The 113,180-nt window shown below is 65.5% G+C and carries 103 protein-coding genes and 1 tRNA gene (2 of these 104 only partly in view); 49 read left to right on the top strand and 55 right to left on the bottom strand.

Translation table 11 applies throughout. The annotated features are described in order from the left end of the window. A protein-coding gene (locus GPJ75_RS09695; RefSeq protein WP_246249000.1) for an IclR family transcriptional regulator domain-containing protein crosses the window boundary here: on the top strand, positions 1-43 show its end. The gene continues 755 nt to the left of window position 1, outside the view; the window shows 43 of its 798 coding nt (coding positions 756-798); its start codon lies off the left edge, out of view; the stop codon is at positions 41-43. A gap of 14 nt (positions 44-57) precedes the next feature. Here the strand turns inward: GPJ75_RS09695 and GPJ75_RS09690 are convergent, their stop codons facing one another. The 3 genes from GPJ75_RS09690 to xylB form a co-directional block, all read right to left on the bottom strand. After that, the gene (locus GPJ75_RS09690; RefSeq protein WP_163267492.1) at positions 58-288 is read right to left on the bottom strand and encodes a hypothetical protein; all 231 of its coding nucleotides are present in this window, start codon (positions 286-288) and stop codon (positions 58-60) included. 382 nt (positions 289-670) lie between these two features. After that, positions 671-1,981, bottom strand: a complete 1,311-nt coding sequence (gene xylA, locus GPJ75_RS09685; protein WP_163267490.1) for a xylose isomerase — start codon at positions 1,979-1,981, stop codon at positions 671-673. Continuing rightward, positions 1,978-3,432, bottom strand: a complete 1,455-nt coding sequence (gene xylB, locus GPJ75_RS09680) for a xylulokinase (protein WP_163267488.1) — start codon at positions 3,430-3,432, stop codon at positions 1,978-1,980. The genes xylA and xylB overlap by 4 nt, the downstream gene beginning before the upstream one ends. A gap of 606 nt (positions 3,433-4,038) precedes the next feature. Here xylB and GPJ75_RS09675 point away from each other — a divergent pair. The 3 genes from GPJ75_RS09675 to GPJ75_RS09665 all read left to right on the top strand — a co-directional run bounded on the left by GPJ75_RS09675 (position 4,039) and on the right by GPJ75_RS09665 (position 6,489). Further along, positions 4,039-4,869: a hypothetical protein gene (locus tag GPJ75_RS09675; RefSeq protein WP_163267486.1), complete on the top strand. Its 831-nt coding sequence runs from the start codon at positions 4,039-4,041 to the stop codon at positions 4,867-4,869. A 144-nt stretch (positions 4,870-5,013) separates the two neighbouring features. Continuing rightward, positions 5,014-5,997, top strand: a complete 984-nt coding sequence (locus tag GPJ75_RS09670; RefSeq protein WP_425483132.1) for a 2-hydroxyacid dehydrogenase — start codon at positions 5,014-5,016, stop codon at positions 5,995-5,997. 105 nt (positions 5,998-6,102) lie between these two features. Further along, entirely contained in the window at positions 6,103-6,489 is a 387-nt protein-coding gene (locus GPJ75_RS09665; protein ID WP_163267482.1) for a hypothetical protein, read from the top strand. 5 nt (positions 6,490-6,494) lie between these two features. On the opposite strand, the gene GPJ75_RS09660 is transcribed toward GPJ75_RS09665, so the two are convergent. Continuing rightward, positions 6,495-7,265, bottom strand: coding sequence for a gamma-glutamyl-gamma-aminobutyrate hydrolase family protein (locus GPJ75_RS09660; protein WP_163267773.1), 771 nt, complete (start codon positions 7,263-7,265; stop codon positions 6,495-6,497). Positions 7,266-7,554: 289 nt separating this feature from the next. Between GPJ75_RS09660 and GPJ75_RS09655 the strand changes: the two genes are divergently transcribed. Then, positions 7,555-8,661, top strand: coding sequence for a TRAP transporter substrate-binding protein (locus GPJ75_RS09655; RefSeq protein ID WP_163267480.1), 1,107 nt, complete (start codon positions 7,555-7,557; stop codon positions 8,659-8,661). 78 nt (positions 8,662-8,739) lie between these two features. Here GPJ75_RS09655 and GPJ75_RS09650 read toward each other — a convergent pair whose 3' ends face one another. Continuing rightward, positions 8,740-10,530, bottom strand: coding sequence for a TRAP transporter large permease (locus GPJ75_RS09650; protein ID WP_163267478.1), 1,791 nt, complete (start codon positions 10,528-10,530; stop codon positions 8,740-8,742). Next, positions 10,523-11,134 (bottom strand): TRAP transporter small permease subunit, encoded by a 612-nt coding sequence (locus tag GPJ75_RS09645; RefSeq protein WP_163267476.1) that lies wholly within the window; start codon positions 11,132-11,134, stop codon positions 10,523-10,525. The genes GPJ75_RS09650 and GPJ75_RS09645 overlap by 8 nt, the downstream gene beginning before the upstream one ends. 489 nt (positions 11,135-11,623) lie before the next feature. On the opposite strand from GPJ75_RS09645, the gene GPJ75_RS09640 reads away from it, so the two are divergent. The 11 genes from GPJ75_RS09640 to GPJ75_RS09590 all read left to right on the top strand — a co-directional run bounded on the left by GPJ75_RS09640 (position 11,624) and on the right by GPJ75_RS09590 (position 26,940). Further along, positions 11,624-15,097: an indolepyruvate ferredoxin oxidoreductase family protein gene (locus GPJ75_RS09640; protein ID WP_163267474.1), complete on the top strand. Its 3,474-nt coding sequence runs from the start codon at positions 11,624-11,626 to the stop codon at positions 15,095-15,097. Between the two features lie 131 nt (positions 15,098-15,228). Then, positions 15,229-17,523 (top strand): putative bifunctional diguanylate cyclase/phosphodiesterase, encoded by a 2,295-nt coding sequence (locus GPJ75_RS09635; protein WP_425483131.1) that lies wholly within the window; start codon positions 15,229-15,231, stop codon positions 17,521-17,523. A gap of 220 nt (positions 17,524-17,743) precedes the next feature. Next, positions 17,744-18,436 (top strand): N-acyl amino acid synthase FeeM domain-containing protein, encoded by a 693-nt coding sequence (locus GPJ75_RS09630; RefSeq protein ID WP_246248999.1) that lies wholly within the window; start codon positions 17,744-17,746, stop codon positions 18,434-18,436. A gap of 95 nt (positions 18,437-18,531) precedes the next feature. Beyond that, a complete protein-coding gene (locus GPJ75_RS09625; RefSeq protein ID WP_163267468.1) occupies positions 18,532-19,206 on the top strand; it encodes a Crp/Fnr family transcriptional regulator in 675 nt (224 codons plus the stop codon). 309 nt (positions 19,207-19,515) lie between these two features. After that, positions 19,516-21,411, top strand: a complete 1,896-nt coding sequence (locus GPJ75_RS09620; protein ID WP_425483137.1) for an AMP-binding protein — start codon at positions 19,516-19,518, stop codon at positions 21,409-21,411. Continuing rightward, on the top strand, positions 21,408-22,232 hold the full coding sequence (locus tag GPJ75_RS09615) for an ABC transporter ATP-binding protein (protein WP_163267463.1): 825 nt from the start codon (positions 21,408-21,410) through the stop codon (positions 22,230-22,232). The genes GPJ75_RS09620 and GPJ75_RS09615 overlap by 4 nt, the downstream gene beginning before the upstream one ends. A gap of 17 nt (positions 22,233-22,249) precedes the next feature. Further along, positions 22,250-22,396 (top strand): DUF3096 domain-containing protein, encoded by a 147-nt coding sequence (locus GPJ75_RS09610; RefSeq protein ID WP_163267461.1) that lies wholly within the window; start codon positions 22,250-22,252, stop codon positions 22,394-22,396. Positions 22,397-22,427: 31 nt separating this feature from the next. Beyond that, entirely contained in the window at positions 22,428-23,387 is a 960-nt protein-coding gene (locus tag GPJ75_RS09605) for a branched-chain amino acid ABC transporter permease (protein ID WP_163267459.1), read from the top strand. A 64-nt stretch (positions 23,388-23,451) separates the two neighbouring features. Beyond that, complete coding sequence (locus GPJ75_RS09600; protein WP_163267457.1) at positions 23,452-24,528, top strand: branched-chain amino acid ABC transporter permease; 1,077 nt, start codon at positions 23,452-23,454, stop codon at positions 24,526-24,528. 70 nt (positions 24,529-24,598) lie between these two features. Continuing rightward, positions 24,599-25,915, top strand: a complete 1,317-nt coding sequence (locus GPJ75_RS09595; RefSeq protein ID WP_163267455.1) for an ABC transporter substrate-binding protein — start codon at positions 24,599-24,601, stop codon at positions 25,913-25,915. Between the two features lie 185 nt (positions 25,916-26,100). Then, positions 26,101-26,940 (top strand): ABC transporter ATP-binding protein, encoded by an 840-nt coding sequence (locus GPJ75_RS09590; RefSeq protein ID WP_163267453.1) that lies wholly within the window; start codon positions 26,101-26,103, stop codon positions 26,938-26,940. A 2-nt stretch (positions 26,941-26,942) separates the two neighbouring features. On the opposite strand, the gene GPJ75_RS09585 is transcribed toward GPJ75_RS09590, so the two are convergent. Continuing rightward, on the bottom strand, positions 26,943-28,025 hold the full coding sequence (locus GPJ75_RS09585) for a transporter substrate-binding domain-containing protein (protein ID WP_246248998.1): 1,083 nt from the start codon (positions 28,023-28,025) through the stop codon (positions 26,943-26,945). Positions 28,026-28,344: 319 nt separating this feature from the next. On the opposite strand from GPJ75_RS09585, the gene GPJ75_RS09580 reads away from it, so the two are divergent. From GPJ75_RS09580 to GPJ75_RS09555, 6 genes are all read left to right on the top strand, one after another. Continuing rightward, positions 28,345-28,572 carry an aa3-type cytochrome c oxidase subunit IV gene (locus GPJ75_RS09580; protein ID WP_163267451.1) on the top strand — a complete coding sequence of 76 codons (228 nt, stop codon included), beginning with the start codon at positions 28,345-28,347 and terminating at the stop codon, positions 28,570-28,572. Between the two features lie 56 nt (positions 28,573-28,628). Continuing rightward, positions 28,629-29,957, top strand: a complete 1,329-nt coding sequence (locus GPJ75_RS09575; RefSeq protein WP_163267449.1) for a Re/Si-specific NAD(P)(+) transhydrogenase subunit alpha — start codon at positions 28,629-28,631, stop codon at positions 29,955-29,957. Beyond that, positions 29,957-30,370, top strand: coding sequence for an NAD(P) transhydrogenase subunit alpha part 2 (locus GPJ75_RS09570; RefSeq protein WP_163267447.1), 414 nt, complete (start codon positions 29,957-29,959; stop codon positions 30,368-30,370). The genes GPJ75_RS09575 and GPJ75_RS09570 overlap by 1 nt, the downstream gene beginning before the upstream one ends. 1 nt (position 30,371) lies before the next feature. Beyond that, positions 30,372-31,769 (top strand): NAD(P)(+) transhydrogenase (Re/Si-specific) subunit beta, encoded by a 1,398-nt coding sequence (locus GPJ75_RS09565; protein ID WP_163267446.1) that lies wholly within the window; start codon positions 30,372-30,374, stop codon positions 31,767-31,769. Positions 31,770-31,878: 109 nt separating this feature from the next. Continuing rightward, positions 31,879-32,109 carry an AbrB/MazE/SpoVT family DNA-binding domain-containing protein gene (locus tag GPJ75_RS09560; protein WP_159588485.1) on the top strand — a complete coding sequence of 77 codons (231 nt, stop codon included), beginning with the start codon at positions 31,879-31,881 and terminating at the stop codon, positions 32,107-32,109. Further along, positions 32,099-32,524: a PIN domain-containing protein gene (locus GPJ75_RS09555; RefSeq protein ID WP_163267444.1), complete on the top strand. Its 426-nt coding sequence runs from the start codon at positions 32,099-32,101 to the stop codon at positions 32,522-32,524. Before GPJ75_RS09560 ends, GPJ75_RS09555 begins: the two co-directional genes overlap by 11 nt. Before the next feature lie 54 nt (positions 32,525-32,578). On the opposite strand, the gene GPJ75_RS09550 is transcribed toward GPJ75_RS09555, so the two are convergent. From GPJ75_RS09550 to GPJ75_RS09535, 4 genes are all read right to left on the bottom strand, one after another. Next, positions 32,579-33,070: a DUF992 domain-containing protein gene (locus tag GPJ75_RS09550; RefSeq protein WP_163267442.1), complete on the bottom strand. Its 492-nt coding sequence runs from the start codon at positions 33,068-33,070 to the stop codon at positions 32,579-32,581. 108 nt (positions 33,071-33,178) lie between these two features. After that, complete coding sequence (locus GPJ75_RS09545) at positions 33,179-34,033, bottom strand: tetratricopeptide repeat protein (RefSeq protein WP_163267440.1); 855 nt, start codon at positions 34,031-34,033, stop codon at positions 33,179-33,181. Positions 34,034-34,154: 121 nt separating this feature from the next. Continuing rightward, complete coding sequence (rpsU, locus tag GPJ75_RS09540) at positions 34,155-34,385, bottom strand: 30S ribosomal protein S21 (RefSeq protein ID WP_159588479.1); 231 nt, start codon at positions 34,383-34,385, stop codon at positions 34,155-34,157. A 206-nt stretch (positions 34,386-34,591) separates the two neighbouring features. Next, positions 34,592-35,350: an SDR family oxidoreductase gene (locus GPJ75_RS09535; RefSeq protein WP_163267438.1), complete on the bottom strand. Its 759-nt coding sequence runs from the start codon at positions 35,348-35,350 to the stop codon at positions 34,592-34,594. 209 nt (positions 35,351-35,559) lie between these two features. Here GPJ75_RS09535 and GPJ75_RS09530 point away from each other — a divergent pair, with 209 nt between their 5' ends. The 5 genes from GPJ75_RS09530 (at position 35,560) to GPJ75_RS09510 (ending at position 41,218) form a co-directional block, all read left to right on the top strand. Further along, entirely contained in the window at positions 35,560-36,813 is a 1,254-nt protein-coding gene (locus GPJ75_RS09530) for a sarcosine oxidase subunit beta (protein WP_163267436.1), read from the top strand. Positions 36,814-36,822: 9 nt separating this feature from the next. Then, positions 36,823-37,122, top strand: a complete 300-nt coding sequence (locus GPJ75_RS09525; protein ID WP_163267434.1) for a sarcosine oxidase subunit delta — start codon at positions 36,823-36,825, stop codon at positions 37,120-37,122. A gap of 214 nt (positions 37,123-37,336) precedes the next feature. Further along, positions 37,337-40,336, top strand: coding sequence for a sarcosine oxidase subunit alpha (locus GPJ75_RS09520; RefSeq protein ID WP_163267433.1), 3,000 nt, complete (start codon positions 37,337-37,339; stop codon positions 40,334-40,336). Then, complete coding sequence (locus tag GPJ75_RS09515) at positions 40,329-40,871, top strand: sarcosine oxidase subunit gamma (protein ID WP_163267431.1); 543 nt, start codon at positions 40,329-40,331, stop codon at positions 40,869-40,871. Before GPJ75_RS09520 ends, GPJ75_RS09515 begins: the two co-directional genes overlap by 8 nt. 65 nt (positions 40,872-40,936) lie before the next feature. Further along, a complete protein-coding gene (locus tag GPJ75_RS09510; protein WP_163267429.1) occupies positions 40,937-41,218 on the top strand; it encodes a hypothetical protein in 282 nt (93 codons plus the stop codon). Positions 41,219-41,350: 132 nt separating this feature from the next. On the opposite strand, the gene GPJ75_RS09505 is transcribed toward GPJ75_RS09510, so the two are convergent. Next, positions 41,351-42,745, bottom strand: coding sequence for an MFS transporter (locus GPJ75_RS09505; RefSeq protein WP_163267427.1), 1,395 nt, complete (start codon positions 42,743-42,745; stop codon positions 41,351-41,353). Beyond that, on the bottom strand, positions 42,742-43,395 hold the full coding sequence (locus tag GPJ75_RS09500) for a helix-turn-helix transcriptional regulator (RefSeq protein ID WP_163267425.1): 654 nt from the start codon (positions 43,393-43,395) through the stop codon (positions 42,742-42,744). Before GPJ75_RS09500 ends, GPJ75_RS09505 begins: the two co-directional genes overlap by 4 nt. Before the next feature lie 122 nt (positions 43,396-43,517). Between GPJ75_RS09500 and GPJ75_RS09495 the strand changes: the two genes are divergently transcribed. Further along, entirely contained in the window at positions 43,518-44,546 is a 1,029-nt protein-coding gene (locus GPJ75_RS09495; RefSeq protein ID WP_246248997.1) for a DUF2156 domain-containing protein, read from the top strand. Positions 44,547-44,640: 94 nt separating this feature from the next. On the opposite strand, the gene GPJ75_RS09490 is transcribed toward GPJ75_RS09495, so the two are convergent. From GPJ75_RS09490 to cpdR, 8 genes are all read right to left on the bottom strand, one after another. Further along, positions 44,641-45,417, bottom strand: a complete 777-nt coding sequence (locus GPJ75_RS09490; protein WP_163267423.1) for an SDR family NAD(P)-dependent oxidoreductase — start codon at positions 45,415-45,417, stop codon at positions 44,641-44,643. A 227-nt stretch (positions 45,418-45,644) separates the two neighbouring features. Further along, positions 45,645-46,133, bottom strand: a complete 489-nt coding sequence (locus GPJ75_RS09485) for a MaoC family dehydratase (RefSeq protein ID WP_163267421.1) — start codon at positions 46,131-46,133, stop codon at positions 45,645-45,647. Positions 46,134-46,162: 29 nt separating this feature from the next. Next, positions 46,163-46,978, bottom strand: coding sequence for an SDR family oxidoreductase (locus GPJ75_RS09480; protein WP_159588453.1), 816 nt, complete (start codon positions 46,976-46,978; stop codon positions 46,163-46,165). Between the two features lie 73 nt (positions 46,979-47,051). Next, positions 47,052-50,189, bottom strand: a complete 3,138-nt coding sequence (locus GPJ75_RS09475; protein ID WP_163267419.1) for an efflux RND transporter permease subunit — start codon at positions 50,187-50,189, stop codon at positions 47,052-47,054. 19 nt (positions 50,190-50,208) lie between these two features. Further along, positions 50,209-51,351: an efflux RND transporter periplasmic adaptor subunit gene (locus tag GPJ75_RS09470; RefSeq protein ID WP_163267417.1), complete on the bottom strand. Its 1,143-nt coding sequence runs from the start codon at positions 51,349-51,351 to the stop codon at positions 50,209-50,211. A gap of 160 nt (positions 51,352-51,511) precedes the next feature. Further along, positions 51,512-51,814, bottom strand: coding sequence for a hypothetical protein (locus GPJ75_RS09465; protein WP_159588447.1), 303 nt, complete (start codon positions 51,812-51,814; stop codon positions 51,512-51,514). Positions 51,815-52,116: 302 nt separating this feature from the next. Then, positions 52,117-52,191 (bottom strand) — tRNA-Val (locus GPJ75_RS09460). 52 nt (positions 52,192-52,243) lie between these two features. Beyond that, positions 52,244-52,606, bottom strand: a complete 363-nt coding sequence (cpdR, locus tag GPJ75_RS09455; protein WP_159588443.1) for a cell cycle two-component system response regulator CpdR — start codon at positions 52,604-52,606, stop codon at positions 52,244-52,246. Positions 52,607-52,809: 203 nt separating this feature from the next. Between cpdR and GPJ75_RS09450 the strand changes: the two genes are divergently transcribed. Together GPJ75_RS09450 and hisN are read left to right on the top strand one after the other, a co-directional pair. Continuing rightward, the gene (locus GPJ75_RS09450) at positions 52,810-53,700 is read left to right on the top strand and encodes an N-formylglutamate amidohydrolase (protein WP_163267416.1); all 891 of its coding nucleotides are present in this window, start codon (positions 52,810-52,812) and stop codon (positions 53,698-53,700) included. Positions 53,701-53,921: 221 nt separating this feature from the next. Further along, on the top strand, positions 53,922-54,704 hold the full coding sequence (gene hisN, locus GPJ75_RS09445; protein WP_163267414.1) for a histidinol-phosphatase: 783 nt from the start codon (positions 53,922-53,924) through the stop codon (positions 54,702-54,704). Between the two features lie 89 nt (positions 54,705-54,793). On the opposite strand, the gene GPJ75_RS09440 is transcribed toward hisN, so the two are convergent. Beyond that, the gene (locus GPJ75_RS09440) at positions 54,794-55,756 is read right to left on the bottom strand and encodes an alpha/beta fold hydrolase (RefSeq protein WP_163267412.1); all 963 of its coding nucleotides are present in this window, start codon (positions 55,754-55,756) and stop codon (positions 54,794-54,796) included. 465 nt (positions 55,757-56,221) lie between these two features. On the opposite strand from GPJ75_RS09440, the gene GPJ75_RS09435 reads away from it, so the two are divergent. Next, the gene (locus tag GPJ75_RS09435; protein ID WP_163267410.1) at positions 56,222-56,689 is read left to right on the top strand and encodes an Hsp20 family protein; all 468 of its coding nucleotides are present in this window, start codon (positions 56,222-56,224) and stop codon (positions 56,687-56,689) included. A 54-nt stretch (positions 56,690-56,743) separates the two neighbouring features. Here GPJ75_RS09435 and GPJ75_RS09430 read toward each other — a convergent pair whose 3' ends face one another. Genes GPJ75_RS09430 through GPJ75_RS09415 form a run of 4 tightly spaced genes read right to left on the bottom strand, consistent with a single transcriptional unit; the run spans position 56,744 to position 59,309 of the window. Beyond that, entirely contained in the window at positions 56,744-57,241 is a 498-nt protein-coding gene (locus GPJ75_RS09430; protein WP_163267408.1) for a DoxX family protein, read from the bottom strand. Further along, entirely contained in the window at positions 57,238-58,053 is an 816-nt protein-coding gene (locus GPJ75_RS09425; RefSeq protein WP_246248996.1) for an HvfC/BufC N-terminal domain-containing protein, read from the bottom strand. The genes GPJ75_RS09430 and GPJ75_RS09425 overlap by 4 nt, the downstream gene beginning before the upstream one ends. Beyond that, the gene (gene bufB, locus GPJ75_RS09420) at positions 58,046-58,957 is read right to left on the bottom strand and encodes an MNIO family bufferin maturase (RefSeq protein WP_163267406.1); all 912 of its coding nucleotides are present in this window, start codon (positions 58,955-58,957) and stop codon (positions 58,046-58,048) included. Before bufB ends, GPJ75_RS09425 begins: the two co-directional genes overlap by 8 nt. Positions 58,958-58,985: 28 nt before the next feature. Beyond that, complete coding sequence (locus tag GPJ75_RS09415) at positions 58,986-59,309, bottom strand: BufA1 family periplasmic bufferin-type metallophore (RefSeq protein ID WP_159588429.1); 324 nt, start codon at positions 59,307-59,309, stop codon at positions 58,986-58,988. A 221-nt stretch (positions 59,310-59,530) separates the two neighbouring features. On the opposite strand from GPJ75_RS09415, the gene GPJ75_RS09410 reads away from it, so the two are divergent. Beyond that, positions 59,531-60,565, top strand: coding sequence for an omptin family outer membrane protease (locus GPJ75_RS09410; RefSeq protein WP_163267404.1), 1,035 nt, complete (start codon positions 59,531-59,533; stop codon positions 60,563-60,565). A gap of 138 nt (positions 60,566-60,703) precedes the next feature. Here the strand turns inward: GPJ75_RS09410 and GPJ75_RS09405 are convergent, their stop codons facing one another. Further along, positions 60,704-61,747: a threonine aldolase family protein gene (locus tag GPJ75_RS09405; RefSeq protein WP_163267765.1), complete on the bottom strand. Its 1,044-nt coding sequence runs from the start codon at positions 61,745-61,747 to the stop codon at positions 60,704-60,706. A gap of 486 nt (positions 61,748-62,233) precedes the next feature. On the opposite strand from GPJ75_RS09405, the gene gltB reads away from it, so the two are divergent. After that, positions 62,234-66,961, top strand: a complete 4,728-nt coding sequence (gene gltB / locus GPJ75_RS09400; protein ID WP_163267402.1) for a glutamate synthase large subunit — start codon at positions 62,234-62,236, stop codon at positions 66,959-66,961. A 262-nt stretch (positions 66,962-67,223) separates the two neighbouring features. Then, on the top strand, positions 67,224-68,678 hold the full coding sequence (locus GPJ75_RS09395; protein WP_163267401.1) for a glutamate synthase subunit beta: 1,455 nt from the start codon (positions 67,224-67,226) through the stop codon (positions 68,676-68,678). 17 nt (positions 68,679-68,695) lie between these two features. Here GPJ75_RS09395 and GPJ75_RS09390 read toward each other — a convergent pair whose 3' ends face one another. Then, on the bottom strand, positions 68,696-69,886 hold the full coding sequence (locus tag GPJ75_RS09390; protein ID WP_163267399.1) for an SGNH/GDSL hydrolase family protein: 1,191 nt from the start codon (positions 69,884-69,886) through the stop codon (positions 68,696-68,698). Between the two features lie 10 nt (positions 69,887-69,896). Continuing rightward, the gene (locus GPJ75_RS09385; protein ID WP_246248995.1) at positions 69,897-71,120 is read right to left on the bottom strand and encodes a lytic murein transglycosylase; all 1,224 of its coding nucleotides are present in this window, start codon (positions 71,118-71,120) and stop codon (positions 69,897-69,899) included. A gap of 184 nt (positions 71,121-71,304) precedes the next feature. Between GPJ75_RS09385 and galU the strand changes: the two genes are divergently transcribed. Then, a complete protein-coding gene (gene galU / locus GPJ75_RS09380) occupies positions 71,305-72,180 on the top strand; it encodes a UTP--glucose-1-phosphate uridylyltransferase GalU (protein ID WP_163267395.1) in 876 nt (291 codons plus the stop codon). Between the two features lie 185 nt (positions 72,181-72,365). On the opposite strand, the gene GPJ75_RS09375 is transcribed toward galU, so the two are convergent. Continuing rightward, positions 72,366-73,856, bottom strand: coding sequence for an outer membrane beta-barrel protein (locus GPJ75_RS09375; protein WP_246248994.1), 1,491 nt, complete (start codon positions 73,854-73,856; stop codon positions 72,366-72,368). Here GPJ75_RS09375 and GPJ75_RS27325 point away from each other — a divergent pair. Further along, a complete protein-coding gene (locus GPJ75_RS27325; protein WP_246248993.1) occupies positions 73,855-74,052 on the top strand; it encodes a hypothetical protein in 198 nt (65 codons plus the stop codon). The genes GPJ75_RS09375 and GPJ75_RS27325 overlap by 2 nt on opposite strands. An 82-nt stretch (positions 74,053-74,134) precedes the next feature. Further along, the gene (locus tag GPJ75_RS09370; RefSeq protein WP_163267391.1) at positions 74,135-75,130 is read left to right on the top strand and encodes a KpsF/GutQ family sugar-phosphate isomerase; all 996 of its coding nucleotides are present in this window, start codon (positions 74,135-74,137) and stop codon (positions 75,128-75,130) included. 28 nt (positions 75,131-75,158) lie between these two features. On the opposite strand, the gene GPJ75_RS09365 is transcribed toward GPJ75_RS09370, so the two are convergent. The 11 genes from GPJ75_RS09365 to GPJ75_RS09315 all read right to left on the bottom strand — a co-directional run bounded on the left by GPJ75_RS09365 (position 75,159) and on the right by GPJ75_RS09315 (position 88,126). Continuing rightward, positions 75,159-75,596, bottom strand: a complete 438-nt coding sequence (locus GPJ75_RS09365) for a VOC family protein (protein WP_163267389.1) — start codon at positions 75,594-75,596, stop codon at positions 75,159-75,161. Next, positions 75,596-76,057 carry an NfeD family protein gene (locus GPJ75_RS09360; protein WP_163267387.1) on the bottom strand — a complete coding sequence of 154 codons (462 nt, stop codon included), beginning with the start codon at positions 76,055-76,057 and terminating at the stop codon, positions 75,596-75,598. The genes GPJ75_RS09365 and GPJ75_RS09360 overlap by 1 nt, the downstream gene beginning before the upstream one ends. 13 nt (positions 76,058-76,070) lie before the next feature. Then, positions 76,071-77,021 (bottom strand): SPFH domain-containing protein, encoded by a 951-nt coding sequence (locus GPJ75_RS09355; protein WP_163267385.1) that lies wholly within the window; start codon positions 77,019-77,021, stop codon positions 76,071-76,073. Positions 77,022-77,173: 152 nt separating this feature from the next. Next, positions 77,174-78,250 carry a ferrochelatase gene (gene hemH, locus GPJ75_RS09350; RefSeq protein WP_163267383.1) on the bottom strand — a complete coding sequence of 359 codons (1,077 nt, stop codon included), beginning with the start codon at positions 78,248-78,250 and terminating at the stop codon, positions 77,174-77,176. A 409-nt stretch (positions 78,251-78,659) separates the two neighbouring features. After that, on the bottom strand, positions 78,660-80,627 hold the full coding sequence (locus GPJ75_RS09345; protein ID WP_425483136.1) for a 5'-nucleotidase C-terminal domain-containing protein: 1,968 nt from the start codon (positions 80,625-80,627) through the stop codon (positions 78,660-78,662). Positions 80,628-80,981: 354 nt separating this feature from the next. Then, entirely contained in the window at positions 80,982-82,235 is a 1,254-nt protein-coding gene (locus GPJ75_RS09340; protein WP_163267379.1) for a phenylacetate--CoA ligase family protein, read from the bottom strand. 21 nt (positions 82,236-82,256) lie between these two features. Continuing rightward, on the bottom strand, positions 82,257-82,934 hold the full coding sequence (locus tag GPJ75_RS09335) for a zinc metallopeptidase (RefSeq protein ID WP_163267377.1): 678 nt from the start codon (positions 82,932-82,934) through the stop codon (positions 82,257-82,259). 141 nt (positions 82,935-83,075) lie between these two features. Next, complete coding sequence (locus tag GPJ75_RS09330) at positions 83,076-83,462, bottom strand: Omp10 family outer membrane lipoprotein (RefSeq protein ID WP_163267375.1); 387 nt, start codon at positions 83,460-83,462, stop codon at positions 83,076-83,078. Between the two features lie 80 nt (positions 83,463-83,542). Next, positions 83,543-84,988: a homospermidine synthase gene (locus tag GPJ75_RS09325; RefSeq protein ID WP_163267373.1), complete on the bottom strand. Its 1,446-nt coding sequence runs from the start codon at positions 84,986-84,988 to the stop codon at positions 83,543-83,545. A 90-nt stretch (positions 84,989-85,078) separates the two neighbouring features. Further along, positions 85,079-86,248: an aminodeoxychorismate synthase component I gene (locus GPJ75_RS09320; RefSeq protein ID WP_163267372.1), complete on the bottom strand. Its 1,170-nt coding sequence runs from the start codon at positions 86,246-86,248 to the stop codon at positions 85,079-85,081. A gap of 15 nt (positions 86,249-86,263) precedes the next feature. Continuing rightward, entirely contained in the window at positions 86,264-88,126 is a 1,863-nt protein-coding gene (locus tag GPJ75_RS09315; protein WP_163267370.1) for a M3 family oligoendopeptidase, read from the bottom strand. A gap of 198 nt (positions 88,127-88,324) precedes the next feature. On the opposite strand from GPJ75_RS09315, the gene GPJ75_RS09310 reads away from it, so the two are divergent. Both GPJ75_RS09310 and GPJ75_RS09305 read left to right on the top strand, forming a co-directional pair. Next, positions 88,325-89,818 carry a sigma-54-dependent transcriptional regulator gene (locus GPJ75_RS09310; RefSeq protein ID WP_163267368.1) on the top strand — a complete coding sequence of 498 codons (1,494 nt, stop codon included), beginning with the start codon at positions 88,325-88,327 and terminating at the stop codon, positions 89,816-89,818. A 270-nt stretch (positions 89,819-90,088) separates the two neighbouring features. Next, on the top strand, positions 90,089-91,822 hold the full coding sequence (locus tag GPJ75_RS09305; RefSeq protein ID WP_163267763.1) for a peptidoglycan L,D-endopeptidase MepK: 1,734 nt from the start codon (positions 90,089-90,091) through the stop codon (positions 91,820-91,822). Positions 91,823-91,981: 159 nt separating this feature from the next. On the opposite strand, the gene GPJ75_RS09300 is transcribed toward GPJ75_RS09305, so the two are convergent. Then, positions 91,982-92,626 (bottom strand): 2-dehydro-3-deoxy-phosphogluconate aldolase, encoded by a 645-nt coding sequence (locus GPJ75_RS09300; protein ID WP_163267366.1) that lies wholly within the window; start codon positions 92,624-92,626, stop codon positions 91,982-91,984. 71 nt (positions 92,627-92,697) lie between these two features. Next, entirely contained in the window at positions 92,698-93,579 is an 882-nt protein-coding gene (locus tag GPJ75_RS09295) for an N-acetylmuramidase domain-containing protein (RefSeq protein ID WP_163267364.1), read from the bottom strand. Positions 93,580-94,682: 1,103 nt separating this feature from the next. Between GPJ75_RS09295 and modA the strand changes: the two genes are divergently transcribed. From modA to GPJ75_RS09265, 6 genes are all read left to right on the top strand, one after another. Next, positions 94,683-95,441, top strand: coding sequence for a molybdate ABC transporter substrate-binding protein (gene modA, locus GPJ75_RS09290; protein ID WP_246248992.1), 759 nt, complete (start codon positions 94,683-94,685; stop codon positions 95,439-95,441). After that, positions 95,438-96,145, top strand: coding sequence for a molybdate ABC transporter permease subunit (gene modB, locus GPJ75_RS09285; protein ID WP_163267360.1), 708 nt, complete (start codon positions 95,438-95,440; stop codon positions 96,143-96,145). Before modA ends, modB begins: the two co-directional genes overlap by 4 nt. Continuing rightward, entirely contained in the window at positions 96,132-97,217 is a 1,086-nt protein-coding gene (gene modC, locus GPJ75_RS09280) for a molybdenum ABC transporter ATP-binding protein (RefSeq protein ID WP_163267761.1), read from the top strand. Before modB ends, modC begins: the two co-directional genes overlap by 14 nt. A 210-nt stretch (positions 97,218-97,427) precedes the next feature. Beyond that, positions 97,428-98,423 (top strand): DctP family TRAP transporter solute-binding subunit, encoded by a 996-nt coding sequence (locus tag GPJ75_RS09275; RefSeq protein WP_163267358.1) that lies wholly within the window; start codon positions 97,428-97,430, stop codon positions 98,421-98,423. Positions 98,424-98,532: 109 nt separating this feature from the next. After that, positions 98,533-99,228: a TRAP transporter small permease gene (locus tag GPJ75_RS09270; protein WP_163267356.1), complete on the top strand. Its 696-nt coding sequence runs from the start codon at positions 98,533-98,535 to the stop codon at positions 99,226-99,228. Positions 99,229-99,231: 3 nt separating this feature from the next. Beyond that, the gene (locus GPJ75_RS09265) at positions 99,232-100,851 is read left to right on the top strand and encodes a TRAP transporter large permease (protein ID WP_163267354.1); all 1,620 of its coding nucleotides are present in this window, start codon (positions 99,232-99,234) and stop codon (positions 100,849-100,851) included. A 218-nt stretch (positions 100,852-101,069) separates the two neighbouring features. On the opposite strand, the gene GPJ75_RS09260 is transcribed toward GPJ75_RS09265, so the two are convergent. Further along, complete coding sequence (locus GPJ75_RS09260; RefSeq protein ID WP_163267352.1) at positions 101,070-102,242, bottom strand: pyridoxal phosphate-dependent aminotransferase; 1,173 nt, start codon at positions 102,240-102,242, stop codon at positions 101,070-101,072. Positions 102,243-102,309: 67 nt separating this feature from the next. Here GPJ75_RS09260 and GPJ75_RS09255 point away from each other — a divergent pair, with 67 nt between their 5' ends. Both GPJ75_RS09255 and GPJ75_RS09250 read left to right on the top strand, forming a co-directional pair. Further along, positions 102,310-103,035 carry a GNAT family N-acetyltransferase gene (locus GPJ75_RS09255; RefSeq protein ID WP_246248991.1) on the top strand — a complete coding sequence of 242 codons (726 nt, stop codon included), beginning with the start codon at positions 102,310-102,312 and terminating at the stop codon, positions 103,033-103,035. A gap of 42 nt (positions 103,036-103,077) precedes the next feature. Beyond that, positions 103,078-103,281 carry a hypothetical protein gene (locus GPJ75_RS09250; RefSeq protein WP_163267348.1) on the top strand — a complete coding sequence of 68 codons (204 nt, stop codon included), beginning with the start codon at positions 103,078-103,080 and terminating at the stop codon, positions 103,279-103,281. Positions 103,282-103,336: 55 nt separating this feature from the next. Here GPJ75_RS09250 and GPJ75_RS09245 read toward each other — a convergent pair whose 3' ends face one another. From GPJ75_RS09245 to GPJ75_RS09230, 4 genes are all read right to left on the bottom strand, one after another. Then, entirely contained in the window at positions 103,337-104,404 is a 1,068-nt protein-coding gene (locus tag GPJ75_RS09245) for a nickel/cobalt transporter (protein ID WP_163267759.1), read from the bottom strand. 67 nt (positions 104,405-104,471) lie between these two features. Then, positions 104,472-105,137, bottom strand: a complete 666-nt coding sequence (locus GPJ75_RS09240) for a DUF1007 family protein (protein ID WP_163267346.1) — start codon at positions 105,135-105,137, stop codon at positions 104,472-104,474. A 69-nt stretch (positions 105,138-105,206) separates the two neighbouring features. Beyond that, the gene (locus tag GPJ75_RS09235; RefSeq protein WP_163267344.1) at positions 105,207-106,118 is read right to left on the bottom strand and encodes a LysR family transcriptional regulator; all 912 of its coding nucleotides are present in this window, start codon (positions 106,116-106,118) and stop codon (positions 105,207-105,209) included. A gap of 13 nt (positions 106,119-106,131) precedes the next feature. Then, positions 106,132-107,313: an amidase gene (locus GPJ75_RS09230; RefSeq protein WP_163267342.1), complete on the bottom strand. Its 1,182-nt coding sequence runs from the start codon at positions 107,311-107,313 to the stop codon at positions 106,132-106,134. Positions 107,314-107,856: 543 nt separating this feature from the next. Between GPJ75_RS09230 and odc2 the strand changes: the two genes are divergently transcribed. Then, entirely contained in the window at positions 107,857-108,990 is a 1,134-nt protein-coding gene (gene odc2, locus GPJ75_RS09225; protein WP_163267340.1) for an ornithine/lysine decarboxylase, read from the top strand. 91 nt (positions 108,991-109,081) lie between these two features. Beyond that, on the top strand, positions 109,082-109,660 hold the full coding sequence (locus GPJ75_RS09220) for a GNAT family N-acetyltransferase (protein WP_163267757.1): 579 nt from the start codon (positions 109,082-109,084) through the stop codon (positions 109,658-109,660). Between the two features lie 33 nt (positions 109,661-109,693). Here GPJ75_RS09220 and GPJ75_RS09215 read toward each other — a convergent pair whose 3' ends face one another. The 7 genes from GPJ75_RS09215 to fliR form a co-directional block, all read right to left on the bottom strand. Then, on the bottom strand, positions 109,694-109,975 hold the full coding sequence (locus tag GPJ75_RS09215; RefSeq protein ID WP_163267338.1) for an SCP2 sterol-binding domain-containing protein: 282 nt from the start codon (positions 109,973-109,975) through the stop codon (positions 109,694-109,696). A 113-nt stretch (positions 109,976-110,088) separates the two neighbouring features. Continuing rightward, a complete protein-coding gene (locus GPJ75_RS09210) occupies positions 110,089-110,640 on the bottom strand; it encodes a MarR family winged helix-turn-helix transcriptional regulator (protein ID WP_163267336.1) in 552 nt (183 codons plus the stop codon). Positions 110,641-110,892: 252 nt separating this feature from the next. Continuing rightward, positions 110,893-111,378 carry a hypothetical protein gene (locus GPJ75_RS09205; RefSeq protein ID WP_163267334.1) on the bottom strand — a complete coding sequence of 162 codons (486 nt, stop codon included), beginning with the start codon at positions 111,376-111,378 and terminating at the stop codon, positions 110,893-110,895. A gap of 5 nt (positions 111,379-111,383) precedes the next feature. Next, complete coding sequence (locus tag GPJ75_RS09200) at positions 111,384-111,788, bottom strand: hypothetical protein (protein WP_246248989.1); 405 nt, start codon at positions 111,786-111,788, stop codon at positions 111,384-111,386. A gap of 30 nt (positions 111,789-111,818) precedes the next feature. Beyond that, positions 111,819-112,352 carry a rod-binding protein gene (locus tag GPJ75_RS09195; RefSeq protein WP_163267332.1) on the bottom strand — a complete coding sequence of 178 codons (534 nt, stop codon included), beginning with the start codon at positions 112,350-112,352 and terminating at the stop codon, positions 111,819-111,821. 96 nt (positions 112,353-112,448) lie between these two features. Continuing rightward, positions 112,449-112,832: a hypothetical protein gene (locus tag GPJ75_RS09190; protein WP_163267330.1), complete on the bottom strand. Its 384-nt coding sequence runs from the start codon at positions 112,830-112,832 to the stop codon at positions 112,449-112,451. 4 nt (positions 112,833-112,836) lie between these two features. Then, positions 112,837-113,180: the 3' end of a flagellar biosynthetic protein FliR gene (fliR, locus tag GPJ75_RS09185; RefSeq protein ID WP_163267328.1), read on the bottom strand. 403 nt of this gene lie beyond the right edge of the window; the window shows 344 of its 747 coding nt (coding positions 404-747); the start codon falls outside the window, past its right edge; its stop codon occupies positions 112,837-112,839.

Here is a 113,180-nt window from a genome sequence, read left to right as displayed (position 1 = left end):
CGAGGCTGCTGCAAAAATCGAGGATTTTCTGGCACTGCAATAGGGCGCCCGGCGCCGTCACGCGGCGCTCCTGGAGCCCTTTCGGTCCGGTGCCTCTTCGAGCACCCGCCGCATCTTGCGGGCAAGCCGTGCCTGGAGGCGGGCATGCAGGACCCTCTCCCACGAACCGTCAGGGTCGTTGGCCGCTTCTACGCGAGGCATGGCCAATAGCGTGTCGATAACGGATGTCGTCTCGTCACGCCCCAAAAGCGCGTCGATCTCCGCGTCCACTCTCTTATCAGCAGTCATCCTAAGCCTCCGGGTCACGACATGATTCATGCCTTTCAATCCTGACTGGATGAAGGCGCTCGGATGAAGATTTGACGACGGATTATAGACAAATAGGCTGCAGGGGGAGGGGAGGGGCCCACGGAGAGGCGGGCGCCCTTCGCGCCCCAGGGGGCAGGGCTATCGCATATGGTTTTCGTGCAGGTCTGTTTGACCCCCACCCCTCACCCCTCCCTTCAAGGGGGAGGGGGACGATGGCGCGCTCAGCCTGCCTCCCTCCCCCTTGAGGGGAGGGATTGAGGGTGGGGGTCCGGCGAAGCCGAACAAGGACTCTATCCACATGCGATAGCCCCTGCCACATGGGGGAGATGTCTGGGAGGATAGAAGGGAGGCCCCCATCCCCTCAAACGTACCGGTTGACGATATTCTCCAGCTTCTCCTGCCGCCCCGACACCGGCTGCGGGTCGAGCCCCTCGCGCGCCACGCGCTCGGCAACCTCTTCCAGCGTGCGCTCGCCTTTCAGCATTGCCTTTGCCTCCGCACCCTGCCAGCCGGCATAGCGCTCTTCCAGCGGCCCGCTCAGCGCCTTGTCCTCGATCATGCGGGCTGCCGCTTTCAGGCCGCGCGCGCACACGTCCATGCCGCCGACATGGGCGGCGATCAGGTCCTCCGGGTCGAGCGACTGGCGGCGCAGCTTGGCGTCGAAATTGGTGCCGCCGGTGGAAAAGCCGCCCGCCTGCAGCACGTGGTAGTAGGCAAGGGCCGCCTCGGGCGCGTTGTTGGGAAACTGGTCGGTGTCCCAGCCCGACTGATAGTCGTTGCGGTTCATGTCGATGGAGCCGAGGATGCCGAGGCTCGCCGCCAGCGCCAGCTCGTGCTCGAAGGAGTGGCCGGCGAGGATCGCGTGCCCCTGCTCGATATTCACCTTCACCTCGCCTTCCAGCCCGTAGCGCTTCAGGAAGCCGTAGACGGTGGCCACGTCGTAATCGTACTGGTGCTTCGTCGGCTCCTGCGGCTTCGGCTCGATGAGGATCGTGCCTTCGAAACCTATTTTGTGCTTGTAGTCGACCACCATGGAGAGGAACCGGCCGAGCTGGTCCATCTCGCGGCCCATATCCGTGTTGAGCAGCGTCTCATAGCCCTCGCGTCCGCCCCACAGCACGTAGTTCTGGCCATTCAGCCGCTTGGTCACGTCCATGCAGGCCTTCACCGTTGCGGCAGCATAGGCAAAGACGTCCGGGTCCGGGTTGGTGGCCGCGCCCGCCATAAAGCGGCGGTTGGAGAAGAGGTTCGCCGTGCCCCACAGGAGCTTCGGCCCGCCGTTCTCTATCTTCCGCTCCAAGTAGTCGGCCATCTCGTTGAGGCGCGAGACGCTTTCCGAATAGGTCTCGCCCTCCGGCCGCACGTCGTGGTCGTGGAAGGTGAAGAAGGGCACACCGAGGATCTGGAACATCTCGAAGGCCACGTCCGCCTTCAGCTTCGCCTTCTCCATGGTCTCGCCGAACCACGGCCGCTCGAAGGTCTGGCCGCCGAAGGGGTCGTTGCCCGGCCAGACGAAGGTGTGCCAGTAGCACACGGCAAAGCGCAGATGGTCCTCCAGGCGCTTGCCCAGCACCTCCTCATTCGGGTTGTAGTGGCGGAAGGCCAGCGGGTTGTCGCTGTCCGGCCCTTCATAGGCGACCGGCTTGATATCGCCGAAAAATCCTGTGCTCACGATGAGACTCCTCGTATCGCTGGGTAGAGATCGCGGTAGCGGCGGTAGGCCGCCCCATAGGCTGGTGTCAGTGCCGCGTCGGGCTCCACGGTGGTGGAGACCGCCGGCGGCGTGCAGACGGAGAGCGGGTCGGCGCCCTCCGCGGCGATGAGGCCGAGGCGCGCCGCGCCGAAGGCGGCGCCGAAATCGCCCTCGGCCGGCACGTCGACAGGCAGTTCAAGCGCGGTGGCGATGGCCTTCAGCCAGTAGGAAGAGCGCGAGCCGCCGCCGATCGCCGTGACGCGGGTAAGCTCCGTGCCGGCCTTTTTCAGCGCTTCCAGGCTGTCGCGGAAGGCGAAGGCGACGCCCTCCACCACGGCCTGGGTGAGGGCGGCGCGGTCGCTCCGGTGCGCCAGGCCAACGAGGCTGCCGCGGATGACGGCGTCGTTGTGCGGCGTGCGCTCGCCGGAAAGGTATGGCAGGAAGGTCACCCCCGTGGGCGCCTTCAGTTCGTCGCCGAGTTCGCCCGTCAGCTCGGCGGGGTCGGCGCCGGTAATGCCGGCCAGCCAGTTCAGCGAATCGGTGGCCGACAGGATGACCCCCATCTGATGCCAGGTGCCCGGCAGGGCATGACAAAACGTGTGCACAGCGCTTTCCGGGTTGGGCAGATAGGCGCCGTTGGCGGCGAACAGCACACCCGACGTGCCGAGCGAGACGAACGCCGCCCCCGGCTTCACCGTGCCGGCGCCGCAGGCGGATGCCGCGTTGTCGCCCGCACCGCCGGCGACCGTCACATTCGCGCCCATGCCCCAGCGCCCGGCAAGCGTGGGGCGCAGCGTGCCGGCCTTCTCCGTGCCCTCCACGAGGCGCGGCATATGGTTCTCGTCAAGCCCCGTCGCCGCCAGCAGGTCCGGCGACCAGCGCCGCTTTTCCACGTCCAGCCAGGCCGTGCCGGCCGAATCCGACATCTCCGAGATATGCTCGCCCGTCAGCCACAGGCGCAGGAAATCCTTGGGCAGGAGCACCTTCTTCGTCGCCGCGAAAATCTCCGGCTCATGGCGCTTCACCCAGGCGAGCTTCGGCGCCGTGAAGCCGGGAAAGACGATGTTGCCGGTGATCTTGCGGAAGCGCGGATCGGCGTCGAGCGCGGCCGCCTCCTCGTGGCTGCGCGTGTCGTTCCAAAGGATGCAGGGCCGCAAGGGCTTGTCGGTGCCATCCAGCAGCGTCGCCCCGTGCATCTGGCCCGAAAGGCCGATGCCCTTCACCGCCGCCAGCGCCTCGCCGTGGGACATTTGAAGCGCCGCCAGCGCCTCTTCCGTCGCGCGGATCCAATGCGCCGGGTCCTGCTCGGACCATCCCGCGTGCGGCCGCGAGACCTCCAATGCACCCGTCGCGGAAGCAACCACCTTCTGCGCATCGTCGATGATGAGCGCCTTCACCCCGGATGTGCCGAGGTCGAGACCGAGATACATGCAATTTCCTCCCGCGCTGCCTTCCTCCGAAGCGACCGGACAGCGCACCGATCATTTTTTTCGAGCTCCGAAACAAATATGCATATCCACCGCCGCAAGGCAATCGTCGAGGGGCCGGTGATGGGGCTCTGGCGTTAGAGTGGTCGGGCCCCTGGTCAGAATCAAGGGCCGGCCCAATCCCTATAATGAATAGCGTAGCCATCAGCCAAGCTGGCGCTGGCGCCCCCTCTCTTGCAAATTCTAAGACTTAGCTTCGCTAAGCCCAAGAATTTGCTTTCTCCCCCACCAAGGGGGAGATAGGCGCGCTGCACGACCGCCTGTGCCAATCTCCGACGTTGGTGATTGGCAAGAGCATCGGCGCCGCCTTATCTCCCCCTTGGTGGGGGAGAAAGCGATTTCTTAGGTTTGGCGAAGCTAAGCCTTAGAAATCGCAAGAGAGGGGGCCCCCGCACCACGCCACGCCAATCCATCCCGCCACGCAACCGCGCCTTCGCCCCCGGCGCGTGTCGCATGCCTGTCAACATCTGTCAGGAATGTTTTCCTATTCCCATTCACGCCCCTCCCGACCCGTGCGATAATCCCGCCTGGAGAATGGAGGAGGCAGCCATGGACGGACGTGCGGCAATCGAGCAAGATCGCGTGGCGCTGAAGCGCATCGTGGCTTCCCTCGTGGCCATGGCCGGGCTAGCCGTGGGGCCTGATCCTGAGGCGCGGGCCGAAGGCGAGCCGCGAAAGACCCTGCCCCGCCATCTCTGGCGCGCCATCCTCCGCCTGCTGCGCCCGGCTGAGGCCGCCGCGCGGCGGCTGATCATCGCCGCCGCGCGCGGTCTAGTCGTCTCCCTACCGCCCCCGCGCAAACAGAGGCCCGTGAGCCCGGTGCCGCTCCTGCGCAGCCTCGGCATCGCCGTGATGGCCTCGCCCGCCGACCTGTCCGCCGCAGCGCGCAGAGCGAGGGCGGAAGCCAGGCGCGCCGCCGCGCCCGCCCGTCCGCGAAGCGTGAGCCTGCCGCTCTTCGACACGCTGCGGCTTTCTCTGAGCCCTGAGCTTGCCGAAGGGGGCCGCGGCCGTCATGGGCCGGCGCGCGCCGTCCCGCGCATCCTGTTTCCCGGCGTCATCGAGCCGTCTGCCCTCCCGCAGCCGCCATCGCGCGACGATCCCGTCAGCGCCGCGCGTCTTGGCCAGCGGCTGGCCGCACTCACCGCCGCCCTTGACGATCTGCCGGGGCAGGCCAGGCGCTTTGCCCGCTGGAAGGCGCGCCGCGATCTGGGGCTTACGCGCCGCATCGCACCGCTGCGCGGCGGCCGGCCGCCCGGCGGCCGGCTCTCCCGCTTCGACCCGTCCGAAATCCGCCCCCGCAACATCCGCGAGGTCGACGAGATCCTGGCGCACGCCCATTCGCTGGCCCTCTACGCGCTGGAGAGTCCCGATACCTCATGACACGCGGCGCGGACGCGTTCAGAAAGTCGAGCATTCCAACAAGCCAGACGGGGTAAGATCCGGGCGTGGTAAGGATGACGCGCGTCGGTTCCACTTCACAATCCTCTCCCCAGCGCCTACCGTGCGGGCGAAGCGAACAAGGAGATGCTGATGAGTGAGATGCGCGCAGATACGACGATCCTCGTGCCGGGAAAGATGCCCGCCCATCCGGTGGGCCGCATCGAGGAGCGTTTCCGGCTTGTCAGGATCGACAAGGCCGACCCGGCGCTTCTGACGGAAGAGATGAAGCAGTCCGTGGCCGGGATCGCCTCGGCGACGGTCATCGACGCTGCTTTCATCGACGCGCTCCCCAATCTGCGGATCATCGCCAATTTCGGCGTCGGCTACGACGGCGTGGACGCGGCCCATGCGGGCACCAGGAATGTCATGGTCACCAACACGCCGGATGTCCTGACGGAGGAAGTGGCGGACACGGCCATCGGCCTCATCATCAACACGGTGCGCGAACTGCCGAAAGCCGAAGGCTGGCTGCGCGCCGGGCGCTGGCGTGCCGATGGGCCGTATCCGCTGACGCGGGGCACCCTGCGCGGCCGCAGCGTCGGCATCTTCGGCCTGGGGCGCATCGGCCGCGCCATCGCGCGGCGCATCGAGGCTTTCGGCCTGCCCGTCAGCTATCACAACCGGCGCCAGGTCGAAGGCGTCGACTACGAATACCATCCGACCCTTCTTTCCCTCGCTGAGGCCGTCGATACGCTCATCTCGGTGGCGCCGGGAGGGGCGGCGACGGAGAAGGCGATCAATGCCGAGGTGTTCGCCGCGCTCGGCGCCAACGGCGTCTTCGTCAATGTCGGCCGCGGCAGCGCAGTGGACGAGGCCGCCCTTGCCGAGGCGCTCGGCAACGGGACCATCCTCGCCGCCGGCCTCGACGTCTTCGCCGACGAGCCGAACGTGCCCGAGGCGCTTCTTGCCCGCGAGAACGCCTGCCTGCTGCCCCATGTCGGTTCGGCCTCTGTGCATACCCGCCAGGCCATGGCCGATCTGATGGTCGACAACATCATCGCCTGGTTCACGAAGGGCGAGGCGCTGACCCCCGTGCCCGAGACGGCGCATGTGCGGAGTGGGGGGTAGGCGCCGGCGATCGCGGGGCGGCCGGGCAAGCTTGCGTTAACCTTTGTTAGCAATGATGCCCTTTTGCCGTTCATCGGCAAAGGGTTGAGGCAGAGGGACGAGCACATGAAATCGGTCGTTGCCGGACTGGTGGTCATGGGAGTGGGCGCGCTTCCCTTCGTGGCGTTCGACCGCGAAGGGGCCGCGGCGGTCGACTCCTCGATGCAGGAACGCCCCGGCCACTACCGGCTGAGCGTCGCCGGGCGCGAGGGGAGCTGCGGTATCGCCAAGGGCAAGGCCGCCGGCGGTCGCGCGGAGATCGAACTGGCGGCCGACTGCATCCTCATTACGCCGCACTTGAGCCAAGCGCGCTATTGGCAAGAAGGCGCGGACGGCGATGTCGCCTTCGAAGCGGCGGACGGCCGCATCATCGCCGAGTTTTACGCAGCCGACGGCGTCGCCTACGAATCATTCCGCCCCGCCGCCCCGCTGATGGCGCTCACCGTAAAGTAAGGGCCTCACTCGGCGGCGATCGCCCCTTCCCGCGCCGCCCGATGGGCGCGCACGGCATCCCCGAAGGCCGCGAAGATGCGCTTGGAGGCGCTGTCGCTCGCCGCCCAGTATTCGGGATGCCATTGCACGCCGACGGCGAAGGCCGGCGCGCCGACCACCGACACCGCCTCGACCGTGCCGTCCGGCGCCGTCGCCTCCACCTTGAGGTTGGGGCCGAGCCGGTCGACGCCCTGCCGGTGCACCGAGTTCACCTTGATCTCGCCGGCACCGAACACGCCGGCAAGGCACCCTCCCGGCTTGATGGCCACCGGGTGGCGGATGGCGAAGCGCTCGTCCTGGGAGGGGCTCTCCGGCGCCCGGTGGTCCAGCACCCCCTCGCGCTCCTGGATTTCGCTGGCGAGCGACCCGCCCAGCGCGACGTTCAATTCCTGGATGCCACGGCAGATGGCGAGCAGCGGCACACCCTTCTCGATCGCCTTGCGGATGAGCGGCAGCGTGGTGGCGTCGCGGCGTTCGTCGTAGGGGCCGTGCCTTTCGCCCGCCTCGCCGCCGTAGTGGGAGGGATGCACGTTCGACTTCGAACCTGTCAGCATCACCCCGTCCACCGCGGCCAGAAGCGCGTCGAGATCGAGCCTGTCGCCGAAGGAAGGCACCAGCACCGGCAGCACGCCGGCGGCCGACAACGCGGCCTCCAGATATTGCTCCGGCGCGGCGTGCCACGTGTAGTTCTCGAAGTCCTTCACATCCGTCGAGACGGCGACGAGGGGCTGGTGCATGGTTTCTTCCGCCTTTCCTGGCGCTCCGGCGGCGCGGAGGCTGCCCGACATGTAGCGCCTCGCGCGCCCGTTTCCAACCGTCCTCCCGATGCGGATCGGGCACGCTGGATTCGTGCATTTTACCATGAGGATAGATGGATCGGGCCACCGCTTTCGCAGTGCCGTACGGCGCTAGACTTGCCCTGTCGAGCATGCCATTGATACCGGTGGATTCGGGGGGCGTGCGCGATGCGCATGGTCGCCCGGACTCAACTCAACCTCACGATCCAAATAATGGGAGGAAAAACCTATGGACCGTCGCTCATTCATCAAGAAGGCCGGCCTTGCCGGCGCTGGTGCCGCGGGGGCGGCCGCGCTTGCCACGCCGGCCATCGCCCAGTCCCTGCCGAAGATCACCTGGCGCTGCACATCGTCCTTCCCCAAGGCCCTGGACACCATCTTCGGGGCTGCCGAGACGATGGCTAAGTTCGTCAACGAGGCGACAGAAGGCAATTTCGAGATCCAGGTCTTCGCCGCCGGCGAGATCGTCCCCGGCCTGCAGGCTGCCGATGCGGCGGCCAGCGGCACGGTCGAACTTTGCCATACGGCCTCCTACTATTACTGGGGCAAGGATCCCAGCTACGCGCTCGGAACGGCCATCCCGTTCGGTCTCAACTACCGCCAGCAGAACGCCTGGTTCTACTACGGCGGCGGCAACGACCTGATGAACGAGTTCTACGCCACCCAGGGCCTTTACGGGCTCATCTGCGGCAATACAGGCGCCCAGATGGGCGGCTGGTTCCGCAAGGAGATCAAGACCCTCGCCGATCTCGACGGCCTGAAGATGCGCATCGGCGGCATGGGCGGCAAGATCATCGAGAAGCTCGGCGTGGTGCCGCAGCAGATCGCCGGCGGCGACATCTATCCGGCGCTGGAAAAGGGCACGATCGACGCTACCGAGTGGGTCGGCCCCTATGACGATCTCAAGCTCGGCTTCAACAAGGTGGCCAAGTACTACTACTACCCCGGCTGGTGGGAAGGCGGCCCGGTGCTGCACGCGCTCGTCAACAAGGAGAAGTGGGAGGGTCTGCCGCCGGCCTATCAGGCCATCCTCGACGCCGCCTGCCGCTCCGCCAATGCCGACATGATGGCGAGCTACGACTACAAGAACCCAACAGCACTCAGGCAGCTCGTCGCCGAGGGCGCGGAGTTGCGCCCCTTCAGCCAGGAGATCCTCGAGGCCTGCTACAATGCCTCGATGGAGACCTACGACGAGATCAACGCGCAGAACGCGATGTTCAAGAAGATCTACGACAGTCAGCAGGCCTTCAAGAAGGATGCCTATCTGTGGGCGCAGCTCACGGAATACACCTTCGACACCTTCATGATGCGGCAGCAGCGCGCCGGCAAGCTCTGATCGCCGCGCGGCAAGCATTTAAAAAAGGCCCCGGAGCAGTGCTCCGGGGTCTTTCATTTATGCATGGGTTTACGCGCCTCAGTCGAAGCTCGGCGGCTGGCTGAGGTCGTCGACCGGCGGCGCCGAGGGCGCTTCCTCGCCGTCCTCGGGCGCGCCGAGCGGCGGCAGACCCTCGAGACCCGGCAGTTGCTGTCCGTCCTCCTCCCCCCTGTCGGCCGGCGCGCCGAAGGGCGAACCATCGAGCCCATCCTGGTCTCCGAAGGTCGGGATGGTGATCTCGACTTCGCTGGGGTCGACGACATTCTCGCTCTTGTAGTGGGTGACGAGCCCCGGAAAGGCGATGACCAGAAGGATCATCAGGAACTGGACGATGATGAAAGGCACGGCGCCGCGATAGATCTCGGCGGTCCTGACGGCCGGCAGCAGGCGGCCCGAAACCTCGTCCTTCCACGCCTTCATCGGTGCGATGGAGCGCAGGTAGAACAGCGAGAAACCGAATGGCGGGGTGAGGAAGGACGTCTGCAGGTTGATGCCCAGGATCACGCCGAACCAGATCAGGTCGATGCCCAGCGTCTCGGCCGCCGGCGCCAAGAGCGGCACCATGATGAAGGCGATCTCGAAGAAATCGAGAAAGCAGCCGAGGATGAAGACGATGATCGTCACCGTTATGAGGAAGCCGGTCTCGCCGCCCGGCAGGCTGAGCAAAAGCTCTTCGATCCACACATTGCCGTTGATGCCGTAGAACGTAAGCCCGAAGACGCGCGCGCCGATCAGGATGAACATCACGAATGCCGAAAGCTTTGTCGTCGCGTCGAGCGCCTGCTTGAGCACGGTGAGGGTAAGCCGTCGCTTGACCAACGCCATCACCAGTGCGCCGGCCGCGCCCATGGCGCCGCCCTCCGTCGGCGTGGCGATGCCGAGGAAGATGGTGCCGAGCACCAGGAAGATGAGCGCCAGCGGCGGGATCAGCACGATGACCACTTGCTCGGCCAGCCGCGACAGGATGCCGAGCTTGAAGTGCCTGTTGGCGAGGCTGAAGGCGAGGGTGACCAGCGTGGCGGTCGTCGCTGCCCAGACCATGCGCACCTCGCCGCGCATATCGGCGAAGATGGTGTGGTAGGTGGCCAGATAGACGGCCACCGCCGCCGCCAGCACAGCGACCAGCGACCACACGCCGCCGCCGAGCGTGCGGATTTCCGGTGGCAAGGCGGGAGCCCATTGCGGGCGCACCAGGGTTATGGCGAAAACCAGTACGCAATAGATGCCGACAATGATGAGCGCCGGCAGCAGCGCACCCACATACATGTCGCCGACGGACCGGCCGAGCTGGTCCGCCATGACGATCAGCACAAGCGACGGCGGCACGATCTGCGCCAGCGTTCCGGAGGCGGCAATGGCCCCGGTGGCGAAGCTGCCATTGTAATTGTAGCGCATCATGATCGGCAGCGAGATCAGCCCCATGGCGATGACGGAAGCGGCCACCACGCCGGTGGTGGCCGCCAGAAGCGCGCCGACCAGCACAACGGCATAGGCGAGGCCGCCGCGCACCGGACCGAAGAGCTGTCCGATCGTGTCCAGGAGGTCTTCCGCCATGCGCGAGCGCTCGAGGATCAGGCCCATGAAGGTGAAGAAGGGCACCGCCAGAAGCGTGTCGTTGTACATGATCCCGTAGATGCGCTCGGGATGGGACTGCAGAAGCGGCCAGAACAGGCGGATTTCGCTGGAGACCGAGGATAGCTCCACGCCTATGACGAAGAAGAACAGCCCGCCGGCGGCAAGTGTGAAGGCCACCGGATAGCCGATCAGGAGCATCGCCATCACGCAGGTGAACATGATCGGCGCAAGATTGTGGGCGATCAGGTCAATCACGGGCGTGCCCTTCCTCGATCTCGATGGCAGCTTCCACCGTCGGGTGCAGGTCGTGCTGTGGATTGGGCTCCTCGATGATGCCGCGGATGACGGCAATGCGTTTGACGATTTCGGAAAGTGCCTGGGCCGTCAGGAGCACGAAGCCGGCGAGCACCATGAACTTGGCCGGCCAGATGATGAGCCCGCCGGCGTTCGTGGACATCTCCCCGCTGCGGAAGGAGCGCAGGAACCAGGGCCAGGAGAGATAGACGAGAAGCGAAACGAAGGGGAGCAGGAAGAAGATGTGGCAGACGAGGTCGATCCAATCGCGCACCCGCTTCGAGAGCTTGCTCGACACGATATCGATGCGGATGTGCTCGTTGCGCAGCAAGGTATAGGCCGAGGCCAGCATGAACACCGTGCCGTAGAGATACCACTGCAGTTCCAGAAGCGCGTTGGAGGCACGTGGGATCGGCAGGTAGGCCGGCAGGCCGTTGCCCAGAAAGCGCACGATGGCGTTGTAGGCCGAGACCAGGACCGCCACCAGAATGAGCCAGGACACTTGCCTGCCGATGAGCTGATTGATTCGATCGATAAAACGCGACAGGCCGAGTAGCCCCGCCATTTGCTCCTCCAGGATTTCCCCCGACGCCCATTCGGACCGGTTCATTTTTTGGCGACACTGCATTGCGTGGGCGCAAATGTCGACCGTTAAGGCCGGCCGCTATCGTTAAACCGGCGCGCAACTAACAGTTTCGCTCGGCGAAGGGAAGCGCGGCGGCAGCGATTCCACCCCCAGCGGATCGCCGAAACCGCCGCATTATCCCAGCGCGGCCCGAAACAATGCTGCGCGGGGCGCGCCGTTCGCGCTATTTTCTGTCGAAGCCGACGGGCATTCGGTTGCAGCCTTGCTCTTTATTGTCGCAGGTTCGAAATCGTTTGACGCCATCGCCAGCCGAGAGAAAACTAACGCATGACTCCGAAGAGCGTGCTCTTTAGTCCAGATGCGGCCAGGCATGGATAATCACCTTCCGCGCGACCTATATATTGATAAAAGCGCGTCCGACGGTGCGGACCGTTTCAGAGCCCCGCTTCCTCTAGGAGGAAAAAGTTCATGACGCTTCACGAGGTTTCGCTCAGCGACAAATACGACCTCGCCAAGGAGCGCATATTCGTCTCCGGTGCCCAGGCCATCGTGCGCATGCTGATGATGCAGCGCGAGCGCGACCGCCAGGCCGGGCTTAATACGGCCGGCTTCGTCTCCGGTTATCGCGGCTCGCCGCTCGGCGGCCTCGACCTGCAGCTCTGGAAAGCGCAGGCCGAACTGCGCGAGTCCTCCGTCGTCTTCCAGCCCGGCCTCAACGAGGAGCTGGCGGCCACCGCCTGCTGGGGCTCGCAGCAGACCGAGCTTCTGGGCGAGGGCAAGCACGACGGCGTCTTCGCGCTCTGGTACGGCAAGGGGCCGGGCGTCGACCGCACGGGCGACGTCTTCCGCCACGCCAATCTCGCCGGTTCGTCGAAGCACGGCGGTGTGCTGGCGCTGATGGGCGACGACCACGCCGCCGAATCCTCCACCGTGGCCCATGCCAGCGAGTTTGCCTTCGTCGACGCCATGGTGCCGATCCTCAACCCGGCCGGCGTGCAGGAGCTGATCGACTACGGGCTCTACGGCTATGCCTTGTCGCGCTTCGCCGGCACCTGGACGGCGATCAAATGCGTCAAGGACAACATCGAATCGACGGCCTCCGTCGACGTGGCGCTGGAGCGGCTGAGCATCGTCCTGCCCGAGATCGACATGCCGCCGGGAGGCCTCAACATCCGCCACGAGGTGAACCAGCTCGGCCAGGAGGAGCGGCTGCACGACTACAAGCGCGCGGCGGCGGCCGCCTTCGTGCGCGAAAACGGGCTCAACCGTATCGTCTTTTCGGGCGGGCGCAGCCCGAAGCTCGGCATCATCACTGTCGGCACCAGCTATCTCGACGTGCGCCAGGCGCTCTCCGACCTCGGCATAGACGAGGCGCGCGCCAACGCGCTGGGGCTGAGGCTCTTCAAGGTTGCCTGCCCTTGGCCGCTCGACCTCGAGCACATCAAGGATTTCGCGCGCGGCCTCGAAATGGTGATCGTGGTCGAGGAGAAGCGCTCGCTGATCGAGGTGCAGGTGCGCGAGGACCTTTACGGCACCTCCATGCAGCCGACGGTGATCGGCAAGAAGGACGAACGCGACGAGCGGCTTTTCAGGCCCATGGGCGCGCTCGACCCCAACCATATCGCCATCACCATCGGCGAGCGCATCCTCAAGGTCATCGGCCCCTCGGAGGAGATTTCCGCGCGGGTCGCCCGGTTGCGGCAGTTCCAGGCGATGCTGGCCGACACCAGGGATGTCGCCACCCGGATGCCCTATTTCTGCTCCGGCTGCCCGCACAACACCTCCACGCAGCTGCCGGAAGGCTCGATCGCCGGCGGCGGCATCGGCTGCCACTTCATGGCGCTGTGGATGGACCGCGGCACGGTGGGCTTCACCGCCATGGGCGGGGAGGGGGCGCAGTGGATCGGCCAGGCGCCGTTCTCCACGCGCGAGCACTTCTTCCAGAACCTTGGCGACGGCACCTACAACCACTCGGGCACCCTGGCGCTGCGCGCGGCCATCGCCGCCGGCGTCAACATGACCTACAAGATCCTCTACAACGACGCCGTGGCCATGACCGGCGGTCAGCCGCATGAGGGCGGGCTGACGATGGAGATGATCGCCGACCAGGTGCGCGCCGAAGGCGTGAAGCGCATCGCCGTCGTCAGCGACGAGCCGGAGAAATACGACGGCGTCGTGCGCTTCCCCGCCGGCACCACCGTTCATCACCGCGACGACCTCGATGCGGTGCAGCGGACCCTGCGCGAGGTAAAGGGGGTCTCCGTCCTCATCTACGACCAGACCTGCGCCGCGGAAAAGCGCCGCCGGCGCAAGCGCGGCACCTATCCCGACCCGGACAAGCGGGTGATCATCAACGAGCTCGTCTGCGAAGGCTGCGGCGACTGCGGTGTGAAATCCAACTGCGTCTCCGTGCAGCCTGTTGAGACGGAGTTCGGCCGCAAGCGGCGCATCGACCAGTCGAGCTGCAACAAGGACTTTTCCTGCGTCAACGGCTTCTGCCCGTCCTTCGTTACCGTGCATGGGGCGAAACTGAAGAAGCTGAAGGGCATCGCCGAGGGCGGCGACCCGCTCGAAGGCGTGCCGGAGCCCGAGCTTTTCCCGCTCGACAGCGGCTGGGCCGGCATCGTCGACGGCATCGGCGGCACGGGCGTGGTCACCATCGGTGCCATCCTCGGCATGGCGGCGCACCTTGAAGGCAAGGGTTCGGGCATCATCGACATGGCGGGACTGGCCCAGAAGGGCGGCGCCGTCTACTCGCACTTGAGGATCGCCCGCACACCCGCCGACATCAACTCCATCCACGTCTCGGCCGGCAAGGCGGATCTGGTGCTCGGCTGCGACCTCGTGGTCTCCGGCGCGCGCAAGGTGCTCTCCACCGTGCGTGAAGGGCACACCCTGTTCCTCGCCAACACGGCGGAAGTGATGCCGGGCGATTTCGCCCGCTCGGCCGATTTCTCGCTGCCGATAGAGCGGCTGAAGAAGGCCGTGCGCGAGGCGGCGGGCGAGGAGAAGGCGCATTTCTTCGACGCCACCAAGACCGCCACCGTGCTCTTCGGCAATTCCATCGGCGCCAACATGTTCATGCTCGGCATGGCCTACCAGTTTGGCGGCCTGCCGGTCTCGGCAGAGGCCATCGAAAAGGCGATCGAGCTTAACGGCCAGGCCGTCTCCATGAACCTCTCCGCCTTCCGCTGGGGCCGCCGCGCCGCGCACGAGCCGCGCCACGTCAGCGATCTGGTCGCCCGCGCCGCGCCCGCGGGCGGCGAAGAGCCCGCCCGCACGCTCGACGAGATCATCGCCCGCCGCGCCGATTTCCTCACCGCTTACCAGAACGCGGCCTATGCCGAGCATTATCGCACCCGCATCGCCCGCCTGCACGCGGCGGAAGAGAAGGTGTCTCCCGGCTCCACCGCGGTGACGGAAGCGGCCGCCCGCAATCTCTTCAAGCTGATGGCCATCAAGGACGAGTACGAGGTCGCCCGCCTCTACACCGACGGTGCTTTCCAGCGCCAGCTCGCCGCCGAGTTCGAGAACTACGACCGCCTCGAATTCCACCTCGCGCCGCCGATCTTCGCCCGGCGCGACGCCGAGGGACACCTGAAAAAGGCGCGCTACGGCCAGTGGATGCTCAAGGCTTTCTCCCTGCTCGCGCGCATGAAGCGCCTGCGCGGCACCGTCTTCGACCCCTTCGGCCGCACCACCGAGCGGCGCATGGAACGCCGGCTTCTTGCTCAATACGAGGCCGACCTCGACCTGATCGAGGCGTCACTTGCCCCCGGACGCGCGGAAGCGGCCGCCGCGCTGGCCTCGGTCCCCGCGCTCATCCGCGGTTTCGGCCATGTGAAGGAGGCGAACGCGAAGAAAGCAGCCGAAGAGCGCACCCGCCTCATCGCCCGCCTCAGGAAGACGGACCCGGACCCGCTTCTCGAGGCTGCCGAGTGACGGCGCGCACGGCGGAATCACTAATGTTATCAGCTATAAAGCTTTCTTAATTCGGTTGTGCCATTGGTGAGCCCGGCCAACGGGTTCATGCTGTGAGTACAAGCAAAACGAATGTTCCTGAAGAAGTCTATGTGGGCTTCGTGCGCTCGTTGTTCAACGAGGCCGAGGTGCTGCTCATAGGCGGGGTCTGCCACTGCCTCCTCGCATATCTGGTCTACACGACTTCGGGAGAACCCATATACCTTGGATTTGCGATCGTCCTGTTTTTCGCGGGCGTCTTTCGCTACTACAATATCCAGCAGGGGAAAAAGGCCAACATAACGACTTATGAGCAGGCCCGCCGGTGGGAGCTGAACTACCTTTGCACCGGATTTTTCCAGGCACTCATGATGGGCCTCTTCTGCTTCGTCACGCTCTACTACAAGCCTGATACTTTTGGAGAAATCGGTTCGGTCGCCGTGGTGATGGGCTCTACCATCACAATCGTCGGCAGGAACTACGGCTCCAGGACCATGGTGATGCTTCAGTCGCTGGCCGTGGTGCTCCCGATGGCCTTGGGCATGATCCTCAAGGGGGGGTATGCCTTCGTCATCCTGGGATTGTATCTCGTTCCATTCATCTTCGTGCTCAAGAAGATGTCGGACAATGTGCAGACCGTCCTCTTCGATGCGATAATCCAAGGCACCTGGTCGCGCCGTCTGGCGCACCGTTTCGATCGTGCATTGAATACGATGTCGCATGGCCTGGTGATGTTCGGCACCGAGGGAACGGTGGTCGTGGCCAACGCCCGCGCGGCGGAGATGATGGGCTTCCGATCGGTCAATCAGGTGCTCGGGCGCAGTCTCAGGGCGCTTTTGATGCGCGGCGTCGCCGGCGGCTTTCTCGAGACGAAGGATTTCCAGTACGCGGAATCGCACCTGACCGATGCGTTGCGCGAGGGGCGGGACCGAAAGGTGCTGCTGAAACTCACGGACGGGCGCTATCTGGAGTTTTCGGCCCGCGAGGGCCAGGACGAGCTCGCGGTACTCATATTCGAGGAAGTCACGCAACGGGTGGAGGCGGAAGAAAGAATCCGCTACATGGCGCGCTATGACAGCCTCACCACCTTGCCCAATCGGGCCTATTTCCATGAGATAGTCACAGAACTCATGGCAGCGGGCGACCGCGGTCGGCTTTGCGGTTTGGCCGTATTCGATCTTGATGACTTTAAGAGCATCAACGATACCCTTGGCCACCCCGTCGGTGATGGCCTCATTTACGCCGTTGCCGAGAAGTTGTCGACGGTGGCCTCCAACGATGTGAAGGTCAGCCGCTTCGGTGGCGACGAATTCATGGTCTTCTTCAACCGAGTTGAAGATGAGAACGACTTTTCGCTTCGCCTTACGGATATCTTCGAAAGCCTGCAGGGTGAAGTGGATGTGGCCGGACATCTGCTGCGCATCCAAGCCAGCGGCGGAGCAGCCCTGGCGCCTGTTAGCGAGACGGACGTCGACGCGATGATCGTGAAAGCGGATCTTGCGCTCTACAAGGCAAAGGAGCAGGGCAAGAATGGCTGGCGTCTGTTCGAGACCGAGATGGATGCGGCGTTTCGCAGCCGGCAGGTCATGAAAGGCGATCTGCGAAGCGCCGTGGAGTCGAAAAGCCTCCGTGTCGTCTTCCAACCGATTGTGGACATGCAGTCCATGCAGATCATCGGTGCCGAAGCCTTGTGTCGATGGGATCATCCCGAGCTTGGGCCCATTTCACCCGCAACGTTCATCCCTCTCGCCGAAGAGATTGGCATCGTTTCGGAAATCAGCGCACTGGTCCTCGATATTGCCTGTCATGAATGTGCGTACTGGCCGGAACATCTGCGTGTCTCGGTCAATCTGTCGGCTAAGGACTTCCATGGCGGCTCCGTCGTTGACAAGGTGCGCAGCGCGCTTGCGAAGGCGCAGCTTGCACCCGATCGATTGGAGGTCGAGGTCACCGAGACCGCTCTGCTCGACGACAAAATTTCGACGCGCAAATATCTCGAGGAACTCAGAGAACTCGGGGTGACCATCGCCCTTGACGACTTCGGCACCGGCTATTCAAGCCTCAGCTACCTTCACACGCTTCCGCTCGACAAGGTCAAGATCGACGGAAGTTTCCTTGCCGATCTGACGGGGAACGAACGATCGCTACGCCTGCTAACAAGCGTGGTCGATCTGTCGCGAAATCTGGGGCTTGCCGTGACCGTCGAAGGGGTCGAAGCGTTTGCACAGCTAAAGATATTGGCGGCGACCGTCCGGCCAGATCTGGTGCAGGGCTTTCTGTTCGGCTCCGCCTTGACTTCGTCCGGCATCAAAACGATGTCCGCCAGCGGCTGGTCGTTTCCCACCCCGGCGTCCTCCCAGCGGAAAGCCGCGAAGTCGGGCGCGCACGTGAAACCTATCGACCCTTGATCGTTGCCTGCTGGTGGCGATCTCGCGCCAAAGGGCAGGGCCTCGATTCGTTAAGGTTAACAATTGATTAAAGAACGATGCCAATTTTCTCCTTCTTCTATCGATCGTTCTGCGATAGCTTTTTGCCCGAATAGGGGCGAATATGTTGTCGGGTAAAACGGTACCGAATTATCAGCCGAGGCGCGAGGGGGCGCGGCCGTCCGTTTTTGCCCGGAACGCGATGGCCATCCTCGACGAGATCGAGTACCGCCGTAACGACGGCGGCGAGGACCTGGAGGCCATATACAGGCTGCGCTACAAGTCTTTTCGCCGTCATGGCCTTCTTTTGTCCGAATCCGCCGACGAGCGCATGGTGGATGAGCTCGACGAGGCACCGAACTGCTACAAGTTCGGCGTGTTCATGAACAACCATCTCGTCAGCACGATACGGCTTCATCATCTGACTAAGGAGATGCCCTACGCGCCGTCCATGACGGTTTTCTCAGACATTTTGCAGCCGCGGCTGGACCGGGGCGAGTCCTTCATAGATCCCAGCCGGCTGTCTATTGATCCGGACTTGACGACGTCTTTTCGCGTCTTGCCCTACATCACCCTTCGGCTAGCCTTTATCGGTGTCATTCACTTTAACACCTCGGGCTGTATTTCGATGATACGCGAGGAACATACCGGCTTCTATGCCAGAAGTTTCGATTCCATTTCGCTTTGCGAGCCTCGCCTCTATCCCCCCTTTACAATGCCGATATTCCTTTATGAAACGCGCACTGACCATAGCCTGCAGCTTTCGCTGGAGCGGTTTCCCTTTTTTGCGTCTACGGCGAGCGAGCGTCGCATGCTGTTCGATCAGCCGAAGCGCGGGGAGCTTGCGCCACTGACGATCCTGCCGACGGCGAAGTACCTGAAGGCCGCCGCCTGACGTCCGCGCCCACTTCCGTCCCTCCCGCCTTGCCATGACAGCAGCCGGCGTTCATAAGCGGTCGGGTGTGCGTGCGCCCGGAAACTTTCTGAGCCATGAGTGCCAAAGACGCGATCGTCCGTTCCGCCCTGTGGGCAAGCGAATTGACCGGCGAGGAGCTGGAGCGGGCGAAGCATGGGCTCGTTGAGCGGCACTATCCCAAGGGCGGCTATGTGTGCCACCGGGGCGACCGGCTCGACTATTGGACCGGCGTTCTCGATGGGCTCGTCAAGATCTCCGCCATCTCGGCTGCCGGCAAGGCGATGACCTTCGCCGGGGCGGCATCGGGAAGCTGGTTCGGCGAGGGTTCGGTGCTGAAGGACGAGCCGCGCAAATACGACGTCGTGGCCATCCGCGATACCAGGCTCGCCATGATGCAGCGCGCCACCTTCATGTGGCTCTACGAGAACAGCACCGGCTTCAACCGCTTCCTCGTGCGCCAACTCAACGAGCGCATGGGCCAGTTCATCGCCACCATCGAATACGACCGCATCCTCAACCCGAAGGCGCGCGTGGCGCGCAATCTCGCCTGGTTCTTCAACCCGGTTCTCTATCCGGCGGTCGAAAACGAGATCGAGATCAGTCAGGAGGAACTGGGGCTTCTTGCCGGCGTCTCGCGCCAGGTGGTGAACAAGGCGCTGCGCGAACTGGAGGAGGAGGGCCTGCTGCGCGCCGCCCACGGCCGCATCACCGTCTTGAAGCCGGACGCGCTCGGCCAATACGACGCCTGATCGGTGAGGGCTATCGGTGACAGGTGTCCGAATTGGCGGCGGATATCCGAACGCCAACACGCGCAAAGCGCACACAACAGCTTCAGAATAAAGGCAAATGGCCGCCTTGTCTGTCAAGCGCCTTGTTGATCCGCCTTGCTTTTCGTGGAACCCTCCCCACCATAACAAACCGTCGCGGGGAGGCGGCGGGAGAGGCGGCGCACGACGCCGCGATGGGAGGAGAATGGTTTGGCGCAGGCGCATCCTTCGCCCGACACGTTTGCCAAATTCCTGCTGCTGAACGCCGAGCGCTTTCGCGGCCGCCCTGCCATGCGGCACAAGGACTACGGCATCTGGCAGAGCTGGACCTGGGAAGAACAGCTCGAGGAGGTGCGTGCCTTTGCCCTCGGGCTGCAGACGGTCGGCTTGAAGCGCGGCGACAAGATCGCCGTCGTCGGCGCCAACCGTCCCCGGCTCTACTGGACCTTCGCCGCGGCCCAGTCGCTCGGCGCGGTGCCGGTGCCGGTCTACGCGGATTCGGTGGCCGAGGAGATGGCCTACGTGCTCGACCATGCGGAGGTGAAATACGCCGTCGTCGAGGACCAGGAGCAGGTCGACAAACTGTTGTCCATCGCCGAGAAGGCGCCGCATCTGAAGGAAATCGTCTATGACGAGCCGCGGGGCCTGAGCGACTACGACCACGCGCATCTGCATGCCTATTCCGGCCTTCGCGAAATTGGGCTGAAGCGCCTTTTGGAGGAGCCCGGCGCGGCGGAACTCTGGCTTTCCGAGGTGGAGAAGGGCAGGGGGGCGGACCTTGCCGTCATGCTCTACACCTCCGGCACCACCGGCCGGCCGAAGGGCGTGATGCTGTCGAACGACAATCTCGTGCGCTCGGCGCTCAACGGCAACGCCTTCGACAACCTCACCGAGAACGAGAGCATCATCGCCTATCTGCCGCTCGCCTGGGTGGGCGACCATCTCTTCTCCTACGCCCAGTCCTACACGGCCGGCTTCTCGGTCGCCTGCCCGGAAAGCGCGGAGACGGTGAACGAGGACCGCCGCGAGATCGCGCCGACCTATTTCTTCGCTCCGCCGCGCGTCTTCGAAACCCTGCTGACGGCCATCATGGTGCGCATGGAGGATGCCGGACGGGCGAAGAAGTGGATGTTCGACCGCTTCCTGGCGCACGCGCGGGACGTCGGCGAGCCGCTCCTGAACGGCGAGGCCGTCGGCCTTTGGGACCGCATCAAATACGCGGTTGGCGAGTTCTTCGTCTACGGGCCGCTCAAGAACCGGCTGGGGCTCTCGCGCATGCGCGTCGGCTATACGGCGGGTGAGGCGATCGGCCCCGAGCTCTTCAGCTTCTACCGCTCGATCGGCCTCAACCTGAAACAGCTCTACGGCCAGACGGAAGCCACCGTCTACATCACCGCCCAGCCGGACGGGAGGATCCGGCCGGATACGGTGGGGCTCCCCTCGCCGGAGGTGGAGATCAGGATCGACGAGAACGGCGAGGTGCTCTACCGCTCGCCCGGCGTCTTCATGGGCTACTACAAGAACGAGGAGGCGACACGCGACACCAAGACGGCGGACGGCTGGGTGCATACGGGCGATGCCGGCTTCTTCGACCGCGACGGGCAACTGAAGATCATCGACCGGGCGAAGGATGTCGGCAAATTCGCCTCCGGCGCCCTGTTCGCGCCGAAATACATCGAGAACGCGCTGAAGTTCTTTCCGGACATCAAGGAGGTGGTCGCCTTCGGCCATGGGCGCGACTTCTGCGCCGCCTTCGTCAACATCGATCTCACCGCCGTCGGCAACTGGGCCGAACGCAACAACATCGCATACGCCTCCTATCAGGAGCTTGCCGGCCACGACCGCGTCTACCAGATCATCGCCGCTCACGTGGCGGAGGCCAACCGGCGCCTTGCCGCGGAGCCGCTGATGGCCGCCTCGCAGGTCCGCCGCTTCCTGGTCCTCCACAAGGAACTCGACGCCGACGACGGCGAACTGACGCGCACGCAGAAGGTGCGCCGCAGCTACATCGCCGAGCGCTACGGCGAATTGATCGAAGCGCTCTACGACGGCTCGACAGAGAAATATGTGGAGACGGAGGTCACCTACGAGGACGGCCGCAAGGGCGTGCTGCGCGCCACGGTGAGGATCGCCGATGCGGAGGTGTTCCCGGCGGCGCCGGAGACCGTGCGGGAGGCGGCGGAATGAACGAGCGGCCCGACCACACCATGCTGACGGCGCCCGACGACGGTATCGCCAGGGGCGACGTGCTCCTGGAGGCCAGAAACATCTCGCTCGCCTTCGGCGGCGTGAAGGCGCTTACGGACATCTCACTGAACATCCTGAAGGGCGAGATCCGCGCCATCATCGGGCCCAATGGTGCCGGCAAGACGTCGATGCTCAACGTCGTCAACGGCTTCTATACGCCGCAGCACGGCTCGATCGTCTTCCGCGGGCGCGAGCGGCGCGCCATGAAGCCGCATCACGCGGTGGGGCAGGGGATCGCCCGCACCTTCCAGAACGTGGCGCTGTTCAAAGGCATGTCGACGCTCGACAACATCATGGCCGGCCGCTCGGTGATGATGAAGCGGCATATCGGCTGGCAGATGCTGTGGCACGGCCCGGCACTCAAGGAAGAGATCGCCCATCGCGAGACGGTGGAGGAGATCATCGACTTCCTGGAGATCCAGCACATCCGCCACACGCCGGTAGGCAAGTTGCCCTATGGCCTGCAAAAGCGCGTGGAGCTCGGCCGTGCGCTTGCCATGGAGCCGAGCCTGCTTCTTCTCGACGAGCCGATGGCCGGCATGAACCTCGAGGAAAAGGAAGACATGAGCCGGTTCATCATCGACGTGAACCAGCAGCGCGGCACCACGATCGCCCTTATCGAGCACGACATGGGCGTGGTGATGGACCTGTCGGACCGGGTGGCGGTTCTGGATTACGGAAAGAAAATTGCTGACGGTACGCCGGATGCGGTGAAGAATGACCAGGGGGTCATCGACGCCTATCTGGGCGTGCCCCATTGAGAAAGGAAGAATGAAGAATGATGTACGGTCTCGCCCTTACCCCGCTGGTCTCGCTGATAGCCGGCATCCTCATCCTGATCATGCCGCGGCTTTTGAACTACATCGTCGCCTTCTACCTCATCATCATCGGCCTCATCGGGCTGTTTCCAGGGCTGATGGGGTGAGCGGCCGGATGTCGGGACAGGGAGCCGGGCCATGGATTTTCTGAACGCCATCTTCGTCCAGCCCTTCGCAGACATGGCGGGTGCGCCGGATTTCCTGCTCCAGGTCGTGTGGGAGGGCCTCGTCGGCGGTGTGCTCTACGCGCTCATCGCGCTTGGGTTCGTGCTCATCTACAAGTCCTCGCGCATCTTCAACTTCGCGCAAGGCATCATGGTCGTCTTCGCGGCGCTCACGCTGGTCGGCCTCAATGAGAAGGGCGTGCCGGCGCTCCTCGCCCTGCCGCTCACGCTTCTCGTCATGCTCGTGCTGGCGGTGACCATCGAGCGCGCCGTCCTGCGCCCGTTGGTCAACCAGCCCGACATCATCCTGTTCATGGCCACCATCGGCATCACGCTGTTCCTCATCGGCTTCGGCGAAATCATCTTCGGCGGCGAAAACAAGGTGATGATCACGCGCGAGCTGATGATCCCCACCGACAGCATCACACTGGATCTCTTCGGCGGCTTCGTCTCCATCGAAGAGAAGGACCTCACCTCCGTCATCGGTGCGGTGCTCCTGGTTGCCGCCCTCCTTCTCTTCCTCAACAGGACGAAGACCGGCCGCGCCATCCGCGCGCTCGGCGACGACCATCAGGCAGCGCTTTCGGTCGGCATATCGCTGTCCACCATCTGGGTGGTCGTCTGGTTCATCGCCGGCGTCATCGCGCTTGCCACCGGCATCGCCTGGGGGGCGCGGGCCGGCGTCTCCTTCGCGCTCGAGGTCATCGCCTACAAGGCGCTGCCCGTGCTCATGCTGGGCGGTCTGGAAAGCGTCATGGGCGCCATCATCGGCGGCCTCGCCATCGGCATTCTGGAAAAGCTGTTCGAAGTCTACTGGGGCCAGCCGCTCATGGGCGGCAACACGGAAGCCTGGTTCGCCTACGTGGTGGCGCTGATCGTGCTCCTGTTCCGGCCGCAGGGGCTGTTCGGCGAGCGCATTATCGAGAGGGTGTGAGGGGATGTCGAGTATTGCCGCAACGCGCCCCTCTGGTGCCGCACTCGACGGGAGAGGTTAGCCCATGCTCTATCGCACCGCCGGCCAGTTCAAGACCAGCTACGCGGCCGACCACGCGCTGTTCCCCGTGCGTCAGGATGCCATCCTTTTGGGCGTCGTCCTTGTGTTCGCCTTTGTCATTCTTCCGCTGACAGCGAGCGAGTTCGCCTTCCGGGCGCTGCTCATCCCGGTGCTCATCTACGCGCTCGCGGCTCTCGGCCTCAACATCCTCACCGGCTATGCGGGCCAGCTCTCGCTCGGCACCGGCGCCTTCATGGGCGTCGGCGCGTATGCCTGCTACAAGCTCATCACCCTCTTCCCGGAGATGAACATCGTTGTCGCCATCGCGCTGTCGGGCTTCTTCTCCGCCGGCGTCGGCGCCCTCTTCGGCCTGCCGTCGCTGAGGATCAAGGGCTTCTATCTCGCCATCGCCACGCTGGCGGCCCAGTTCTTTCTCGTCTGGCTGTTCCAGAAATGGGCCTGGCTCTACAACTACAGCGCCTCCGGCGCCATCCATGTGCCCAATATCACCATGTTCGGCATTACCGTCGCCGGCCCGCGCGCGGCGGCCATCACCCAGTACTACTTCGTGCTCGCCATTGTCTGCATCGTCACCTTCTTCGCCATCAACATCACGCGCGGGCGCATCGGGCGCATGTGGAAGGCGGTGCGCGACATGGATATCGCAGCCGAGCTCGTCGGCATCAACCTGATGCGCGCGAAGCTCACGGCCTTCTTCGTGTCGTCCTATATCGTCGGCGTTTCCGGCGCGCTCTTCGTCTTCCTGTGGCGCGGCGCGGCGGAGGCGAACCTGTTCGACATCCCGTTGTCGTTCCGCGTGCTGTTCATCGCCATCATCGGCGGGCTGGGCTCGATCCTCGGCAACTATCTGGGCGCCATCCTCATCGTTGCGCTGCCGGTCATCATCAGCGCCGTCCCGGCCATGCTCGGCTTGCCGCTGGCTTCGGCGACGGTGGAGCATCTTAATGTGATGATCATCGGCGTGCTCATCATCACTTTCCTGATCGTCGAGCCGCACGGGCTGGCGCGGTTTTGGGCGGTCATTAGGGAGAAGCTGATACTATGGCCGTTCCCGCACTGAGGAGGCCATAATACCAAAGGGCCGGTTCGCCCTTTCCACAGCGGAAGAACGAACAAGTGGAGGAGACGAAATGAAGAAAATGATGAAGACTGCAGCCTTGTCGGCGGCGTTCGCCGCGGGCGTCGCCCTTGCCCTGCCTGCAAGCGCGCAGGAGGATTCGATCTATATCCCCAACCTGTCGTACCGCACCGGGCCCTTCGCGGCCACGGGCACGCCGCTGATGAATGGCCAGCGCGACTACATCACCCTGCTCAACGAACGAGACGGCGGGCTCAACGGCGTCAAGCTCACCTATGACGAGTGCGAGACCGGCTACAACACCGAGAAGGGGGTGGAGTGCTACGAGAGGACCAAGGAGAATGCCGTCGTCACACAACCCTGGTCCACCGGCATCACCCTGCAGGTGCTGCCGAAGTCCAATGTCGACGAAATCCCCATCCTCGCCCCTGGCTACGGCTTCTCGCCGATGGCCGACGGCAAGGTGTTCCAGTGGGCCTTCAACCCGCCGTCCTCCTACTGGGACGGTGCGTCCATGATCCTCAAGCACATCTCCGACGGCGATCTTTCCAACCTCAACGGCAAGAAGATCGCGCTCCTGCATCTCGACCATCCTTACGGGAAGGAGCCGATCCCGCTGCTCGAGGCACTGGCCGAGGAGCACGGCTTCACGCTCCTGCCCATCCCGGTTGGCCTCACCGAGATGCAGAACCAGTCGGCGCAGTGGCTGCAGATCCGCCGCGAGCGGCCGGACTTCGTGCTCATGTGGGGCTGGGGCGCGATGAATGCCGGCGCCGTCACGGAAGCGGCCAAGACCCGCTATCCGATGGAACAGTTCATCGGCATCTGGTGGTCCGGCCATGACGGCGACCTGAAGCTGATCGGCGAAGAGGGCAAGGGCTACCGCTCCATCTCGTGGAGTGTGCCTGTGCCCGATTCTCAGCTCGTCCAGGACATCAGGCAGTATGTGGTGGAGCCCGGCAAATCGCTGATCGAGAACGAGAGCGAGCTCGACTCGGTGTTCTACCAGCGCGGCCTGATGATCTCCGCTATGCTGGTCGAGGCCATCCGTGCCGCGCAGGAAGAGTTCGACACGCAGGCGCCGGATGCCACGCAGGTGCGCTGGGGCCTGGAAAACCTCAAGATGGACGAGGCCCGCCTCGAAGAACTGGGCGCCACCGGCATGCTGGTGCCGTTCGAGACCTCGTGTGCGAACCACACCGGCCATGGCGGTGCCTGGATGCTGGAGTGGGACGGCGAGAAGTTCGTCAAGGTCTCCGACCTGATCACGCCGGACCGCGAAGCGATCGAGCCGCTGGAGGACAAGGAGGCCCAGGCCTACGCCGAGGCCAACGCGCCGTGGCCGGTCAACGAAGAGTGCGAGATGTGAGGCGATACGCGGCTTCATCCCGGAAAGCCTGAGCGGCAGCGAAGGCTTGTCCGGAACCCATTCTCGCCTCGCTGAAGCTCCGGCGAAGCGGGCCGGTACAGGAAAGGTCACGGAATGGATTCCGGACAGCCTCCGCTACCGCTTCGGCTTCCGGAATGACGCCGTTGAGATGTGAGGAGCAACCTATGACCGCCGCCGCAGAAGCGCCGAGGCAAGACCCCGCCGACCTCATCCTCGAGGTCAACAACATCGAGGTCATCTACGATCGCGTCATCCTGGTGCTCAAGGGCGTGTCGCTGTCGGTGCCGAAGGGCGGCATCACCGCCCTTCTCGGCGCCAATGGCGCCGGCAAGACGACCACGCTCAAGGCCATCTCCAATCTGCTTCACGCCGAGCGCGGCGAGGTGACGAAGGGCAACATCGTGTTCGACGGTGCCCAGGTGCAGAACCTGTCGCCTAACGACCTGGTGCGGCGCGGCTGCATCCAGGTGATGGAGGGACGGCACTGCTTCGGCCATCTTTCGGTGGAGGACAATCTCCTGACCGGCGCCTTCACGCGCCGCGACGGCCAGGCGGCGATCCGCGAGGACCTGGAACTCGTCTACACCTATTTCCCGCGGCTGAAGGAGCGGCGGGGGAGCCAGGCCGGCTACACCTCGGGCGGCGAGCAGCAGATGACGGCCATCGGCCGGGCGCTGATGAGCCGGCCGAAGATGATCCTGCTCGACGAGCCGTCCATGGGGCTTGCCCCGCAGCTCGTCGAGGAGATCTTCGAGATCGTCAAGCAACTCAACGAGGAGCAGGGCGTGTCCTTCCTGCTTGCCGAGCAGAACACCAACGTGGCGCTGCGCTACGCCAAATACGGCTATATCCTCGAATCGGGCCGCATCGTGCTCGACGGCGAGGCGCGGGCGCTGCGCGAGAACGAGGACGTGAAGGAGTTCTATCTCGGCATCGGCGGCGAGGGCCGGCGCTCCTTCCGCAACGTCAAGCACTACAAGCGCAGGAAGCGCTGGCTCTCGTGAGCCTACTCCCGCTCACCGAAATATTTCGTCCGCAACGTCTCAAGTGCGCCGCTTTCATGCTCGCCGATGATCTCCACCGTGAGCGGCCGCGTCAGCGGGCTGGTGTGCTGCAGGCCGAAACCGTATTTGTCCGGAGCGAAGATGCGGCCGACCACGGTGATCTGCATGTCCGGATGCCGGAGCGCGTAATATTCCAGCACCGGCGCATCGGCGATCACCGCGTCGATGCGGCCGTCGGCCAGAGCGGTCACGGCCTCCTCGATCTCGGGATATGAGCGGATGGCGATGCCGTTTTCACGGGCGTATTCCTCGGCCACACTGCCGGTGAAGACACCGGCGGTCTTGCCCTGCAGATCGTCGATACCGCTGATCTGGTTGGTGAGCGACAGCGTCGTCATGACGCTGGTGACGGACGAGGTGACGTAGGCGAGCACTGCAATCCCGCAGACCAGCCACAGCGCCTGCCAGATACGCCCGACCCAGCCGAACAGGTTCTTGCGCGCCGCCGGTTTGCCGGAGGTGGCGACCGACATCACCGTATAGAAGCTCTCGGCGATCCCGTCACGCCAGCGGCGCGGGAAATCCTTGTCGAACCACCGGTCGAACAGGGTCAGCAGCACCGTGGCCACAGCAATGACGAAGGCGAGCCAGCCATAGGCCCTGAGATGGCCCGATTCCCGCAGGCCGGCGACAACGTCCCAGAAGCCGGCGCCCTGGTCCTCGTTGACCATCACGCGCAGCCCGGCGTCGTACCAGGGATGGGTGAAATCGATACGTTCGGCGCGCCTTTCCGTGATTGTCAGGTTGGTCAGGGCGATGTCGAGATCGCCATCGGCCGTCGCCTGGACAAGGTCCCTGATGGTGGGCATTTCCTCGTAGTCGAACCGAAGGTCGAGCCCCGAGGCGAGCCGCTCCCACAGCTCGACCGCCATTCCGGTGAAGCCGCCGTCGTCCCTCCTCATGACGAATGGCGGGCTGACATAGACGCCGACCTTCAGTTGCTGCGGAGATGGCGGCGCCTCTTCCTCCTGGGCGCGCAAATCGACGGTCGCCAACAGGCCCATCAAGAAAGCCAGCGTGAGCACTGCAAGAATGCTCTTTTGTCGTGAAGTCGCAGAGTGCACCGCTTCGCCCCTCATCTTCCAACGGACGGCTAATCAAACCCGGTTCCGTCCGATCGATAAAGCCATTTCATGGATTCTCTTGTGGAGCCGCGGTCGAGGAGGAGAAAAATGGGGGCCAGTGCCAACCTATTGTCGCTTCCGTGCAACTTGTCACGATGGCGTGGTCGGGCACGCGCTTCCTGCAACGGCGCATAGGGCGGCATGCGTCCATGCGGCCCATTGCCCTTGGGCGGCGTTTTCGCTATTCCCCTTGCCAGTCTTCATCCCGAGGGGGTATGCGATGGCAGAGAAACAGCCGGATGAACCGGCAGAAAAGGGTGCGGAAATGGATTACGCGGAACACGAACGCACCTACAGCCTCTTCCTGACGATTGCCAAATACACCTGCCTGGTGGTCGCCGCCACGCTGATTGCGATGGCCTTCGGCTTCTTCACCGCGGCAGGCTTCATTTCCAGCCTCATCCTCTTCATTCTCATCTGCGCGCTCGGCGTCTGGATGCTGCGCTGACGCGCGGCGCGCGGGCTCACCCGCGCTGGGGGATGTCCAACGACAAGGATACGACGGTGGGACAGACGATTTTCGTGCCCAGGGAGGTCGCCGGCAACGAGCCGCGCGTGGCGGTCTCGCCCGACACGGTGAAGCGGCTTGCCGGCCTCGGCTTCGATGTGACGGTCGAAAAGGACGCCGGCAGCCTCTCGCGCATCCCGGACGAGGATTTCAAGCAAGCCGGGGCAGCGATCGGCAAGGCGGCGGACGCCGCCAAGGCCGACGTGGTGCTGAAGCTGCGTCGCCCGACGGCCGCCGAGCTGAAAACCTACAGACCAGGCGCCGTCGTCATCGCCACCATGGACCCCTACGGCAACGAGGCCGAGGTGGCGGCGATGGCGAAAGCCGGCATCACGGCGTTTGCCATGGAGTTCATGCCGCGCATAACGCGTGCCCAGTCGATGGACGTCTTGTCGAGCCAGGCGAACCTAGCCGGCTACCGTGCCGTCATCGATGCGGCGGCCGAATACGACCGGGCATTGCCGATGATGATGACTGCCGCGGGCACGGTGCCGGCGGCCAAGGTGTTCGTCATGGGCGCCGGCGTCGCCGGCTTGCAGGCCATTGCCACGGCGCGCCGCCTCGGCGCCGTGGTGACGGCGACCGATGTGCGCGCGGCGGCGGGCGAACAGGTCGCCTCCCTCGGCGCCAAGTTCATCATGACCGACGCTTTGAAGGACGCCTCGGGCGAAGGCGGCTACGCGCGTGAGCTGACGGATGACGAGAAAAAGGCTCAAGGAGAGCTCGTCGCCGACCACATCGCCAAGCAGGACATCGTCATCACCACCGCCCTCATCCCCGGTCGGCCGGCGCCGCGCCTGGTGTCGGCTCAGATGGTGAAGTCCATGCGGCCGGGCTCCGTTATCGTCGATCTCGCGGTAGAGCGCGGCGGCAATGTCGAGGGCGCGAAGGCCGGCGAAGTCGTCACCACGGCAAACGGTGTCAAGATCCTCGGTCATCTCAACGTGCCGGGCCGCGTCGCCGCCTCCGCCTCGCTGCTCTACGCGCGCAACCTCTTCGCCTTCCTGGAGACGATGGTCGACAAGGAGAAACAGGCGCTCGCCATCGACTTCGAGGATGAGCTGGTGAAAGCCACCATGCTCACCCATGACGGCGCGGTGGTGCACCCGAACTTTGCCGGCTCTGCCAAGGATGTCGAGCCGGCGCCCAAAGCCGCACCCAAGAAGACGCCGGCGCGGCGCAGGGCGGCGACGAAGCCCGCTTCGCCGGAGCTTCAGCAAGGCGAGCCCGCTTCCGGGAAGGCGGCCGGCACGGGGGGCGCCAAGCGCAGGTCGACAGCTTCAGCCAGGAAGCCCGCCACGCGCAAATCCGGGGGAGAAGCCTGATGGAAAACACTGTCGAACAGGCGCTCGAACAACTCGAGCGCGCCACGGCGGGCGTGCGCGCCGCCTTCGAGAATATGGAAGCGGCCGATGCCGCCGGCGCGCTCGCGCATGGCGCGACGGGCGGGGCCATCGACCCCTTCGTCTTCCGCCTTGCAATTTTCGTGCTGGCAATCTTCGTCGGCTATTATGTCGTGTGGTCGGTGACCCCGGCGCTGCATACACCGCTGATGTCGGTCACCAACGCCATCTCCTCGGTCATCGTCGTCGGCGCGCTTCTGGCAGTCGGCATCTCTGCTTCCGGGCTTGCCACCGGCTTCGGCTTCGTCGCGTTGGTGCTTGCTTCGGTCAACATCTTCGGCGGCTTCCTCGTCACCCAGCGGATGCTGGCGATGTACAAGAAGAAGGACAAGTGACGTGAGCGCCAATCTTGCATCCTTCCTCTATCTCGTCTCCGGCATCCTCTTCATCCTGGCGCTGAGGGGGCTTTCGCACCCGACAACCAGCCGCCAGGGCAATCTCTACGGCATGGTGGGCATGGGGATCGCCATCCTCACGACGCTTGCGTTCGCCACGCCGTCGGCAGGTGGCTTCCTGCTCATCGTCCTGGGGCTGGCCATCGGCGGCTCGGTCGGCGCGGTGATCGCCCGGCGCATCCAGATGACGAAGATGCCGCAGCTCGTCGCCGCCTTCCACTCGCTCGTCGGGCTTGCCGCCGTCATGGTCGCGGCCGCCGCGCTCTATTCGCCGGAAAGCTTCGACATCGGCACGCTCGGCGCCATCCATGGGCAGGCGCTGGTCGAGATGTCGCTCGGCGTCGCCATCGGTGCTGTCACCTTCACCGGCTCCATCATCGCCTTCCTGAAGCTCGACGGCCGCATGTCGGGCAAGCCGATCCTCCTGCCCATGCGGCATATGGTCAACGCCGGCATCGGCATCGCGCTGGTCATTCTTATCGCCATGCTGGTGATGGGGCAGAGCCACACGGTCTTCTGGCTCATCGTCCTTCTGTCGCTGGCGCTCGGCGTGCTCATCATCATCCCCATCGGTGGCGCCGATATGCCGGTGGTGGTCTCGATGCTCAACTCCTACTCGGGGTGGGCAGCGGCCGGCATCGGCTTCACGCTCGGCAATCTGGCGCTCATCATCACCGGCGCGCTGGTCGGCTCCTCCGGCGCGATCCTGTCCTACATCATGTGCAAGGGGATGAACCGCTCCTTCATTTCCGTCATCCTCGGCGGCTTCGGCGGTGAGACGGCGGTAGCGGCGGATGACGGTATCGAGCGTACGGTCAAGCAGGGGTCGGCCGACGATGCAGCCTATCTGATGCAGAATGCGCAGAAGGTCATCATCGTGCCCGGCTACGGCATGGCCGTCGCCCAGGCGCAGCACGCGCTGCGCGAGATGGCCGACAAGCTGAAGGCCGCCGGCGTAGAGGTGAAGTACGCCATCCACCCGGTGGCCGGCCGCATGCCGGGCCACATGAACGTGCTGCTCGCCGAAGCCCAGGTGCCGTACGACGAGGTGTTCGAGCTGGAGGACATCAACTCCGAGTTCGCCCAGGCCGACGTCGCCTATGTTATCGGTGCCAACGACGTGACGAACCCGGCGGCCCGCGACGACAAGACCTCGCCCATCTACGGCATGCCGATCCTGGAAGTGGACAAGGCCCGCACCTGCCTCTTCGTCAAGCGCTCGCTCGGCTCCGGCTATGCCGGCATCGACAACACGCTGTTCTACAAGGACGGCACGATGATGCTCCTGGGCGACGCCAAGAAGATGACGGAAGACATCGTCAAGGCTCTGGAGAGCTGAGTGCGGCTCAAACAGGAATTGAAGAGCCCGGCCATTGTGGCCGGGCTTTTTTGTTGACACGCCACTTCCTGATATACATATAAAAGATGTATATCAATGGAGGTCGGGCATGCGTGTTTCCAAATGGGGCAACAGTCTTGCCATCCGCCTTCCTTCCTCGGTGGTCCAGCTTTTGGAGTTGAAGGAAGGTGACGAGATAGACCTCCATGCGGAGGGCCTGCGCTCCCTGGCAATAGCCAAGAAGCCTGACCGCAAGGCGCTCCTGCAGCGCCTTCAGCAGTTTCGCGGACGTCTGCCTGCCGACTTTCGCTTCGACCGGGACGAATTGAATGCTCGGTAGAGCAGACAAGAGCCCGTCTGCTTTCATCGATACCAACGTAATCCTCTATCTCGCCTCCGATGACCGCCAAAAGGCGCAGCGGGCGGAAGATATCGTCGGCCGTGGTGGTGTCATCAGCGTTCAAGTGCTGAACGAGATCGCCAATGCGGGGCGGCGTAAGATGCGTTTGAGCTGGGATGAGGTGCAACTGTTCATCGAGAGCGTACGGGGCCTTTTGCAGGTCGAGGATATGACGCTGCGCATTCACCAGAATGGGTCGGCGCTGGCACAACGCTACGGATTATCTGTCTATGACGGGCTTATCGTAGCGTCGGCGCTCGACAGCGGTTGTTCCGTTCTGTGGTCGGAAGATATGCGGGATGGTCTGCATGTCGAAGGCCTGCTGCATATCACCAACCCCTTCCGGGGGCTGTGAGGCACATCCCACCGCCGGCGGCGGGGAAGCCGCCGGTCTCTTATCACCCAATGTCTACAACGCCGTCGAGCGCAACTGGAACTCGCTGACGCCGACCGCCAGGTTCAAACCTGTCTGCGCCTGCAGGCTCAGGGGCTGCAGGATCAGGTTCTTGTAGGTTCCGCTCCACAGCACGTTGGCGCCGCCGCCTATGCCTGCGGTAACCTCGGCGCTGGCGCCCACATAATCGTCTTCAAGTGCGCCGGGCGCGTAGGGGTCGGTGGTGGTGGGCGCCATCACCAGCCAGCGCATCACGCGCTCGCCCGTAACGCCGGCTTCGAGGCCGAACTTGTTGACAACGCCGACATAGCTCTCGGGCGGGCGGGTATCGTCCGCCGGCTGGAAGGTGCAGGAAAGCTCCTTGGACGTCACGATCGCAATATCCACGCCGCCTTCGATGATGCAATCGAGGATGCCGACTTCCGTGCGTTCCTGGGCGGCGGCAGGCAAGGCGCTCGCCGACACGGCGAAGACCGCGGCGAGCGCCGCAGGTGCGCTTTTCTTCATCGCTCGAACTCCCGTTCTGTTTCTTGGACGCAAAACAGAACGGAAGCGGGAATGGTTCCCCGTGGTGCGACCTGACAGACGGTATCTGTTTGGGTCAGACCAAGCGCATCAGGCGGATCCGCGCGTGCGCGCCACGCCCTCGCGGGCAGGTACGTATTCGGGGTCGAGCTGCAGGGCGCGCGCATAGGAACGCGCCGCCCGATCCATTTCGCCGCGCCGCTCGAAAATCAGCGCCTGGTTGGCCCAGCTTTCGGCAACGCTCTCGTCCAGCCGGATGGCGGTGTTGAAGTCGGAGAAGGCGTTCTCCTCGTCGCCGAGGGCGAGATAGGAGAGGCCGCGTCCGTTGTAGCCATAAGGCTCGCCGGGGGCGAGCGAGATGGCCATGGCGAAATCCTCCAGTGCGAACTGGTGCTGGCCGCTCGCCTGGTAGAGCAGGCCGCGCCGGTGATAGGCGCGCGGGTCGGTGGTGTCGAGCTGGATGGCCTGCTCGAAGTCGCGGAAGGCCTCACTGGTGCGGCCTGCCTGGCGGTAGATCTCGCCGCGGCCGATGAAGGCTGTGTCGTAGCGCGGGTTGAGCTCGATCGCCTTGTTGTAGTCGGCCAGCGCCTTCCCCTGGTCGCCCATGTACCGGTGGATCAGCGCCCGGTTGGCGTAGGCCTGGTGCGAGTTCGGAGCAAGCGCGATCGCCTGGTCGAAGTCCTTCAATGCCTCGCTGTAGCGCCCGGCCCGGCCATAGGCGGCGCCGCGCACGTTGTAGGCGTCGGGATCGTTCGGCGTGCGCTCGATGACGGCCGTAAGCGAGCCGATATTCTCGGCCGAACCCTGCGCGGTGTCGATCTGGGCAAGACTGTCCACCGCATCGCCGGCCGACTGGCAGGCGGCGAGCGGCAGGAGCGCCGCCAGCGCCAGTGCCGCCAGTCGCCCGTGGCGCGTCATTCTGCTCAAGATCATCACATCAGCCATGGATTCCGCTGTCCGTTCCTGCTCAGGCGCGGCCGCATTGCCGCAATAAAAAAGGCGGCGGCGATCTTTCCATCGCGCCACCTTCGCATTCAAGCGGGGAAAAGGACGAAAATAAGGGCACTCAGCGTGCCGCTACCCGTCCGCCCCCGATGATGCCTTCACGCTGTGCGCGCTTGCGCGCCAGCTTTCGCGCGCGGCGCACGGCCTCGGCCTTTTCACGCGCGCGCTTCTCCGAAGGCTTCTCATAATGCCCGCGCATCTTCATCTCGCGGAAAATACCTTCGCGCTGCATCTTCTTCTTCAGAGCGCGAAGCGCCTGGTCAACATTGTTGTCGCGGACGAGTACCTGCACTTGGGCTTCCTGTCAAAACGTTGATATATAGCGGCATCGAACCTCTTGGCGCTTGCCAGGCTCAACACCCAATGCCCCGCGGCAGACATCTCCCGCAGGATGCGGGCTGATAGCAGAATATCCGCAGCTTGTCGAGTGACTTTGTGGCGAGGTGTGCACGCCGCGGGGAGGGCGGCCGCAGGCAGGCGGCGGCCGCCGAATGGCGTTTATGTCCGGTTGATCGACACGCCGCCGTCGGCCAGCATCGCGGCCCCGGTGATGAAACTTGCTGCATCCGAAGCGAGAAAGAGCGCGGCACGGGCGATCTCCTCCGGCCTCGCCACGCGCTTCAGCGCGTGCAGCCCCTCCACGAACGCCCACTCCTCGGGCGTCTTGAAGGTCGCCGCCGGCGTGTCTGTGCCGCCCGGCAGCAGCGCGTTGACGCGGATGCCGCTCGGGCCGTGCTCCGCCGCGAGGGCCTGCGTCAGGCCGACCAGCCCCGCCTTGGATGCGGCGTAAGCCGTCATGCCAGGCATGCCGACCGTCTGGCCGACGAAGCTTGAGGTAAAGATCAGCGCACCGCCGCCGCGCTCCAGCATGGCCGGAATCTGGTGCTTGGCGGCGAGAAAGGCGGCGGTGAGGTTTACGTTCAGCACCTCCTCCCAGTCCGCGCGGTCGAGCTCCGGCGCAAGCGCCATCCGCCCGACGATGCCTGCATTGTTGAAGGCGATGTCGAGCCCGCCGAAGCGCGCAACCGCATGCGCCACCAGCGCCGCCGCATGGGCCTCGTCGGCCACGTCGCCGGGCAGGGCTTCGGCCTCGCCGCCCGCCTCGCGGATCTCCGCCACCAGCGTGTCGAGCTCGGCCTTGCGCCGCGCGGTGACGACCACCTTCGCGCCTTCCTCGGCGAAGAGCTTGGCCGCCGCCCGGCCGATGCCGGAGCTGGCGCCGGTGACGATGGCAACCTTGTCGGTCAATGAAAACATGGTTCATCCTTTCGCGGTTTCCGTGCCGGGCTTGGCGCCGGCACGGCGGCTTGCTCGCAAAAGACAAAGGGTGCAGCCACCCGAAACCGGATGGGCCGTCACGCCGCAAAACGGCAAACGCCGTCGCAATCAGCGCAAGGCGGCGGGGCCACTTTCGCTAGGGGTAGACTTCGGTTAAGGGCATGACGGTCGCCAACGGGGGAATGCGCATGCGCAAATATTCCGTCTTCGCCATCGCACGCGAGGCTCTGCGCGGCCACAAGGGCTGGCCCGAGCAATGGGGCTCGCCCGAGCCGAAGAAGGCCTATGACGTCATCATCGTCGGCGCCGGCGGCCATGGGCTGGCCACTGCCTATTATCTCGCCAAGGAGCACGGCATCACCAACGTCGCAGTGCTGGAAAAAGGCTGGCTCGGCGGTGGCAACACCGGCCGCAACACCACCATCATCCGCTCCAACTACCTCTACGACGAGAGCGCCGGCATCTACGACCACGCCGTGAAGCTGTGGGAGGGGCTCTCACAGGAGCTCAACTACAACGTCATGTTCTCGCAGCGCGGCGTGATGATGCTTGCCCACAACGTGCACGACGTGCAGGTCTTCAAGCGCCACATCCACGCCAACCGGCTGAACGGCGTCGACAACGAATGGCTGACGCCCGAGGAGGCCAAGGCCTACTGCCCGCCGCTCAACATCTCGCGCGACGCGCGCTACCCCGTCATGGGCGCCGCGCTGCAGCGCCGCGGCGGCACTGCGCGTCACGATGCCGTCGCCTGGGGCTACGCGCGCGGCGCCTCGGCGCGCGGCGTCGACATTATCCAGAACTGCGAAGTCACCGCCATCCGCCGCGGCCCGGACGGCGCGGTGACGGGCGTGGAGACGACGCGCGGGCCTATTCAGGCGAGGAAGATCGGCGTCGTTGCCGCCGGCCATTCCTCCGTGCTCATGCAGATGGCGGATGTCTCGGTGCCGCTCGAATCCTACCCTCTCCAGGCGCTGGTCTCGGAGCCGGTGAAGCCCGTCTTCCCCTGCGTCGTCATGTCCAACACCGTCCACGCCTACATCTCCCAATCCGACAAGGGCGAACTCGTCATCGGTGCCGGCACGGACCAGTACACCTCCTATTCCCAGACCGGCGGCCTGCACATCGTCCAGCACACGCTCGATGCCATCTGCGAGATGTTCCCCATCTTCACGCGCATGAAGATGCTGCGCTCCTGGGGCGGCATCGTCGACGTCACGCCCGATCGCTCGCCAATCCTCGCCAAGACGCCAGTCAAGGGGCTCTACGTCAATTGCGGCTGGGGCACGGGCGGCTTCAAGGCCACTCCCGGCTCCGGCCACGTCTTCGCCCACACCATCGCCCGCGACGAGCCGCACAGGATCAACGCGCCCTTCACGCTGGAGCGCTTCCGGGGTGGGCGGCTCATCGACGAGGCGGCGGCGGCTGCGGTCGCGCACTGAGGTCCCTCCATGCTTCTCATCCATTGCCCCTATTGCGAAGAAGAGCGGCCGGAACTGGAGTTCCGCCACGCCGGCGAGGCACATATCGCGCGGCCGGAGAACATCGCCGAGATCTCCGACGAGGCATTCCAGCGCTACTTCTTCATCCGCGCCAACCCCAAGGGCGTCACCTTCGAGCGCTGGCGGCACATCCACGGGTGCGGGCGGTTCTTCAACGCGGCACGGGATACGGTGAGCGACCGGTTCCTGATGACGTACAAGGCGGGCGAGCCGAAGCCGGATTTGGGCGAGGCGGGAGGTAACCAGTGATGGTGGAGCGTCACCACCCCCCTCTATCCTGCCGGGCATCTCCCCCTCAAGGGGGGAGATTAGCCGGTCACTTGCTCCGGCGCTTCCACTGCAACGACGGTAATTGGCGAAAGTCGTCGCGACGGCCGATCTCCCCCCTGGAGGGGGAGATGCCCGGCAGGGCAGAGGGGGGTGATGGTGCCGCGCGCGGCATCCCCCGAAAGGGAGCCGCCGCATGACCCAGCCCTTCCGCCTCCCAACCGCCGGCCGGCTCGATGCCGCAGGAACCGTCAGCTTCATCTTCGACGGCAAGCCCCACACCGGCCTTGCTGGCGATACGCTCGCCTCGGCGCTGCTCGCCAACGGCGTCCACCTTGTCGGCCGCTCTTTCAAGTATCACCGCCCACGCGGCATTCTTTCGGCAGGGGCGGAGGAGCCCAACGCTCTCGTCGGCATCCACCGCGACCCCGCCCGCAAGACGCCCAACGTCCGCGCCACGGTGCAGGAACTCTACGACGGCCTTGCCGCCGTCTCGCAAAACCGCTGGCCCTCGCTCGCCTTCGATGTCGGCGCGCTCAACGATCTCGGCGCTCCCTTCTTCTCCGCCGGCTTCTATTACAAGACCTTCATGTGGCCGCGCGCGGCATGGGAGCGGCTGTACGAACCCGTCATCCGCCGCGCCGCCGGCCTCGGCACCGCGCCCGACCAACCCGATCCCGACCGCTACTCCAATCGTTTCGCTCACTGCGACGTGCTCGTCGTCGGCGGGGGTGCCGCCGGCCTTGCCGCCGCGCTCGCGGCTTCCGAGGCGGGCGCCCGCGTCATCCTCGCCGACGAGCAGGCCGAGCCTGGCGGCAGCCTGCGCTTCGAGGCCGGCGCCGTCATCGACGGCATGCCCGGCTGGGAATGGGCACAGCGGACGGCGGCGCAGCTCGCCGCGCGCGACAATGTGCGGCTTCTCACCCGCACCACCGGCTTCGGCTACTACGCGCAGAACATGCTCGGCCTTGTCGAGCGCCTGACCGACCACCTCGCCGCCCCCCACCCGGAGGCCCCGCGCGAGCGCCTTTGGCAGGTGCGGGCGAAGCGTGTCGTGCTCGCCACCGGCGCTATCGAGCGGCACATGGTGTTCCCGGACAACGACCGGCCGGGCATCATGCTGGCCTCGGCCGCGCGCACATATCTCAACCATTTCGGCGTTGCCGTCGGCCGCAGGGTCGCCGTCTACACGGCCGACGATTCCGCCTATGCCGCCGCCATCGACCTGAAGAAGAAGGGTGTGGAGATCGCCGCCCTCGTCGATCTTCGCCCCGCGCCGCAAGGCGCTCATGTGGAGGAGGCCCGCGGGCTGGGCATCGAGGTGCTGGCAGGCCATGCCGTCACCGGCACGGAAGGCCGGCTGCGCGTGCGCCGTATCGACGTCGCGCCCGTCAATGGCGGCGCGCCCCGCCAGATCGAGGTGGATGCGCTCGTCACATCCTCCGGCTGGACGCCCGCCGTCCACCTCTTCTCCCAGTCGCGCGGCAAGCTCGCGTTCAATGAGGCGACCCAGCGCTTTCTGCCCGGCCAATACGTCCAGGATGCCGTCTCCGTCGGCGCCGGCAACGGTACGACCGGCCTCGGAGAGGCAGTCGCGGAAGCCCTTCAGGCCGGCGAGAAGGCGGCGAAGGAGGCAGGCGTTTCAAAGGCCAGGGCGAAGGTGCCTAACCTCGAGGCCGGCTCCACCGAGAGGTGGTCCTCCGGTATGGCCGGTGCCGCCCCTGGTGCAGAAGCGGGTAAAAAGGCGATGGCCTTCGTCGACTTCCAGAACGACGTGACGGCCAAGGACATCCGCCAAGCCGTGCAGGAGGGCATGCGCTCCATCGAGCATGTCAAGCGCTTCACCACCACCGGCATGGCCACCGACCAGGGCAAGACGTCAAACCTGCACGCTCTCACCATCGCCTCGGAGATGCTGGGAAAACCCATCCCCGAAGTGGGCCTCACCACCTTCCGCCCGCCCTATACGCCCGTCACCTTCGGCGCCCTCGTCGGCCACGGACGTGGCGCCCTGTTCGAGCCGACGCGGCGCACGCCCATTCACACCTGGGCCGAGGCCCACGGCGCCGTCTTCGAGGATGTCGGCCAGTGGAAGCGGGCCTGGTATTTCCCGAGCGGCGGGGAGGACATGCACGCGGCGGTCGCCCGCGAATGCCGCACCGTGCGCCAGTCTGCCGGCATCTTCGACGCCTCGACCTTGGGCAAGATCGAGGTCGTCGGCCCGGACGCGGCCCGCTTCATGGAGCTGATGTACACGAACCCGTGGCAGAAGCTCGCCGTCGGGCGTTGCCGCTACGGCATCATGCTGCGCGAGGACGGTTTCATCTACGATGACGGCGTGGTCGGCCGGCTTGCCGAGGACCGCTTCCATGTGACGACCACCACCGGCGGCGCGCCGCGCGTGCTCCACCACATGGAGGACTATCTCCAGACCGAGTTTCCCGATTTGAAAGTCTGGCTCACCTCCACATCGGAGCAATGGGCTACAATCGCCGTGCAGGGGCCGAAGAGCCGCGACATCGTCGCTCCCCTCGTCGAGGACATCGACCTCTCGGACGAGGCGATGCCGCACATGTCCGTGCGCGAGGGGAGGGTATGCGGCGTGCCGGCACGGCTTTTCCGCATCTCGTTCACCGGCGAGCGCGGCTTCGAGATCAACGTGCCGGCCGATTACGGCCTCTCCGTCTGGGAGGCGGTGTGGGCGGAGGGCGGGAAGCACGGCGCGTGCGCCTATGGCACGGAGACCATGCACGTGCTGCGCGCCGAAAAAGGCTTCATCATCGTCGGCCAGGACACCGACGGCACGGTGACGCCGGACGATGCCGGCCTTGGCTGGGCCATCGGCAGGAAGAAGAAGGATTTCGTCGGCATCCGCGGGCTGAAGCGGCCGGACCTGACGGCGCCGGGGCGGCGCCAGCTCGTCGGCCTTAAGACATCCGACCCGAAGACCGTCCTCGAAGAGGGGGCGCAGATCGTCGCCGACCCGAACCAGCCCGTGCCGATGAAGATGATCGGCTTCGTCACTTCCTCCTACTGGTCGGAAAATTGCGGCCGTTCCATCGCCCTGGCGCTGGTGGAAAACGGGAGCCATCGCATGGGCGAGCGCCTCCACGTGCCCATGCCGGACGGTGCGGTCGAAGTCGAGGTCGTGCCGACGGTCTTTTTCGATGAAAAGGGGGAGCGCACCAATGGCTGAGACCGCCCGCCGCATGTCCGCCCTCGAAGGCCGCGCCTACGAGGGCTCCGGCATCGCGCTTACTCCCACCGCTCCGGCCAGCCGCCTGTCGCTGCGCGCCCCGGAGGCTTCGCTTTCCGCGCTCTCGAAGGCACTCGGCCTCACTTTGCCGCGCAAGCCGAAGACGACCGCCGCGGACGGTGGCCGCGCCGCCCTGTGGCTCGGCCCGGACGAATGGCTCATCATCGATGAAAAAGGCGCGGACCTCGCCGCGCTTTGCGCCAAGGTCTCGGCCCTTCATTCCGCTGTCGACATCTCGCACCGCAACACCGCCGTCCTCGTTGCCGGGGCGCGCGCCGAGGATGTGCTCGGCGCCGGCTGCCCGCAAGACCTCTCACCAGCGCGGTTTCCGGTTGGGGCCGCCTCGCGCACCGTCTTCGGCAAGGCCGAGATCGTCTTGTGGCGCACCGGCGAGGAAGCGTTTAGGATCGAGTGCTGGCGCTCCTTCTCCGACTACGTCTTCTCGCTGCTGGAGAAGGCGGCGCGGGAAGCCTGAGGGCCCTGCGGGGAACCGGGACAAGCCCCTCTGCGTTTCCCTTCGGCAGAAAGGATGCGATGCCCATGCTGCCTGAATCGAAGAAAAAAGGCGTCTCGCGCGACGATCTGGAAGACGAGTTGGAGGAGGGGTTGGAGCAGACCTTTCCCGCCAGCGATCCGGTGTCCGCTACACGCGCCTCCCGCACCGGCGCTCCCGGCGAATTCGCGACCAAGAAACCCAAGGAAGACACTGCCCACGCCCACGACGAGGAACTGGACGAGGGGCTGGAGGACACATTCCCGGCAAGCGATCCGGTCTCGGTGACCTCCACCACCCATGTGGGCGGGCCGAACAGGAAGAGGTAGGGCGGGCCGTATCGCTTCTTGCAGGGCCGCACCCTCTAGATCGTGATGCCTTTTTGTGGAATCGGCATCACGATCCATCTTTTTGTTTTAGCATGGTCCCGAAAACCGGTGTCCACTTTTCGGGATCATGCTCTAACCCCGCGCCAGCCTCCACACCGCGGCCGCACCCAGTGCGGCGATGGGCACGAAGGCGGCGAACACCCATACCGCGACGTCTTCCATCGCCTCGCCGCCGCCTTGGGCAAAGCCCGCCATGTTGGCGACGATGCCGGAAAGGGCGGCGCCCAGCGCGAAGGCCATCTGCTGGGTGGTCGGCATGGCCGCGGAAGCCTGGTCGCGCTCGGCCTCGCCCGCGGCCGCCACCACCCGGCGGATGAGGAAGCCCCACAACATGCCGAAGCCCGCCCCTTGCGCGACGGCCATCAGCACGATCGCCCACAAGGGGCCCTCCGCCATCAGCGGCCCCAGGGCGGCGATCGCAAACATCACCATCACCGCGCCGGTGCGCATGACGAGCCGTTCCGCCGCCTCGCCGACGCCGGCGAACAACACCGCCGTGACGCTCCAGGCCACCGATTCGGCGGCGATGATATAGCCCGCGCCGAGGGCGGAGACGCCGTGAAGGCGGTTCAGCAGGAAGGGGCCATAGACGGTGAAGGATATGCCGCCGACGCCAAGCGCCAGATTGGCGACGAAGCCTGCGCCGAGCCGGCTGCGCATGTCGAAGGCGCGGGCGGGGAACATCCTGTCCGCCGTCCGGCGCGCGTCGCTCGCCAGGAACAGCGCGAAGAAGCCGGCGCCCGCCGCCATCATGGGCAGCGCCGTCAGCGCCCTGCCGTCGACACCGGCGCCGGCCACCAGAAGCACGGCGATTGAAAGCAGCGCCAGCCGCTTCAACGGAAAGCGCTGGGGTGTAATCGCCCCGCCTGGCCGCATGAAGGCCGGCACGAGCACCGCAAGCAGCACAGCCTGGAGAGCAAAGCTCCAGAAGCCCCAGCGCCACAGGCCGAGATCGGCGAAGAAGCCGCCGATCAGCGGTCCGCAGAAGGCCGATACGCCCCACACCGCCGACATCAGCGCGATCAGCCGCGGCCACATCTTTCGCGGGAAGACCCGCTGGATCGCCACATAGGTGAGCGCCACCAGGAGCCCGCCGCCCAGCCCCTGCGCCAGGCGGCCGGCCAGCATGACGATCATGTCCGGCGCCATGGCGCTCGTCGCGCACCCGGCGGCGTAGACGAGGGCGGCGACGATAAAGGCGCGCCTGAGGCCGACGGCGCTTGCCGCGAGCGCGGCCGCGGCGCCGGAAAGGATGGAGCCGAGCAAATAAAGTGACAGCGTCCAGCTCACCAGCCGATCGCCGCCGATCTCGGCCACCGCCGCCGGCATGGCCGTGGCCACCAGCAGCGAATCGGCCGCATGCAGCCAGATTCCAAGGCACAAAAGCGCAAATTGCGGCAGGTGCCCCGTGCGGACGATCTCCGCCCATCCGGCGTTTCCCGGCGTGGCGCTGGGCTCGGCGCTCATGCGCTCCTCCCGTCGTGCTCTATGCGATAGGCGCAGCGCCGTGCGCCGGCCAGGATATGGTCCGTGCGCGAGACCCGCACATCGCGGCCGAGCACCGCGCGGAAGACGGCAAGCTCGGAGCGGCAGAGGCCCTGGCAGGCGGTGGCCGCCGCGCAGATCGGGCAATGGTTCTCGATCAGAAGCAGAGCGCCGTCGTCGAGCTTCTCCACTTCGGCCATATAGCCCTCGCGCCGGCGCTGCCGGGCAAGCGCCGCCACGCGCTCCTCCAGCCCGTCGCGGTCTTCGACCATTGCGCCATAGGTGGCGCGCGCGGTCTCCTCGCGTGCCGTAATCAGCCGGTCGAGCCCTTCTTCGCCGAAGACGCGGCGGATAGTGGCGATCAACTCAAGCGTCAATTCGGAATGGCTGTCGGGAAAGCGGCCATGGCCCTCCGCCGTCAGCCGCCACAGGCGCTCGGGCCGGCCCCGCCCCTCGGTCACCTCCCGGTAGGCGACAAGCTCCGCCTCCTCCAGCCGGCCAAGCTGCTTGCGTGCGGCGACCACCGATACGCCGAGCTTTCCGGCAAGATGCTGCGCGGTCATCGCCCCCTTGGTCTTGAGAACGAAAAGGACGCGCTCGTCGGCTTTTGTCGCAGGATGGGTCGTCGTCATGGGGGCCTCCTGCTATTAAAATAACTACTTAGTTTCTTTAATGTCAATCCACTACCCTCTTGCCAAATCGGTTCTTCGCATGCAGGTATTCACGCGGGGCGCTGCCATCGGTCTTACGGTTCGTGAATTATTTTTCTACGGTAATCGCCACCCGGGACCTGGCGAGCGAAGGCTATGTATTCGAGCCTGCCCGCCGGGCTGCGCTGGTGCGCTTCGGCGACTTCGCCCTTGCCTATTCGGTGGCATTTCAGCCGGGACTGCTGCGCTTCGGCGACGGCGACGGCTTTCTGTCCTACCGTATGGTCGGCCGCACGGCCTTCGTGCTGGCCGACCCGCTGGCCCCGCGCGAGCGCTGGGAGGCACTGATCGATGCCTTCGTTGCGGAAAAGCAGGACGTCACCTTCTGGCAGGTCTCCCACGCCATGGCGGAGCTGCTTTCGGCGCGCGGTTTTGCGGTCAACGAATTGGGGCTGGAAAGCTGGATCGAGCTTGACGGGTACGATTTCGCCGGTCCGAAGAAGCGCAGCTTCCGCACCGCCGAGAACCGCTTTTCGCGCACCGGCCATCGCGTGGCGGAGGTGCCGCTTTCCACGCTCGACCCGGCCCGGATCGACGCCATCTCGCGCGGCTGGCGCCGCACGCGCACGACCAAGAGGCGCGAGCTTTCCTTCCTCGTGCGCCCCGTCGTGCTCGACGACGAGCCGGGCGTGCGCAAGTTCTTCCTCCTCGACGCGGAAGGAAGGCCGGTGGCCTTCGCCTTTTTCGACCCGCTCTACGAGGACGGCCGCATCGTCGGCTACCTCTCGGCGACGCGCCGCTGGCTGCCGGACGCCGATCCGCTTGCAGCCTATTTCCTGGTGCGCCGCGCCATCGAGACGTTCCAGCGTGAGGGCATGCCGCGCCTTTATTTCGGCCTCATGCCCTTCCACCGCATCGAGGACAAGGAGTTTACCAAGGACTGGCTCACCCGCCGCGCCTTCCGCTTCATCTACACCAATGGCATTGCCCAGCGCCTTGTCTACCCGACGCAGACGCTGGCCAGGCACAAGGAGAGTTACGGTGGGAAGAGCCGGCAGACCTATTGCGCCATGAACACCCAGCCTTCGCTGCCGCGCCTTTTGAAGCTCGTGCGCGCCTGCGGCGTTGTTTGAGAAAGGGCAGGGCTACGACGTAGCGAAACCTCACCTGCCTTGGTAGGCAGTCTCCAGCAGGCGTCGGCCTGCCGTTGGCGTTGCCGGGCAGCCGTCAGGTCGCCGTTATCCCCCCGTCGACGGCAAGAGCCTGGCCGGTCATGAAGCTGTTGCCGGGATCGGCGGCAAAGAGGATGACCTTCACCACCTCGTCCACCTCCGCCAGCCGCCGCATCGGCACGCCGCGCGTCAGGCCGGCCTCGGCCTTGTCGGTCCTGGCAGGCGTCATCTTCAGCGTTTCCGTCACCATATCCGTACGCGAGAAGGAGGGGCAGACGGCGTTCACGCGGATGCCCTTGGTGGCGTATTCGGCAGCGGCGGCGCGGGTCAGGCCGATGACGCCGTGCTTGGCGGCGGTATAGGCGGCAAGGCGCGGCGCGCCGGCTAGGCCGGCGACCGAGGCGACGTTGACGATGGCGCTCTTGCGCCCGGAGGCGCGGTGCCGCCGCTCCATGGCCAGGAGCTGGTGCTTCATGGCATAGAAGACGCCCATCAGGTCGACGTCGACGACACGGCGCGCCTCATCGGAGGGGATGAGGTGGAATTTGACGAAGGTCTGGGCGATGCCGGCGTTGTTGATGGCGATGTCGAGGCCGCCGAAGCGTTCCCGCGCCAACGCCACCAGCCGTTCCGACAGGCTCTCGTCGGTGATGTCGCCGGCCAGAAGCGCCGTCTCCGCGTCGAGCGAGGCAGCCAGCGCCTCGAGCGGCGCAACCTCAAGGTCCGACAGGACGAGGCGCGCGCCTTCGGCGGCGAGCTTGTCGGCAAGGCGTTTGCCGAACCCCCCCGTGGCGCCGGTCAAAAGCACCGTCAGACCGTCAAAACGCCTCATTCAATGTCCCCTCTCCACGTCGCGCTTTTCCCCCGGCTTACGTGAAACGAATGCAGTCATCCGCATAACCATCATTTGCCGCTTTGTATCCCTCGCGCGGCGAGAATATGGTGGATGACAGTCTAGGCACGAATCTGGTTGCCTTTTCCCGGTTTGCGACGGCGCCGTCAAGCCGGCGCCGACGTCCTTTTGGGGACCGGAGACAGCAGGGAGAAAAGATGCCGCCCTCACGCGGCGGTCTCGCCTGGACGATCCGGCATGGCGAGCGTCAGCCAGCGTGCCGTCAACGCAGGCTTGAGGTTGTTCTCGATCTCGACAGTTACATCATAATGGCACTCGACGATGCCCGACGGACGCACTTTCAGTTGCGCCAGCATGAAGTGGGCGCGGATGCGCGCGCCGGATTTGACGGGATTGAGAAAGCGGACGCGGTCGAAGCCGAAATTCACGCCGGCGCTGGTTCCCTCGAGCTTCGGCACGGCCTCGAAGATCATGGTGGAAAGCAGCGACAGCGACAGGAAACCATGGGCGATGGTGCCGCCATAGGGCGTTTCGCGGGCGGCCCGCTCCGGGTCGGTGTGGATGAACTGGTGATCGTCGGTCGCCGCCGCAAACTGGTCGATCATCTCCTGCGAGACGGTGCGCCAGTTGGAAACGCCCACTTCCTCGCCCACAAGCGCCTTGGCTTCATCGATCGCAATGGTGTCGCTACGCAACAGCCGTAATCCCCTTTTTCCGGCTGGCCTCAATCCCGGAACAGCTTCATGCCGTGCTGGGCCGACTGGCCGCCGTCGATAGGCAAGATGGCACCCGTGACATAGCTGCCGGCCCGCCCGCACAGATACAGTGTCGCGCCGGCAATGTCATCCGGGGCGCCGATCCTTCCCAGGGGAACGCGCGCGCCAACCTTGGCCGCCTTCTCCTCGGTGCCGGTGGCAAACGCGGTCATGCGGCTCTGGAAGGGGCCGGGGGCCAGTGCGTTGACGGTGATGCGTTTTGCCGCGAACTCGTTTGCCAGCGTGCGCGTCAAGTGATGCACGGCCGCCTTGGAAGCGGTGTAGGAGTAGGCGCCGTCGGCGATCGGCTGGCTGCCCATGACGGAGCCGAGATTGACGACACGGGCGGGATCTTCCTCGCTCGCCGCCTTCTCAAGAAGCGGCAGCAGCTCACGCGTGAGATGGAAGAGGCCGGTGACGTTGATGTTCAGCACCCGCGCCCAGGCGTGGTAGGGGAAACTTTCCAGCCGTTCGCCCCAGCTCGCGCCGGCGTTGTTGAACAGGATATCGAGCCTGTCGGTACGCTCGCCGACGGCGGCGGCAAGCTGCGTCACGCCCTCTTCGGAACCCACATCGCCGGCAAAGCCTTCGGCCGAGCCGGGGACGTCCAGCTCGTTCAGCTCCCTGGCCATGGCGGCGCACTGCTCGCCGCGGCGCGAGGCGATCATGACATGGGCGCCGGCGCGCACCATCGCGCTCGCCGCCATGCGGCCGATGCCGGAGGCTCCTCCCGTGACCAATGCTGTTTTGCCGGCGAGCGAAAAAAGCTCTTCGAAGATCGTCATCCCACCCACTTCCTGCCGCAGCGCAAAGCCGGCGCACAGTCTGTCCACCCAGCGCGTTTTGTAAAGCCCCGCACTACCGGGATTCGTGGGAAGAGGCGGATGCGGCGTGGGTGAGCTCGCGCTCGAGGCGGGCTTCCTCCTCCACCTTGGGGGTGATGAAGCGGCCGAGAAGCAGATAGGCCACCGGCGTGAGGTAGAGTGTGGAGAGCGCCGAGAGCCCCAGCCCGCCGACGATCACCCAGCCGAGCGCGATGCGTGCCTCGGCGCCCGCCCCGGTCGCCAGCACCAGAGGCAGGCCGCCAACCACGGTACAGATCATGGTCATGGCCACCGGCCGCAGGCGGATGAGGGAAGCCTGCTCGATCGCCTCGCGCACGTTCAGTCCGCGGTCGCGCAGCTGGTTGGCGAACTCGACGATGAGGATGCCGTTCTTGGCCATGATGCCGACCAGCAGCACCAGACCGATCTGGCTGTATACGTTGAGGCTCGTGCCGGACAGGAGCAGGGCGAAGACCGCGCAGGCGAGCCCCAGCGGCACGGTGGCCATGATGATGAGGGCGCTGACGAAGCTCTCGAACTGGGCTGCCAGGACGAGCAGGATGATGACCACGGCAAAGCCGAAGATGGTCAGCATGCTGTTGGCCGTCTCGCCCAGTGTCGCGGCCTCGGCCAGCGGGATGATGCGGGCGCCCGGCGGCAGGTGCGGTTCGGCGATCTCCTTCGCCGTCTGAAGGGCGGTGCCGAGCGGGAAATCATCGGCCAGCCCGGAGGTCACCTGCACGACGCGCATCTGCTCCTCGCGGGTGAGCGAGGGTGGCACCGCTTCCTCACGCAGCGACGTGATGGTGGAAACGGGAACGAAGCGCCCGTCGCCCGTCCTGACGAAGACATTCTCGAGATCCGTCGGATCGTTGATCGGATCCGTCGTCGACAGAAGCTTCACGTCGAAGCTCTTGTCGTCGATGAAGAGGGAGCCGATCTCGCGCCCATCGAGCAGGGCCTGGATGGACTCGCCCAGGCCCGCAATCTCGATGCCGAGATCGGAGGCGCGCTGGCGGTCGATCTCCACCTTCAACTGCGGCTGGGTGGCATCCTGCGACAGACGCGGGCTGTCGAAGCGCGGATCCTCCTCCATGTCCGCGACGATGGCCATGGCGGCCTCGGTCAGGCGGTCGTAGTTGTACCCCGCCACGGCAAATTGCAGGCCGCTGCCGGAGCCGCGGATGCCGAGACTATTGGGCTGGAAGGCGAAGGCACGCACGCCGGGCACGCGGGCCGCCAGCGCGTTCACCTCGTCCAGGATCTCCTGCTGGCTGCGCTCGCGCTCCTCCCACGGGGCTAACGCCAGCACGAGGAATCCGCGATTGGAGCCGCCCATGCCGACAATGGAGAAAGTGCTGCGGATTTCGCCGCGCTCGCGCAGCGGCTCGATCAGCGTTTCGATCCGGCGCATGTTCCCGGTCAGATAGTCGAGGCTCACCCCTTGCGGCGCGGAAACGCGCATGAAGGCCACCGACCGGTCCTCGCTCGGGGTGAGTTCGGACTTGACGGAGCCGAACACGCCATAGGCGGCGGCCGCGAACAGCGCGGAGACGAGCAGGATCACGGCCGGCGCGTCGAGGCAGAAATGCAAGGTTCTCGCGTAAAGCCGGGAGAGGCCCTCGCCGAAGCGCGCCATGGGGCTCGGCGGTGCTGCCTCATGTTCGGAGCCGCGCTCGCCCGAAGCGAGCATGCGCGATGCGAGCATCGGGCATAGCGACAGCGCGACGATGGACGACAGGAAGACGGCGATCGCCAGCACGAAGCCGAATTCGCGGAACAGGCCGCCGGCCTGGCCTGGCAGGAAGGAGAGCGGCACGAAGACCGCCACCAGCACGGCCGTGGTGGCGACGACGGCGAAGAACACCTCCTGCGTGCCGAGCACGGCAGCCGCTCGTGGGCCCATGCCCTGGTTACGCCGGCGCACGATGTTTTCCAGGACGACGATAGCATCGTCGACGACGAGGCCGGTGGCGAGCACGAGCGCGAGCAGGGTGAGGATGTTGATGGAGAAGCCCGTCAGGTAGATGGCCGCCACCGTGCCGATCAAGGCCACGGGAATGGCGACGCCGGGAATGATGGTGGCGCGCACGTCGCGCAGGAAGAGGTAGATAACGAGAAGCACGATCGTCACGGCGATGCCCAGCGCGATCTCCACCTCGTGGATGGCGCCGTTGATGAAGATGGCGTCGTCGCTGGTGACGGCGATCTCCATGCCCTCGGGCAGGATCGGCTTGATCTCCTCCACCGCCTGGCGCACGCCGGAGGAGATGTCGAGCGTGTTCGACTGGGCCTGGCGGACGATGCCGAGCCCGATGCCCGTCCTGCCGTTGGAGCGCAGCCGGCTCTCGCCGAGGTCGGGGCCGAGGGTGACGACGGCGACGTCGCCCAGGTGCACGTTGCGCGAAAGCTGGATGGCCTCGAGGTCCTCCGGCGTGGTGATGGACGCCGTAGCCCGCACGATCAGGTCCTGGGTGCTGCTGGTCAGCGAGCCGGCGGGGCTGTCGAAAGCCACGGTCGACAGCGCATTGCCGATGTCGCCGATGGTCATGCCGAGGCTGGCAAGCCGCGCCTGGTCGATATCGACGCGGAAGATCTTGTCGCGATCACCGTAGACCTGCACGTCGGCGACGCCGGACACGGTGGCGAGCTTGTCGACGATCTCGTCCTCGACGAAGACCGTCATGTCCTCGATCGACATCTCCTCGGAGGTGACCGCCAGCCGCATGACCGCCTGTGCGTCGTCGTCCGCCTTGACGATGGTCGGCGCGTCGGCATCGTCGGGCAGCTGGTTCTGGACGCGGCCCACCGCATCGCGGACGTCCGAAGCGGCGGCGTTGATGTCGACGCTCTCGCGGAACTCGATGGTCACCCGGCTGCGGCCAAAGGAGGACGAGGAGGAGATGGTCGAAACGCCGGCGATACGCGTCACCGCGCTCTCGAGGACGGCGGTGATCTCGCGGTCGATAGTCTCGGCGGCAGCGCCATCGAAACGTGTCGTGACGGAGATCACCGGGCGGTCGACATCCGGCAATTCGCGCACCTCGACGCCGTAGAGCGCGGCAAGCCCGGCAACCGCGATCAACGTATTGATGACGAAGGCGAAAACGGGGCGTCGCACGAAGAGCGCGGTGATGCCGCCGCCGGCCTGCTCCATCTTTCCTTCGCTCATGGAAGCGTTTCCCGTTCCCTCAAGAGCCGCGCGGCAGGGTTTCGTTGCCGGCGATCGATACGCCCTGGCCCTCGCGCACAGCGTGCACGCCCTCGACGACCGCCTGGTCACCGTCTGCGAACTCGCCGTCGACAAGGATGCTGTCGGAATTGCGCTGGATGATGCGCACCGGAGTGCGCCGCGCCGTGCCCTCGCGCACCACCCACACATAGGCCCCCTCGGTGCCCCACTGGACGGCAAGCGGGTCCACCGCCGGGTAAGTTTCGCCGGCGAACGCCATGCTCACGCGGAACGCCATGCCGGAGCGCAGGGTGTCGGCAGGATTGTCGATGCGGCCCTGGACGCGCAGCGTCCGGCTTTCCTGGTCGACCATGTTGTCGATAGCGCGAACGGTGCCGGTATAGCTCTCGTCGGGGCGGGCGATGGATCGGGCGGTGAGCGGCATGCCGACGGCCAGTGAGCCGGCATAACGCTCCGGCACCCAGAAATCGACGAGGATCTGCGAGCGGTCGGCAATGGTGGCGATGTCGTCCGAGGAGGTCACATAATCTCCCTCGGCAACCGGCAGAATGCCGACGAAGCCGCCAATGGGGGCCACGATTTCGCGCCGTTCGAGCGCCAGGCGCGCCTCGCGCAGGGCGAGTTCGGCATTGCGCACTTCCAGTTCCACCTCGGTCTGCTGGACGGCGGTGGCGGCGTTGGAGGAACGCAGAGCGCTGATGCGCTCGAGGCGTGCGCGCGCATCGTCCAACGCCAACTCCGCACGGTCGACGGCGATGCTCTCGGTTTCCGAATCCATGCGCGCGATGACATCACCGGCCTCGACCTCGGCACCGGGCTCCACCGGAACCTCGGTAAGACGGCCCGACGTGAACGGCCGCACGGCGACCGTGCGCAACGCACTGCCGGTACCGATCGCGGTGAGCCGGTCGTTGATCGTGGCGGTGGTTACCGGTGTGGCCACAACCGGGCTCTGCATGCCGCCTCCGCGCCGGCCGGCGCCGCGGCGGGGCGCCTCATCTGCGGGCGCTGTTGCGGCGGGCGCTTCGCCGATGCCCCATTCGGCGGCCATATCCACCGCTCCCGGAAAGAAACGGTACCAGGTCACGGCGGCGACCCCCAGGAGCAGGAGGCACAAAAGGACCTGTTTCCACCACGTCATCCGTTTCTCCGGAATAGGTTACACGCTCAAACGGGCCTCGGTCGGCGCCGCGCGTACGACCGGATGTCCCCCACCATCTACCGCTCTTGTACGGCAAGAGTGAGCGCGGTTCACCCATTATACCATTAAATTACTGTAAGGATTGGCCGGCGGCCGGATCTCAGGCCGTCGTTCCCCGCCGCGTGCGACCGACATTGGTGGCAATCTCGGTGTAGGCGGCGGTGCTGCCGGGAATCCTGCGCCTGTTGGCCTCGCGCAGAAAGCGCAAGGGAAACAGGACAGCCTCGACATTGGCCGGCGAGAGCTGATCCGGGCGCAGCCGGTCGGCAGCCAGCGCTGTTTCAGCCTCGGCAAGGGCGGCATCGATCTCGTCCGCCTCGGCCAGGCCCTTCTCGCGCATCAGCGAGCAAAGGGCCGAGACGGCCATCAGCATGCCTTCCATCTGCAGGTTCGCGGTGTTCATGGTCGGCCTCCCTCGGGCTTTGCCTCATGGTGGAGCGCGGGCTGCCTGCCGGGCTTCCAGCTGTGCCGCCCCTTCGTTCCTTCATATCATATCGTGGCGATTCTTGCCCTCCCGCGCGTTCGCTGCGCCTCGATTTTCCCGAGAGCTTGCCCGACCGGCGTAAGGGGCAACGATAGGGGACAAACGAAGATGCCGTTGGAAAGGGCCGACTGGGCATAGAGCGCGGTCCATGCGCAAGGCCTCCTCCAGCTTCATGAAGAAGTCGAGGGAAACCTTCTAAGTCTATGATTTAAGGAGGTAGATGGTGGGCGTGACAGGGATTGAACCTGTGACCCCTTCGATGTCAACGAAGTGCTCTCCCGCTGAGCTACACGCCCATCCGACGCGCGCATACACCACATATTCGCGGGCGCCGTCAATAGGAAGGTTTCAGGCCGCCTGCAACAGCTTCTCCACCTCGTTGACGAGGTCGCGCAGGTGGAAAGGTTTCGAAAGAACCTTGGCGTCGCGCGGGGCGTTGGAGTCGGGGTTGAGCGCCACGGCGGCAAAGCCGGTGATGAACATGACCTTGAGGTCGGGATCGATCTCCGTGGCGCGGCGGGCAAGCTCGATACCGTCCATCTCCGGCATGACGATGTCGGTCAGAAGCAGCGAGAACGGCTCCTCGCGCAGCCGTTCGTAGGCGCCGGCGCCGTTGTCGAAATCGATTACCTCGTAGCCGGCGCGTTCCAGCGCCTTGACGAGGAAACGCCGCATGTCGTCGTCGTCTTCCGCGAGAAGGATTCGTGCCATCTTAACTTCCGAAACAGACCCCGAGCGCCCGATACGAAGGGCGACCGCCATATATCACGCTATATGATTCCGGCATGGTAAATATCAAGTGAATGATGGCAGCGGAAGAGTGCCGCGCAAGCTTGCGCTCTGGACAGGGGGCTGTCCGGGTGGCAGGCTTCAAAGGGGCAAGATGCAAAGGTTCCAAAGGGCTCAAGACCCAGATGAGTGCACAGGCGGACTTTTCCCACATCCCAGCTTTCCAGGTGCGGACGGCGGGCGAGCAGCGCATCCCGTTCGTTTTCAACTCGCCGCATAGCGGGCGTCACTATCCGCCCCGCTTTTTGGCGATGAGCCGGCTCGACGCCGCCACCATCCGGCGTTCCGAAGATTGTTATGTGGACGAACTGTTCTCCGTCGCCGCCTCTCTCGGCGCACCGCTGCTCAGCGCCAACTTCCCGCGCGCTTATCTCGATGTGAACCGCGAGCCATGGGAACTCGACCCGCGCATGTTCCGCGAGCCGGTGCCTTCCTTCACCAATATCCGCTCGCCGCGGGTGGCCGGCGGCCTCGGCACCATCCCCAAGCTGGTGGGCGAGGGGCTCGATATCTATGGCGAACGCCTGCCGCTCGGCGAGGCGCTGTCGCGCATCGAGCATATCTACCGCCCTTACCACGCCTGCCTTGCCGAGCTTTTGCAGCGGACGCGGGACACCTTCGGCTATGCCATCCTGATCGACTGCCACTCGATGCCGGCCAATATCCGTGTCGGCGACGGATCGCTGCGGCCGGACTTCATCATTGGAGATCGTTTCGGCTCTTCCGCCGCGCCGGGGCTGACAGAGCACGCCATTTCGTTGCTCGCGGCCAGGGGTTATGCCGTGGCGCACAACAAGCCCTATGCCGGCGGTTTCATCACCGAGCACTACGGCAGGCCGGTCGAGCAGGTCCACGCCCTGCAGATCGAGATCAACCGTGGGCTCTACATGAACGAGCGGACGCTGCAGCGCATCGAAGGCTTCAGCGCGCTCGCCGACGATCTGGCCGAATTCGTACGAACGCTGACGATGATCCCCGACCAGTACTTCCTCACCGTGCCCATGGCCGCGGAATGAAAGGGCGCACGTCCGCTCTGCCCGGGTGGCGGCGGGGGTAAAAAAGAGACCGTATCGTTTACACGACACGGTCATGAGTCTAGGGAGGAAACGCCCAAGGAGGGCATAGATAGAATCAACTATCCGAATCAAATTCTATGTTGCGCTGCACAATTGTCAACCCCTGAGCCCGAAATTGCGCAAAAAAGAACTGGATAACCGCGTCGCCGCGGGGGAATCCGATGCCTGAAAGCCATCCCACACCCGATTTCATGCGCCGCCTCGCCGCTGCCGCAGCCGCCGAGACCCTGCCGCGATTCCGCAAGGGCGGCGACGTCGCCAACAAGCACGCCGCCGGGTTCGACCCGGTGACAGAGGCCGACCGCGCCGCCGAGACGGCCATCCGGACGCTGATCAGCGAGCATTTTCCCGATCACGGGATCATCGGCGAGGAGTTCGGCACGGAAGGGGCCGACAACAGCCATGTCTGGGTTATCGACCCGATCGATGGCACCCGCGCCTTCATTTCAGGCCTGCCGCTGTGGGGTACGCTGGTGGGGCTCACCATCGACGGCAAGGCGGTGGCCGGCATGATGTCGCAGCCCTTCACGGGGGAGCTCTATTATGCCGACGGAAACGGCGCGCATTACGAGGGACCGGGAGGCGCGCGGCGTCTGGCCGCGCGTGGCACCAAGCACCTTTCCGAGGCAACCCTGTGCACCACCACGCCGGCGCTCTTCGACGCGCCGCGCAGGGCGCTCTACGACCGGGTGGAAACGGCCGTGCGCCTGCCGCGCTATGGCACCGACTGCTATGCCTATGCCATGGTGGCGGCCGGCCATGTCGACCTGGTGATCGAGTGCGACCTCAATCCATACGATATCGTGGCGCTCATTCCCATCATCGAGCAGGCGGGCGGCGTCGTCACCACCTGGGATGGCGCCCGCGCGGAGGCCGGCGGAGACATCGTCGCCGCCGCCACGCCGGAGCTGCATGAAAGGGCGTTGGCGCTGTTGCAGGGTTAAGCGGAAGACGGAACCGGCCATCCAGGCGCGACGGGGCGCCGGCACATCCCTCACCAATCGCCTGTCGAAGAGCGGGAGTGAAGGCATCCTCAAGCACCACCACTCACCCCTTCGATCGCCACCGGCCGTGCAAAGGCCTCGAAGGCGGCAAGAGCCTGCTCGCGGTAGAAGTCGGCTTCCTGGAGGACCTCGTGGCGCGCGCCGTCGATGGTCAGCACCTTTGCCGAGCGCAGCCCCCGGGCATAGCGCTCTATGGCCGGGGTGGAGACCACCTGGTCGCCGCCGGCGGCGAGAAACAGGATGGGCAGACGCACCCCAGCCATGAAATCCGGCGCGCGCACCCGCTCCATGGCCGTGAAGGCGGCGCGCAGCCAGGCTGTGGAGAGATTGGCGAGGCCGAGTTCGGGATGGGCGCGCAGCAGCGCCTGGTTGCGTGCGTAGCGGGCGGGATCGCTGGTCAGCCGGTTGGCTTCGAACGGTATCTCGATGCCGCGCCGGCTGGTGCCGGGGACGGGGCGGCTGCCCAGGCCGACGGCGAAATAGGCGCTGGCAAGCGCCTTCACCAGGGACAGCGGCAGGGGCGTCGTGAAGGTGAGGAGGGGTGCGAGGAGCACCATGCGGCTGACGCGGCTGGCAAGGTGCGGGCTCGCCAGAAGGGCGATCAGCGCGCCGGTGGAATGGGCGAACACGGTATAGGGCGGGCGGCAGTCCGGCAGCACGATCTCCGTGAAGAAGCGGTCGAGATCGGCAACGTAGTCGTCGAAGGTCTCGATATGCCCGCACCGCGGGTCGGGCAAAAGGCGGTCGGAGCCGCCCTGGCCACGCCAGTCGAGCGAGGCGGAGGCAAAGCCGCGCTTGGCGAGGTCGCCCACCGTCTCGAAATACTTCTCGATGCTTTCGTTGCGCCCCTGCAGCAGCACGACGGTGCCGTTCTCGGCGCGGCAGGGGAAGCGGGCATAGCGGATGCGCACCCCGTCGTCCGCCGTCATCATGCCCGCTACGGCGCCCTTCGGCACGGGATTTTCAGGGATTTCGCGCAGCAGGTCGGACATGGTCGGGTTCGCCGCTTTCGGGCCGATGCTGTAGTGATCTGACCCAAACAGATGAGCACCATCTGTCAGGATCGCACCACTAGCCACCGTGATAGAGACGAGGCTCGTCAAACGCAAAGGATTTCATGAGGGAGCGTGCTGTCTGTCGCACACCGGGGATGGTGCGAGGACACCACCCCCGGCAACCGAGACACATGGAAGGGACGGTTGCATGTGCCCCGGAAGTGCGATGGGTGAAAGGTAAAACCGCATGTCTGAACGTAAGGCGAAAGGTTCGTTCAGGTTGCGTTCATCTTTCGCTTCTCGCGGCGGTTGGGCGCTGTCCTCCCCGAACTTGAACCGCGCGCGAAAAATACCCAAATCTGGCATGCGGCCGCCGTGAATGGGGTCGCTGGCCAGAATGGGAGCGCCGAGACGGGTTCCCGTGGCCAAACGCAAACTTGTTGCTCAACAGGAGGACAGACCATGCGTCATGTCGATTTTTCCCCGCTTTACCGTTCGACGGTCGGCTTCGACCGCCTTTTCACTATGCTCGATTCGCTTGGCCAGCTTGATGGCGGCCAGCAGACCTACCCGCCCTACAACATCGAGCGCACGGGCGAGGACGCCTACCGCATCTCGATGGCCGTTGCCGGCTTCTCCGAGGACGATATCTCGGTCGAGGCGCACCGCAACGTGCTGACGATCAAGGGCGAGAAGCGCGATGAGCGGAACGAGGAGGGTGCCGAGTTGCTCTATCGCGGCATCGCCTCGCGCACTTTCGAGCGGCGCTTCCAGCTCGCCGACCATGTCGAGGTGCAGGGCGCTACGCTGAAGGACGGCCTCTTGCACATCGACCTCGTGCGCAACATCCCCGAGGAGATGAAGCCGCGCAAGATCGCGATCACGTCCTCCAAGCAGAAGTCGAAGCAGATCGAATCCAAGGCCGCGTAAGGCCTTCGGTCTTTATCGAGACGGCAGAGCGGCGCCTTTCGGGCGCCGCTTTTGCTATCTGGCGAACCGCGCAAGGAGATGATCGGCCGAAGCCTTGCCCGGCCCCCACGCCATGATGGCGAGTGCCATCGCCGCCCAGGTGAGGTGCAGGGGCCAGCCGCTCGGCACCGTAAGCTGGACGACGATCGTCATGACCAGGAGGCCGAGGGCGGAAAGCCGTGTCGCCAGCCCGACGACGAGCAGCAGCGGAAGCAGGATTTCGGCCGAGCCCGCGAGGAAGGCGACGATGCCGGGCGCTGGAAACCCGTAAGGCCCACCGGGCAGGTGCAGCTTGAATTCCTGGGCGAAGAGAAGCACTGCCACGTCGTTGAGATCCAGGAAGCCATCCCATTTGTTGACGCCCGAGCGCCAGAAGGGGACGGCAAGCGCCAGCCGCAGCGCAAGTTGCGTCAGCGAGGGAAAGGCGATCGTCCTCACGAGCGCGTTTGCCCGCTCGACCAGCTTCGAAAGCGCGTGTTTGTCCGCGTAACCGGCATCTTGCATATCGGTCATCGTCTTCCCCCTTCTGATACCGCCACCGCTGTGAATACGCCGGCTTCAAGCATCCCGGCGATATTGGCGGCCGGGTCGAACCTTGCGTTGTCTTCCAATGCCGCAGCCACTGCCTCGCCAAGCGGCTTGCCCGCAATCAGTCTTTCCAGGAACACGGCACCGCCGGGCGGCAGGCGGCGCACGAAGACATCCAGTCGCGGGCGCGTCACCAGGCCGTCCTCCGGCTCGGCGGTCTCCAGCCGGCCGACGGCCCCCTCCTGTCGGTTCAGCGCGAATATGGTGACGGCGGGAAAGCGCGAGCGCACGATCCTTGCCGCCGGGTGGGCGGTGAAGGCCGCCTGCCCGAGCCTTTCCGGCGGGATCGAGGCGAGGGCATCCGGCTTCAGCGGCGCGGCGTCGGCGGCGTGATAGGCGTCGAGCCAGGCGCGCTCGATGCGCGCGACGTCGGCGAGATAGGGAAGCGTGCGCGCGTGCTCGAAGCCCTCGATGAAATCCGCGAAACCGCGCCCGTATTCGAACAGCAGCGGCGATACCGGCGGGCTCTGCCGCACGTGGATCCTGGCCATGGCGCGGAAGAACTCTTCGCCGACGATGCGCTGCGTCGCCGGAAACGTGTCCGCCAGCGCGTTGACGAGGCTCACCGTCACGTTGTTGCGGTAGACGTTGTAGCGCTTCTTCGCCGCCTTGCCGTTCGGCCCGGCGATCAGTTCGGGCTCCCTGGCCTCGGGGTCGAGCAACGGCGGCGTGAATGCGGCCGCATAGGCGAGGCGGCTACGCGCCTTTTTTGCCATGGAGATGACCGGCTCAACCATGGGCCATGCTCCGCATCTGCGATACCGCGTGGCGGTCGAGGATTACCTGAGCGGCTGCGGCCTCCGCCTTCAACACCGGCCACTCGGGAATGTCGCTGTCCCATTCGATAAGCGTTGGAACGACGCCTCGGCGGCCGATCACGATCCCGTAGAGCTTCCACACGGCATCCGCCACCGGCCCATCGTGGCTGTCGATCAACAGAAGCGCGCCTTCATCGTCCTCCTGCTCGGCGTGGCCGGCCAGATGGATTTCGCCGACATGTTCGAGCGGGAAGTCGGCGAGATACTCCAGCGCCGAATAGCCATGGTTGGTGGCGGAGACGAAGACGTTGTTGACGTCGAGCAACAGGCCGCAACCCGTGCGTCGCACAAGCGCGCGCAGGAATTCCGTTTCGGCAAGCGTCGATTCCTTGAAGATGACGTAGGTCGAAGGGTTTTCAAGCAGGATCGGCCGGCCGATCGCTTCCTGCATCTCCTCGATATGCTCTGCCACGCGGTCGAGCGTCGCCTGCGTATAGGGCAGCGGCAGCAGGTCGTTGAAATAGGTCGTCTCGTGGGTCGACCAGGCGAGGTGTTCCGACACCAGCGCCGGCTCGTAGCAGTCGACCAGGGACTTGAAACGTTTTAGATGACCCTTGTCGAGCGGCTGCGGGCCTCCGATGGACATGCATACGCCGTGAAGCGATACCGGCCACCGCTCGCGGATGGCGGCAAGGGCGGCGTGGGGCGGGCCGCCGGCGCCCATGTAGTTTTCCGCATGGATCTCGAAGAAGCCGACCGGGGCCGGGTCGGCGTGGATGGCTGCAAGGTGCTCCGGCTTCAGGCTAGCCCCGGCAGCCCCGCCCACGGGGAATGCCGGAAAGCGGGCCGCCTCGACGCGGTTGACGATAGGCATACCGGCCATGGGTGCCTCCCTTTCCGGCAGTTTCCGATCAGGACGGGATGTCGCGGTCGAGCGCTTCGGGCGAGCCCATGCGGTCGCCGGGAAGCTCCATCGTCTCGCAGGTGCCTCCGGCGACGAACTTCCAGGCATTGCCCTGATAGTCCACGGTCGAGGTGCCCTGGCAGGTGGTGCCGGGGCCGGCCGCGCAGTCGTTCTGGCCGGCGAGCGCGACGCCGTAGCACTTCTCCATGCCGGCATCCATCGCCGCCTTGACTTCGGCCTCGCTCAGCGGAGCGGCGGCGGCGCCGGTCGCCAGCGCGGCGGTGACGGCACTCGCCAGGTAAGCGGCGCCAATAAGGGTCTTCGTGGACATGAACTCTCTCCTCTTGGGGTTCAAAAAAAAGCCGGTCAATCACCGGCCGCTCCCTTCTCCCAAAGGAGGCAGTCACTTGGAAATCAACGCCGCGCGATGAAACTCTAACGAGCCGATGACGCCAACGTGAAGGTGGAACAAGTCAGCTTCCAAACTGTTATTCATCTTACGGTTGCGGAAAATTTTCGTATAATGCAACCTATCCGTATGGCGATTAGCCATTGACCGCCGATTCAGCAGCATTTTCCGGAGAGGGTTCGATATTGAAGTCCTTGCTCATGTCGGGTGCATTGGCATCCGCGGCTTTTCTCTCGCCGTTTGCCCCAGCCTTCGCCGCGGACACGATCCACGATCCGTGGCGAGGCCGTATCATCGATTACCGTTCCAGCCAGGGGAGCCTCGAGGACGACGACCTGCGGATCTCCGTGGGCGCCGGGTATTTCAACGTCCGCGCCAATGAATATGTCTATTTTGAAGGATCGACCATCAGCAGGCTGATCTGGGACGTCACCTCGGCGGCCGCGATCGAGGCGCGGGCGGAGTATGATCTCACGCCGAGGTGGACGGTCTTCGGGTCGGCGACGGTGGGGATCCACCATGATGCGTTCATGGCCGATTACGACTGGGCCTGGGACCCCGGGTCGGGCGAGTGGACAGACCGGTCCCGGCACCCCGATACCCGCTTGGATCACTACTTCGCGTTCGATGTTGGCGCCAGCTACGCTGTATGGAGAAGGCAAGGCCTTGCGCTGAAGTTACTCGGCGGTGCCCGTTATACGGATCTGAAGATGACTGCCTACGGCGGAGACTTCGTCTATTCCTCCGAGGACGGTTTCCGCGACTATGTCGGTGTATTCCCCGACGGGGAGCGGGGCATCACCTATCAGCAGCAGTTCCCGGTCCTATACGGAGGCGTCGGCACCTCTGCCAAGCTTGGCGTGATCTCCCTCGACGCCGAAGTTTTGGGAGGTGTCACGGTGCGCGCGAGCGATCGCGACGAACACTGGCAGCGATCCATCTTATTCCGCGAGAGTTTCCACTCCAGCCCTTATCTGGGGCTGCAGTTTCGGGCATCGGTGCCGGTTTCGCGTGCGGGCGATGCGTTCCTCTTCGCCCGGTATGAGAACCACTTCAAGATGAAGGGCGATATTCGCGCTCTGGACCACAGTACAGGAGACAGCGCCTATGCCGAGGATGCGGCCGGCGCGTCCTTGCGGACGCTGACGCTTGGCCTCGGCGCGCGCATCCGCTTCTAGTGGTCCGACCCAACCGGATGTACCCATCCGTTTGGGTTAGCCAGCCCACAAGCTATTGATCTGGTGGGGCGATTTGTCCTGACAGATGGGTACCATCTGTCAGGACTGCATCATTGCGACATGGGCATGCGGCTCGCTTCAGGCGATCATGCCTCCGAACCGGTCCACCTCCTCCTCGCTGGTGGCGAAGCTGGTCACGAAGCGGGTGAGCATCTCGCCTTCGCCGATCAGCCCTTCGTGCGGTGCCTGCCAGGGATGGAACATGACACCGGTCGCCTTGAGCTCCTCGAACGTCGGCGAGGCCATGATGGCGAAAACCTCGTTGGCGGCGGGCTGCCAGGCGAGCCGCAGCCTCGATGACTTCCCGATGTGGCCGGCCAGCCGCGCCGCCATCGCGTTGGCATGGCGGGCGTTCTTCAGCCACAGGTCGTCGCGGAAATAGGAGTCGAACTGGGCGGCGATGAAGCGCGATTTGGAGAAGAGGTGGGCGGCGCGCTTGCGCAGGAAAGGCATGTCGCGGGCTTGTGCGGGGTCCATCACGACGATTGCCTCGGCACACCAGCAGCCGTTCTTGGTGGCGCCGAAGGAGACGACGTCGACGCCGCGTTTCCAGGTCATCTCCGCCGGCGTGGTGTCGAGGGCCGCGAGCGCATTGGCGAAGCGGGCACCGTCCATGTGCAGCGGCAGGCCGTGGGCGCGGCAGGTCTCAGAGATGGCGGCGATCTCGTCCAGCGGATAGACCGTGCCGATTTCCGTCGCCTGGGTAATGGAGACGGCCATGGGCTGGCCCATGTGCACGAATTCCGCGGGAAACTGCCGGATCGCTTTTCCCAGCGCCTCAGTCCCCACACGGCCGAGCGCGCCCTCGACGCCGTGCGTCCTGGCGCCGCCGGTGAGGTACTCCGGGGCCCCGCCCTCGTCCTCCAGCATGTGCGCGTTCGCGTGGCAGAAGATGACGCCGCCCGGCCGGTTCACAAGCGCCATGGAAAGCGCGTTGGCGGCCGTGCCGGTGGCGACGAAGAAGACCGCCACCTCGCGCTCGAAAATCTCGTAGAAGCGCTCCTCCACCGCGCGGTCGAGGTCGCTCAGGCCGTAGGCAGTGGCAAAGCCACGCGATTGCTCGGTCAACGCTTGCGCGATGGCGGGATGGGCGCCGGCCCAGTTGTCGGAAGCAAAATTGATCGGCATTGGGAGACCTTTAAGTTGTGGGCGCACCCTTGCGTGTTGCCGGCACGGATTCAAGACTTAAGTAAGGCGGATGGCGCGGCAGCCTGTGAACGCTCGTGAACTTGCCTAAGTGACGCAAATGCCGCAACTTTGTTGCTCCGCTGGAGCGGTTTTTTTGCATTTTCGTCTTGTGCGGCGCGCCGTTTTCTGGCATGTGAGCAAATAGGACAGGAGTACTGTCTTATTTATCCGCTGTTCGCGGGCCGGTTTGCGCTATAATAGCGGCACCGAGGCACCAGAAGAATGCGCGGATGTGGTGGGGCACAGGAGGGGAATCCTGCGCATCGCCTATTAGAAGAAGCGCGCCGTGGGAGAGACGGCAAAGCGTTCTTCCGGCTTTTCGCAAGATACGCCGACCGACCAACCGGGATGCGCCGTCGACACGAGGGCCGCCCGAAATAGACCCGACGCCCAGGAGGGCCGAACGCGGAGGATGAAGCGATGACGGACATGACGCCATCTGTACCGACCGGGCAGGAGCCCGCCGTGCGGACCCGGACGGCTGCCGCCAAACGTACCGCTTTTCCCGCCGGCCTGCCGTCCGCGCGCGGTCTCTACGACCCGCGCAACGAGCACGATTCGTGCGGCGTCGGCTTCGTCGCGCATATGAAGGGTGCCAAGTCGCACTCCATCATCGAAGACGGCCTGGCGATGCTGGAGAACTTGACGCATCGCGGCGCGGTGGGCGCGGACCCGCTGGTAGGCGACGGCGCCGGCATGCTGGTGCAGATTCCCGACCGCTTCTTCCGCGAGGAGATGGCGAAACAGGGCATCGAACTGCCGGAGGCCGGCAGCTATGGCGTCGGCCATCTGTTCATGCCGCGGGACGCTGAACTCAGAGCGCATATCGAGGAGATCATCGCCGAGGTCACGCGCGCCGAGGGACAGGTGCTTCTGGGCTTCCGCGACGTGCCGGTGGACAATTCCTGCCTTTCCAAGGCGCCGGAGATCGTCGCTTCGGAACCGGTGCACCGCCAGGTCTTCATCGGCCGCGGCCAGAGCATCGCCGACGAGGAGGATTTCGAACGTCGGCTCTATATCCTGCGCAAGGTGGTTTCCGGCCGTATCCATGAAGAGACGGAGGGGCGCGACGACGGCTTCTACAACGTCTCCTTGTCGGCGCGCACCATCGTCTACAAGGGCATGTTCCTGGCCTATCAGCTCGGTGCCTATTACCGGGATTTGAAGGACTCGCGCTTCGAATCGGCGCTGGCGCTGGTACACCAGCGCTTCTCCACCAACACCTTCCCCTCCTGGAAGCTGGCGCACCCCTACCGCATGGTCGCCCACAACGGCGAGATCAACACGCTGCGCGGCAACGTCAATTGGATGGCCGCGCGCCAGGCGTCGGTGGATTCGGAGCTTTTCGGCAACGATATCTCCAAGCTGTGGCCGATCTCCTACGAAGGGCAGTCGGATACGGCGTGTTTCGACAACGCGCTGGAGTTTCTCAATCAGGGCGGCTACCCGATGGTGCACGCCATGATGATGCTCATCCCGGAGGCCTGGGCCGGCAACAAGCTGATGAGCCCCGAGCGGCAGGCCTTCTACGAATATCACGCAGCCCTCATGGAGCCGTGGGACGGGCCGGCGGCGGTGGCGTTCACGGACGGCCGGCAGATCGGCGCCACGCTCGACCGCAACGGCCTCAGGCCCGCGCGCTACCTCGTCACCGACGACGACCGCGTCATCATGGCGTCGGAGGCCGGCGCGCTGACGGTGCCGGAGGAGAATGTCGTCGCCAAGTGGCGGCTGCAGCCCGGCCGCATGCTGCTCCTCGACCTTAATGAGGGGCGTATCATCTCCGATGACGAGTTGAAGGCGCAGATCGCCACCAAGCATCCCTTCCGCGAGTGGCTGAACAACACGCAGCTCATCCTGGAGGAGCTGAAGCCCGTGGCGCCGCGCGAGCTCAGGCAGGATGTCTCGCAGCTCGACCGGCAGCAGGCCTTCGGCTACACGCAGGAGGACGTCAGGATGCTGATGCCGCCCATGGCCACCACCGGCCAGGAGGGCATCGGCTCCATGGGCACCGACACGCCGATCTCGGCGATGTCGGACAAGTCGAAGCTGCTCTACACCTATTTCAAGCAGAACTTCGCCCAGGTCACCAATCCGCCGATCGACCCGATCCGCGAGGAGCTGGTGATGAGCCTGGTCTCCTTCATCGGCCCCCGGCCCAACATCTTCGACCTCGTCGGCAACTCGCGCCGCAAGCGGCTCGAAGTGCGCCAGCCGATCCTGACCAACGGCGACCTCGAGAAGATCCGCTCCATCGGCCACACCGAAGACCGCTTCGACACCAAGACGCTGGACGTCACCTATTCGGCGCTCGACGGGGCGGCGGGCATGATCGGCGCGCTCGACCGGCTGTGCGACCGGGCGGAAGCGGCGGTGGCCGGCGGCTACAACATCATCATCCTGTCGGACCGGCAGATCGGCCCGGACCGCATCGCCATTCCCATGCTGCTTGCCACCGCGGCGGTGCACCACCACCTGATCCGCAAGGGTCTCAGGACCTCCGTCGGCCTCGTCGTGGAGTCGGGAGAGCCGCGCGAGGTGCACCATTTCTGCTGCCTTGCCGGCTACGGCGCCGAGGCCATCAACCCCTACCTCGCCTTCGACACGCTGCTCGACATGCATGCCAAGGGCGAATTCCCGCCCGAGGTCGACCCGAGCGAAGTGGTGAAGCGCTACATCAAGTCGATCGGCAAGGGCATCCTCAAGGTGATGTCCAAGATGGGCATCTCCACCTACCAGTCCTATTGCGGCGCACAGATTTTCGATGCGGTGGGGCTGAGGTCCGACTTCGTCGAGCAATATTTCACCGGCACCGCCACGACGATCGAGGGCGTGGGGCTGGAGGAGATCGCGGCGGAGACGGTTTCCCGCCACGCAGCTGCCTTCAGCGACGATCCGGTGCTTCGAAGCTTCCTGGACGTGGGTGGCGAGTACAACTACCGCATCCGCGGCGAGGAGCATGCATGGTCGCCGGATGCCGTGGCCACGCTGCAGCACGCCGTGCGCAAGAGGTCGTGGGAGAACTATCAGGAGTTCGCCGAACTCATCAACGGCGAGACGGCCAAGGCCAAGACCATTCGCGGCCTGTTCGAGATCAAGACCGCCGGGAAGGCCGGGCGCAAGCCGGTATCCGTCGAGGAGGTCGAGCCGGCGGCGGAGATCGTCAAGCGCTTTTCCACCGGCGCCATCTCCTTCGGCGCCATCAGCCGCGAGGCGCACACCACGCTGGCGCGCGCCATGAATGCCATCGGCGGCAAGTCGAACACCGGCGAGGGTGGCGAGGAGGCGGATCGCTTCATGCCGCTGCCCGACGGCACGATGAACCCCGAGCGTTCGGCCATCAAGCAGGTGGCGAGCGGGCGCTTCGGCGTGACGACGGAATATCTCGTCAACTCCGACATGATGCAGATCAAGGTGGCGCAGGGCGCCAAGCCCGGCGAGGGCGGCCAGCTTCCCGGCCACAAGGTGGACGCGACCATCGCCAAGGTGCGCCATTCGACGCCGGGCGTCGGCCTCATCTCGCCGCCGCCGCACCACGACATCTATTCCATCGAGGACCTGGCGCAGCTCATCTTCGACCTGAAGAACGTCAATCCCTCGGGCGACGTCTCGGTCAAGCTCGTCTCGGAAGTCGGCGTCGGCACGGTGGCGGCGGGCGTCGCCAAGGCGCGCGCCGACCACATCACCATCGCCGGCTATGACGGCGGCACCGGCGCCTCGCCGCTCACCTCCATCAAGCATGCCGGCAGCCCCTGGGAGATGGGTCTTGCCGAGACGCACCAGACGCTGGTCTTGAACGGCCTGCGCAGCAGAATTGCGCTGCAGGTCGACGGCGGCTTGCGCACCGGGCGCGACGTGATCGTCGGTGCGCTTCTGGGGGCCGACGAGTTCGGCTTCTCCACCGCGCCGCTCATCGCAGCCGGCTGCATCATGATGCGCAAGTGCCACTTGAACACCTGCCCGGTGGGCGTTGCCACCCAGGATCCGGTGCTCCGCAAGCGCTTCAAGGGCACGCCCGAGCACGTCATCAACTACTTCTTCTACGTTGCGGAGGAAGTGCGCGCCCTTCTGGCGGAGATGGGCTTCACCAGGATCGACGACATCATCGGCCAGTCCGACCTTCTGGAGAAGCGGGCGATGATCGACCACTGGAAGGCCAAGGGGCTCGACTTCTCCCGCGTCTTCTTCAAGCCCGAGGCACCGCGCGAGGCGATCCGTTGGAGCGAGCGGCAGAAGCACCCGATCGAGGATATCCTCGACCGCAAGCTGATCGCGGCAGCCATGCCGGCGCTGGAGCGCAAGGAGCCGGTCACCTTCGAGACCGATATCTGCAACATCGACCGCACCACGGGCGCCATGCTCTCGGGCGAGGTGGCCAAGCGCTACGGCCACAAGGGGCTCAAGGACGACACCATCTCCGTGCGGCTTACCGGCACGGCGGGCCAGTCCTTCGGCGCCTTCCTGGCGCGCGGCATCTCCTTCGAGCTCGAGGGTGACGCCAACGATTATGTCGGCAAGGGGCTGTCGGGCGGACGCATCGTCATCCGGCCTTCCGCCAAATCCGCCATCGTGCCGGAGCACTCCATCATCGTCGGCAACACGGTGCTCTACGGTGCCATCGAGGGCGAATGCTACTTCCGCGGCGTGGCGGGCGAACGCTTCGCCGTGCGCAACTCCGGCGCGGTTGCAGTCGTCGAAGGCGTGGGCGACCACGGCTGCGAATACATGACGGGCGGTCTCGTCGTGGTGCTCGGCCAGACGGGCCGCAACTTCGCGGCCGGCATGTCGGGCGGCGTCGCCTATGTACTGGACGAGGCGGGCGATTTCGCCGAGCGCTGCAACATGGCCATGGTCGAGCTGGAGCCGGTGCCGGAAGAGGACGAGATCCTCGAAAAGCTGCACCACCACGGCGGCGACATCGCCCATATGGGCCGCGTCGACGTGTCCGGCGACATGACCCGCCACGACGAGGAGCGCCTGGCGCATCTCATCTCCAACCATTTCCGCTACACAGGGTCCGAGCGGGCCCGGGCTATCCTCGACAACTGGGCCGACTACCGGCCGAAGTTCCGCAAGGTCATGCCGGTCGAGTACCGCCGGGCACTGGAGGAGATGGAGCGCATGCGGATGGGATTGGCGGCGGAGTGAGCGCGCTGCAGCTCGCCCACGCTCTGATCTCGCTCCTGATCGCCCTTTTGGTGCCGGTAACGGTTTACTTTGTGACCGGCAGGGCAGGAGCGGAGATCGTTGTACTGGGCGTGGCCGTGGGGTTTGCCTATTGGTACTGGGGCCCATCGTGGCCACCGATCTGAAGGGCGCCTGCGGCGGGCAGTGAAACGAAATTCTCCCGGTTGCCGGGACTAGAAACTGGCTGCGGGCCTGAGCCGGCCGTCAGGGACAAGGAATGAGTATGGGCAAGGTTACAGGCTTTCTTGAGATCGACCGGCAGGAGAACAAGTACCAGCCGGCGTCAGACCGGATTCGGCATTTCCGCGAGTTCACGCTGCCGATGTCGGACAAGGAGGTCGAGAAACAGGCCGCGCGATGCATGGATTGCGGCATTCCCTTCTGCCACGGGCCGATGGGCTGTCCCGTGCACAATCAGATCCCCGATTGGAACGACCTCGTCTATCGCGGCGACTGGGAGACGGCGATCCGCAATCTCCACTCCACCAACAATTTCCCGGAGTGGACCGGCCGCATCTGCCCCGCACCCTGCGAGGAAGCCTGCACGCTGAACCTCGAAGACGTTCCCGTCGCCATCAAGACCGTAGAGCAGGCGATCGGCGACAAGGCCTATGAACTCGGCTATGTGCGCCCGCAGCCGGCGGAGAAGAAGACGGGCAAGCGCGTTGCCATCATCGGCTCCGGCCCGGCCGGCATGGCGGCCGCCCAGCAGCTGGGCCGCGCCGGCCACGACGTGCACGTCTACGAGCGCGAGAGCCGGCCCGGCGGGCTGATGCGCTACGGCATTCCCGACTTCAAGATCGAGAAGCACTATATCGACCGCCGCGTCGAGCAGATGCAGGGCGAGGGCGTGACCTTCCATTGCGGCGTCAATGTCGGCGTCGACAAGCCCGTGGCCGAACTCCTGGCCGAGCATGACGCCGTGCTCTACTGCGGCGGTTCGGAGAAGCCGCGCCCGGCGGGCATCCCCGGCGTCGAGCTTAATGGCGTGCACGACGCCATGCCCTATCTGGTGCAGCAGAACCGGCGCATCGGCGGCGAGGACATCCAGTCCGTCGCCTGGCCGTCCGAGCCCATCCTTGCCGGCGGCAAGCACGTCGTTGTGGTGGGCGGCGGCGATACGGCGTCGGACTGCGTGGGCACCTCCTTCCGCCAGGGTGCCGTGCGCGTCACCCAGCTCGACATCCGCCCCAAGCCGCCGGAGAAGGAGGACAAGCTCGCCGTCTGGCCCTACTGGGCGACGAAGATGCGCACCTCTTCCAGCCAGGCCGAGGGCGCGCAGCGCGAGTTCCAGGTCGCCACGCTCGAGTTTGTCGGCGAGGACGGGGAGCTGACCGGCATCAAGTGCTGCGAGGTGGACGAGAGGCGCAAGCCCATCGCCGGCACGGAGTTCATCATCAAGGCCGATCTCGCCTTCATCGCCATCGGCTTTGCCGGACCGCTCGAAACGGGCATCCTGAGCGAAATGGGCGACAAGCTGGCGATCGACGTCGACCGACGCAACTCCACCAACGTGGCGGCGGACGACAACGACTACCGCACCACCATCGACCGCCTCTTCGCCGCCGGCGACGTGCGGCGCGGCCAGTCGCTGGTGGTCTGGGCCATCCGCGAAGGCCGCCAGGCGGCGCGCGCCATCGACGAGTTCCTGATGGGACGCACGGTGCTACCGCGTTAGTTTACGGTTACGATTTACTACCGCACCCCTTCGCGCCTCTCGCGCAGCGAGAAATTGTCGGCGCGGCCGGGCTGGGCCTCCGGTGCGGGGCGAGCCGGCGCGTCCGGCGGCGGGGGCGTGGCACCGAGCAGTTCCATGCCGCCGCCGAGATCGGGGCCGGCGAGCGAGATCGGGCCGGTACGGCCGCTGTCGGCCGGCTCGCCCAGCGCAACCCCCGGTTCGGGCAGGTTCTCGATATCGAGCTGTTCGATACCAGGCGCGACTGCGCCGCCCAGAAGCTTGCTCAGCGGCTTTTCCACATAGAAGGCGACCTTGCGCTTGGCAGACCGCGTAAGATTGATGCCGTCGCTGCCGCGCAGGCGCACCGGCTGCCCGTTCATGTCCGGTCCGGTGAAGACGAAGGCGCCGTTCTCGTCCACGAAACCTTCCCAGATGTCCACGAAGGTGCCGCCTACGGCTTCCACCGCTCGGCTGTGGATGTCGTTGAAGATCAGCATATCCGAAGACATGGATGAGGATTTGAATGGCGGGAGCCCGGTCCAGACGAGGGGCACTTTTGCGGTCTCGGCCGCCTCGGCGAAAGCCGTCACCCGGCGTGTGTACTCCTTGAGCCACGGTTCGCTCTGCGGGTCCACGCGCTGGCCGTTCACGACAAGCTGCTGGCGGTCGTTGGAGCCGATCATGACGACCGCCACGTCCGGCTCCACTTCCTTGAGGATCGGCGTGATCTCGCTGTTCCAATCATAAAAATCGTCGCGCACGAAGCCGGACGAGCCGTTGCTGCGGTCGACGATGCGCACACCTGGCGATTCCGCGTAGGCCGCCTCCAGCCCCTCGGCCAGCCCGCCGGCGAGAAAGTCGCCGACCACGAGGACGACGCGGGCGTTTTCCAGCTTCTCGATCACCGGCTCGGGGGGTGCTACCGGCACCGCGCGGGCGGGCTGTCGCGGCGTGGCGGCGCGTTGCCTGCTTCGCTGCCGGGTGGCGCCGGGTGCTTCGGGAAATGCGCGCTGCGGTTGGCGGACGGGAGGCAGTTGCTCCCGCCGTGGCGGGCCGAAGAGGAGATCGAGGAAGCCACGCCGGCGGACCACTTCCTGCGCAAAGGCGCCATCCTGGAGGGACGGCAGGGCGGTAAGGAAGACGGCAAGGCCGAGCACGGCCAGCACCAGCCGCGGGAAGCGGAGAGCCGGGCGTCTGCCTGCCATCATTGGCTGTCTCCTACCTGCCGCGCAGCCTCTTCAGCACTTCCTTGCTCGGATGCCCGTCCTGCGCAAGGCCCATGCGCTCCTGAAACGCCTTGATGGCGCTGCGCGAGCCGGAGCCGATCTTGCCGTCGATCGGACCTTCGTAATAGCCGAGCGCGCCGAGGCGCTTCTGCAGCTCTTCCGTCTCCCGGTCGGACAACCGCTCGAAGGGGCGGTTCCAGTCCCGCACCAACCCGCTATAGCCGGCAATATGGTCGGCCAGAAGCCCGACCGCGAGTGCGTATTTGTCGGAGTTGTTGTAGCGCTTGATAACAAAGAAATTCCTGGTCGCCAGAAAGGCCGGGCCGGCGCGGCCGTCGGGCACCTTCAACTCCGCATTGTCGGAGGGGCGCGGAAAGGGCTTGCCGTTGGCGCGCACGACGCCGATCCCGGCCCAGCGGTTGAGCGACATCGTGCCGGCGGGGAACTTGCGGCCCCCCGGCAAAACCACCTCGTAGCCCCAGGTCTCTCCGCTCCGCCAGCCGTTCTGGCGCAGGAGGTTGGCCGCCGTCGCCAGCGCGTCGGGCACCGAGTTCCAGATGTCGCGCCGGCCGTCGCCGTCCATATCGACCGCGTAGGCCTGGTAGCTGGTGGGGATGAACTGGGTGTGGCCCATGGCGCCCGCCCAGGAGCTGGTGAGCTGGTTGGCGGAAATATCGCCGCGCTCGACGATTTTAAGCGCGGCGATGAGCTGGCTTCGGGCAAACTTCGCCCGCCGGCTGTCGGCGTAGGCAAGGGTGGCAAGCGAGCGCGGCAGGCTACGCATGACGCGATCGTTCTTCAGCACTTCACCGTAGTTGGATTCGATCGACCAGATGGCCAAAAGGATGTGCCGGCTGACACCGAACTGGCTCTCGATCCGATCGAGCCACGGCTTCCACTGGCGGGCAAGCTGCTGGCCGGTCCGGATAGTCCTTTCCTGCAGGCGGTTGTCGAAATATTCCCAGGCCTCGGACCGGAACTCGGGCTGATAGCGCGCCTTTTCCAAAACCTCCGGATCGGGCGCTGTAACGCCGCTGAAGGCCCTGTCATAGGTGGCACCCGAAACACCGTTTTGAAGGGCAACATTGCGGAACTCGGCGATCCAGCGCTGGAACCCGGCATCGGCAAGCGCCGGCCCGGCGGTGAACGCAACGAAGACGGCGGCCATGAAAAGCGTGGCTGCGGTGAGGCCACTGGCGGCTCTCTTTGCAAACATTCCAACCTCCATCGGAACAACCAGGCCGTCTTTATCGCCGATTGCGGTTAGGAAAGGGTTTACCATATAACCGGGCCGAAGCGGGCGAGGTGGATGGAATCACCTTTTCGGTCCAGGAACGAACAACCCGGCTCCAGCATTGTCCGATGGTTGCCGGACGTCAAGATATTGAGGGATTTGCCGTATGAAGAGAATACGCAAAGCTGTATTTCCCGTCGCCGGCCTCGGAACCCGCTTCCTGCCCGCCACCAAGGCGATACCGAAGGAAATGCTCACGGTGGTGGACAGGCCCGTCATCCAATACGTGGTGGAGGAGGCGCGCGAGGCCGGCATCGAGCATTTCATCTTCGTAACCGGGCGCAACAAGACCGCTCTCGAAGATCACTTCGATGTGCAGGTGGAGCTTTACGAGACCCTTTTGCGGCGCGGCAAGACAGACGTCCTGGAGCGCCTGAAGGCGATGCAACCGCAACCAGGCGAGACGAGCTACACGCGCCAGCAGGAGCCGCTGGGGCTGGGGCATGCGGTGTGGTGCGCGCGCGAGCTTGTGGGCGGGGAGCCCTTCGCGCTGCTTCTGCCCGACATGATCATGCAGTCGGAGAAGGGCTGCCTGAAGCAGATGGTCGCGCTTTACGAGGAGACCGGCGGCAATGTGCTGGCGGTGGAGGAGTGCGATCCGTCAGAGACGCATAAATACGGCATCGTCGGGCGCGGCAAAGCCACCCATACGGGCTTCGAGATCACCGCCATGGTGGAAAAGCCGAAGCCGGAAGACGCGCCGTCCAACTTCTTCATCAACGGCCGCTACATCCTGCAGCCGGAGATATTCTCAATCCTGGAAAATCAGGAGACCGGCGCCGGCGGCGAGATCCAGATCACCGACGCCATGCTGCGGCTGCACGCGAAGCAGCCTTTTTACGCGTATATTTACGAGGGGCTTACGTTCGACTGCGGCTCGCCGGAAGGCTTCGTCGAAGCCAACCTCGCCTTCGCCCTCAAGCGCGAGGACATGCGCCCGCGCCTGAGGCGGCTGATGAAGGAGACCCTCGGCGAAGGTTAGACTTTCCCTCCCCCTTGAGGGGAGGGTGGGTCCGGCTTGCCGGCGGGGTCGGGTGGGGTGGCCGCGCCCGCGTGCCGGCTTTTAAAAAATTCATTGCAAGCATCGACATCGGAACGCCGACGCGCGGCCGCCCGACCCCCACCCGCCTCGCTTCGCCCGGCACCCTCCCCTCAAGGGGGAGGAAATTACCGCTGCAGCGTCATGCCCATGAAGATGCTTGTCGCCTCGTAGTCGCGGCCGGGCAGGTTGCTTTTCTGGCGTTCGCGGCGGGCGCGGCCGGTGAGGCCGGCGTAGCGGTTCAGCCACCAGGTCAGGCTCGCCTCTCCGCTCAGAACCAGGTCGTGACCCCCGCCGGAATAGTCGCGCCACGCCGCGCCGAGGGCGACGTCGCCGGTGAGGTTGGAGCGCAGTTGGCGTTCCAGCCGCAGCGTACCGGCATAAAGCAGCGAGCCGCTGTCGCCGGCGCCGGTCGAGCCTTCCACGGTGGTCGAGCCGTCCAGCCGCACATTGGTGCCGCGCATGGGCGACCAGTTGAGCGCGGCTGCCAGCGCCAGGCCTGAGATCGTGTCGAGCCGGTCATCCTCGAAATCCTCGGCCACCCAGCCGGCGGAGACCTCGCCCGAAAGCTTCTCCGACATGTCGAGTGAAAGGCCGGCGCGGGCGCCGAGCCTCGTCGCGGAGCGGGCATAGCCGGCGCTGTCGCGCTCCTCGTCATAGAAGCGGCGGCCGGCCTCCACCTCGAGAAAAGGCATCAGCGCGGGCGAAAGCTCGTAGCCGCCGCGCAGCCTGACCAGCGCCAGGGTGGAGTTGCGGTCGCTTTGGGAGAGCGTGTCGCCGTTGTCGAGCCGGGCGTTTCCGTACTGGTCGCGCGTAACCTCGCCGGTGACCCCCAGGCGGAGCCTGCCAAACGCCTTTTCCACGCCGAGGGAACCGTCAATCGTGTGGCGCAAGGGTTGCCGGTCGACGCCGGCGACGGCAACCGGCGAAGAGGCCGATTCGCGACGGGCCTGGTAGGCGAGGGCGGCGCGAGCGGAAAGATCGCTGCGCAGATCCAGTTCGAGCGCCGCGTCCGCCCCGCCTTCGAATTCCGACACGTCCTCGCCGGAAACGGATTTGCGGTAGGTGCCGTAGCCGCTCAACACGGCGCGGTGGCGCGACCAGTCCGAGACGGCGTTGAGCCGCAGCGTCGTTTCGGAAAGAAGCGCCTCATCTCCGTCCGGGCTACTATCGGCGTTCGTCGTCCAGGTCAGGCCCTGTTCGAGGGTCGGCACCACCGTGAAGGTGCCGACGCGCAGGCCAAGCGGCGCGTAGGGGTCGCCCTCCGGTGTGCGCGCGCGGCCTTCGATGGGCTGCACCCGCTCGTTGGTGCGCAGCGGCAGCGGGCGGATGCCTTCGGTCGCGTCGATCGTGCCGACGCGGGCGGTGCCGGTCGCCAGATTGTCCAACTCTTCGGACGGCTCCGCCTCCCGGCGCGGCGCGGCGTCGTCTTGGGCAAGGCGGCTCCCCCCTTCGTCCGCCGTCCGATCGAGGGGCGGAAAGGGGTCCCCGGCGGTGAGAGTGTCCTCGTCGGCGCTGTCGGGCAGGGCGCCGGCGCTCGTCGGCCGGTACCGGGGTTCGGGGTTTTGGAGATCCTCGGTTGCCTCGGTGCCGCGCCCGGACCGGAGGATAGAATCCATGTACGTATCGCTGACCGTGCCGCGCAAGCTCCCCTCCTGGCCGGTGGCCGGAAAGGCGGCCATCAGCGCGCCCGCGGCGCAGGCAAGGCATAGCCCTTTGAACTTTCCGTTGAACCGAATGCGCGACATTCCCCACCCGAACATCCTGCGGCGCACGCCGCGCCAGGGTAACCAAACGGTAAAAGGTGTTGGTTAACGCAAGGTTGAGAGCGGGCGATGAGCCTTATCGACGCAACAACAATGGACATGGCGAAAGGAAAGCGCTAAGCGCATCCTCCATGTTGACCAGAGAGAACGGAAAGGTCGACGCCAAGGGCGTCATCGCCTCGGCCATGCGCACGCTGGCGGCGGACCAGACCGCCCTTGCCGCCCTGGCGGGGGCGCTGGACGACGGGCTTTCGGGACCCTTTGCCGAAGCTGTCGAATTGGTGTCGCGGATATCCGGTCGGGTTATCGTCACCGGCGTCGGCAAAAGCGGCCATATCGGCTCCAAGATCGCCGCCACGCTCGCCTCGACGGGCACGCCCGCCTATTTCGTGCATCCTGCGGAGGCAAATCACGGCGATCTCGGCATGATCGCCCGCGACGACGCCATCCTCGCCATGTCCTGGTCGGGCGAGAGCGCGGAATTGAAGGGCATCGTTGCCTACGCCCGCCGCTTCTCGATCCCGCTGATCGCCATCACCTCGCGGCCAGGTTCGGCACTGGCAAGCGAGGCGAGCGTGGCGCTTCTCCTGCCGCGCGTGCCCGAAGCCTGCCCGCACGGCCTGGCGCCCACCACTTCGACGCTCCTGCAGCTCGTCATCGGCGACGCGCTCGCCGTGGCGCTGCTCGAAGCGCGCGGTTTCACCGCCGACCACTTCCGCACCTTCCATCCCGGCGGCCAGCTCGGCGCCAACCTGACCCATGTCGGCGACATCATGCGCCGGGGCGAGGATATCCCCGTCGTTCTGCCGGGCACGAAGATGCAGGACGCGGTGATGACGCTTTCGAACAAGCGGCTCGGCTGCGTCTGCATCGTCGAAGCCGGGGGGCAGCTGGCGGGGATCATCACCGACGGCGATCTCGCCCGCAATCTCCACCGCAACATGGCCGATCTCCTCGTCGACGACATCATGACGAAGCGGCCGAAGACCGTGCAGCCTGAGACGCTGGCGAGCCAGGCCATGGCCATCCTCAACGAGCACAACATCAGCGCCCTGGTGGTGACGGAGGACGACCGCCCGGTCGGGATCGTGCATTTCCACGATCTGCTGCGTCTCGGCGTCGCCTAGCTTCACAACGGACCTTTGTGAGACGCGCTCAGCTGAGTTCTTGCGCGAGTCCGATGAGAAGCCCTTCAGGCCCGCGGATGTAGCAGAGCCGATACGCGTCCTTATACTGGACGACTTCGCCTACGAGCTGCGCGCCGCGGCTGCGGAGCCTTTCAAGCGTCTCGTCGATATCGTCCACAGTGAACATGACGCGGAGGTAGCCCAGAGCGTTAACCGGGGCATTGCGGTGATCCGCGACAACAGGCGGCGTGAGAAAGCGGGATAGCTCGAGCCGGCCATGGCCGTCCGGCGTGCGCATCATGGCAATCTCGACGCGCTGATCGCCCAGTCCGGTGACACGTCCGGCCCATTCTCCTTCGATCGTAGCCCGCCCTTCGAGCTCAAGGCCGAGCTCGCGAAAGAAATCGATCGTCCCTTCGAGGTCATCGACGACGATTCCTATGTTGTCCATCCGTTTGAGCGCCATTACGCCGCCTCCACCTGCAGTTCCCCGCCCTTCGCTGCCACCACGCGCACCCGCGTGCCGGCCGGCAGGTCGGGGCCGGAGACACGCCACAGCGTGTCGCCCAGGCGAATGCGGCCGCGGCCTTCGGTGATCGGCTCTTCAAGGGCCGCGGTGCGGCCGACGAGCTGCTTGGCCCGCTGGTTGAGCAGGGGTTCGTCCGTCTCCTCCCCCCGCCGCGCGTCCATCAGCTTCTTGCCGATATAGACCGAGGCGAGCGACAGCGCGAGGAAGACGAGAACCTGTATCTGCCAGCTCCAGAAGGCCATGCTCCAGAGCTGGAGCGACAGGGCGCCGGTGAGGATGGCGGCAACCCCGATCCACAGGAGGAAGGCGCCAGGAACCAGTATCTCCAGCGCCAGAAGGACAAAACCCAGGAGCATCCAGTTCCAGGGGCCCAGCTCGGTCAGGATACTCATCAGCATGGCGGGCCCCCGTTCAGCCGCGGTCCGGTCCGACGGCGGGCGGGCGCGCCGCGGAGGCGGGGCGGACAGTCTTGCCGTCCTCGCCGAAGACATCGCGGGCAATCGCGCCGATGCCGCCCAGCGTGCCGATGAGCGAGGAGGCCTCGAAAGGCATCAGCACGATCTTGTTGTTGTTTGAGGAGCCGATCTTCGCCAGCGCCTCGGTGTATTTCTGGGCGACGAAGTAGTTCACCGCCTGCACGTCGCCCTGGGCGATCGCTTCCGAGACTACCTGTGTGGCGCGCGCCTCGGCTTCGGCCGCGCGCTCGCGCGCCTCCGCGTCGCGAAAGGCGGCCTCGCGGCGGCCTTCCGCCTCCAGGATCTGCGATTGCTTCAGGCCTTCGGCCTCGAGAATCTGCGCCCGCTTGTTGCGCTCGGCCATCATCTGGCGGGCCATGGATTCGACGAGGTTCGCCGGCGGGTTGATGTCCTTGATCTCGACGCGGGTCATCTTGATGCCCCAAGGGCTGGCCGCCTCGTCGACAATGTGCAGGAGCTTTTCGTTGATCGTGTCGCGGTTGGAGAGAAGCTCGTCCAGATCCATGGAGCCCATGACCGAGCGGATGTTGGTCATGGTCAGGTTGAGGATGGCGTTCTGCAAGCCCGCCACCTGATAAGCCGCCTGCGGCGCGCTCAAGACCTGGAAGAAGGCGACGCCGTCGACGGCGATGGTGGCATTGTCGCGGGTGATGATCTCCTGGGTCGGCACATCGAGCACCTGCTCCATCATGTTCATCTTGGCGCCGATGCGGTCGATGAAGGGCACGATGATGTTGAGGCCCGGTGTCAGCGTGCGCGTGTAACGCCCAAAGCGTTCCACCGTGTAGTTATACCCCTGCGGCACCGTCTTGATGCCGGCGAAGAGCAGAAGAAGGACGAGAACGACAAGAACGGGAATGAGAATATCGAAACCGGTGAACGTCATTATATGTTTCCCCCGAGGTGAAGGTTGCCTGAAAGCCGCAGCACTATCTCATGAATTATGGCAGGAGTGTAACGCGGCGGCTAGCTGGTCTCGACAGGTTGTCCCACGGCTAGCAGGCGAAATGCCAGCAAAGAGCCGCCCGGCAGCCCGCCTCAAACCCACCCCGAAAGCTCGCGCCGCACCAGTGTCTCGATCACCGCCATCCCCTCCTCGCTGTCGTTGAGGCATGGGATGTGGGTGAAGTTCCCGCCGCCGGCCTCGTGGAAGATCTCGCCCGCCCCGATAGCGATCTCTTCCAGCGTCTCCAGGCAGTCGGAGACGAAGCCGGGGTTGAAGACGGCGATGGACTTCACGCCCTCGCGCGCCAGCCTTTCCACCGTCTTGTCCGTGTAGGGCTGCAGCCATTCCTCCGGGCCGAAGCGCGACTGGAAGCAGGTGAGGAGCTTTTCCTCCCCCCAGCCGAGACGCTGGCGCAGAAGGCGCGAGGTCTCCTGGCAATGCTCGCCATAAGGGTCGCCGCGCCGCGCATAGCTTTGCGGGATGCCGTGATAGGAGGCGACGACCACCTCCGGCGTAAAATCGAGCGAGGCCAGATGGCGCTCGATGGAGCGCGCCAGCGCGTCGATATAGACCGGCTCGTCATAATAGGCCGGCACGGTGCGGAGCGCCGGCTGAAAGCGCATCTTCGTCAGCGCCTCGAAAACCTTGTCGTTCACCGTCGCCGTGGTGGAGGCCGAATATTGCGGGTAGAGCGGGAAGGCGACGATGCGCTCGCATCCGCGCTCCATCAGGCTCTTTATCACCGTCTCGATGGAGGGCTTGCCGTAGCGCATGGCCCAGTCGACGACGACATGCTCATGGTCCGCCAGCGCCGCGCCCAGCTTCTTCCCTTGCGCGCGGGTGAAGGTGCGCAGCGGGGATTCATCGCGCTCGCGGTTCCAGATCTTGGCATAGGCGGCGCCGGATTTCTTCGGCCGCGTGTTGAGCACGATGCCGTAGAGGACCGGATACCAGACAGCGCGCGGCCACTCGATGACGCGCCTGTCCGACAGGAACTCGCGCAGATAACGGCGCATCGGCCAGTAATCCGTGCCGTCGGGCGTGCCGAGGTTGACGAGCAGGACACCGACCTTGGCGGTATGCGCCGGCGGATTGTCCGCGGGCTTTCGGCCTTTGGCCCCGGCGGGCTTCTTCGCGGTTTTCTTGACGGTCTTGGCGGCGGTGGTCATGGCGTGCTCCCTCGAGTGAGGTAGCCCTAGCGAAGTTTTCCGCAAGGGCAATGTCACCTGTAGCCGCAGGCGGCGGGGCGATCGCGTAAGCGACTTTCCCGGCCCCTGGTGGGTGAGGGCTATCGCATACAGCTCATCTTTGCCAGCTTCGCCGGAACCCCCACCCTCAATCCCTCCCCTCAAAGGGGAGGGAAGCTAGGTCGAGCACACCATCGTTCCCCTCCCCCTTGAGGGGAGGGGTTAGGGGTGGGGGGTGGCGCAAAGCGCCATCAAAAGCATCTTTCCTGGCCCTCCACCCCTCGCCACAAGAGAGAGGGGAGTGAGCGCGCAGCATCCGCCGGGCTCCCTTCAGCATCAATCATATGCGACTGCCCCGCCCGAAAGCTGGGCACCGACACTATCCGGCAGGCTATTCGGCCGGCGGCACGTTCAGCGTGGCGCCGACGACGAGGTCGCGCTCGCCGAACTGCGGATTGGCCTCCGCCAGCATGGACCACTTCTCCGGGTCGCCGTAGAACTTCCGCGCGAGGTCCCAATAGGTGTCGCCGCGCATGATGACATGGGTATTTTCCATGGCGGCCGCGTCCTCGGTGGCGTCCATGGGTTCTTCCGTGGCCGCCATCTCGCCTTCCGTTTCGGCCTCCGGCTCGGCCATCGCGGCTTCGCCGTCGGTTTCCTCCATCGGTTCCTCGGAAGCGGCCATCTCGCCGCCCTCTTCCGTCATGGCGTCGTCCCCCGCCATCTCGGCCGGTTCGTCCTCCGCCATCGCTGCACTGGCTTGCGCGATGCGGCCATCCGTATAGGGCTGGTAGGGCTTGTTCTCGGCCAGGTAGTCGGCCACCACCTGTTCCAGCCCCGGCCCGTAGTCATAGGCGTTCTCGGCATTTTCTGCGAAAAGGGCGTAGCCGTCGCCGCCGCCGCGCATGAAGTTGTTGGAGGCGATGGTGTAGGTGGCGTCGGGGTCGATGGGCGCCCAATCGTCGCCGTCCACGACCTCGACCGAGGTGATGCGGCTGCCGGCCTCGGCAGACGGGTCGAACGTGTAGCGCAGGCCCGAGACCTGCGGGAAGCGGCCGGCGCCTTCCTCGAGCTGGCTGACGCCGCTTTCGAGCGAGGCGACGACATCCGCGCCCTTGAGCTGGAAGGTGGCGAGCGTGTTCTGGAAGGGCAGCACCTCCAGCACCTCGCCCATGGTCACCTCGCCCGCGTCGATGGAGGCGCGCAAGCCCCCGCCGTTGGTGATGGCGAACGCAACGCCCTGGTCCTTGGTGCGCGCCAGCATGGCGTCGGTCACCAGGTTGCCCATCTCGCATTCCTGCGCCCGGCAGTTCTCACGGCTGCCGTCGATGGGGGCGGCCGTCTCGGAGACGACGGTGGTCTTCAATTCCTCGATGGGGCCGGCAAGCTCCTGAACGCGCGCCGCCACCTCCTGATCCGGCTCGATCGCCGCGTCGATCAGAAGCACGTCGCCAGTGGCTTCGCTCACCGTGCCCTCGTCGTCGAAGACCACGTTCAGTTCGCCCAGATACTTGGAATAGGCGTTGGCCTGGACCACCGGCACCCGATAGCCTTCCGGGTTGTCGACAAAAGTGGGATACGGGCCTTCGGCGCCGTCGACGGTGTTGGACAGAAGCGTGTTGGTGTGGCCGCCGACCACCACGTCCACACCCGGTATCTTGGCGATGGCCGCGAGATCCCGCGGGTAGCCGACATGGGTGACCGCGATGATCTTGTTCACGCCTTCCGCCTCAACCGCCTCGACGGCCGCGGTGATCCCCTCGACGTCCTCGATGATGGAGACGTTCTCGCCCGGCGAGGAAAGTTCGGCGGTGTCGTTGGCCACCGCGCCGACGATGCCGATCTTCTCGCCGCCGACGTCGAGCACGACATATTCCTGCACCCGGTCGCCGAGCGCGGAGGCCTCCGTCGCCTTCACGTTGGAGCCGAGCACGGGGAACTCGACCTTACCCAGAAAGGCGGCCAGCCCGTCCTCGCCGTCGTCGAATTCGTGGTTGCCGACCACCATGGCGTCGGTCTCCATGAGGTTCAGGAACTCGGCCTCCACCTCGCCCTTGTAGGTGGTGTAGAAGAGCGAGCCCTGGAAGTTGTCGCCGGCATTCAGGAACAGCACGTTCTCGCCATCGAGCGCTGCGCGCCGGTCGCCCACCGCGGTGACAAGCCGCGCCGCGCCGCCGAAGCACTCGCCGGCGGCATCGTCCTCGGCCGAGCAGGTCGAATCGTATTTGTTGATGGGCTCGATGCGGCTGTGCCAGTCGTTGATGTGCAGGATATTGAGTGTGTAGTCGGCAAACGACGGCGCCGCCGACAGCGCCAGGGCCGACGTGCTCAAGGCCAGGACTGCAAATTTTCTCATGATCGTACTCCCGAGTGGCTCCCAGATTGTCCCGCTCTACCGCCGCACCATGTCGGTTTCGTAACGTATTGAGAACATGTTCCCACCGCCTCCAGGGCGACGCAAGAAAAACATTGCCACCTCGCTCCCTCGGCGGGGGTGGCGCGCGTTTGAAGGAGTTCCTTCGGACAGCCGCCCCCTTCGCGCCCCCCTCTGTCTTGCCGACATCTCCCCACACGGGGGAGATTGCGCTAGCCGCTTGCTCCGGCCCCGGTTCTGCAACGCTGATGGTTGGCGAAAATCACTGTGACGGCCAATCTCGCTCCCCCTCCGTATGGGGGAAATGTCCGGCAGGACCACAAGAGGGAGGGGCAACGGTTAGCCGGCGTAGTCCCGTTCGTCGGCGATCACCTTGCCGTCGTTGGGGAGCGATCCCGGAGCGGCGACTTCCACCGTTCCGCCGAGCTTGGTGATCTCGCGCAGGGAAGCGGCGACGGCCTCGGTGTCGACCGATGCCCCGCTAGCCGGCTCCACGTGCAAGGCCATGACGTCAGCCGAGCCTTGCCGCCTCACCACCAGGCGCGCCCGCGAAAGCTCGAGGTGGCGTTTCATCAACTCTGCCACCTGCTCGGGGTCGACGAACATGCCCTTGACCTTTGTGCGCTGGTCGGCGCGGCCCTTCCAGCCCGTAATCCGCATGTTGGTGCGCCCGCAGGGGCTCACCCCCGGCAGAACGGAGGAGAGGTCGCCGGTGCCGAGCCGCACCAGCGGATAGGCGGGGTTGAAGCTGGTGACGACCACCTCGCCCACTTCGCCGTCCTCCACCGGCTCGTCGGTGCCGGGGCGGACGATCTCGACGATCAGGTTCTCATTCACCACCATGCCGGGCAGCGGGTCGCCTTCCGTATCCGCCGCCTCGTAGGCGATGACGCCGAACTCCGCCGTGGCGTAGCATTGGAATACGCGGACGCCGCGTTCCGCGTATTCCGCCCGCAGCGAGGGGAAGAGCGCGCCGCCGGAGACGAGGCCGAGGCGGAAGGAGGAAAGATCTTTGTCCGCTTCCGCCGCCCGGTCGAGCATGACCTTCAGGAAATCCGGCGTGCCGCAATAAACCTGGGGTTTGAGCGCGCTTGCCGCCTCCACTTGGCCGTCCGTATTGCCGGTGCCGGCGGGAAAGACGGTGCAGCCGAAGGCGCGTGCGCCCTCGTCGAGCACGAAGCCGCCCGGCGTCATGTGATAGGCGAAGGCGTTATGGACGATGTCGCCGGGCCGCACGCCAGCGGCGAAGAAGGCGCGGGCGGCCTGCCAGGGATCGGCGCCCGGCGCCTGCGGCTCCCAGATGGGGCCGGGGGACATGAAGACGCGCGTGCCTTTCAACGCGTCGGCCGCCGCAAAACCGCCGAAAGGCGGCTCCTCGCGCTGGCGCTTCAGGAGCTCGGCCTTGCGCAAGACGGGCAGGCCGGCAAGGTCGCGGCGCGTGCGGATGTCTTCCGGCGCGATGCCGCCGAGCCAGCGGCGCAGGCCAGGCGCCTTCTCCATGGCGTCCGCCAGGAATGCCGGCAGCCGGGCGAAGAGCTCCGCCTCGCGCTGCTGCGGATCGCGGGTCTCGAGGCTGTCGAAATGCGCGCCCATGAACTCCTCCCTTTGCGCCCCTTATCGCAGGAGCCTGATCCAGCGCGCAAGGTTGACGAGCGAAATCAGCGCGCCGGCGAGGTAGGTGAAGGCGGCGGCGCGCAGGACGGAGCGCACGGCTGGCATGTCGGCGGCGACGACGTACTCGCCCTCATCGAGGATCGGCAGCGCCTTGGCGAAGCTGGCGTCGAATTCGACCGGCAGCGTGACGAGGTTGACGATGACGCGGACCGACAGGAGCCCGATGCCGACGGCGACCAGCGCCAGCATGGCCATCGGCGTGCGCGCAAGGACCGCCAGGACAGGCGCGGCGACGAAGAAGATGCCGGCCAGCCGGTCCGTGGCCTGCGCCATACGAGCCAGCACCTGCCGCATCGCCAGCAGCCTTTCGCCACGCGCGTCCTGGATGGCATGCGAGACCTCGTGCGCGGCGATCGCCACCGCCGACAGCGAACGCCCCGAATGGTGCTGTGGCAGCAGGCGGACGGCCTTGCCTTGAGGGTCGTAGTGGTCGCCGGCATCGGTGGTCTCGACGGTCACATGCGCCAGGCCGAAACGGTCGAGAAGGTGGCGGGCCAATTCGCCGCCGGTGCCGGGCAGGTCCGGCCGGTCGGCGGCGTGGCGGGAAAGTGTATGGCGCACCCAGAGCTGCGGCAGTACGACGATGGCGAGGATGGCAAGAGCAGCAAAGCCTATCATCCGGCCACCTCCGCCGCCGGTAGCGATCTCCTGGAGCAATTCCAGGAAAAGTGGAAACCGGTTTTCCGTCCGGAATTGCGACAAACAAAGAGTTAGACCAGTTCATTGATTCCGTGAAACGATGAACCGGTCTAGGAGAGGTCAGCCCGCCCGGGTCAGAACGAAGTTCTGCCCTGCCGAGCTCGTGCAGTTCATCTGGTTGAAGCGGCCGCCGGAGGCGACGCCGACCTGCAGGCAGTTGACGGTCTGCGGCTCGCGGACTCGCGACTGCACCGATATCTGCACCATACCGCCGGGCTGCTCCTGGTAGCTCCCGGTGGCAAGGACTTCCCCGGTGTCGGCCGCTCGGGTCTCGAAGGCGCCCCCTCTGAAGCTGGACATGATCCCCTCGGCGCCCATCCATTGTCCCTCCACGCCGCTCTGCCGTATCGGAGCGGGGGTCCCACCGGAACCGACCATCGCACAGCCGGAAACGGCCAGCATGGACGCAAGGGCCGCGCAGGAAACAGATTTTTGAAATGTGACCATGACGGCCTCCTCATGTAAGGGAACTGGCTTTTTCGCCAGTCTTTCGGTGAAAAGGCAAGCGAAAGTCGCCGCACGGTGCGCTAACGCACCAAGATGTTGCGGAATTGCCATGGGTCCTCCTTGTCGATGTCCTCGGGGAAAAGGCCCGGCCGATCGTCGATCGGCGTCCAGTCGGTGTAATAGCCTTTCACCGGTCCGAGATACGGAAGCTGGATTTCGAGGCAGCGCCGGTAGTCCATCTCGTCGGTCTCGACGATGCCGGCCTCCGGGTTTTCCAGCGCCCACACCATGCCGGCCAATACGGCGGAGGTCACCTGAAGGCCGGTCGCATTCTGGTAGGGGGCGATCTCGCGCGTCTCCCCCAGCGAGAGCTGCGAGCCGTACCAGTAGGCGTTCTTGTCGTGGCCATAGATAAGCACGCCCAGTTCGTCGATGCCGTCGACCAGCTCGTTCTCGTCGAGCACGTGCTGGACCGGCTGCGGCTTGCCGGCGGCGCCGAACATCTCGTGCAGCGACAGCACCGCGTCGTTACAGGGGTGGTAGGCGTAGTGGCAGGTGGGGCGATAGGTGACCTCGCCGCTGCCTTCGCGCAGGGTGAAGTAGTCGGCGATCGAGACGGACTCGTTGTGGGTGACGAGGAAGCCGTATTGGGATCCGGGCGTCGGGCACCAGGTGCGCACGCGGGTATTCGCCCCCGGCTGTTCCAGGAAAATCGCCGCCTTGCACCCCTCCTTCTGTTCGCGCGCGTTCTCCGGCTTCCACTTCTCGTGCGTGCCCCAGCCAAGTTCGGCCGGCTGCATGCCTTCCGAGACGAAGCCCTCGACGGACCAGGTGTTCCAGAAAACGTCCATGGGCTTGGGGTTCCTGGCGCGCTGAGTGTCGCGCTCGGCGATGTGGATGCCCTTGACGCCGGCCTTTTTCATGAGCGCGGCCCAGCCTTCACGGTCGTCCGGGCCGGGCTCCTCGAAATCGAGCTTCATATCCCTCGCCAGATTGACGAGCCCCTTCTTGACGAACCAGGAGACCATGCCCGGATTAGCGCCGCAGCAGGAGACGGCGGTGGTGCCACCGGGGTTCTTCAGCTTTTCCTGGCGCACGGTTTCGCGCAGGGCATAATTGGTACGCGATGCATTGTCGGCGGTTGGGTCGAAGTAGAAGCCCAACCACGGCTCCACCACGGTGTCGATATAAAGCACGCCGAGCTTGCGGCAGAGCTTCATGAGGTCGAGCGAGGAGGTGTCGACGGAGAGGTTGACGCAGAAGCCCTGGCCCTCGCCTTCGGTGAGAAGCGGGGTGAGGAATGCCTCGTAGTTTGCCGGGGTCACGGCTTCCTTCACGAACTTGATGCCGCGCTCGTCGAGCAGCTTGCGGTCGGTGTCGACCGGGTCGATGACCACCATGCGTGATTTGTCGAAGTTGAAATGGCGTTCGATGAGGGGCAGCGTTCCACGGCCGATCGAGCCGAAGCCGATCATGACGACAGGGCCGGTGATCTCACCGTGAATGGGCCAGTCTTTGTTAGCCATTTCAGGGGGGTTCTCCTCGTTGGGCGTGCGTGAAGGCCTACGGTCAAAACACAGAACGGCGTCACAATAAAGGGAGAAAGCGCCGGCGGCTCAAGCGGAGGCGGGCACCTCACCCGTGGCGAAACCGGCCTTCAGGAGGCATTCGGCGTACTCCTCCCGGGCCGTGGAATCGAAGACCACGCCGCCGCCCACGTTGAAGACGGCCTCGCCGCCCGGATAGAGGGAGATGGTGCGGATGGCTACATTGAAGCGCATGCGCCCGTCGGGCGCGGCCCAGCCGACAGCGCCGCAATAGACGTCCCGCGGCGCGGCTTCCAGCTCACGCAGGATCTTCATGGCGCTGATCTTCGGCGCACCGGTGACGGAGCCGCAGGGGAAGAGTGCGGAGAGGATGTCGGCGAAGGTCACGCCTCGGCTGAGCCTGGCGCGTACGCGGCTGATCATCTGGTGCACGGTCGGGTAGGTCTCGACATGGAAGAGCTCCGGGACGTCGAGCGTGCCAACCTCTGTGATGCGCGAGATATCGTTGCGCAACAGGTCGACGATCATGCGGTTTTCCGCCTGGTTCTTCGGGTCGTTGCGCAGCGCTTCCTTGAGGGCGGCGTCCTCCTCGGCCGTCTTGCCGCGTGCCATGGTGCCCTTCATGGGCAGGGTTTCGATCCAACCGTCGGCCGAGACCTCGAAAAAAAGCTCCGGCGAGCGCGACAGCACCACCGGGCCGCCGAGATCGATGAAGGCGGCGTAGCGCACGGGCTGGCGCGCGGTCAGTGCGTCGAAGAGCGCCAGCGGTTCGCCTTGCCAGCGGGCGGCGACGGGGAAAGTGAGGTTGCCCTGATAGCAATCGCCGTGGCGCAAATGGCGGTGGAGGCGGGCGAAACGCGTTTCGTAATCGGAAAAGCTCCAGGCGGCGCGCGGGGCGAAGAGGCGAGGGGGGATGTCGGTGGCGGGCTGCTCCGCCGCGTCGATATCTTCCGGCGCACCGAAGACGCCCAGGCACAACAGCGGCGCGCGCCGTATCTCCTCCGGCAGGTACGGCACCAGCGCAGGCTCCAGCACGTAGCCTGCTTCGTAGGAGATATAGCCGGCTAGCCATTTTCCGGTGCGGCGCGCAGCTTCCGCCCGTTCAAGCGCGGGGAGGAGTTCGGCCGGCTCGTGGACCAGGAGGATTTCCTCCGGCGCGGCGAAGGAGAGCACCTCGCCTTGCAGGTCGTTGCGGAAGAGCGCGATTGGGCGGGTGGGGGCGCGAAGGGGCATCGGCATATCGAAGTTACGATATCACCCTTCGTCCAGCTCTTGCAGTTCGTCAATCAGCCCTTCGATGACGGCAAGGCCCTTGCCCCAGAAGGCGGGATCGGAGGCGTCGAGGCCGAAGGGTGCCAGAAGTTCCGAATGATGCTTCGTGCCGCCGGCCTTCAGAAGCTCGAAATACTTCTCCTGAAAGCCCTTCTCGGATTGCTGGTAGACGGCGAAGAGAGAGTTCACCAGGCAGTCGCCGAAGGCATAGGCGTAGACGTAGAAGGGCGAGTGGATGAAGTGGGGGATATAGGCCCAGAACGTCTCGTAGCCCTCGCGCAGCTTCACCGCCGGTCCCAGGCTCTCGGCCTGCACCTCCAGCCACAATTCGCCCAGCCGGTCCGACGTCAGCTCGCCCTTGCGGCGCTCGGTGTGCACCTTGCGCTCAAACTCGTAGAAGGCGATCTGGCGCACCACCGTGTTGATCATGTCCTCCACCTTCTGCGCCAGCATGGCCTTGCGCTCGCGCCGGTCGGTGGTGCGGTCGATGAGCGAGCGGAAGGTGAGCATCTCGCCGAAGACGGAGGCCGTCTCGGCCAAGGTCAGCGGCGTCGCCGACATGAGCGCCCCCTGCTCGCCCGCCAGCACCTGATGCACGCCGTGGCCGAGCTCGTGGGCGAGCGTCATCACGTCGCGCGGCTTACCCATGTAATTCAAGAGCACGTAGGGGTGCACGGAGGGCACCGTTGGGTGGGCAAAGGCGCCAGGCGCCTTTCCGGGCCGCACCGGCGCGTCGATCCAGTTGTGCTCGAAGAAGCGGCCGGCGATCTCCGCCATCTCAGGAGCGAAAGAGCGATAGGCCGAGAGTACCGTTTCCCTGGCCTCGTCCCATCCGATGACGGTCTGCGGCGCCTCGGGCAGGGGGGCGTTGCGGTCCCAGTGGTTGAGCGCTTCCATGCCGAGCCACTTGGCCTTCATGGCATAGTAGCGGTGTGAGAGGCGCGGGAAGGCTTCACGCACGGAAGCCGCCAGCGCATCCACCACCTCGCGCTCCACCCGGTTGGCGAGATGGCGTGAATCGGCTACGTCGGCGAAGCTGCGCCAGCGGTCGGAGATTTCCTTGTCCTTGGCAAGCGTGTTGGTGACGAGCGTGAAGAGGCGGATGTGCTCGCCAAGTGTCGCCGAGAGCGCCTCGGCCGCCTTGCGCCGCTTCTCGCCATCGGCATCCTGCAAAAGGTTCAGCGTCGGCTCGAGCGTCAACTCCTCGCCGTCGACGGTAAAGCGCAGGCTCGTCATGGTCTCGTCGAAGAGGCGGTTCCAGGCGCCGTGCCCGACCATCGAGCTTTCATGGAAAAGCTGCTCGATGCGGTCTTCGAGCTGGTGCGGCCTGTCCTTGCGGATGTCCAGCACCCAAGGGCGGTAGTGGCCGAAAAGCGCGTCCTGCTCGAGCGCGGTGTGGATCAGCGCGTCGTCGATCTTGTTCAGTTCGAGCGTGAAGAAGAGGAGCCGCGTGCTGGCATCGGTCAGCTTCTCCTGCACGTCGCCATAGAATTTCGCGCGTTTTGGATCCGACGTGTCGGAGGCGTAGATAAGGCCGGCATAGGAGCCGATGCGGCCGAAAAGCTCGTCGAGCCCTTCATAGGCGCGCACTGCCTCGCCCAGCCGTCCCTCGCTTCCCTTCGCCGCCTCGTCCGCCAGACGGCCCTTCCACGCCTCCTCGAAGGCACGGGCCTCGCGCTCGGCGCGCGCCAGGTCGTCGGTTATCTCGCTGCTGTCCATCGCCGGATAGAGGTCGGCAAGGTTCCACTCGGGCAGGCTGCCGAGATCGGCTGTCTTGCGGGCGTCTGCGACCGCGGCTTGCGTTGCGCGGGCGATGTTGCCGGACCGATCTGGAGATAGGGCCATGAGGGGGTACTCCTGTCTGCGGGCTCAAAGCCCGTTCGAACTGCGGGCCGAATCCTTAGTTTTCTGAAAGGAACCTGTGTTTTTTGACAGAAAGGATTCATTCACCGGGTTTCTTGAATGCCTGTTTAGAAGCCTGTGCCATGTTGTTCCAGTCCGCTAACAAGCGCATTTGGGTGTTTCTTTAAAGCTGTTGCATTCATGTCCGATACGATTCTGATAGTTGATGATGACCCGGTGCAGCGCCGCCTTCTCGACGCGGTGGTCCAGAAACTGGGTTATGCGTCGGCACTTGCCGAGGGGGGCGAAGAGGCGCTCGAAGCCGTGAGCGGCGCGCGCTCGGCGGAGTTGCGCGCCGTCGTCCTGGACCTGGTGATGCCGGGGATGGACGGCATCGAGGTGATGCGGCGCATGCGCCGGGCCGGCATCGATGTGCCCGTCATCGTGCAGACGGCCCAGGGCAGCGTTGAGACTGCGGTGGCGGCCATGCGCGCCGGCGCCTTCGATTTCGTCGTCAAACCCGTTTCGCCGGAGCGGCTCGGCAAGGCGATCCGCAATGCGCTGAAGGTCGAGGCGCTGGAAGGTGTGGTGCGGCGGAAGCGCCACAGGGAAAAGGGCTTTTCCTTCAGCGATATCATCACCGGCAGCCCGGCCATGGAGCGCACTATCCGGCTGGCCCGCAAGGCAGCCGCCTCGGACATCCCCATCCTCATCGAAGGCGAATCGGGCGTGGGCAAGGAGCTGATCGCCCGCGCCATCCGCGGCGAGAGCGCGCGGCGGACAAAGCCCTTCGTCACCGTCAATTGCGGCGCCATTCCCGAGAATCTTGTGGAGAGCATCCTGTTCGGCCACGAGAAGGGTGCCTTCACCGGGGCCACGGAGAAGCACACGGGCAAGTTCATCGAAGCGACCACGGGCACGCTCTTCCTCGACGAGATCGGCGATCTGCCGGCCGACGTGCAGGTGAAGCTCCTGCGCGCGGTGCAGGAAGGCGAGGTGGATCCGGTGGGCGCCCGCGGCACGGTGAAGGTCGATATCAGGCTGATCTCGGCCAGCAACCAGAATTTGCTCGAACGCGTGAAGGAGGGGCGCTTTCGCGAGGACCTGTTCTACCGGCTCAACGTGTTCCCGATCATGGTGCCGCCGTTGCGCGAGCGCAAGGAGGATATCCCGCTCCTGGTGCGGCATTTCATCGGCCGCTTTGCCGGCGGGGTTCCCGGAGCGCATGTCTCCGGCATCACCGCCGAGGCGCTCGATATGCTGTCGACCTATGACTGGCCGGGCAACATCCGGCAGTTGGAAAATGCCGTCTTCCGTGCGCTGGTGCTGAGCGAGGGCGAATTGCTGACGGTGGCCGAGTTCCCGCAGATTCGCGCGCAGGTGGATGGTCTCGACGAGGTATTGCTCGCTCCGCCGGAGGAGGAGGCGGCGCATGAGAGTGCCGCCGAGGGCGTCGGGGAAGCACCGCTGCTCCGTCAACCGCCTCACCCCGCGCTTCTGCGTGTCTTCGGCGAGGACGGCCACATACGGACGCTCGAAGCGACCGAGCGGGAGATGATCCAACTTGCCGTCGAGCATTATGGCGGACAAATGAGCGAGGTTGCCCGCCGGCTCGGCATCGGCCGCTCCACGCTTTACCGCAAGCTCAAGGAAATGGGTTTCGACCCGGCAGAAGGGCGCGGCCAACCGGACTGAGGCCGGCTCGGGCGGCGGCTTCAGCATTCGTACACCAAGCCCGAACCAAATGGCGCCGTGCCACGTTCTCGCCACGCTCCTAGAGCATTGCCGTTTCAATAAGTCTCGGTTAACCATTGTCATGGAGACTGCGCATTCGTTCGGGGGCGATGTGCGGCTCTCGTTTCGGGGACAATTTCTGCCGAAGGCCAAGGTTTGAAAAACGACGACGTTTCGCATCGCCGATTGCGCAAGGGAGGGTTTGGGCCGGTCAAGGTTCTGGCCGGGCTGATGCTTGCGGTGACGGTCCTTTTTGCCGCCGCCCCGGCGGCAACGGCTGAGACGCGTACGCTGAAGTTCTATTTCCTGCACACCAAAGAACGGGCCGAGATCACCTACAAGCGCAACGGCCGCTATCTGCAGAGCGGCCTCAACCAGGTCAACCAGATCCTGCGCGACTGGCGCCGCAACGAGCCCACCAAGATGGACCCGCGCCTGCTCGACCTCCTGTGGGAGGTCTACCGCGCCTCTGGCTCGCGCGACTATATCCATGTCGTCTCCGCCTATCGATCGCCCGCGACGAACGCCATGCTGCGCAGCCGCTCCAGCGGCGTGGCCGAGAAAAGCCAGCATATGCTGGGCAAGGCGGTGGACTTCTACCTGCCGGATGTGAAGCTTTCCACGCTGCGCAATCTCGGTTTGAAGATGCAGATCGGCGGTGTCGGCTACTATCCGCGCTCGGGCTCTCCTTTCGTCCATCTCGACGTCGGCAATGTGCGCCACTGGCCGCGCATGAGCCGCACGGAGCTGGCTTCGGTCTTCCCCGACGGCAAGACGCTGCACGTGCCTTCCGACGGCAAGCCCTTGCCGGGGTACCAGCAGGCGCTCGCTTCCTACGAAGCGCGCCAGCGCAACGGCGGCTCCATCCAGGTGGCGGACGACAGCGGCGGCCGCAGACGCGGGCGGGGGCTTCTTGCCGCGCTCTTCGGCGGTGGCGCCGACGAGGAAGAGGATAACGCCGACACGCAGGTCGCAGCTGCGCCGCGCCCGGCGCAGGCAGTGCAGCAGGCGCAGCGGCAGGTGGCTCAGCCGCAGCAGGCCCAGCCGGAGCCCGAGACGCCGGCCACCATCCTTGCCGCGTTGCCCGCCCGCTCGGTGCCCGTGCCTCGCGGCGCCCCGCGCCCGACTGTCGAAGTCGGAACACCGCTGCAGGTTGAGGCATCGACGCCTGAAAACGCCGAAGAGGCGGCACCGCAGGAAGAGGCGGTGCAGGTGGCGCTCAATGTGCCGCGGCCGACCCGGCGGCCGGACTATGCGCCCGCGGAAGAAACGGCGGAGAGCGAAGACGACGCGACGATGCAGGTGGCGACCGCCTTCGTTACACCCACGCGCCGGCCGGAGCCGCCGCGCTCTTCGGACGCGATCGCCGAGATCCTGGCGGCGCAGAAGGATGGCTTGCCCGAGAAGGATGTCTCCGAGAGAGATGCCCCCGAAAGGGATGCCAAGGAGGTGCTGACGGCCGCTATGCCGGTGCCGGCAGTCGCGACGGGCATTGGGAGGCCTGAATATACCCTTGCCGCACTGCCTACAGCGCCGAGGCGCGCATCGGGCGATGAGGGGCGCCAGGCGGCGAGGGCTACCGGGCCGGCGGCCAAGGAGCAGCGGGCCGCAGCGTCGCCGCGCACGGCGCTTTTGAAGGAGAACGGCGGCATGTCGCCGGAAGCGCTCCTCTCCGGCAATGTGAAGACGACGCCCAAAGGCCCCAAGCCGGCCCCGGCGGACACACTCGCCGAGCCTAAAGCGATGGTGCTGCCAGTAACGGTGGCGACGGCTCAACGCATGCTCAGCCGGGAATCGGTGCTCGACAGGACGCAGCACGCGGACGTTCCCGCCTTCAGCGCCGAAATCGCCGCCGCGCCCAAGGCCGTCTACACCGGCGGCTTCGAGCAAGGCGTCGAGGTGGCCGATGCCCGCAGCTTCAGCGGCAGGGCGGTCACATTCCTCTCGGTGGCGAAGTTCGAGTAGGGCGTGTCGATATTCACGCCATGACGGGCTGCAAATGGCGATTTTCTGCGCTTCCGGTGCTCATGTACCCGTACGTACACTGCGCTTCGGTTCTCGAAAATCACCATTTTCGCCGCGCCCTGACCTGAATCTCAGCACGCCCCAGGGAAATCCGCCCGATTATCGGCGGGCAAGCTTGGCCGCTTCGCGTGCCAGGTCTTCCACCGCCTGCCAGTTGCCGGCGGCAAGCTCGGCGTCGGGTGCGACCCAGGAGCCGCCGATACACACCACATTGGGCAATGACAGATAGTCGGCCGCGTTCTTTGGCGAGATGCCGCCGGTCGGGCAGAAGCGCACGCTGGAGAGAGGCGAGGAGAGCGACTTCAGGAAAGCCGCGCCGCCGGCCTGCTCCGCAGGGAAGAACTTCAGGATCTCGTATCCCTCGTCGCACATGGCCATGACCTCGCTGGGCGTGATCGCGCCCGGCAGGAAGGGCACCTCCGACTGGGCGGCCGCGTCGAGGAGCTCCTGTGTCGTTCCGGGTGAAACGATGAATTGCGCGCCGGCCACCGCCGCGCCGGTGAAATCCTTGCCCGTGAGGATGGTGCCGGCGCCGACGATGGCTTCTGGCACTTCGTCGACGACCAGGCGGATCGCATCCAGCGCATCGGGCGTGCGCAGCGTGATCTCGACCGCCGGCAGCCCGCCCTTGGCGAGAGCGCGGGTCAGCGGGACGGCATCGGCGATGCGATCGATCTTGAGCACCGGGATGACCGGCTGCCCCGACAGGATCTCCAGAAGCTTTTCCGTTTTCCTCTTCTTCATCGCCGGCTCCTGTGTGGGGTTTCGGTGCATCTCATAGACCGATTCAACGCGAATTCAAATGGCGCGGCCGCTCAGGGTTTCGCGATACGCCGCCATAGCGCGGCAATGCCTTCTTGCAATGCCCGGTCGGCGCCGGCCGGCGGCAATGCCTTTTCCATCGCCGCCATGGTTGCCGGGCCGACAATGCCGTCGGCCGCCAGCCCCTGGCGGCGCTGGAACAGCCTGACCGCTGCACCGGTCCTTGGACCGAAATCGCCGTCGGCGGCCACCGCGTGGCCGAGCGCGCGAAGCAGGTTTTGCAGGTGCCGCACCGCCATGCCGCGGTCCCCCCTGCGCAGGAGGCCGAGCGGCGCACCGGCTTCCGCCAGCCGGCGGGCGTGGCGGCGATAGGCGAGGGAGAGTTTTACGTGGTAGCTGTTCCTGGCGAAGGCCGGGCCGTTATAGCCGCGGGCGAAGGCCGCCCAGTCGCGGCGGCCGAGCGGCTCCAACAGGCCGGCCTTGCCGATATAGCGCAGCATGAGGTCGAGTTCGCCTTCCAGCCCGCTGCGCGCCCTGTCCACCAGCGCATCCACGTTCTCAAAGCCGAGCCAGGCCCAGTGGGCGCCCATCACCTGCCCCATGCCCCAGGAGGTGGATTCGTAGGCGGCGCGGCGGTCTATCTCGACCGCGCGCTCGAGCATCCGCCAGCGCGCGGCCTGCCCCGGCGGGTTGTGCACCGCGCCGGCAGAGGGGGCTGCAAGGCCCTCGCGGCGGGCCAACTCCCGGTCCGGCGGGGAAAGGCGGCGGTCGAAATAATGGCCTTCGAAGCGGATCAGCGGCTCGCGCCTGCCGTTGACGACCGCATGCGTCCTGCCGCCGGTCTCCACCTCGACCACGGCGAGGATGAGGGCGGGTTCCAGGCCGGCGCGGCTGGCGGTGTCGATGATGCGTTCTATCGTGTCGGCGGAAAGCATGAAGGGGACCTCCGTTTCTTGTCTCGGCCCCATTTTCCGCCGGTGCGCGCCGGCGGGGATAAATGCGTGCGTTTTTTGCGCCGGAAATTTGCGGTGTGTCGCCTAACCATTTGTTTTTGCGTGCAAAGATGAGCGATATAGTGATCCGCCTTCGCTTGATTTATCCCCGCCGCCGACCGTAGGGATGTGCGCCATCGTTGCCACGCTCCGCCTTCGCGTCTGGCCATTGAGGAAGTGGGAAGCGGGGCGCGTCTTCGGCACCGCACGAGGCGCTTTGGGGGCGCCTCAAATAAGGCGTCCAACGCGCCCCACCGGAGGCTGTCCCGACGGTCGGCCGGTCACTCGGGCCTTTCTCCTTCCCGGCTGCACCCAATTAGGGGGTGGTCTTAGCCGGGCCGAACAAAGGCCCTAGCGGCTTCTCCGCGGTCGCCTTACGCCTGCAGGTACCGTTCCTGCAGGGCGAGGTCTCCGCCGCCCTCCCCGTGTCCCCGGTCCGGACCAAGGTTCCCGTGAGGGCGATGCGGAGGATTGTAAGGGTGGGCTGGGCAGGGGGGCGTATTTTCCTGCGAAAAAAGTTGGAGAAATTTTTCGGAAGAGAGTGAAAACAATGAGTTGGCAGGAAAGACAGCATCTTTGTCGCCACATTTTATCCCCGCGCCCGCGTCGTCCCGGAAGTCGGAGCGAAGCGGAGACTGTCGGGACCCATTCCGGAACGTCGATGTCACGGAATGGGTCCCGGACAAGCCTTCGGCTTTCCGGGATGACGCACGCGGGTGGGCGTCTTGAAATGCCGGAAATGGCGGCGCCCTTCGACAAGCTCAGGACAGAGGGGGGCGCGAGGGGGCGCGTATCCGAGGTCACGCCTGGGGGCGAAATTTGGGGTTATTGGTTGAAGGTGCGTGTCCGGAGAGGAGGTGCGGCCTTTCTTGCCAAATGGCGGTGCGCGAGGCATAAGCTTGGGGGCGCCGAGAGGGTGCGGGCGGCGGTGATTGGCTGCCTGTGTGTCAAGGGCATGGCGGCATCCGGGGCGCGGATGCCGGGCCTGTCCACCATCACGTCCTGCTCATGGGCGCGGAGAGCGCCGCCGACCCTGGAGGATGTGTTTGATCAAGGTTGTTGCCGCCGTTCTCGTGGCACTTGCCGGCTTTCTTCCGCCCGCGGCGGGGGCTTCCGAGCGCCTTACCATCTTTGCCGCCGCCAGCATGAAGGACGCGATGGATCGCGTGGTGCCTGCCTTTACGGCGGAAAGCGGGATCGAGGCCGTCGTTTCCCTTGCCGCGAGCTCCGTGCTGGCGCGCCAGATCGAGGCGGGGGCGCCGGCCGATGTCTATGTCTCGGCCGATATCGCGTGGATGGACTGGCTCACTGAGCGCGGGCTTGTCCGGGAGGCGAGCGTCGAGACGGTGGCGGGGAACGCGCTTGCCATCGTCTCGTCCGAGGCGGCGGCGGACAGCCGGCCGGACGCGCTTCTTGCCCGCGGGCGCATTGCCATGGGCGACCCGAGCCACGTGCCGGCGGGGCGCTACGCACGGGCTGCCCTGTCGCATCTCGGCCTGTGGGAAACGGTGCGGGAGAGGGCCGTCTATGCCGAGAACGTGCGCGTGGCGCTGGAGCTTGCGCGGCGTGGCGAGGCGGCGGCGGCGATCGTCTACGCGTCGGACGCGGAGGCGGCGGGGCTTCCCCCCCTCTACACCTTCCCGCCGGAGAGCCATCCGCCCATCCTCTATCCCGCCGCCGCAACGGTGAAGGCGAAGCCGCAGGCGGAAGCCTTTCTCGATTTCCTGGCGGGCGACAAGGGGCAGGCGATTTTCCGCGCGTTGGGCTTTGCTCGGCCCGATGCGATGACGGCGGGCGGGCGATGACGGAGACCGAAACGGCGATCATCCTGTTATCCGCCAAGGTGGCGATCGCGGCCACCTTGTGCGCGCTTCCGCCGGCTTTTGCCGTGGCGTGGCTGCTGGCGCGCCGGCGCTTTGCCGGGAAGGGGCTTTTGCAGGCGATCGTCACCCTGCCGCTGGTGCTGCCGCCGGTCGCCACCGGCTATGGGCTGCTCCTTCTCTTCGGCACGCAAGGCCCACTCGGCCGGATCATGGAGGCCGTGTTCGGCCTCACCTTCGCCTTCCGCTGGACAGGGGCCGCGCTTGCCGCCGGCGTCATGGCCTTTCCGCTGCTGGTGCGGCCCATTCGCCTGTCGCTGGAGGCGGTCGACCGGGGGCTCGAGGAGGCGGCGGCGACGCTCGGTGCGCCGCGCGTCATCGTTTTCCTGACGGTGACGCTGCCGCTGGCATTGCCGGGGCTACTGGCCGGCGCCGTCCTGGCATTTGCCAAGGCGCTGGGCGAGTTTGGCGCCACCATCACCTTCGTCTCCAACATCCCCGGTGAGACGCAGACGCTCTCGCTGGCGATCTACGCCCTCTTACAGAGCCCCACCGGCGACGCCGCGGCGCTGCGCCTCATCGTCGTCTCCATCCTGTTGGCGCTCGGCGCGGTGCTTTTGTCGGAGTGGGCGGGGCGGCTTATCCAGAGGGGCGGAGATGGGCAAAGGGGCGGCGATGGGCGGGCTTGAGGTCGACATTGCCGGCAAAGCCGGCAGCTTCGCGGTCTCGGCGCGTTTTACCGCCGAGCCGGGCGTGACCGCGCTTTTCGGCCGCTCGGGGGCGGGCAAGAGCACGATCCTCAAGATGATCGCCGGCACGGCGAGGCCGGATGAAGGGCGCATCGTGGCGGACGGCCGCGTGCTCTTTGATGCGGCGGCCGGCATCGACCTGCCGGCGCGCGCGCGGGGTATCGGCTTCGTCTTTCAGGAGGACAGGCTATTTCCCCATCTTTCCGTGCGGCGGAACCTCACCTATGCGCGCTGGGCCGGCCGGCGGGCGGCGGGAAGGCCCTTGCCAGAGGTGGTGGCGCTTCTGGGCCTCGAAGACCATCTCGACCGCCTGCCCGGCACCCTTTCGGGCGGCGAGCGGCAGCGCGTGGCCATCGGCCGGGCGCTTCTTGCCGATCCGCGGATCCTCCTGATGGACGAGCCGCTCTCCTCGCTCGACCGGCAGAGGCGGGCGGAGATACTGCCCTATCTGGAGGCGGTCGCGGGTGAGACGCGCATTCCCGTCATCTATGTCAGTCACGAGACGGACGAGGTGGCGCGGCTTGCCGACAGGGTGGTGGCCGTGGAGGCGGGGCGCGTGCGCGCCGTCGGCTCGCCTGCCGAGATCCTCGGCGGGGAAGAGGGCGGGGAGACCGTCGCGCTTTTGGAGGGGCGGGTGACGGGCATCGACCCGCACTACGAGACGGCGACCGTGGATATCGGCGGCGCCAGGGTGGAATTGCCGGCGCCCGGCCTGACGGCGGGCGCCCGCGTGCGGCTGAGGGTGCGGGCTTCGGATGTCGCAATCGCTACAAGGCCGCATGACGGGCTTTCCATCCGCAACCAGCTTTCGTGCACGGTCGAGCGCGTGTCGGTGACGGGCTCGGCCGCAGATGTCCTTCTGGCGCTTGGCGAACAGAGGCTCGTTTCGCGCATCACCGGCAAGTCCGCCGACACGCTCGGCCTTGCCGTCGGGCAGGAGGTGGTGGCGCTGGTCAAGGCGGTCTCGGTGGAGCGGGCACGACTGATGCGGCCGGACGAGACGGGGGAGTAGTGCCGCCGGGCTGGCTGGCGAGCCGTCGAGCGAGGGAGAGGTGGCCGCGAAGCGGTCGGAGTGGGGGTCGACGCAACCTCTCAACCCGAATTCATTGCCAGCGCTTGTGAAAGGCGTCTTGCTTATCTATGCATTCTCCAGCCCATGGGGTATTCCTTGGCCGCGAGCTCAGGAACAAAGACGAAAAGACGATTGAGGAGGAGTAGAGCCATGAAAATGCTTATAGGAGCGCTATCCGCCGTTGCGCTGACGACGCTGGCTTCCAACGCCTATGCCCAGTGCGACGACGGCGAGATGGTCATCAAGTTCAGCCACGTGGTTGCCGCGAAGGGGCATCCGAAGGGCGATGCCGCGCAGATGCTTGCAGAGCGGGTGAACGAGGAGATGAACGGCACGGCCTGCATGGAGGTCTACCCGAACTCGACGCTCTACGACGACGACAAGGTGATGGAAGCGCTGGTTCTGGGCGACGTGCAGCTGGCTGCTCCCTCGCTGTCGAAGTTCGAGGCCTACACACTCAAGTACCGGCTGTTCGACCTGCCGTTCCTGTTTCCCACCCTCGAGGCGGTGAACGCCTTCAACGGTTCCGACCAAGGCAAGGGACTGCTCAAGGTGACCGAGGACGAGGGCTACACGGGCCTCGGCTACTGGATGTCGGGCCTGAAGCAGTTTTCGGCCAACAAGCCGCTTGTCGAGCCGAGCGACGCCAGTGGCCTGAAATTCCGCGTGCAGACCTCCGATGTCGCCGTGGCGATGATCGAGGCGATGGGCGGGTCGGCGCAGAAACTGGCCTTCAACGAGGTCTACGGTGCGCTGCAGACCGGTGTCGTGGACGGCCAGGAAAACTCCTGGTGCAACATCTACACGCAGAAGTTCTTCGAGGTGCAGGACGGCATCACCGAGACCAACCACCAGCTTCTGGCCTACCTGCTGGTGACGTCGACGGAATGGCTCGAAGGCCTTGAGCCGGAGGTGCGCGACCAGTTCGTGTCGATCGTCGACGCGGTGACGGAGGAGGCCAATGCGGCCGTCGCCGACAAGGAAGCCACCTGCCGCCAGAACATCCTCGACGCGGGCGGGGAAATCCGCGAGCTCACCCCCGAGCAGCGCGAGGAATGGGTGTCGACGATGAAGCCCGTCTGGGAGCAGTTCGAGGGCGACATCGGCGCCGACCTCATCAACGCCGCCGCTTCGAACGGTTCCTGATCAAGCAACCGCGCACCCGCTCCGGCGGGTGCGCTTTATGCATCCGCGCAAAGAACGATAAGGCTTGAGCCTGGGGAACAGCGCGGCGATTTCCGCTCGGGAGGCTCCGATGACATTGCTATGGCCTTCGCTCGCGCTCGGCGTGCTGGTGGCTGTTCTGTTCCTTGCCGAAAGGCGTTATCCGGCCGGCGTCGGGCGCCTCGAGGAGAACGTCCTTTCCGTTCTTCTTGCCCTCATCACCTTCGTTTCCTTCACGCAGGTGGTCGCCCGCTACGGCTTCAACCGGGGCTGGGGCGGGGCGCTGGAGTTCACGCGCATCCTCTTTGCCTGGATGATCCTGTTCGGCATGAGCTACGGCGTGAAGCGCGGCATCCATCTAGGGGTCGATGCCTTCGTGCGGCTGATGCCGAAGCCGCTGTTCCGGGCTGCCGCCATCTTCGGCGCCGTCTGCACCTTCCTCTATGCCTTCATCCTGCTTTACGCGGGCTGGCTCGCCTGGCTGGGCGCCGACGTATCGACCAACTGGCGCCAGACGGGCGCTATCGGCTACTGGACCTTCATGTTCGACCGCGGCACCGGGCTCGACGACTTGCGCTATCCCCTTTGGATGCAGGAGACGTTCGGCCTGCAGGAGCGGATGCAGCGGTGGATCGCCTATCTCATGCTGCCGGTGGGGCTCGGGCTGCTCGCCTTCCGGGCGCTTGAGGGCGTCGTCGCCATCGCCACCGGCGAGCGCGATGTCATCATCGCCGGGCACGAGGCGGAGGACCTCGTCAGCGAAAACCGCGATGTGGTGGGGGACTGAGCGATGGAGCCGCTGATCCTCATCATCCTCGTCCTGACGCTGCTTTTTCTCGGCGTGCCGGTGGCGGTGTCGCTGGGGCTGTCGTCGCTGATCGTCATCGCCTTTTTCTCGAACGATTCCGTTTCGTCGGTGGCGCTGCAGCTTTTCACGGCCTCGCAGAACTATACGCTGCTTGCCATCCCCTTCTTCGTTCTCGCCTCCGCCTTCATGTCGACCGGCGGCGTGGCGCGGCGGATCATCCGTTTCGCCATCGCCTCGGTCGGCCATTTCCGGGGCGGGCTGGCGATGGCCTCGGTGCTTGCCTGCATGATGTTCGCGGCCCTTTCCGGCTCCTCGCCGGCGACGGTGGTCGCCATCGGCACCATCGCGATCGCCGGCATGCGGCAGGTGGGTTACACCAGGGATTTCTCGGCCGGCATCATCGCCAATGCCGGTACGCTCGGCATCCTCATCCCGCCGTCGATCGTCATGGTGGTCTATTCGGCGGCGACGGACGTCTCGGTGGGACGCATGTTCCTTGCCGGCGTGGTGCCGGGCCTGGTAGCCGGGCTCATGCTGATGATCGCCATCTATATCATGGCCCGGGTAAAGGACCTGCCGGCGGAGAAGTGGAAGGGCATCCACGAGATCGTCGAAGGCGGCAAGCAGGCGGGGTGGGGCCTGTTCCTGATCATCATCATCCTCGGCGGCATCTATGGCGGTGTCTTCACACCGACCGAAGCGGCGGCCGTCGCCGCCGTCTACGCCTTTGCGGTGGCGCTTTTCGTCTACCGCGACATGGGGCCGATGAAAGGTATCCCGTGGGTGACGGGCGACGATCCCAAGCGTGCGCGCACCGGCTTCTCGGCGACCGTCTATGCCGTCGCCTTCTTCTTCGTATGGATGATCCTCACCTTCTTCCTGACGGCCGATTGGGAATGGGTCAGCCTGCGCGGGCGCACATTGGTGGGGCTGGCGCTTTCGCTCTGCGTCATGGCGGCCTATGCGGTGTGGCGCGACGAGGAGACGGACCCGCGCAACATCCCTGCCTTCATCGGCGCGAGCCTGCCCGCCTGGCGGCGCAACCTTGCGCTGATGGGCCGCAACTTCTTCAGGGCGTTCTTCAACGACGACACGCACAAGGTGATGGTGGACGCCTCGCGCACCACGGTGATGCTGATGTTCATCATCGTCAACGCGCTGCTCTTCGCCCATGTGCTGACGTCCGAACGCATCCCGCAGGCGATCACCGGGCTGATGGTGGATGCCGGCTTCACCTGGTTCACCTTCCTCATCGCCATCAACCTGCTTCTGCTGCTGGGCGGGCAGTTCATGGAGCCCTCGGGCCTGCTCCTGATCGTCGCACCCGTGGTCTTTCCCATCGCCATGGAACTGGGCGTCGACCCGGTGCATCTGGGCATCATCATGGTGGTGAACATGGAGATCGGCATGATCACGCCGCCGATCGGGCTCAATCTGTTCGTCACGTCCGGCATTACCGGAATGAGCCTGATCCAGGTGGTGCGGGCCGCACTTCCCTTCGTGGCGGTGCTGTTCCTGTTCCTGATCCTGGTCACCTACATGCCGGTGCTTTCCACCTGGCTGCCCTATAGTCTGATGGGGCCGGAGATCATGTCGCGGTGAGGGGTGGTGCGGTTAAGATTTCGTTAACCATTTCTTAACGTTCGGGGCGCAGGCTGATGTCTTCGGATCGGCTTTCCTCCTCCCAAGCACGGTTCGAACAGGGGCGGCGCTCCTGGTGCCGCCCCTTCCGTTTGGGTGGTTCCGGAGCACTCTGATACTGATAGCCGGTTCGGCTGAACGGAAACACCGCCCCCTTCGCGCCCCCTCTCTGTCCTGCCCTACTGCCCCGCCAGGAAGTCGCGGATGCGTTCGATGGCGCGGAGGATGTTTTCTTCCGAGTTGGCGTAGGAAAGCCTGATGTAGCCCTCGCCGAGGATGCCGAAATCCGGACCGCCGATGAGGGCGACGCCGGCTTCCTCCAGAAGGGACGAGGCCAGCGCCTTGGCCTTCCAGCCCGTCCCGCCGATGTTGGGGAAGGCGTAGAAGGCGCCTTTCGGCGTCTGGCAGGTGATGCCGGGAAGGCCGTTCAGCCCTTCGACGACGATCCGCCGCCGCGCGTCGAAGGCGCGCATCATCTTTTCCACGTCGTCCTGCGGACCTTCGATGGCGGCGATGCCGGCGTATTGCGCCGGCGCGTTGACGCAGGACCAGCAATTGACGGCGAGCTTGCGCACCTTGTCGTAGAGGTCGTTCGGCCAGATGGACCAGCCGAGGCGCCAGCCGGTCATGGCCCAGGTCTTCGACCAGCCGTTGAGGACGATGAGGCGGTCGCGGATTTGCGGGAAGGTGAGGAGCGAGGTGGCCTCCTCACCGTCGTAGGTCATGACGTCGTAGATCTCGTCGGAGAGGATGGCGACGTGCGGATGCGCCTCAAGCCCCTTCACCAGCTTTGCGATCTCTTCGCGCGGGGTCACGCCGCCGGTGGGGTTGGCGGGCGAATTGAGGATCAGGAGGCGGGTCTTCGGGGTGATGAGCGACAGCGTCTCCTCGGCGGAGAAGGCGAAGCCGTTCTCCTCGCGGATGGGAACCGGCACGGGCGTGGCGCCGGTGAACTCGATCATCGAGCGGTAGATGGGGAAGCCCGGATCGGGATAGAGGATTTCCGCGCCCGGCTCGCCGAACATGACAATGGCGGCGTACATGGTGGGTTTGCCGCCGGGCAGGATCATCACATTGTCGGGCGAGACCTCTACGCCGGTGGTCATGAGCGTGCGGCGGACCACCGCCTCGCGGGCGGGGAGGATGCCGGTGGCCGGCGTATAGCCGTGGTGGCCGTCGCGCAGTGCCTTCACCGCCGCCTCGACAATGTGCTCCGGCGTGCGGAAATCGGGCTGGCCGATGCCGAGATTGATGATATCGCGCCCCTGGTGGGCGAGTTCCGTCGCCCGCGCGAGAACGGCGAAGGCGTTTTCCTCGCCGATGCGGTCGAAGGCGGGCACTGTTTGGAGCATTTCAGGACGTCCATCTGGTTCTGTTATGGTGCGGGGCTTTTGTGAAGCTTCGCGCGGGAAACGTCAATTGAAGGAGAGGGCGGTGGTGAAGGAGACGGCGGTGGGCGACCTGAAACACTGGACCGCGAGGCCCGCGCCCGCCCGCGCGCCGCTTGCGGGGCGTTATGTGCGGCTGGAGCCGCTGGAGCCGGCGCGCCACGGCGACGGGCTCTTTACCGCTTCGAGCGTGGCCGACGCCGAAGAGCGCTTCCGCTGGCTGGGCGATTATGCACCGGAGAGCCGCGAAACCTTCCAGCCTTGGCTGGACAGGGCGGCGGCGAGCCGCGATCCGCTTTTCTTCGTTCTCATCGATGCCGCGACCGGCCAGATCGGCGGGCGGCAGACCTTCATGCGCATCGACGCCGCCAACGGCGTGGCGGAGATCGGCAATATCTATTGGGGCCCGGCGATCGCCCGGACGCGCCTGGCGACGGAGGCGTTTTATCTCTTTGCCCGCCACATCTTCGACGATCTTGGCTACCGCCGGTTCGAGTGGAAGTGCAACGACCGCAACGAGCCCTCCAAGCGCGCCGCGCTGCGCTTCGGCTTCCGCTTCGAGGGAATTTTCCGCCAGCATATGGTGGTCAAGGGCGAAAACCGCGACACGGCGTGGTATGCCATGCTCGACCATGAATGGCCGACGATAAGGGCGGCGCTGGAAGCCTGGCTGGCGCCGGACAATTTCGACGGCGACGGGCGCCAGGCAAGGCGGCTCGAGACGATCAGGGAGACGATGGGTGCGGGGACGGTTTGAGGGAAGACGGGCGGTGAAGCCTGAAGCGGGCGGCGCGCCGTCATGAAGGAGAACCGTGAAGCCATCATCGCCGCGGCCGTGATCCTTGTCGGTTTCGGCCTTGCCGCGTTCTTTCTGCCGCGTGTGATGATTGCCGTCGGTGATGTTTCGACGGTGGCCGCCGTGGTGGTGGCGGTCCTTTTCGTGGCGGGATTCTTCCTGATTTTCTGGCTGCGGGCGCGTAGCCAGAGGCGGAAGGGGAAGTGAGGGGCGCGAAGGCGCGCTCAACTGACCAGAGAGCTTCGCATCAAGCTGAATGCTGCTATGCTGCCAAGCTCGCCGCCAGCAGTGTCAGCCCCAGCACCAGCACCAGGGCGGCGCCGGCGATCTCGATGCCTGTGTGGATGCGGGCGCTCCAGGTGCCGCCTCCGGCGATGGCAACGGCCCAGTTCTTGGCCGTCACGGCGAGCGTTGCCAGGATGGAGACGGTGATGGCCGTGCCCAGCGCCATGGCGAAGACGGAGACGATGCCGCCCAGCCAGAGCGCGTTGAGGAAGGAGAAGGTGAGGACGATCAAGGCGCCGGAGCAGGGCCGCAGGCCCACTGCCGCGACCGCCGACCAGCCTGTCTTCCAATCGAGGCGGTCTCCGGCAAGACGTGTGGGATCGGGGGCATGGGCGTGGCCGCAGGAGGGGCAGACCTCGCCCGGCGCGTGATGGTGGCCGTGGTCATCGTGATGGTGGTGGTGATGCCCGTCCTCGTGCGCGTGGTGGTGGTGATGGTCGCCTCCCGTATGGGCGGCCGACAGGCTGTGCATGGGCTGCGAGAGCTCCTCACGCGCGGTGATCTGGCGCAATTTGCGCCACAGGAGCCAGGCGCCGAAGGCGGCGATGAAGGCGAAGCTGGCGCTTTCGAGGAACCATGTCGCATCGGTCATGGAGACGGCGGTGCCGCGCAGCGCCAGAAAGACCGCCGCCATCAAGACGATCGCCGTGACCGCCTGCAGCATGGCGGCGGCGAAGGAGAGCACGACACCGCGCCTCAGCGCCACCTCGTTGGCGACCATGTATGAGGAGATGACCGCCTTGCCATGGCCGGGGCCGGCGGCGTGGAAGACGCCGTAGGCGAAGGAGAGGCCGACGAGCATCCAGACCTGCGAGCCGTCCTCGCGCATCGCCTTCAATGCGCCGGTCAGCGCCCGGTAGAAGGCCTGCTGCTGGACGTTGACCCATTGCAGGAGGCCGGCCAGGGGGCCGCTCGGGGCCATCGACGGCTCGGCCGTGCCGATGCCAAGTGAGCTCTGGGCGTGGGCGGCGGGGAGGAGGAATGCCAAGGCCGTGGCCGCGAGCGCAAGGACGATCACGGCGTTGGCGGCTTTCGCAAAACGCATGGAGTTAGAAGCTGGCACGACGGGCGCCGTCGTCTTCATTTGACTGCTCCCACCTGAACGGAACGGTCTATCCATTGGCGCTGCACTGGATTTCGAGCTTGGTTGCGAAGATCTTGCTGAGGTCGTTGCCGCCGGGTTCGTTGAAGAAGGCGTCCGTCAGCGTTTGCTGGTTCTGGGCGATGGCCTCGTCCGGGTCGGGGCGGATCACCTCGCGGCTACAGCCTTGCGGCAGGTTCTCCACCGCCATGTAGCTGTCCTCGGTGAAGTCTATGGCGGTGTAGAAGGTGGGGTCGTAGACGCCGAAATCCAACTTGCCCTGAAGCTCCAGAGGCTCCTTCGGCCGCGATTCGAAGAGGATGATGAGCTGATTGTCGGTGAAGTCGGCGATGAGCTTTTCCGGCGGCTCCATGGCCACGTCGCGGCCGTCGTCGGTGACGATCTGGAAATAATCGAACTCGGCGAGCGATTCGTGGACGACGTTCGCGACCTCCTGCAGCTCATCGGCGTCGAGCTCGAGGTCCTGGTTCTGGTCGAACTCGACGAGCACGGTGCTGGAGAAGAGATCGTCGAAGCGCCAGACGTGGCGCAGCGCCTCGACCTTGCTGTCCTTGGAGATGGCGACGTCCAACCGGGCCTCGGCGAAGACGTGAGGGTGCGCGGGTGCCGGAGCGCTCGTGGCGGACAGAACGGCGACCGTCCCCATCGCCGTTGCCGTTCTCTTCCAAGAGTGCATGCGCTGTTGTCCCCGTCGGTATCGTGAGAGAGGTGCCTTATCTACCACGAAGCCGGCGAAAATGGGACATCACAAACGATCTTCAGCGCTGCAATTCTCCTTCAGCCACTGGGCCAGGAAATCGACCAGGGCGCGCACCTTCGCCGGCAGGTAGCGGCGGTGGGGATAGACGGCGAAGATGCCGGCGCCGTCGGTGATGTGCTCCTCAAGGACGGTGACGAGCCGGCCGGCGGCGACCTCCGGTGCGGCGATGAAATCCGGCTGGAAGGCGAAGCCGAGCCCGGCGACCGCCGCCGCGCGCACGGTCAGCGGGCTGTTGACCTCGATGCGCGGCGACACGGGAACGGTGAACATCGTGCCGTCGGCTTCGCGGAACGGCCAATTGTGACGGTGGCGGCTGTTGGTGTCGACGATGCAGGGCAAATTTGCCAGGTCGCGCGGATGCATTGGCCGGCCCACCTTCTCGATGAGCGCCGGCGATGCGCAGAGGGGGACGCTGAAGGGCGCCAGGCGCCGGGCGATCAGCGAGGAATCGTCGAGCTTGGTGATGCGGATGGCGAGGTCGAAACCTTCCTCCACCAGGTCGACGAAGCGGTCGTCGAGCTGGATGTCGAGTACGATATCGGGATGGGAGGCGGCGAACTCGATCAGCGAGCGGCCGATCGGCGCGTCGGCAAAGGTGCGCGAGGCCGACAGCTTGATACGGCCCTTGATGTCGCCGGAGGTCTCGCGGACGGCCTCCGAGAGGTTGTCGATCTCGCGAACGATCTCGAGAGCCCGCTGGTAATAGGTGTGGCCGGTCTCCGTCAGCGAGAACTGCCGCGTGGTGCGGTTCAGGAGCAGGGCGCCCAGTTCATCCTCCAGCTCGCGGACATATTTCGACAGAAGCGCCTTGGAGCGGCCGACCTTGCGGGCGGCGGCGGAGAAGCCTTCCGCCTCGACCACGTCGATGAAGGCGCGCATGCGGGTGAGCGTGTCCATGGGGGTTACCCGCCTATGAAAGGATGCTTGCAGTGAGACGGATCAACTGGCGGTCGCTGCCGGGGGGGCCGAGGAGGGATATGCCGAAGGGCGCGCCGTGCACCTTGCCGAGGGGAATAGTGATCTGCGGCCAGGCGAGCAGGCCGGCGACCGAGGTCAGCGTCAGCGCCTTGGCGCGGTAGGTCTCCAGCTCGGCCTGGGTGGCGATCTTCAGGGGCGGGGCGGAAGGCTGCGTCGGCATGACCACCACCATGTCCGCGTCCATGAGGGCGGCGAAATCGGCCTGGAAATCGCGCTGGCGCCGGCGCGCCGCCTCCACCGTCGCCGTGCTTATGGAGCGGGCGTAGGCGAAGCGCTCCTTCACGCCGGGGCCGAGGTTACGATCCTTCTTCTTGAGGAAGGGCCCGTGCACCTGCCAGGCTTCGTATGCCTGGATTTCCTTGAAGCGCTCGAAGAGCTCGTCCGGCTCGCCGGGCAGGGCCATGAAGCTCGGTTCGCGCCCGAAACGGTCGAGGACATGGCCGAGCATGGTGCCGTAGGCCGTGCGTTCCTCCTCTCCGAATAAAAGTGCCTCCAACTCGGCGATGCGCACCGGGCGGCGCAGCGTCTGGCGGTGCGTATCCTCGCCCAGAAGCACCTCGCCCACTGCCGTATAGGCGGCGGCGTCGCGGGCGAACCAGCCGAAGGTGTCGAAGGAAGGGGCGAGCGGCATGGCGCCTTGCATCGAAATGCGGCCATGGGTGGTGCGCAGGCCGATGAGGCCGCAGAAAGAGGCGGGGGCGCGGATGGAGCCGTTCGTGTCGGAGCCTATGGCGATGTCGGCAAGCCCGCCGGCCACCGCCGCTGCCGAGCCGGAGGAAGAGCCGCCGGTGACCCTTTCGCGCGCCCGCGGGTTCACCGGCGGGGGGAAATGGGCGTTCATGCCGATCATGGAGTAGGTGAGCTCGTCCGTCTGCGTCTTGCCGGCGAAGCGGGCGCCGGCGTCGAGCAGCGCCTGGATAGGGGGGGCGGTGGCCTCGGCATTGCCGCTTTCGGCCTCCTTCTGCGGGTTGCCGCCGCCGGTCGGATAGCCGGCCACGTCGTAGATATCCTTGACGGCGAGGGTGAGGCCCATGAGGGGGCCATCCGGGGCCGAGGGCACGGGGGCCTCGGGATAGTTCAGAAACGCGTTCAGGGGGTCCCGTGTCGCCGTCATTTTCGCTCCTCGTGGCACTTCGGGCCGACAATCGGCGCTCGGTGGATTTTTTTCAACCTCATGCGGATTTTTCATTGATTGTGACAGACAGGACGACTATATCGCGCCTGCCCAAAGTCGCACGTGCCTGTGGGTGTCCGCCGACCCTCGGAAATGGCGAGGAACTCGGTAAGGTACCTGGAACTAACCCCTCCAGTCGGTTTCGCGGCCAACCACGAAATCGAGGACATCTTGAAGCAACGACGGTGCGGGCCTTTCTGGTGTCTGCCGGTTGTCCAAAAACCGGGGTTACTGAAGAGGCACACCTTCATTGCCGGCAGTGCGGATGGGGTCTCCCATACCAAAGCTGAGGCAGACAAAGCGAGCATTCGCCGCGAGGCGGGAGCTCATCGTCATGCGTTAAACGCATCCGTGGTTTCCGGTGATTTCCACCCTCCGGCCCATCGATCCGTTCATCGCATCCTTTGTCCACCGCGGGCAGACCAAGCCCGCTGAGCTTGAGCTTTGATCGAAGCGGCTCCGGCCGCCGAAGGAGAGACCCCGATGGCCACCCAGCGCATCCTCGACTTTCTCGCCACGCGACGCCCCGACGGCCCCTGCCTCGTCGTCGACCTCGACGTCGTGCACGACAACTACCGCGCCTTCGAGAAGGCCCTGCCGGATTCGAAGATCTTCTACGCCGTGAAGGCCAATCCCGCGCCGGAGATCCTCAAGCTCCTGGCGAACCTCGGCTCGTCCTTCGACACGGCTTCCGTGGCGGAGATCGAGATGGCGCTGAATGCGGGGGCGACGCCCGACCGCATCTCCTTCGGCAACACCATCAAGAAGGAGCGGGACGTTGCGCGCGCTTTTGAGCTCGGCGTGCGTCTTTACGCCGTCGACAGCGTGGAAGAGGTGGAGAAGATCGCCCGCGCGGCGCCCGGCGCCCGCGTCTTCTGCCGCGTGCTCACCGACGGGGCGGGCGCGGAGTGGCCGCTGTCGCGCAAGTTCGGCTGCGTGCCGGCGATGGCGGTGGACGTGCTGCGCCAGGCGAAGGCGCTGGGCCTTGCCCCTTACGGCGTCTCCTTCCATGTCGGCTCGCAGCAGACGGACCTTTCCGCCTGGGACCGCGCGCTGGACGACGCCCGCTTCGTCTTCCAGACGCTGGCCGAGGAAGGCATCGTCCTGAAGATGGTCAACATGGGCGGCGGCTTTCCGACGCGCTACCTGCGCGACGTGCCGGCCGCGCAGGCCTACGGGCAGGCGATCTTCACCGCGCTCCGCAAGCATTTCGGCAACCGCCTGCCGGAGACCATCATCGAGCCCGGCCGCGGCATGGTGGGCAATGCCGGCGTCATCAAGTCCGAGGTGGTGCTGGTGTCGAAGAAGGCGGAAGACGACGACGTGCGCTGGGTCTATCTCGACATCGGCAAGTTCGGCGGGCTCGCCGAGACGATGGACGAGGCAATCCGCTATCCGCTGGTCACCCGGCATGACGGCGGCGCAACGGCGCCTTGCGTGCTGGCCGGCCCGACCTGCGATTCGGCCGATGTGCTCTACGAGAAGACGCCGTATCCGCTGCCGCTGTCGCTTACCATCGGCGACGAGGTGCTGATCGAGGGGACGGGCGCCTACACGACGACTTACGCCTCGGTGGCCTTCAACGGCTTCGAGCCGCTGCGTGCCTACGTGATCTGAGTACGCTTGAGGTTTGTGAAGGATCACCGACATGGAAGCGGTATTCTTAGAGAATGCCGGCGTTTGGCCGCTCTCCTTCCTTGAGGGGGAGATGGCCGCGCGGCGGCCAGAGGGGGACGTCGGCCACGGGCGGGAGGCTTTTGCCATCGCCCCCGAAACTCCCGCGGACGTTCCGGCGCGCGAGGCGCTGCTTGACCGGGCCATGGGCCCGAAGCGCAAGCGCAAATCGTCGGAGAAGCTGCGGCGCGGGCGCTTGCCGGCGGAGGGGTTGGCGTTTGTCGCGCGCGGTCCGGACGGTTCTCTCGTGGGAACCGTGCGGTTGTGGGACGTACGGCTCGGCGAGACGGATGCGCCTGCCTTGCTGCTCGGGCCGCTGGCGGTCGACCCGGCGATGAAGGGTGTGGGCATCGGTACGGCTTTGATGCGCCATGCGGTCGGCGAAGCGAAGCGGCGCGGCCACGGCGCTATCCTGCTGGTCGGCGACGCGCCGTACTATGCGCGTTTCGGCTTCTCGGCGGAAAAGACCGGCCGGCTTTCCATGCCCGGCCCGTATGAGCGGGAGCGCTTTCTGGCGTTGGAGCTTGTCGGCGGGGCGCTCGATAGGGCGCATGGAGTGCTGAAACCCGCTCGGCGGAATACCCGTTCGGAGGCGTTGGCGCGCGCGGCATGACGCGCGCGCCTCGATATCAGAGTCCCTGGGATATCAGAGTACCTGGCTGAGTTGCATGGCTACCGACATGTTGCCATCGACCCTGAGCTTGCCCTGCATGAAGGCCGCTGTCGGATCCAGATCGCCGGCGATCATGGCCTCCAGGTCTTCCTTGGTGAGCGTGATGATGCAGTCGGCACCAGCGTCGCTCAGGGAAACCGTCTTTCCGTCGATCACGATGGCGCCGTCGGTGCCGCAGTCGAACTTCACCGAATTGGCGAAGTCCGAACCGGCCATGCGCTCTTGCATCTTGGCGGCGATCTCATCCATTCCCATAGCTACTCCTCGTGGCGGCGCTTGGTCTAAAGCAGGGCCCGCTTGCCTGCGCCCGCCGCAAGGAAAGCCGATGCGGGAGACGCACAGGGAATAGCAATCGGATTACGTTTACGTCAATGCGGATCGGTCAACATCGGATTTCCGCCGCCGGCCGAGGTGCCGAGCAGGCGGTCCAGAAGCTCGGTCAGCCGCTCCAGATTCTCCCTGCCGCCGAGGCGGCCGATCATGCGGTTCTCGTGTTCGTGCCAAAGCGCCGTCATGCGGTCGACGTAGCGCTTGCCTTCCTCGGTGAGATACAGCGAGTGCGAGCGGCGGTCGGCGCGGCCCTTGCGCCGCTCCGCAAGGCCACGCGCCTCGATGCTGTCCATCAGGAAGACGAAGTTGGCCCTCTTGATGCCCAGTCCCTCGGCGATGGTGGTCTGCTTCTGTCCGGGATATTTGGCGATCATGGCAAGGACGGAAAATTCCGCCGGGCGCAGCTTCAGCTTCGCCAGGGTGGTGGCGAAATCGTGGAAGACCAGAAGCTGGGCGCGGCGCAGCTTGAAGTCGAGAAGCGAGGTGATGCAGGGCAGCTCGGCCTCTCCGCCGGGCGCCTCAAACGGCGCCTCCGAGAGGGAGCGGTTGCCTTCGCAAGGTTTGTCGGATTGGCCCGCGGGTAATGTCATGACACCTCCAAAATGCCGTGCCTGACGTCGAGCATTGGTTGCAGAGGAGGCTCCGGGAATGACCGCGAGCCAACGCATTGCACGAACCGCAACGGATATGCCGGCGCAAAAAGCACGCCCGATTGATCATCAAAATATAGCGAGCCGGATAAACAGCCCGCACCTCGAAAATATTATCGAAAACAATAACCGGCATAGGGCGAATAGGGGAAGCGCCCTGCTCTGAATACGACATTTACTATTTTATAACCGTCATTCCCCCGGGCCGATACGGCGACGGATGGCGTTGTCGCGTATCTCGGCCTTGGAAAGATAGTCGACCTGCTCGATCATGACCTCGTGGACCAGTGTCTCGCCCGCACGCTCGTTTATGCTGTCCCGTATGCCGGTCCGGAGCGCGTCCAGGTCGACGCCGTTGCGATCGGTGAAGTCGATTTGCGGGTTGGCGTAGAGATAGCTGTGCAATTCGTCGACCAGAAGCACGTCGGCGGGCAGTGACAATGTCTTCAACTTCTCCGGCTCGGCGGTGAAGACGAGGCGGGCTAGGAAATAGCCGTCCACCTGCCTGTCCTTGACGACGGGCACGGAGATCACCGGCGTACGCACGTAGTCGAGCCCACCGAAGAAGGGGGGCAGGGGGGTGGCGTTCCTCGCCGCCTGCGACGTCTGGAACGAGTAGAACACCGCGCCGAGGGTGGCGGCGCTGACCCAGACTGCGACCAGCAGGAACTTGAACATCGGGTCTACCGACCGAATTCGCGGACGGTGTAGGTGCCGTCCGCCTGCGCTTGCTCGATAGCTTTTTGCAGGAGGGCGGCGACCTCGCCAACGGCGCCCAGATGCGCCTCAATCGTCGCTTCGTTGGCGGCCAGCTTGCCGCGCAGGCGGAGCATCGCCTCGCGGTGGTCGACGCCGAGATCCTCCGGCACAATGCCCTTGAAGGCCTTGCCGAGCTCGTGGAGATGGCGGCTCTTGCGGGCGTTCGAGGCCTTGATGTCGTATTTCGGATCGCTGCGGATCGCGGCCGTCTCGGCCTCGATCGCATCGGTGATGCGCTCGATGAGGGCGAGCAGGGCGCCGGTGCGTCCGTCTGTCTTTGTGGTTTCAGCAGCGGGGGCGGCGTTGGCGGTGGGTTTCAGGTCGTGCATGGGGAGTGTCTGCATCCGCTCGGTAAAAGGCTATTCTTCATGGGTGGAGGGCGGCGCCGCATCGGCCGCGAGGGTCTTGGCCGTCTGCCGCTCGATCTCCTCTATCAGGCTGGCGGCGAGCGAGGCCTGGGTCGCGGCTTCCTTCGCCTCGGGGCCGGAGGAGACGCCGGCGACGGGCACCTTCCTGCCGTCCTCCAGCGTGTGGTCGCCGAGCACGCGGTCGGCGATGCCGATGCCGCCGCGCCGGGCCATGACGTTGCCGAGCTCCTGCGCCAGCAGGCCGCGCCACATCTCGCCGGAGAGGCCCTCGCCGTAGAAGGCGGCGGTATCCTCCGGCAGCATGTTCTGCAGGAAGCTCTGCAGCACCATGGACTCGAACTCAACGAAGTGCTCGGGCCTGCCGGCTGTCGCGTTCTGAGCGCGTGGGGTGGGCGCGGCGACCTCGAAGGCCGTGGCCGCATCGCCGGCATGGGCCCTCAGCCGTGCCCGCGCGGCCTCGACCTTTGCGGGGTCGGCCGCCTTCGCCACGTCCAGAAGAATGTCGCCGGGGGGTGAAATCGCCACGAATGTCTACCGCGAACCGTTTTCAGTGAGCCGACTATGGCAGGGAAAGCTTGCGGCAGGCTTGCCCGGCGTGATTTGCCGTTCAAATCCGGCCGCTCAGGGCTCGCGCTGCTGCTCCAGCAGCTCCAGCACAGCCTTTTCCTCGGCCGCCCTTTCATGCCTGCGCACCGCGCTCGTGTGGGCGCGCCCGGCCACATCCGCGCGGGCGCCGGCAGCGGCGACCATGGCGGCCTCTTCGGCGGCGCGCTCCAGGCACTTCTCCTTGCGGGTGAGGGCACGGGCGATGCGGTCATGATAGAGCGCGGGAAAGAGGGCTGCCAGGCTGTCGGGCGCGTCCAGGCGCTCTGCAAGCTCCGCCGCCTCGGCTTCGGCCATGGCTGCTTCCTTCAAGTGCGTGGCGCGGCGGGCCTCGTGCAGTTCCTTGAGGCGCTCCTGAAGCTTTACGAGCCGTGCCAGCTTTTGCCGCCTGTCCACCGTCATCGCTTCACCCGCCGATGGTTGTCGGGAAGAAGCCGTCGGCGAAGAGGCGCAGGAAGGTGCCGATGCCGAAGTAGAGGAGCAACAGGCCGCCGGCGATGACGAAGGGGAGCGAGATGAAGTAGATGGGGATCTGCGGCGTCAGCTTGTTGATGAAACCGATGGCGAGGTTGACCAGGATCGCATAGGCCACGAAGGGACTGCCGAGCCTGATCATCACGAAGAAGGCCGCGGAGAGGGTGTCGGAGAGGTCGACAAGCGCGGATTGCGGGTCGAACAGGGCGTCGATGGGCGCCAGCCGGTAGGAAGCCACCAGCGCCTGGATGATGGCATGGTGGAAATCGAACACGA

This window comes from Chelativorans alearensis (assembly GCF_010993735.1).
Taxonomy (GTDB): domain Bacteria; phylum Pseudomonadota; class Alphaproteobacteria; order Rhizobiales; family Rhizobiaceae; genus Chelativorans; species Chelativorans alearense.
The sequence above is the reverse complement of the archived record's forward strand: the minus strand, read 5'-3'. Positions and strand labels throughout refer to the sequence as shown.

Excerpts from the sequence above, each read along its gene's own strand:
- GPJ75_RS09690 (WP_163267492.1), bottom strand. The coding sequence starts at position 288 with ATGACTGCTGATAAGAGAGTGGACGCGGAGATCGACGCGCTTTTGGGG.
- xylB (WP_163267488.1), bottom strand. The coding sequence starts at position 3,432 with ATGTATCTCGGTCTCGACCTCGGCACATCCGGGGTGAAGGCGCTCATC.
- GPJ75_RS09675 (WP_163267486.1), top strand. The coding sequence starts at position 4,039 with ATGGACGGACGTGCGGCAATCGAGCAAGATCGCGTGGCGCTGAAGCGC.
- GPJ75_RS09670 (WP_425483132.1), top strand. The coding sequence starts at position 5,014 with ATGCTGATGAGTGAGATGCGCGCAGATACGACGATCCTCGTGCCGGGA.
- GPJ75_RS09665 (WP_163267482.1), top strand. The coding sequence starts at position 6,103 with ATGAAATCGGTCGTTGCCGGACTGGTGGTCATGGGAGTGGGCGCGCTT.
- GPJ75_RS09660 (WP_163267773.1), bottom strand. The coding sequence starts at position 7,265 with ATGCACCAGCCCCTCGTCGCCGTCTCGACGGATGTGAAGGACTTCGAG.
- GPJ75_RS09655 (WP_163267480.1), top strand. The coding sequence starts at position 7,555 with ATGGACCGTCGCTCATTCATCAAGAAGGCCGGCCTTGCCGGCGCTGGT.
- GPJ75_RS09645 (WP_163267476.1), bottom strand. The coding sequence starts at position 11,134 with ATGGCGGGGCTACTCGGCCTGTCGCGTTTTATCGATCGAATCAATCAG.
- GPJ75_RS09640 (WP_163267474.1), top strand. The coding sequence starts at position 11,624 with ATGACGCTTCACGAGGTTTCGCTCAGCGACAAATACGACCTCGCCAAG.
- GPJ75_RS09630 (WP_246248999.1), top strand. The coding sequence starts at position 17,744 with ATGGCCATCCTCGACGAGATCGAGTACCGCCGTAACGACGGCGGCGAG.
- GPJ75_RS09625 (WP_163267468.1), top strand. The coding sequence starts at position 18,532 with ATGAGTGCCAAAGACGCGATCGTCCGTTCCGCCCTGTGGGCAAGCGAA.
- GPJ75_RS09620 (WP_425483137.1), top strand. The coding sequence starts at position 19,516 with ATGCGGCACAAGGACTACGGCATCTGGCAGAGCTGGACCTGGGAAGAA.
- GPJ75_RS09615 (WP_163267463.1), top strand. The coding sequence starts at position 21,408 with ATGAACGAGCGGCCCGACCACACCATGCTGACGGCGCCCGACGACGGT.
- GPJ75_RS09610 (WP_163267461.1), top strand. The coding sequence starts at position 22,250 with ATGATGTACGGTCTCGCCCTTACCCCGCTGGTCTCGCTGATAGCCGGC.
- GPJ75_RS09605 (WP_163267459.1), top strand. The coding sequence starts at position 22,428 with ATGGATTTTCTGAACGCCATCTTCGTCCAGCCCTTCGCAGACATGGCG.
- GPJ75_RS09600 (WP_163267457.1), top strand. The coding sequence starts at position 23,452 with ATGCTCTATCGCACCGCCGGCCAGTTCAAGACCAGCTACGCGGCCGAC.
- GPJ75_RS09595 (WP_163267455.1), top strand. The coding sequence starts at position 24,599 with ATGAAGAAAATGATGAAGACTGCAGCCTTGTCGGCGGCGTTCGCCGCG.
- GPJ75_RS09590 (WP_163267453.1), top strand. The coding sequence starts at position 26,101 with ATGACCGCCGCCGCAGAAGCGCCGAGGCAAGACCCCGCCGACCTCATC.
- GPJ75_RS09580 (WP_163267451.1), top strand. The coding sequence starts at position 28,345 with ATGGCAGAGAAACAGCCGGATGAACCGGCAGAAAAGGGTGCGGAAATG.
- GPJ75_RS09570 (WP_163267447.1), top strand. The coding sequence starts at position 29,957 with ATGGAAAACACTGTCGAACAGGCGCTCGAACAACTCGAGCGCGCCACG.
- GPJ75_RS09560 (WP_159588485.1), top strand. The coding sequence starts at position 31,879 with ATGCGTGTTTCCAAATGGGGCAACAGTCTTGCCATCCGCCTTCCTTCC.
- GPJ75_RS09555 (WP_163267444.1), top strand. The coding sequence starts at position 32,099 with ATGCTCGGTAGAGCAGACAAGAGCCCGTCTGCTTTCATCGATACCAAC.
- GPJ75_RS09550 (WP_163267442.1), bottom strand. The coding sequence starts at position 33,070 with ATGAAGAAAAGCGCACCTGCGGCGCTCGCCGCGGTCTTCGCCGTGTCG.
- GPJ75_RS09545 (WP_163267440.1), bottom strand. The coding sequence starts at position 34,033 with ATGGCTGATGTGATGATCTTGAGCAGAATGACGCGCCACGGGCGACTG.
- GPJ75_RS09535 (WP_163267438.1), bottom strand. The coding sequence starts at position 35,350 with ATGTTTTCATTGACCGACAAGGTTGCCATCGTCACCGGCGCCAGCTCC.
- GPJ75_RS09530 (WP_163267436.1), top strand. The coding sequence starts at position 35,560 with ATGCGCAAATATTCCGTCTTCGCCATCGCACGCGAGGCTCTGCGCGGC.
- GPJ75_RS09525 (WP_163267434.1), top strand. The coding sequence starts at position 36,823 with ATGCTTCTCATCCATTGCCCCTATTGCGAAGAAGAGCGGCCGGAACTG.
- GPJ75_RS09520 (WP_163267433.1), top strand. The coding sequence starts at position 37,337 with ATGACCCAGCCCTTCCGCCTCCCAACCGCCGGCCGGCTCGATGCCGCA.
- GPJ75_RS09515 (WP_163267431.1), top strand. The coding sequence starts at position 40,329 with ATGGCTGAGACCGCCCGCCGCATGTCCGCCCTCGAAGGCCGCGCCTAC.
- GPJ75_RS09510 (WP_163267429.1), top strand. The coding sequence starts at position 40,937 with ATGCTGCCTGAATCGAAGAAAAAAGGCGTCTCGCGCGACGATCTGGAA.
- GPJ75_RS09505 (WP_163267427.1), bottom strand. The coding sequence starts at position 42,745 with ATGAGCGCCGAGCCCAGCGCCACGCCGGGAAACGCCGGATGGGCGGAG.
- GPJ75_RS09500 (WP_163267425.1), bottom strand. The coding sequence starts at position 43,395 with ATGACGACGACCCATCCTGCGACAAAAGCCGACGAGCGCGTCCTTTTC.
- GPJ75_RS09490 (WP_163267423.1), bottom strand. The coding sequence starts at position 45,417 with ATGAGGCGTTTTGACGGTCTGACGGTGCTTTTGACCGGCGCCACGGGG.
- GPJ75_RS09480 (WP_159588453.1), bottom strand. The coding sequence starts at position 46,978 with ATGACGATCTTCGAAGAGCTTTTTTCGCTCGCCGGCAAAACAGCATTG.
- GPJ75_RS09475 (WP_163267419.1), bottom strand. The coding sequence starts at position 50,189 with ATGAGCGAAGGAAAGATGGAGCAGGCCGGCGGCGGCATCACCGCGCTC.
- GPJ75_RS09470 (WP_163267417.1), bottom strand. The coding sequence starts at position 51,351 with ATGACGTGGTGGAAACAGGTCCTTTTGTGCCTCCTGCTCCTGGGGGTC.
- GPJ75_RS09465 (WP_159588447.1), bottom strand. The coding sequence starts at position 51,814 with ATGAACACCGCGAACCTGCAGATGGAAGGCATGCTGATGGCCGTCTCG.
- cpdR (WP_159588443.1), bottom strand. The coding sequence starts at position 52,606 with ATGGCACGAATCCTTCTCGCGGAAGACGACGACGACATGCGGCGTTTC.
- GPJ75_RS09450 (WP_163267416.1), top strand. The coding sequence starts at position 52,810 with ATGAGTGCACAGGCGGACTTTTCCCACATCCCAGCTTTCCAGGTGCGG.
- hisN (WP_163267414.1), top strand. The coding sequence starts at position 53,922 with ATGCCTGAAAGCCATCCCACACCCGATTTCATGCGCCGCCTCGCCGCT.
- GPJ75_RS09440 (WP_163267412.1), bottom strand. The coding sequence starts at position 55,756 with ATGTCCGACCTGCTGCGCGAAATCCCTGAAAATCCCGTGCCGAAGGGC.
- GPJ75_RS09435 (WP_163267410.1), top strand. The coding sequence starts at position 56,222 with ATGCGTCATGTCGATTTTTCCCCGCTTTACCGTTCGACGGTCGGCTTC.
- GPJ75_RS09430 (WP_163267408.1), bottom strand. The coding sequence starts at position 57,241 with ATGACCGATATGCAAGATGCCGGTTACGCGGACAAACACGCGCTTTCG.
- GPJ75_RS09425 (WP_246248996.1), bottom strand. The coding sequence starts at position 58,053 with ATGGTTGAGCCGGTCATCTCCATGGCAAAAAAGGCGCGTAGCCGCCTC.
- bufB (WP_163267406.1), bottom strand. The coding sequence starts at position 58,957 with ATGGCCGGTATGCCTATCGTCAACCGCGTCGAGGCGGCCCGCTTTCCG.
- GPJ75_RS09415 (WP_159588429.1), bottom strand. The coding sequence starts at position 59,309 with ATGTCCACGAAGACCCTTATTGGCGCCGCTTACCTGGCGAGTGCCGTC.
- gltB (WP_163267402.1), top strand. The coding sequence starts at position 62,234 with ATGACGGACATGACGCCATCTGTACCGACCGGGCAGGAGCCCGCCGTG.
- GPJ75_RS09395 (WP_163267401.1), top strand. The coding sequence starts at position 67,224 with ATGGGCAAGGTTACAGGCTTTCTTGAGATCGACCGGCAGGAGAACAAG.
- GPJ75_RS09390 (WP_163267399.1), bottom strand. The coding sequence starts at position 69,886 with ATGATGGCAGGCAGACGCCCGGCTCTCCGCTTCCCGCGGCTGGTGCTG.
- GPJ75_RS09385 (WP_246248995.1), bottom strand. The coding sequence starts at position 71,120 with ATGTTTGCAAAGAGAGCCGCCAGTGGCCTCACCGCAGCCACGCTTTTC.
- galU (WP_163267395.1), top strand. The coding sequence starts at position 71,305 with ATGAAGAGAATACGCAAAGCTGTATTTCCCGTCGCCGGCCTCGGAACC.
- GPJ75_RS27325 (WP_246248993.1), top strand. The coding sequence starts at position 73,855 with ATGTACGTATCGCTGACCGTGCCGCGCAAGCTCCCCTCCTGGCCGGTG.
- GPJ75_RS09375 (WP_246248994.1), bottom strand. The coding sequence starts at position 73,856 with ATGGATTCTATCCTCCGGTCCGGGCGCGGCACCGAGGCAACCGAGGAT.
- GPJ75_RS09370 (WP_163267391.1), top strand. The coding sequence starts at position 74,135 with ATGTTGACCAGAGAGAACGGAAAGGTCGACGCCAAGGGCGTCATCGCC.
- GPJ75_RS09365 (WP_163267389.1), bottom strand. The coding sequence starts at position 75,596 with ATGGCGCTCAAACGGATGGACAACATAGGAATCGTCGTCGATGACCTC.
- GPJ75_RS09360 (WP_163267387.1), bottom strand. The coding sequence starts at position 76,057 with ATGCTGATGAGTATCCTGACCGAGCTGGGCCCCTGGAACTGGATGCTC.
- GPJ75_RS09355 (WP_163267385.1), bottom strand. The coding sequence starts at position 77,021 with ATGACGTTCACCGGTTTCGATATTCTCATTCCCGTTCTTGTCGTTCTC.
- hemH (WP_163267383.1), bottom strand. The coding sequence starts at position 78,250 with ATGACCACCGCCGCCAAGACCGTCAAGAAAACCGCGAAGAAGCCCGCC.
- GPJ75_RS09340 (WP_163267379.1), bottom strand. The coding sequence starts at position 82,235 with ATGGGCGCGCATTTCGACAGCCTCGAGACCCGCGATCCGCAGCAGCGC.
- GPJ75_RS09335 (WP_163267377.1), bottom strand. The coding sequence starts at position 82,934 with ATGATAGGCTTTGCTGCTCTTGCCATCCTCGCCATCGTCGTACTGCCG.
- GPJ75_RS09330 (WP_163267375.1), bottom strand. The coding sequence starts at position 83,462 with ATGGTCACATTTCAAAAATCTGTTTCCTGCGCGGCCCTTGCGTCCATG.
- GPJ75_RS09325 (WP_163267373.1), bottom strand. The coding sequence starts at position 84,988 with ATGGCTAACAAAGACTGGCCCATTCACGGTGAGATCACCGGCCCTGTC.
- GPJ75_RS09320 (WP_163267372.1), bottom strand. The coding sequence starts at position 86,248 with ATGCCGATGCCCCTTCGCGCCCCCACCCGCCCAATCGCGCTCTTCCGC.
- GPJ75_RS09315 (WP_163267370.1), bottom strand. The coding sequence starts at position 88,126 with ATGGCCCTATCTCCAGATCGGTCCGGCAACATCGCCCGCGCAACGCAA.
- GPJ75_RS09310 (WP_163267368.1), top strand. The coding sequence starts at position 88,325 with ATGTCCGATACGATTCTGATAGTTGATGATGACCCGGTGCAGCGCCGC.
- GPJ75_RS09305 (WP_163267763.1), top strand. The coding sequence starts at position 90,089 with ATGCTTGCGGTGACGGTCCTTTTTGCCGCCGCCCCGGCGGCAACGGCT.
- GPJ75_RS09300 (WP_163267366.1), bottom strand. The coding sequence starts at position 92,626 with ATGAAGAAGAGGAAAACGGAAAAGCTTCTGGAGATCCTGTCGGGGCAG.
- GPJ75_RS09295 (WP_163267364.1), bottom strand. The coding sequence starts at position 93,579 with ATGCTTTCCGCCGACACGATAGAACGCATCATCGACACCGCCAGCCGC.
- modB (WP_163267360.1), top strand. The coding sequence starts at position 95,438 with ATGACGGAGACCGAAACGGCGATCATCCTGTTATCCGCCAAGGTGGCG.
- modC (WP_163267761.1), top strand. The coding sequence starts at position 96,132 with ATGGGCGGGCTTGAGGTCGACATTGCCGGCAAAGCCGGCAGCTTCGCG.
- GPJ75_RS09275 (WP_163267358.1), top strand. The coding sequence starts at position 97,428 with ATGAAAATGCTTATAGGAGCGCTATCCGCCGTTGCGCTGACGACGCTG.
- GPJ75_RS09270 (WP_163267356.1), top strand. The coding sequence starts at position 98,533 with ATGACATTGCTATGGCCTTCGCTCGCGCTCGGCGTGCTGGTGGCTGTT.
- GPJ75_RS09265 (WP_163267354.1), top strand. The coding sequence starts at position 99,232 with ATGGAGCCGCTGATCCTCATCATCCTCGTCCTGACGCTGCTTTTTCTC.
- GPJ75_RS09260 (WP_163267352.1), bottom strand. The coding sequence starts at position 102,242 with ATGCTCCAAACAGTGCCCGCCTTCGACCGCATCGGCGAGGAAAACGCC.
- GPJ75_RS09250 (WP_163267348.1), top strand. The coding sequence starts at position 103,078 with ATGAAGGAGAACCGTGAAGCCATCATCGCCGCGGCCGTGATCCTTGTC.
- GPJ75_RS09245 (WP_163267759.1), bottom strand. The coding sequence starts at position 104,404 with ATGCGTTTTGCGAAAGCCGCCAACGCCGTGATCGTCCTTGCGCTCGCG.
- GPJ75_RS09240 (WP_163267346.1), bottom strand. The coding sequence starts at position 105,137 with ATGCACTCTTGGAAGAGAACGGCAACGGCGATGGGGACGGTCGCCGTT.
- GPJ75_RS09235 (WP_163267344.1), bottom strand. The coding sequence starts at position 106,118 with ATGGACACGCTCACCCGCATGCGCGCCTTCATCGACGTGGTCGAGGCG.
- GPJ75_RS09230 (WP_163267342.1), bottom strand. The coding sequence starts at position 107,313 with ATGACGGCGACACGGGACCCCCTGAACGCGTTTCTGAACTATCCCGAG.
- odc2 (WP_163267340.1), top strand. The coding sequence starts at position 107,857 with ATGGCCACCCAGCGCATCCTCGACTTTCTCGCCACGCGACGCCCCGAC.
- GPJ75_RS09220 (WP_163267757.1), top strand. The coding sequence starts at position 109,082 with ATGGCCGCGCGGCGGCCAGAGGGGGACGTCGGCCACGGGCGGGAGGCT.
- GPJ75_RS09215 (WP_163267338.1), bottom strand. The coding sequence starts at position 109,975 with ATGGGAATGGATGAGATCGCCGCCAAGATGCAAGAGCGCATGGCCGGT.
- GPJ75_RS09210 (WP_163267336.1), bottom strand. The coding sequence starts at position 110,640 with ATGACATTACCCGCGGGCCAATCCGACAAACCTTGCGAAGGCAACCGC.
- GPJ75_RS09205 (WP_163267334.1), bottom strand. The coding sequence starts at position 111,378 with ATGTTCAAGTTCCTGCTGGTCGCAGTCTGGGTCAGCGCCGCCACCCTC.
- GPJ75_RS09200 (WP_246248989.1), bottom strand. The coding sequence starts at position 111,788 with ATGCACGACCTGAAACCCACCGCCAACGCCGCCCCCGCTGCTGAAACC.
- GPJ75_RS09190 (WP_163267330.1), bottom strand. The coding sequence starts at position 112,832 with ATGACGGTGGACAGGCGGCAAAAGCTGGCACGGCTCGTAAAGCTTCAG.